The following is a 115343-nucleotide window of genomic DNA, read 5'->3' as shown; positions in this document are numbered from 1 at the left end:
TCACCACGATCGTCAACAAGTACGGCGTGGAGAAGAAGTTCCTCAAGGCGGACCAGAAGCTGTCCGGTGAGGACATTCGCGAGGGCCTCGCCGCGATCATCTCGGTGACGCTGGCGAACCCGCAGTTCGAGGGCCAGACCAAGACGAAGCTCGGCAACACCGACATGAAGAGCTTCGTCCAGAAGGTCTGCAACGAGCAGCTCGCCGACTGGTTCGACCGCAACCCGGCGGACGCCAAGCTGATCATCACGAAGGCGGATCAGGCCGCGCGCGCCCGGATCGCCGCGCAGCAGGCCCGCAAGCTGGCCCGGCGCAAGTCGCTGCTGGAGTCCGGCTCGATGCCGGGCAAGCTGGCCGACTGTCAGTCCACCGACCCGCGCGAGACCGAGCTGTTCATCGTCGAGGGTGACTCGGCCGGCGGTTCGGCCAAGTCCGGCCGGGAGAGCCGCATCCAGGCGATCCTGCCGATCCGCGGCAAGATCCTGAACGTGGAGAAGGCCCGGATCGACCGGGTGCTGAAGAACAACGAGGTCCAGGCGCTGATCACGGCGATGGGCACCGGCATCCACGACGAGTTCGACCTCACGAAGCTGCGCTACCACAAGATCATCCTGATGGCCGACGCCGACGTCGACGGCCAGCACATCCAGACGCTGCTGCTGACGCTGCTGTTCCGCTTCGTGCGTCCGCTGGTCGAGCACGGTCACGTCTACCTGGCGTCGCCGCCGCTCTACAAGATCAAGTGGAACAAGCGCGGCGACGACGCGCAGTACGCGTACTCGGACCGCGAGCGGGACGGGCTGATCGCGCTGCGCCAGCAGAAGAAGCCGAACGCCAAGCCGGACGACATCCAGCGGTTCAAGGGTCTCGGCGAGATGAACTTCCAGGAGCTCTGGGACACCACGATGAATCCGGACACCCGGACGCTGCGTCAGGTCACCCTGGACGACGCCGCGGTGGCGGACGAGTTGTTCAGCGTGCTGATGGGTGAGGACGTCGAGGCTCGGCGGTCGTTCATCCAGCGCAACGCCAAGGATGTTCGGTTCCTGGACATCTAAGTCAGCGCCGTATCCACAGCGTGCAGGTACTTTCCACAGTGTTATCCACAGCATTTTGTCGGTTTTTGCCGTACTTGCCTGGTATCACCTTGAGTAAGGGTTAACAGTGACTGACACTCCCGAGCCCCCGGACGGCGACGAGATCCAGGACGATGCCGGCGGCGGTGTGACCCAGCGCGTCGAGCCGGTCGGCCTCGAAGTCGAGATGCAGCGCTCGTACCTCGACTACGCCATGAGCGTCATCGTCGGCCGCGCGCTGCCCGACGTCCGCGACGGTCTCAAGCCCGTCCACCGCAAGATCCTGTACGCGATGTACGACGCCGGTTTCCGGCCGGACCGTGGGTACGTCAAGTGCGCGCGCGTCGTCGGCGACGTGATGGGCAACTACCACCCGCACGGCGACTCGTCGATCTACGACGCCCTGGTCCGGATGGGCCAGCCGTGGTCGCTGCGTTACCGGCTGATCGACGGCAACGGCAACTTCGGCTCGCCGGGTAACGACCCGGCGGCCGCCATGCGGTACACCGAGGCGAAGCTGTCCCCGCTGGCGATGGAGATGCTGCGGGACATCGACGAGGACACCGTCGACATGCAGGACAACTACGACGGGCGTACCAAGGAGCCGACGATCCTGCCGGCCCGGTTCCCGAACCTGCTGGTCAACGGCTCCGAGGGCATCGCGGTCGGCATGGCCACCAAGATCCCGCCGCACAACCTGCGCGAGGTCGCCGCGGCCGTCCAGTGGTGCCTGGACAACCCGGAGGCCGACGAGGCCACCACGCTCGAGGCGCTGCTGGAGTTCGTGAAGGGCCCCGACTTCCCGACCTACGGCCTGATCGTCGGTCAGCAGGCGATCCAGGACGCGTACCGGACCGGCCGCGGCTCGATCCGGATGCGTGCGGTCGTCGAGGTGGAGGAGGACGCCCGGGGCCGGCCCTGTCTCGTGGTGACCGAGCTGCCGTACCAGGTGAACCCGGACAACCTCGCCGAGCGGATCGCCGAGCTCGTCAAGGAGGGCAAGCTCACCGGCATCGCCGACATCCGGGACGAGTCCTCCGGCCGTACCGGCATGCGCCTGATCCTGGTGCTCAAGCGCGACGCGGTCGCCAAGGTCGTGCTGAACAACCTCTACAAGCACACCCAGCTGCAGGAGACGTTCGGCGCCAACATGCTGGCGCTGGTCGACGGCGTGCCCCGCACGCTGAACCTGGCGCAGTTCATCAGGTACTACGTCGAGCACCAGATCGAGGTCATCCGCCGGCGGACCGCGTACCGCCTGCGCAAGGCCGAGGAGCGCGCGCACATCCTGCGCGGTCTGGCCAAGGCGCTGGACATGCTCGACGAGGTGATCGCGCTGATCCGGCGTTCGCCCACTGTGGAGGACTCGCGCCAGGGCCTGATGCAGCTGCTCGACGTGGACGAGGTGCAGGCCACCGCGATCCTCGACATGCAGCTGCGCCGCCTGGCCGCCCTGGAGCGGCAGCGGATCGTCGACGAGCTCATCAAGATCGAGGTTGAGATCGCCGACCTCAAGGACATCCTCGCGAAGCCGGAGCGGCAGCGGGCGATCGTCTCCGAGGAGCTCGGCGAGATCGTCCAGAAGTACGGGGACGACCGGCGCACCCAGATCATCCCGTTCGACGGCGAGGTCTCCATGGAGGACCTCATCGCGCGCGAAGACGTTGTGGTGACGATCACACGTACCGGTTATGCCAAGCGCACGAAGACCGATATGTACCGATCGCAGAAGCGTGGCGGCAAGGGAGTGAGCGGCGCGACGCTGCGGCAGGACGACATCGTCTCGCACTTTTTCGTGATCTCCACCCATGACTGGATCCTGTTCTTCACGAACAAGGGCCGGGTATATCGGGCAAAGGCGTACGAACTGCCCGAGGCGAACCGGGCGGCGAAGGGGCAGCACGTCGCGAACCTGCTGGCCTTCCAGCCGGATGAGCAGATTGCCCAGATCATCCAGATTCCGAACTACGGGGTGGCACCGTACCTTGTGCTCGCCACTAAGAATGGTCTCGTGAAGAAGACCCGCCTCGAGGAGTTTGACTCCAACCGCAGCGGTGGCATCATCGCCATCAACCTGCGGGAGGATGACGAATTGGTGGGCGCGGCGCTGGCTGCCTCCGAGGACGACCTGTTGCTGGTCTCCAAGAAGGCACAGGCCATCCGCTTCAACGCGACCGATGAGGCCCTGCGGCCGATGGGTCGCGCGACCTCCGGTGTGATCGGCATGCGGTTCGGTGACAACGACGAGCTTCTCGCCATGGAAGTGGTGCGCGAGGGCATGGATGTGTTGGTCGCCACCAATGGTGGGTATGCGAAACGCACGCCGATCGAGGAGTATCCGGTACAGGGCCGTGGCGGCAAGGGTGTCCTGACCGCCAAGATCACGGAGCGTCGTGGTGGACTTGTCGGTGCTCTGGTGATCAGCCCGGAGGATGAACTGTTTGCCATCACCAGCAATGGTGGTGTCATCCGGACTCCCGTGAAGCCTGTACGGCGCACGAGGGATCGGAACACAATGGGGGTCAAGCTGATGGACCTCCCTGAAGGTGTAACCATCGTGGCGCTTGCTCGCAATGCCGACGAGCCTGACGAACAGGACTAGTTGATGCCGGAGACACAGGCGAAGTCGGGGGGCCCGGGGAGCTCAGCGACTCCGGACGATGCGGCGAAAAAGGACGCGGCCGCACCGAACGGGCGTGAGAGCACAGGGCGCGCCGCTGTCCCCGCCGATGCCCAGTCCCCGCCGAAATTCACCCGGGCGCCCGGCATGCCGCCGCCGCCCGGTGAGCCGGCCGGAGACGGGAAAGCGGCGGGCGGCCCATCCGTGGTGAAGGGCTCCGCCGCCGTGCCGGTCGTCACCAAGGGCAAAGGCGCCGCACCGGCCGCCGGTCGGCCCGCGACCGCAGCACCCGGTCAGGGCCAGGGCCAGGGCCAGACCGGCCCGCAGCAGCGCCCGTCCGGGACTGCCGCGCCGGCCGCGGCCGGCGCCGCCAAACAGCGGTCCGGCCCGCCGGCCGCGGGGTCGGCGGCCGTCGGCGCCGCCCGTGTCTCCGAGGCGGTTCGCTCCGCGCGCTCCACGGTCTCCTCGGCCGCCGCGCGCGGGCCCCGCCGGGCCCGCCTGAACCTCAAGCGGATCGACCCGTGGTCCGTGATGAAGTTCGCATTCGCGGTCTCCATCGTGCTCTTCATCGTGGTCGTGGTCGCGACGTCCGTGCTCTACCTCGCCCTCGACACCATGGGCGTGTGGAGTTCGGTCAACAACAGCCTCAGGGACCTGGTGACCGCCAGCGGCGGCACTGAGGGCAGCTCCGGCGGCTCGTTCCGGATCACCGCCTGGGGCGTGATCGGCACGTCGATGCTGATCGGCGCGGTGAACGTCGTGCTGTTCACCGCGCTCGCCACCCTGGGCGCGTTCATCTACAACGTCTGCGCCGACCTCGTCGGCGGCGTCGAGCTGACGCTCGCCGAACGGGACTGACGCTCCTGGGTCGGGTTGCGAGCCACCCCCGCTTTGGAGGCTCGCAACCCGATGCGGTAACGTTCCTCTCGCAGTTGAGGGGGCTATAGCTCAGTCGGTTAGAGCGCAGAGCTGATAACTCTGAGGTCGATGGTTCGATTCCATCTAGCCCCACGAGCGGCGGGGTCCTGTGTTCGCGGAAAAGCGCGGACCGGGACCGCTCGTCATTCTGCCGGGGGGCCGAGCCCCCCGAACCCCCCACGGTGCGATTTGGTTGCGCTGGCCGGTTGGTTGCGCTTTCCTTTGGTACGGGGGAAGTCTGCTCGACGCCTTCTTAGGGGGATGTGCTCGTGCTTAAGAAGCTTCTGATCATCGCTGGTGTGGCCGGGGCGGCTTACCTGGTCGTCAAGAAGGTCAAGGAGTCCAGCGACGAGCGCGCTCTCTGGCACGAGGCCACCACGTCGCCTGATCTTCGCTAGTTCGTAGCGAGGGGCCCTAGCTCAACTGGCAGAGCACCGCCTTTGCAAGGCGGGGGTTAGGGGTTCAAGTCCCCTGGGCTCCACCACAGTCGCCGCTCAGCAGGCGACAGGCAAGACCAAGAGCCGGCGTGAGTGCCGCACCGACGATTCCTCGATGCCGTCCCCGGCGAGGGGTGAGGTCATCCGGTGAAACGAATTGATCTCGTCGTCCCCGCCGCCTCGATTGCCGGTCTGCGGATCCCACCGCTGGCCATCACCACCGGTACGCCCGATCCGCAGTGGGTCGAGGTGCCGCTGAGCCGGTGGCGGTTGGGCAAGCTGCGTCCGGCGGGGACCTTTCCCCTGGATGCGCGCAGCGCGAGAAGCGTCCGACGTGCGGTTCGAGTCGCGCCATGGTCGGTGCTGGCCGCCCTGGTTCTCCTGATCGTCTGGTCGGTCGTCGTCGCCCTGGAGGCGTACGTGTCGTTTCCAGGCCTTCTGACGGTGCTGGCGGCGGCGTCCCTCTCCATCAGCGTCCTGTCCCTGGTCCGGGACCGTGGGGTGCCGAAGCACCTGCCGTACCGCACCCGGTTCGGCGATCTGCGTATCCCCCACGTTCCGGTCGAGGTCGCCCAGCAGTGGGTCGCCCTGAACCCAGGGGTGCTGGCTGCCGACGAGCCGGCGCCGCGCCCGCATTCCCGGCGGTTCTACGTCGGCTGGTCCGTGGGTCTCCTGACCGCGTCGGCCGGCCTCGCCGTAGTACTGGCGAACAACGGCCGCGAGGACTCCGTTCTGTTGTGGATGCTGCTGCCCGTGCTGTTCGTCGTCGGCGTCGTCGCGGCGCTGAAGATTCCGTCACCCGGGACGGGCGTCGGCGTGCGAACCTGGCCACCGGTGAACGTCGACCGCCGGACGCCATAGCGGGCGCGCTCCGGGGTGCGATGTCGGCGGAGAGCGGGTCAGCCCCACGAGCGGAGCTTTGGTTGACTGTCGCCGTGAAACGCCGCTCCGCCCTCCTGTTGCTCACCCTTACCGGACTGGCCGGCTGCGCCGACGCGAAAGCGGTCGTGCCCGACTCCAGCGCCTCCGCGATGCCGTCCGCCGATCTGCGCTGGCCGCTGCGGGACCCGGATCTGGCCGCCGGTTTCTGCTTCACGCTGGTTCAGAACCTGACACCGAAGCAGGTGATCGACCGGCTCGGCGGCAGGGAGCTGGAACGGGTCAAGTGGGAGCAGCTCGTCGGTCCCGGTGACGGCGAGGCCGGTACCACGCAACGCTACTTCGTCGGGTTGGCGCGGATCGGCGACTGGACGCTCATCGCCGAGGACGCCGGCGACCTCGGCGTCACCCGGGACATCGTGCGCCCGCTCTCCGAGGGTCGCAGAGTGCTGGCCTACCGCGGTGACGCGACCGGGCGGGGCCGCCTGCTGGTGCTCGACGACCGGGAGGTGCTCCTCGACTTCGATTCCGGAACCCCGGAACGCTGGGGCGGCAGCCAGCCGGGCGACTTCGTGCCGGCCATGCGGGCGGCAGGCCTTGTCGGGGGTACGGACGTGACGGATCCCACCGGACCCGCGTTGGCGTTTCTGGCCGACCGAACCGGTGTCACGCTGACCCGGGATCAGCTCAACGAGCGTACGTATCTGCTGGTCACTGTGCCTAGGCGGTAGATGACTATTTGCCTGTTCTTCGATGGATGAAGTTATCCACAGGGGAATGAATGAGTTCTGCGGGGCACCGAGTTCCCGGTTAGCCTGCGATTCGTGAGCGAACGAAGACGGGCCGCCGCCGTGATCGTGCGGGAGGGTCGTGTGCTGATGGTGCACGAGCGCAGCCGGCGATCCGGTGGCGGCGAGTGGTGGACCCTGCCGGGAGGCGGTCTGCGACCCGGTGAGACGGCCGAGGAAGCGGTGCGGCGCGAGGTCTTCGAGGAGACCGGCCTGGTGGTCGGCGACGCCCGCTACGTGCTGGAGATGCCCTATCCCTCCGGCATGACGTCGGTCTTCGCGGTGACGGTGGCGGACGGCGAGCCACGTGCCGGCCACGACGACGGGATCGGGCCGGAGCCGCTCGGGGTGGACTGGCTGCCGGTCCCCGAGCTGCCGATCGAGACGCACGGCGTGCCGGTGCCACCGCTCATGGTGGTGCTGCCCACCATCGCCGATCACACGGACGGCGTGACGTCCGCGGGTGACGGCTCGGCGACGGCCACCGAGTCGGCTGCCGGAGCCGGCGCCGGGACGAATGGCGCGGCAAGCGTCCGCAAGCGCTCCACGACGAAGTAGGCGCTCGCTGCGGCGTACCCGGGAGCGAGCACGCAACCGAGGATCTGCACCGGCCGGGAACCGACGGCGATCAGGGCCGCGGCGCAGGCGGCCCAGCAGGCGAGCAGCACCGCGTTGACGGTGTCGTGCCGCGCCCAGCCGCGGGCCCGGCGTCGCGCCTGGCGCTGGATCTCGACGACGAGAGCGTGCGCCATCCCGGCTGCCAGCAGTCCCAGCAGCATGGTGGCGAAGAACGAACGATGGCCGCCCCCGACGGCGACCAGGGCAGTGGCACCGGTGAGCAGGGCGAGGCCACTCACGGTCCCGACGCGTGCACTCCGACGGTCCTCCACAAACCCATTAGCTCGGCATGATCAGCCGAAATCTGAGGAGTCCCGCCCCGGCTGTTGGAGATCCACGGTCCGGGGCGAGGATGTCGGACATGATGGGAAGTTTGCAGACCGAATCCGCACAGTCCCGCCTCGACCTGCTCGGCCCTCCGGTCGCGAAGGCCCTGGAGGTGTGGCCGGTGGAGGCGCCGATCGACGCCGATCAGGTGCTGGTCGCCCCGATCGACCCGACGCTGGCGGACACGGCCGCCTTCTGCGAAGCGTACGGGGTGGGTCTGCCCGAGTCCGCGAACTGCGTGATCGTCGCCGGCCGACGTGGCGACGTCACCCGCTACGCCGCCTGCGTCGTCCTCGCCACCACCCGGGCCGACGTGAACGGTGTCGTGCGCAAGCACCTCGACGTCCGGAAGGCGAGCTTCGCGCCGATGGACGACGCGGTGTCGCTGACCGGAATGGAGTACGGCGGCATCACGCCGATCGGTCTCCCGGCGTCCTGGCCGATCCTCGTCGACTCCCGGGTGATCGCCACCCCGCACGTGATCATCGGGTCCGGCGTGCGGCACAGCAAGATCGCGATTGCCGGCCCGGCCCTCGGCGCTCTGCCCGGCGCCGAGGTGATCGAGGGCCTGGCCCGGGAAATAGGGTGATCGCCGTCGATGTCGTTTCACGTGGAACGACATCGACGAACGTCATACGGCAGCTTCACGCTGAAGCGAGCCGCGCCGCGCAGCAACAGGCCGCCGTGCAGCAACCCGCCACGTCGCGCAGCAACCCGCCACGTCGCGCAGCAACAGGCCGCGCCGTGCAGCAACGCGCCCCGTCACGCAGAAATGGCCCGCGTCACCGCGAGGATGGCGTCGCGTCGGCCGCCTCGCGACGGGCAATCTCCTCGAACGCGGCAAGCAGCGTCGGCGTCTCCTGCGCGCCCTGCACCGCGTACTTTCCGTCAATGACGAACGACGGGACGCTCGTGATGCCGAGTTCCCGTGCCTCCGCCAGATCGGTCCGCACCGCGGCGCTGCCGGCGTCGGTCAGCAGGTAGTCCCGTGCCGCGTCCTCGTCCAGGCCGATCGCGCCGGCCACCGCGGCGAGCGCGTCCGTCGAGCCGATGTCGACACCGTGAGTGAAGTGAGCGGCCTGCAGGGCGTCGAGCATGTCGGCCTGCCGCTCCCGGGTGGCCGCCCACGCGATCAGCCGGTGCGCGGTGAACGTGTTGGCGGCGATCGCCCGACTGAAGTCCAGCGCCAGGCCCTCACCCGCGGCGATCGCTGTGACGTGCGCGAACATTTCTTCCGCGCGCTCCCGGCCGCCGAACTTGCCGGCCATCACCTGCTTGATCGGCAGTGGTTCCGGCACCGGGCTCGGGTCGAGCTGGTACGCCCGGTAGGTCACCGTGACGCTGCCGTCGAACGCGCGTACGGCCTTCTCGAGCCGTCGCTTGCCGATGTAGCACCACGGGCATATGACATCGGACCACACCTGGATGTCCACGTCACCCCTTCGACGAGGAGGCGGCCACCTGACGCTTGAGTCGCGCCAGGATCGCCGTGCCGCCCCGGATCCGCAGCGGGCTGATCGCCTGAGCCAGCCCCATCCGGGCATAAAGATCATCGGGTACGGCCAGAACCTCGTCAGCGCTCGCCCCGGCCAGGCCCTCGGCGAGGATGCCGGCGAAGGCGCGCGTGGTCGGAGCCTCCGGCGGGCAGTCGAAGTGGGTCACCACGGACCCGTCGGCCTGCACGGTCGCCTGGAGGAAGAACTGGGTCTGGCACTCCGGCACCTGTTCCATGCCTTCGTGACCGGCCAGCTCCGCGGGCAGCGGAGGCACCGCGTCCGCGAACTCCAGCAACATCTCCAGGACCACGTCCCGGGGAGCGGAGGCGAACTCGTCGACGATTTCGGCAAGCTTCGGTGGCATGTCAGTCACAGGACCGACCCTACGCTTGCGATCTTCAGGCTGCGGCCGACGTGGGCAGGAGTGCCACGTCACTCAGGCTGAGGATGCCCACCACCTTGCGGTCCGCGTCGCAGACCAGCAGCCGGCGCACGCCACGGTTGCGCATGGCTTGCACCGCCTCCTCCACAGTGGCGCTCTGCTCGATCATGATGAGCTCACGGGTGGCGATGTCGCCGAGCCTGGTGGTGGCCGGCGAGAGTCGTTCGGCTATCGCCCGGACCACGATGTCGCGGTCGGTCACGATCCCGGCCATGGTCGGCCCGTGTGTCACCACGACGTCGCCGATCCCCTGGTCGCGCATGGCCTGCGCGGCCTCGTCGAGTGGGGTGTCCTCGGGCAGGTAGACCACCTGCCGTGTCATCGCGTCCGCGACCAGCCTGACCACGTCTCGCCCCCTTCCGCCTCGTCGTTGCTCAAGCCTCTTCTTTACCCAGCTCGCAGTCACGAAACGGTTACCCGAGCCCTGTGGTGATTACACCCGCGATGTCCACAAGGGGCAATTCCCGTTGCTCCCCGGTGCGCCGGTCGCGAAGTTCGCCGTACCCCTCGGAGAGCCTGCGGCCGACCACGACGGCCTGGGGGATCCCGATCAGCTCGGCATCGGTGAACTTCACGCCCGCCGAGATGTTCGCCCGGTCGTCGACGAGCACCCGGAGGCCGGCCCGGGCCAGCGTCGCGCCGAGGGTGAGCGCGGCCTCGATCTGCCCGTCCTTGCCGGCCGCGACGATGTGCACGTCGGCGGGAGCGATCGCCCGCGGCCAGACCAGCCCTCGCTCGTCGTGGTGCTGCTCGGCGATCGCCGCCACGGCCCGGGACAGCCCGATGCCGTAACTGCCCATGGTCGGGCGGACCGGCTTGCCGTCGGCGCCCAGGACGTCGAGCCGGAAAGCGTCGGTGTACCGGCGGCCGAGCTGGAAGATGTGCCCGATCTCGATGCCGCGCCGGATGGTCAGCGTGCCGTCCGCGCAGCGGGGGCAGGGATCGCCGGCACGCACCTCGGCAGCCTCGATCGTGCCGTCCGGTGTGAAGTCGCGGCCCGCGACCACGCCGGTGGCGTGCCGGCCCGGCTCGTTGGCGCCGGTCAGCCACGCGGTGCCGTCCGCGACCCGGGGATCGGCCAGGTAGCGGACCTTCAGGCCCTGCGGGCCGATGTAGCCCTTGACCAGGTCGGGCCGTGCCGCGAAGTCGTCGAAGAGGGTGGCGGTGGCCGGGGCGAGCGCGGCGTTGAGCCGCTTCATGTCGACCTCCCGGTCGCCGGGCACGCCGATCGCCAGCAGTTCCGGCGCACGGCCGGGGTGGTGGACCGTCACCACCACGTTCTTCAGGGTGTCCGCCGCGGTCCAGTCCGCGCGACCACCGAGCCGGCGGGCGTTGGCGTGGTCCACGAGGGAGGCGATCGTGGGGGTGTCCGGAGTGTCGTGAACCTCCAGCGCCGGAGTCGTTCCCCGGTCGACCGGTGCGACGACGGTCACCACCGCTTCGGTGTTCGCGGCATAGGAACAGGCCGGGCACGCCACGAACGTGTCCTCACCCACCTCCGATGTGGCGAGGAACTCCTCCGAGGCGGAACCGCCCATCGCGCCGGAGACCGCGGAGACGATCGCGTGCTCCAGGCCCAGCCGTTCGAAGACCCGCTGGTACGCCTCCCGCATCCGCTGGTAGGCCTCGGCCAGGCCGGCGTCGGTGAGGTCGAACGAGTAGGCGTCCTTCATCAGGAACTCGCGGCCGCGCAGCAGCCCGCCACGAACCCGCGCCTCGTCCCGGAACTTCGTCTGGATCTGGAACAGAACCAGCGGGAAATCCCGGTACGAACTCGTCATGTCCTGCACGAGCAGCGTGAACATCTCCTCGTGCGTCGGGGCCAGCAGGTGGTCGGCGCCGCGCCGGTCCTGGAGCGTGAAGATGTCGTCCCCGTACTCGGTCCAGCGGCCGCTCACGTCGTAGGGCTCGCGTGGCAGCAGGGCCGGGAACGAGACCTCCTGCCCACCGGCCGCGGTCATCTCCTCGCGGACCACCGCCGTCACCCGGTCCAGGACCAGCTTGCCCAGCGGCAACCAGGTGTAGCCGCCCGGAGCGGCGCGGCGGACATAGCCGGCGCGCAGGAGGAGCCGGTGACTCGGCACCTCCGCGTCCGCCGGCTCCTCACGAAGGGTCTTGAGCAGCAAGGTGGACATCCGAAGCAGCATGCTCGGAGCCTAGGGAATCAGGTGTTCTCCAGCACTCGCTTTAGCTCGTGTCGCCATCGTCACGTAGACGGCGGTTCCCCGTTCGGTGAAAAACTTGCCTAGCAAGCAAAGCTGAACAGCCGTTAGGGGGAAGCCATGGCTTGGCGCAGCTTCGTGGCAATGGGGGACAGCTTCACCGAGGGCATGTCGGACGGGTACCCGGATGGTTCCTACCGTGGGTGGGCCGACCTGGTCGCCACCCGCCTCGCGGTCGACTCCGGACCCGGGTTCCAGTACGCGAACCTCGCGATCCGCGGACGCCTGCTCGACCAGATCCTCGCCGAGCAGCTCGAACCGACCCTGAAGATGCGACCGGACCTGGTCGGTTTCGCGGCCGGCGGCAACGACATCCTGCGGCCCAAAGCGGACGCGGCGGCGCTCGTCGCACGGATCGAGCCGGTGATCGCGCGGATCCGGGCCACCGGCGCCGACGTGATCCTCTTCCGGTTCGCCGACGTGGCGGCGCACATCCCGGGCGGTCAGCGGATGATCGGGGCCCGGGCGGCGGCGCTCAACGACGGGACCCGCGAGATCGCCGAGCGGCACGGCGCGTACCTGATCGATCTGTTCGCCGACGACGCCTACCTGCACCCGGAGATGTGGAGCGACGACCGCCTGCACCTCTCCGCGGCCGGTCATCGCCGGGTGGCCGGGCACGTCCTGAACTCGCTCGGCGTCGGCGTCGACGAGGAATGGATGCTGATCCCGCCGGCGCCGCAGCCGACGCCGTGGCGGCTGGCGCGCAGCGCCGACCTGCGCTGGGCCCGTCAGCACCTCGCCCCGTGGGTGAGCCGGCATCTGCGCGGACGCTCCTCCGGCGATCTCGTCACGGCGAAGCGCCCGGTGCTGACGCCGATCGACTAGTCCGATTAAGGGTGGTGGGCCGGGCGGCCGGACGGAAAAGGGTTAGCGTGACACTCATGTCCGTTCCGAACGATCCGGCGCAGGCGCTTCAGGCCTACGCGCACCCCGACAAATTGGTCACCACCGAGTGGCTCGCCGCCAACCTGGACACGCCCGGCCTGGTCGTCGTCGAGTCGGACGAGGACGTGCTGCTCTACGACACCGGACACATCCCGGGCGCGGTGAAGGTCGACTGGCATCTCGAGCTGAACGATCAGCTGACCCGGGACTACCTGGACCCGGCCGCGTTCGCCGCGATGTGCGAGGCCAAGGGCATCGGCCGTGACGACACGATCGTCTTCTACGGCGACAACTTCAACTGGTGGGCGGCGTACGCGCTCTGGGTCTTCAGCCTCTTCGGTCACCGTGACGTGCGCCTGCTCGACGGCGGGCGGCAGAAGTGGGCGGCCGAGGGGCGTCCGCTGACCCGGGACAAGACGGCCCGGCCCACGGCCGCGTACCCGGTCCCGGTCCGCAACGACGCGGAGATCCGGGCGTTCCGCGACCAGGTGATGGGTCACATCGCGACGGGCCGGCCGCTGGTCGACGTCCGCTCGCCGCAGGAGTACACCGGCGAGCTGACCCACATGGCGGCGTACCCGCAGGAGGGCGCGCTGCGCGGCGGGCACATCCCGGGCGCGGTCAGCAAGCCGTGGAAGTCCGCGGCGAACGACGACGGCTCGTTCAAGCCGCACGACGAGCTCGTCAAGATCTACTCCGACGAACTCGGGCTCGAGTCGGGCGACGACATCATCGCGTACTGCCGGATCGGCGAGCGGTCGTCGCACACCTGGTTCGTGCTGCACCACCTGCTGGGGTACCCGCAGGTCCGCAACTACGACGGTTCCTGGACGGAGTGGGGCAACCTGGTCCGCGCCCCGATCGCCAAGGGCGCCGAGCCGGGCGGCCTGAGCTGAATCCGAGCTGACTTCGATCTCGGCCGGCACCGATTTTGTCGGTGCCGGCCGGTAGCGTGCCGGATCGTGAGCAACACGTTCCAGGTCGATCTTCGAGGGATCGTCGATCTCCTCAGCCACCACCTCTATGCGAGCCCGCGCGTCTACATCCGCGAGCTCCTGCAGAACGCTGTCGACGCGATCACCGCGGTCGGCCCGGATCACGCCGGCCGCGTGGAGATCGTCACCGGCGACGGCTTGCGGATCAGCGACAACGGCATCGGCCTCACCGAGGCACAGGTGCACGAGTTGCTGGCCACCATCGGGCGCAGCTCCAAGCGCGACGAGCTCGGCTTCGCCCGGCACCAGTTCCTCGGCCAGTTCGGCATCGGTCTGCTCTCCTGCTTCATGGTGGCCGACGAGATCCGGGTGCACACCCGCCGGGGTGACGCCCCGCCGGTGCTCTGGACCGGTCATTCCGACGGTCGCTACGAGGTGGGTCCCGGTCCGGAGCGCGAGCCCGGGACCACCGTCACCCTGCTGCCGCGCCGCGGCTCCGAGCATTTCCTCATCGGTACGACGGTGACCACCCTCGCCGGCCTCTACGGCTCGCTGCTCCCGGTCACGGTGACCGTCGACGGCCAGACCGTGACCGGCGACGTCCTGCCGTGGGACCGGCCGCAGGCCGAGCGCCGGCTCTACGCCGAGGCCACGCTCGGGTTCCGCCCCTTCGACGTGATCGACCTGAACGTGCCGGCCGCCGGGCTGAGCGGCGCCGCGTTCGTCCTGCCCACCCCGGTCAACCCGGCGAGCCGCGGCGGCCACCGGGTCTACCTGAAACGCATGCTGCTCTCGGAGAACGTCGAGGGTCTGCTCCCGGAGTGGGCGTTCTTCGCCCGCTGCGTGGTGGACAGCAGCGAGCTGCGGCCGACCGCGAGCCGTGAGGCGCTCTACGACGACGGCCAGCTCGCCGAGACCCGCGACGCCATCGCCGACCAGCTGCGCGGCTGGCTGGCCCGGCTCGCCGCGACCGATCCGCGCCGCCTCGGCGAGTTCCTGCGCATCCACCACCTCGGGGTGAAAGCGCTGGCCCTGCACGACGACGAGATGCTGCGGCTGGTCGAGCAGTGGTACCCGATGCAGACCAACATGGGTGAGATCACCCTGGCCGAGTTCCGGGCACGGCACGGCGTGCTGCGCTACGCCGCGACCGACGACGAGTTCCGGCAGCTCGCCGCGGTCGCCGCCGCTCAGGACCTGGCGCTGATCAACGGCGGCTACGTGTACGACGCCGACCTGATCGAGCGGCTCGCCGCGCTCGACGCGGAGGTCCGTGCCGAGCGGCTGGACCCGTCCGACCTGGCCACCCGGTTCCTGCCGGTCGAGGCGGAAGCCGAGTTGCGCCTGCGCCCGTTCCTCGCGGCCGTGCAGCGCCGGCTCGACCGGCTCGGGTGCGAGGTCGTGGTGCGCGCGTTCGACCCGGTCACACTCCCCTCGCTCTACCTGGTCAGCCGGGCGGCCGCGTTCCAGGAGGACTTCACGGCCAGCCGGTCGCAGGCCGACGACCTGTGGGGCGGTGTGCTGGACGCGCTGTCGCAGACCGTCCCGACCGACCGTCCCCAGCTCGTCCTCAACCACCGCAACCCGCTGGTCCGGCGGATCGCCGCGCTCGGTGACGACGAGCTGGCCGCCCTGGCCGTCGAGTCGCTCTACGGTCAGGCGCTGATGCTCGGGCACCACCCGATCCGGCCGAACGACGCGGCCCTGCTCACCACGTCGCTTCTCGGTCTGCTGGACCGTGCCGTGCCCGGGGAGGCCTGAGAGATGAAGACCGCCGAAGAGCTGTGGGACCTGCTGCACCAGGCGCACGAGCTGCCCTACGGCGCGGCCCAGATCGCGCTGATCGAGCAGGTGCTGCGGCACGTCGACACGGCAGGCGACCCGGCGCTCGCGTTCTACGCGCGCCTGCTCGCCACGACGGCGTACATCTACGGTGGCGAGCCGGTGAAGTCCTTCCCCACCTTCTCCTGGTGCGTGACGGACTTCGACCGCAAGCCCGCGCCGTACCACGAGCGCTGGACGCACAACCTGCTCTGGCTCTTCAAGAACATGGTCAGCATGCTCACGAAATTCCCGGAGGTCCCGCTCGCCCGGACACACGCGGTCCTGGACGACATGGAGCGGCGCTACCGGGAGCACGGCCGTGGCATGCAGGCCGTCTACAAGCACCGCTACCTCGTCGCCGAGCACGTCGGGCAGACCGAGGAGGCGCAGGCCTGGTTCGACAAGTGGCAGGCCGCTCCCCGCGACGAGCTCTCCGACTGCGCCGGCTGTGACCCGACCTCGCTCGCCAACCACCTGATCGGCAAGGGCCGGTTCACCGAGGCCGTCGAGCTGTCCGAGCCGGTGCTCGCCGGCGACCTGTCCTGCAACGAGCAGCCGCAGAGCATTCTGAGCGAGCTGATGGTGGCCTATCTCCGTTCCGGCCACCCGGCCGAGGCGGCGGACGCGCACCGCCGGTCGTACCTGATCGAGCGGAACAACCTGGCCGACCTCGGCGGCATCGGCGACCACATCGCGTTCTGCGCCCGCAGCGGCAACGAGCATCGCGGCCTGGAGATCCTTCAGCGCCACATCGACTGGCTCGACCGTGCGCCCTCGCCCTCGTCGGCGATGTGGTTCGCGGCCTCCTCGTCGCTGCTGCTGCGCCGGATCACCGAGCGGGGGCACGGCGACGCGGTGATCCGGCGCACCGGGAAGCCGGACGTCACGGCGGCCGAGCTGGCCGACCAGCTGTCGGCCCTCGCGGTCGACACGGCGTCCCGTTTCGACGCCCGCAACGGCACCACCCACCAGAGCGAGCTGATCCGGCGAGAGCTGAACGCCGAGCCGTACGAGACGGCGGTCCAGCTCTCCGCGACGGCCCGGCCCACGCCGCTGGGTCCGATCGCCGCGCCGCCCCCGCCGGTCGTGCCGGTCCCGGAGCCGTCCGCCGAGATCCCGGCCGAGGCATCCCTGATCGAGCTGCTCGACCTGGCCGAGCGATACCAGGACGACGACCGCGAGACCGCGCTCGGCGAGGTGGTGGACGCGATCGGCGAGCGGTTCGGTGTGCCGGACGAGCCGCTGCTCGCGGCCCGGCTGTGGGCCCTGCGGGGATACCGCCTGCCGGAGGAGGCCCATGCCGAGACGATCGCGGTCTGGGAGAAAGCGGCCGGCCTCTTCACCGAGGCCGGCGAGACCGGGGAGGCGATCTCGATGCGCGCCCGGATCGCCGCGGAGCGGGCCAATCTCGGTGAGCAGGAGGGCGTCGTCGAGGCGGTCCAGGCCGCCGCCGACCACCAGGAGCAGCACGGTGACGCGGCGAAACGGGCGAGTGCCTGGCTGCGGCTGTCCAGTGTGCTCGTCCAGCTGGAGCGGCTCGATGAGGCCACGGCCGCGGGTGACCGGGCCGACGAGTGCGCCGCCGAGTCGGGCGAGCCGCGCCGGATGGCCTATCACGCACTGATGCGGGCCCGGATCCGCGCGATGACGCACCGGCACGAGGAGGCGGTCGCCGCCGCCCGGGCCGCGTGGGACTTCTACCGGGACCACGGGCCGGCCGGGATGAGCGCCAACGCCGCCATGGTCTTCGGCCAGCTCACCGAGGACCCGGCCGAGGCGCTCGCCGCGTTCGACGAGGTGGTGGCCGCGGGGCTGCCCGGTCTGGCGTTCGCCGTCCGGATGCAGCGGGGTCGTGCGCTGCTGCGGCTCGACCGGGCCAGCGAGGCGATCGGCGACCTGGTCGAAGCGGTGGCGCTCAGCACCGAGCAGGGGATGGGCGAGTCCGGGGCGTTCGCCCGGCACGAGCTCGCCCAGGCGTACCGGATGGCCGGCCGCACGGCCGAGGCGATCGAGGTGGCCGAGGAGGCACTGCTCCGCTACGAGCGGTTCGAGGTGGAGCAATGGGCCGACGACTGCCGGTTCCTGCTGGCCGGCCTCTACGAGGCATTCGGCGACCGGACCCGGGCGCTCGCCGGTTACCGCGACCTGATCGAGCGACTGGCCGACAACCCGGCCGGCCGGGGGCAGATCGGCGAGCGGGCCGGTCAGCTGCTCTACGACATGGATCGGGACAGCGAGGCAGCGCTGACCTTCCAGGCGTCCGCCGAGGCGCTGCGCGAGTCCGGTGACCTTCCCGGTGAGCTGCGGTTGTTGCGCCGGCGGCTGATGGCGCTGAACTACGCCGACGAGGTGCCGGCCGCCGAGGAGCTGATCGGCCTGGTCGCCCAGCGGTACGCGGAGCTCCCCGCCGAGCTGGCCGCCGAGCCCGGGATCATCTGGGACCGGGCGATCTTCGCGTTCGAGACCGGCAACCTGTTGATGCGCCGGGATCGGTTCGCGGAGGCGGTGCCGCATCTGCGCGGTGCGCCGGAACTCCTGCGCGGGATCGGGGCCACCGAGGACGCCGAACGGGTGACCTGCATGCTCGCCGAGGCACTGTTCCGATCGGGGTCACCGGAGGAGGCCGAGGAGATGCTCGACACGTTGCTGGCAGGCCTGGCACCGGATGCGCCCGCGCGGAAACTGGCGGAGGAGCTCCGGACGGAGGCCCACGAGGCGAAAAAGGGGCTGAACGACCGTTAAGTAAGGGCTTGACTCCGGGTTACAGTGGCGAGGTGACGACGGTAGAAGAACGGCACCGGACCACCCCTCCGGCGCCACGGCGGCGGTCTCGCCGCGACGAGATTCTGGAGATCGCGGTCGGCCTGTTCGCCTCCCGCGGCTATCACGGCGTGTCGATGGATGACATCGGCTCCGCCGCCGGCGTCACCGGCCCAGCCCTCTACCACCACTTCGCCGGCAAGGAGGCGATGCTGGTCGCCGCGCTGATCCCGGTCAGCGAGAGCCTGCTGGAGGGCGGCCGGGAGCGGGTCGCCCGGCGCTCGGAGGACGCGGAGGCCGCGCTCGCCGACCTGATCGACTTTCATGTGGACTTCGCGCTCGAGAACCCCGCGGTGATCGCCCTGCACCTGCACGAGCTGGACCGGCTGCCGGACGAGCCGCGCCGGCAGATCCGCCGCCTGCAGCGCCTCTACGTCGAGGAGTGGGTGGCGGTGCTCTCCCGGGTGCGGCCCGAGCTGGCCGCCCCCGAGGCGCGGGTGCTGGCGCACGCGGCCTTCGGCCTGATGAACTCCACGCCGTTCCTCGGTGGTGAGGTCGACCGCCGCCGCCGCGCCGACCTGCTGCGCGAGGCCACCATCCACGCCCTGGCCGGGCACTGACCCCCGGGGCCCTGGCCGATCTTGGCGAATTGCGCAAGGACGGTGCGGCGCCCATTGGCCGGATCGGGGCTAATGCGCGGCCGGGAGACGGCCGAACAGCAACTTGAACACTCGTCACTGCCGGCGTCGCCCCACCACGGGCGGCGCCGGGAAGCGCCCCACAAGGGCCGGACCGCAAAGGAGCGGAATGATCGAGTCGTTGCTCGTCGCGAACCGGGGCGAGATCGCCCGCCGGATCATCCGGACCGCCAACCGGCTGGGGATCCGGACGATCGCGGTCTACTCGGAGGCCGACGCTGACCTGCCGTTCGTGCGGGAGGCGAGCGAGGCGGTCGGCATCGGCCCGGCCAACCCGGCGCAGAGTTACCGCAACCCCGACGCGATCCTGGCAGCCGCGAAATCGACAGCCGCCCAGGCGATCCACCCGGGCTATGGCTTCTTGAGCGAGAACGCGGACTTCGCCCGTACCGTCTCCGCCAGTGGCCTGGTGTGGGTCGGACCCGGCGCCGAGGCGATCAGCGCGATGGGCGACAAGATCAACGCGCGGAACCTGATGGCCGCGGCCGGCGTGCCGGTCGCGCCCGGGTCGCAGGACCCGGCGGAGACCGCCGACGCCGCGCTCGCGGCTGCGGCCACGATCGGCTTCCCGGTGATGGTGAAGGCCGCGGCGGGTGGCGGCGGGATGGGCATGTCGGTCGCGAACGACGAGGCTGAGCTGCGCAAAGAGTTCGAGAAGGTGCGCGCTTTCGCCGAGCGGATGTTCGGCGACGGATCGGTGCTGATCGAGCGCTATTTCCCCCGGGTGCGGCACGTCGAGGTGCAGATTCTCGGTCTGGCCGACGGCCGGGTGGTGGCGCTCTCCGAGCGGGAGTGCTCGGTGCAGCGCCGCAACCAGAAGCTGGTCGAGGAGGCGCCGTCCCCGGCCGTCTCCCCTGAGCTGCGGAAACGGCTGCTGGCAGCGGCGGTGAAGGCCGGCGAGGCAGTCGACTACCGCAACGCGGGCACTGTGGAGTGCCTGCTCGACCCGTCGACCGGGGAGTTCTTCTTCCTGGAGATGAACACCCGGCTGCAGGTCGAGCACCCGATCACCGAGTTGATCCACGGGGTCGACCTGGTCGAGCAGCAGTTACGGATCGCCTCTGGACTTGAGCCCACGCTCCAAGAGGGACAAAAGGGCCATGCGATCGAGCTCCGGATCAACGCGGAGGACCCGAAACGGTTCCTGCCCGGTCCGGGCAAGGTCGCGACCTGGGTGGAGCCGGCGGGTGCCGGCGTGCGGGTCGACTCCGGGTACGACGAGGGCACCACTGTCACCCCGTTCTACGACTCGCTGATGGCGAAACTGATCGTTTTCGGCGCGGACCGGGACGACGCGCTGGCGAAAGCCCGTGCCGCGGTGGCCGGCTTCCAGATCGCCGGTCCGAAGAACAACCTGCCGTTCTTCGCCGAGTTGCTGGAGAACGAGGAGTTCCTCTCCGGTGACTACGACACCGGCATCGTCGCGCGGATGAGGTGAGCCATGACGTCCGTCAGCATTCGTGAAGTCGCTCCCCGGGACGGTCTGCAGAACGAGGACCCGGTCCCGGCCGATGCCAAGGTCGCGCTGATCGACGCGCTGAGCCGAACCGGTGTGCGCCGGATCGAGGCGGTCTCGTTCGTGCACCCCAAGGCCATTCCGCAGATGGCCGACGCGGACGAGGTGTGGTCCCGGATCCAGCGGAACCCGGAGGTCCGTTACTCGGCGCTGATCCCGAACACGCGGGGCGCGCAGCGGGCGATCGCCGCGGGGTTCCGGGAGATCGAGGTGGTGGTGTCGGCGAGCGACACGCACAACCGCCGCAACCTCAATCGCTCCACCGAGGAGTCGCTCCACGACATCGCCGGGCTGATTCCGCTGGTGCACGACGCGGGCGCGACCCTCGAGGTGATCGTCGCGACGAGTTTCGGCTGCCCGTTCGAGGGCGACATCGATCCGGCGCGGGTGGCGGGCATCGTGGCTCGCGTCCGCGCCGACGGCGCGGACCGCATCGCCTTCGGCGACACGACCGGGATGGCGACTCCCCGCCGGGTGCGTGATCTTCTTTCGGAGGTACGGCCGGACCTGCTGCACTTCCACAACACCAGGGGTACGGGTCTCGCGAACATCCTGACGGCCCTGGAACTGGGGGTGACGGAGTTCGACGCGAGCGCGGGCGGCCTGGGTGGCTGCCCCTACGCGCCGGGCGCCTCGGGCAACGTCGCCACCGAGGAGGTGGTGTACATGCTGCACGACATGGGGATCGATACCGGAATCGACCTGGAACAGCTGATCAAGGCGGCTGAGCTGGCCGAGGAGATTGTCGGGCGGCCTCTTCCGTCGGGCGTTCTGCGAGCCGGGCCACGTACCCGGGTGGTGTGATTCTCGGGTCCTTTCCCGCGACCATTTTTCCGATTTGTGTGCGTGACTTCTCGTTCGCTCGCGTCGTTACCAATACCGAGTGGCAATTTCGCCCTGTTCCGTGCGAATAGGGCGAATCGGCCACCGGTTGCTGTCGACGGCGAGGGGTAGATCATGGCGGACTGGAGGGCTGGGCGCGGAATGCGCACGGCATGCCGGTCCCTGCCGATCCCCGGCGGCGGCTCCCCGCTCATGCCGTCCCCGAACCAGGGGACGGAGCGGCGTGCGGAGCGCCGCGTGCGGAACACCGGCTCTCGGTGGGCCGTGCGTGCACTCGTCATCGGCGGACTGGCCGGGGCGGCCTGGCTGCTCACCGGCACCGCCGCACACGCCGCGGACCACGACGGCGAGCCCACCGGCTCACCGAAGAGGTCCGCGCCGCACCGTGTCGCGCCGGTGTCCGGCGAATCCACGGTTCGCGAACTCCTGGAGGCGGCCGTCCAGCCGCTGGAGTCCGAGTACACACCGCAATGCCACCGGCGTGTCGTGACGTCGATTCTCGCGACAGCGGAACGGGTGCTGTCCGGGCCGGTGGAACTGCCAGCCGAGGTCATCTACGACGGATTCGCGATCGACGCGTACCCGTTCGGTGCGGAACCGCACCGGAAGACCGCCCCCTCGCGGACCAGCGCGGGATCGGCGGACGACCGGAATCGGCACCGACCGGCGGTGGACGCCGCGGATCCCGTCGCCCAGCCGGACACCCGGCAGCCCGACGCGGAGCTCCCGCCGTCGGATGTCACGGCGCCGGCCGTGTCACCGGCCGCCGAGCAATCGGCTGCCGGCAGCGCTCATCCGGCGCCCACCTCGGCGAGCACCAGCACCAAGGCCGCGCGCGACACGGCCGGCAGCAAGCCGGCGCGGCACGCGAAGGCCCAGTCCCGGTCCTCCGTCCACCGCCGGGTCCCGGCCGCACGGCCGGCCTCGCCGAAGATGGTTCGCGAGGAGGCGCCCGTTCACGACGGGCCCGAGCCCGCACGGATGAACCTCGGGACTGTCAGCGGCATCCCGGCCAGCGGGTCGGGATCGTCGCCGGAAGTCGGCCCGGTGGCCGTGCTTCCGCCTCGGGTCGCAGACGGCGCGGTGGGCCACCACCGGTTCCCGTTCGCGACCGATGTCGAAGCCCGGCGAAACGACGCCGTGGCACCTGACGTCTTCCCTGACTAGTGCGCTCATCGGCCGGTCGTCTCACGGGCCGCGATTCCAGAACCGCTTGCGCACAGGCGGCGAATCGGCCCCTTTCCCGAGCGACTCACGGCACGGCACCGAAGCATCGATCTTTTCTCGCTGATTATTCGTGAAAGGCATTTCTTTCCAGATGAAGAAGACGTGGGTTCGTAAGACGCTCAGCATCGGCGTGCTCGCCGCCGGTGCACTGCTGTTCGGCCCGGCTGCGGCCGCCCAGGCGATCGGCGGCGGCTCGTTCGGGCACCAGCCTGCCGGCGGCCTCGGGCACCTGGCCCAGCAGACGAGCGGGCACCACGGGCTCAACCCGTTGCACGCTCTCCCGAGCACGCACCAGACGCTCCCGAGCCTGGGCAAGCACTTCGGCCAGAGCTCGCACCAGGGCTTCACCGGCCACAACGCGCACCAGGGCTTCACCGGTCACAACGCGCACCAGAGCTTCACCGGCCACAACGCGCACCGGGGCTTCACCGGCCTCGACGGTCTGGGGCACCACCTGGCACAGAGCAAGACGACGCACCGGACCCTGGTGGTGCACCAGCCGATCACCACGCACCACAGCTTCGTCCCGAAGCACGACTTCGGCAGCCAGCACGGCGTGGGTGACTTCGCGCACCTGATCCACGGCCGGAGCATGCAGAACCACACCGGGGACTCCTTCGTTCCCGGCGGGCACATCCCGCAGGACCTGGGCGGCCACCACGGCGATCTGCCGGCCGGCCCGGACAGCTTCGGGTTCCCGAACGGGAGCCAGGTGACCATTCCGGTCAACTTCTGCGGCGCCTCGCTCGCGTTCTTCGGCACCACCTACAGCAGCCCCAACTGCGCGCCGGTCAAGAACGTCTCCGCGGTCGGCGGGCAGCAGAACAACATCCCGGCTCAGAACGTCCCCGGTGGCAACCAGGACGAGGCCCCGGATGAGTTCCCGGACGAGGTCCCGGCCGACCAGAACGACGACTTCGGCGACGAGCTGCCGGACGACACCGGTGACGTGCGGGGCGACCAGGGCTACGACGACGCGGGCGAGCTGCCGGACAACGCCGGTTACGGCGACGAGGCCCCGGACACGGCCGACGACGCCGGTTACGGCGACGAGGCTCCGGACGCCGTGGACGAGCCGGGCAACGCGATGAACGACGACAACGGGTACGGCGGCGAGCTGCCGGACCAGTACAGCGGCGACAACGGTGGCCGTGGCTCGGAGAGCACGCTGAGCCGTCTCACCGACGTCGGTGGCATCCGCAGCGCCGGCCTCGGCGGCGGCCTCGGGCTGATCAACAGCATGCGCTGACCCGGGTCGCGCCGTCCCGGGCGCGATCCGTATCGCCGGCGCGTCCTCCACAGCGCCGGTGGCACCACAGCGCAGTAAGTGACACAGCGCAGTAAGTGACACAGCGCAGTGCAGTTAGCACCGCAGCACAGCGAACGGGAGCTCCGTACCGGGGCTCCCGTTCGTCGTTGCCGCCGCCTGCCCGATCGGCTAGCCTAACGTTCGTTAAGTTCTCTAACGATCGTTAAGGATCTGGCGGTCGGGATGCGGAGGAACGATGGACGGCGACGCGCTCGCGGCTGCTCGCAAGCGGGTGCTGGCCGGCGGCGCCGAGAAATACCACGCCGCCAACGCCGCCAAGGGCAAGCTCTTCGCCCGTGAGCGGATCAGCCTGCTGGTCGACGAGGGCAGCTTCGTCGAGGACGGTCTTTACGCCAACAGTCTCGCGGACGGCCTGCCCGCCGACGGCGTGATCACCGGATTCGCGCGGGTCGACGGCCGCGACGTCTGCCTCATGGCCAACGATTCCACGGTGAAAGCCGGTTCCTGGGGCGCCCGTACCGTCGAGAAGATCATCCGCATCATCGAGCGGGCGTACCGCGACAGCGTGCCGATGATCTACCTGGTCGACTCGGCCGGCGCCCGGATCACCGACCAGGTCGACCTCTTCCCCGGCCGCCGCGGCGCCGGCAAGATCTTCCACAGCCAGGTCCGGGCCTCCGGCGCGATTCCGCAGGTCTGCGCGCTGTTCGGGCCGTCCGCGGCCGGCGGGGCCTACATTCCGGCCTTCTGCGACGTGGTCGCCATGGTCGAGGGCAACGCGAGCATGTACCTCGGGTCCGACCGGATGGTCGAGATGGTCACCGGGGAGAAGACGACTCTCGAGGCGATGGGCGGCGCCCGGGTGCACTGCGCCGAGTCCGGCGTCGGTCACTTCCTCTGCAAGACCGAGCGTGAGGCGCTCGACGTGGTGCGGACCTACCTGTCGTACCTTCCGTCCAACTGGACGCAGCAGCCTCCGGCGGCCGAGGCCGCCGATTCCTCCGGGGTCGATCTCGCCGGTCTGGTTCCGGCCAGCGAGCGCCAGGCCTTCGACATGCGGAGGTACGTGAAAGGGCTGGTCGACAAGGACTCGTTCTTCGAGATCCAAGCCCTCTGGGCGCGTGAGCTGACCATCGGGTTCGCCCGCCTGAACGGCGAGGTGGTCGGTGTGGTCGGCAACAACTCGATGTTCAAGGGCGGCGTGCTCTTCGTCGACTCGGCGGACAAGGCCACCCGGTTCGTGCAGCTCTGCGACGCGTTCAACGTGCCGCTGCTCTTCCTCACCGACGTGCCCGGCTTCATGGTCGGCACAGCGGTCGAGAAGCAGGGCATCATCCGGCACGGCGCCAAGATGATCACGGCGATCTCCGAGGCCACGGTCCCGAAGATCTGTGTGGTGGTCCGCAAGGCGTACGGCGCCGGCCTCTACGCGATGGCCGGGCCGGGCTTCGACCCGGACGCCACCATCGCGCTGCCCACCGCGAAGATCGCGGTGATGGGCGCCGAGGCCGCCGTGAACGCGGTCTACGCCAACAAGATCGCCGCGATCGAGGACCCGGACGAGCGAGCCGCTTTCGTCGCGGAGCGCCGCGCCGAGTACGAGCGCGACATCGACATCATGCGCCTGGCCAGCGAGCTCGTCGTGGACACCGTCGTCGAGCCGGCCGATCTGCGTGCCGAGCTGGTCCGGCGCTTCGCCGCCGCGCGAGGCAGGGACCGCGCGTTCTCCCGGCGCCGCCACGGCGTCACTCCTGTGTAGATCCTTGGAAAGGGCAGTCATGGTCGACTTCCGTCTCGGCGACGAGTACGAGGAACTGCGCGCCAGCGTGCGCGAGTTCGCCCGGGAGCAGGTGGCCCCGGTGATCGCCGGGCACTACGAGAACGAGAAGTTTCCGTACGAGATCGTCCGGCAGATGGGCAAGATGGGCCTTTTCGGCCTGCCCTTCGACGAGAAGTTCGGCGGGATGGGCGGCGACTACTTCGCGCTCTGCATCGCGCTCGAGGAACTGGCCAGAGTGGACAGTTCGGTCGCTGTCACGCTCGAGGCGGGTGTCTCGCTCGGCGCCATGCCGATCTACCGGTACGGGACGGACGCGCAGAAGGAGCGCTGGCTGCCCCGGCTGACCAGCGGCGAGGCGCTCGCGGCCTTCGGGCTGACCGAGCCCGGTACGGGTTCGGACGCGGCCGGGACCACGACGCGTGCGGTGCTCGACGAGACGGCCGGCGAGTGGGTGATCAACGGGACGAAGGCGTTCATCACGAACTCCGGCACCGACATCACCTGCCTGGTCACCGTGATGGCGGTGACCGGGACGAATCCGGACGGTTCGAAGGAGCTCTCCACGATCATCGTGCCCTCCGGCACTCCGGGCTTCACCGTGGCGCCGCAGTACTCCAAGGTCGGCTGGTGCGCGTCGGACACCCATGAGCTGTCCTTCGACGACGTCCGTGTGCCGGCGGCGAACCTGCTCGGCGAGCGCGGCCGCGGCCTGGCCCAGTTCCTGCGCATCCTCGACGAGGGCCGGATCGCGATCGCCGCTCTCGCGGTGGGGCTGGCGCAGGGGTGCGTGGACGAGTCGGTGTCGTACGCGAAGCAGCGCACCGCGTTCGGCCGGCCGATCGGCGACAACCAGGCCGTGTCGTTCCTGATCGCGGACATGGACCTGCGGGCGCACATGGCCCGGCTCGGCTACTACGACGCGGCCTCCCGGATGCTGGCCGGCGAGGACTTCAAGCGGTACGCGGCGATCGCCAAACTGAACGCCAGCAACGCCGCCATGGAGAACAGCCGGTACGCCACCCAGGTCCACGGCGGGTACGGCTTCATGAACGAGTCCCCGGTCGGCCGCTTCTACCGGGACGCCAAGATCCTCGAAATCGGCGAAGGCACCTCCGAGGTGCAGCGGATGCTGATCGCCCGCGGTCTCGGACTCTGAGTCCCGTGTCGGTTTTGTAGGTCAGGCCGCCGCCTCCTCACTGCCGGCCACTGCGCACGGGTTTACCGCATCGCGGATCGTGCGCAGTGAGCCGAGCGTCTGGTCGAGCTGCTCCGGGGAGAGCAAGCCGACGTACCACTGCTGGACGAGCTCGAGATGCCCCGGCAGCACCTCGTCGAGCCGCTGCCGGCCGGCCTCGGTGATCACCGCGTACGAGCTGCGCCGGTCCGTCGCGCATGCCTCCCGCCGGACCAGGCCGCCGCGTTCCATCCGGTCGACGACACGTGTCACGCCGCTCGTGGAGAGCGTCGTCTGACCTGCGAGATCGGTCATCCGCAGCTGGTTTCCGGGCGAGCGGGCGAGGCGCATCAGCACCTCGAACTCGACCGGGGACACCCGGTGCTCGTCGAACTGACTGGCCAGGCGGTTCATCAGGCCCGTGTACGCCTCGGCGAGCAGGCCGATCGCGGTGAGACGTGGGTCGTTCAGGTCGGTGTTCACACGATCAACAGTAGCAGGCACTTGACAGGGGGAATATTGCAGCGCATATAGTTGCTCCGTCAGACAAGCACTGCCGCACCGGCATCCCGCTCAGGTTTCGAAAGAAGGAACAGTCATGACCGTCAGCACTCGTGAGTTCGAGGGTCTGCAGATCCCGGCCGCCGGCACCTACGAGCTGGACGCCGCTCACAAGCGTGTCGGATTCGTTGTCAAGCACCTCATGGTGAGCAAGGTCCGCGGCCAGTTCGCCGAGGCCAGCGCCACCATCACCATCGGCGAGAACCCGCTCGACTCCTCGGTGACCGCGTCGATCAAGACCGCCAGCGTGGAGACCGGCCAGGTCGACCGGGACAACCACCTGCGTACCGGTGACTTCTTCGAGGCCGAGAAGTACCCGACGATGGAGTTCCGCAGCACCGGGATCAAGTCCCGCGCGGGCGCCGAGTTCGTCCTCGACGGTGAGCTCACCATCAAGGACGTCACCCGCCCCGTCGAGCTGGTCGTCGAGTTCGAGGGCGCCACCACCAGCCCCTACGGGCAGCACCTCTTCGGCTTCAGCGCGCACACCGAGATCGACCGGGAGGACTGGGGCCTGACCTACAACATGGCCCTGGAGACCGGTGGCGTGATGATCGGCAAGAAGATCAAGATCGAGATCGAGGGCGAAGCGATCCTGCAGGCCTGATCCGGCCTCTCGCGCCTCTCGCGCCGCTTCGTCAACGCGCCGTCCGGCATCCGGGCGGCGCGTTGTCGTGTGTGGCGGTCGCCGGTCGAGGGTGGCAGTGTGTACCGAACGCGAGTGTTCGTTCACAGAGCGGTGATCGACGTCCGTTTCGTCCGCCGGCCAACCCCGGGAGGGCACATGGGCAAGGATGTGGTGAACGCCGTCTTCTCCGTGCAGGACCGGGTCGCGTTCCGCCGCAAGCTGCGCGGTTGTCTCGACGCGCTGGGCCGGATGCTTGATACGGCAGCGTTCGGCGACTCGGCTCCGATGACTGGCTTGGAAATCGAGATCAATCTGGTCGATGGGGATGCCGGGCCCAGTATGCGGAACTTCCAGATACTGGCGGATTTAGGCGACCCGCGGTTCCAGCCGGAGCTCGGCAAGTTCAACCTCGAGCTCAACGTGCCACCCCGGCCTATCGCGGGGGACGGCCTCGATGCGTACGAAAGCGAAATTTTGGATGGTTTGCGGGTCGCCGCCGAGTGCGCTCGCAAGAACGAGAGCCGTCTCGCACTGATCGGCATGCTCCCCACCCTCACGCAGTCCCACCTGGTGCCGGAGAACCTCTCCGTCGGCGCGCGCTTCACCGCCCTGAACAGGGAACTTGTCGCGTCCCGTGGCGACGAGTTCCGGATCGACATCGAGGGCGCCGAACGGCTGCGCACCACCAGCGAATCGATCGCTCCCGAATCCGCCTGCACCAGCGTCCAGTTCCACCTCCAGGTCACGCCGGAGACCTTCGCGCGATCGTGGAACGCCAGCCAGGCGATTGCCGCGATCCAGGTCGCATTAGGAGCAAATTCCCCCTATCTGTACGGGCGGAGACTCTGGGCGGAGACCAGGATCGCCTTCTTCGAACAGGCCACCGACTCCCGCCCCGACGAATACAAGGCGCAGGGGGTACGCCCCCGCGTGTGGTTCGGTGAACGCTGGATCGACTCGGCCCTCGACCTGTACGAGGAGAACGTCCAGTTCTTCCCGCCGCTGCTCCCGGAGCTCCACGCCGAGGACCCGGTCCGGGCCCTGGACACCGGCACCGTCCCCGGCCTGTACGAACTGCGTCTGCACAACGGAACCGTGTACCGCTGGAATCGACCGGTCTACGACGTGGCGGACGGGCGGCCGCACCTCCGCGTGGAGAACCGGGTGCTGCCGTCCGGCCCGACCGTCGTCGACCTGCTCGCCAACGCGGCGCTCTACTTCGGGCTGGTCCGGGAGATGGCCGCCGCGGAGTCGCCGGTCTGGGAGCGGCTGGCGTTCGCCGACGCCGCGGCGAACTTCCAGATCGGCGCCCGGCACGGCATCGAGGCGGTGATCCGCTGGCCCGGGCGTGGTGAGGTCCCGGTCGTCGACCTGGTGCTGGGCGAGTTGCTGGAACTCGCGCATGCCGGCCTGGACCGCTTCGGAGTGGAGCCCACGACGAGGGATCGCCTGCTCGGCGTGATCGAGGAGAGGTGCCGCACCCGCCGCAACGGGTCGAGGTGGCAGGTCGAGGCGGTGTGCGCGGCCGAGCAGCGGGGTTTGGGCCGAGAAGCCGCGGTGCGAGAGATGACCCAGCGGTACGTAGAGCTGCAGCGCCACAACGAACCGGTCCACACCTGGCGGTGACGCGGTGACGCCTTCTCGCGGTGGACGACGAACAGGGTGTCCGTGCGGCTGGTGGAGCGCGGTGCGCGTTACTTTCCGGGCGTTTTGTCCTCGGGGGAAGGATTGATTCGGGCGACCTCGGGGTTTGCCGGGGGCGGGGTGATCGTGGAGCGGGGGGCGCTTCCCTCGGGCTTTCCGTTGTCGCCCTTGCGGCCGGTGCTTCGCTTTGCCGGGTTGCGGCTCGGGCGGGCGGCCGCCGCGATCTCCGGGTCGGCGTAGGCAGCCGGGCCACCCTGCGCCGCCGGGCCACCCTGCGCCGCCGGGCCACCCTGCGCCGCCGGGCCGCCCTGCGCCGCCGGGCCGCCCTGCGTGGCCGATTTGTCGCGAGTGGGTGGGTTGTCCTTTGTGGCCGGTCCCTCTGTCGGCGTGGGAGTGGCGCGGCCGGTCGCCTTCGGCGAAGTGGTGGCGCTGGTGGGAGTTCGCGGAGCTGACGGTGTGGCGGCCACCGGACGGGTGGGTGAACCCGCAGGCGCCGACGGCGGCGGACCGATCGGGGTCGGCGTCGGCGGTGGCGCGGTCACGGGCTTGGGCCCCGCCTGCGGTGGCGCGGTCACGGGCTTGGGTCCCGCCTGCGGCGGCTGCCGGGGAGTCGGTGCGGGCCGGCGTGAGCTTCCGGTGTTCGCCTCGGGAGCCGGTTCGTCGCCGGCGGTGCTGGCGGGATGGGCCGCGTAGTGCTCCTCGGCGTCGTCCTCCCCGGTGGGCGGGACGGTGACCGGGTACAGGTCGGGGCGGGCCCGCCGGGACTGGCGGGACTGGCCGATCGCCGCGGTCAGCGCGGAACCCGCCAAGCCGGCCAGGACGGCGTAGGGCGCGATCAGATACGCCGACTGCAACGGTCCGGTGGCCGTGGTCAGCTGGGGTGCCAGGACCAGGAACGAGAAGGCGACCAGCAGCGGGCCGACCGCGCCCGAGATCGCGGTGCCCAACCCGGTCTCGCCGCGGCGGGCGGCGGGCCAGGCGGCGATCAGGCCGATGATGAACGCTGCGGTCAGGGTGAGCAGGGCGCTCGGCCAGTAGATGCCGCCGTACCGGATCGGGCTCACCGATTCGACGAACTGCCAGCTGGTCAAATAGGTGGCGATGTCGCGGCCGGTCAGCAACTCGGTGACCACGCCGGCAACCGCCAGTGTCCACAGCCACAGCGCGGTGCCGATCAGGTTGGCGGCGACCGGGACCGACGAGACGGCCCAGAACGCGACGATCAGGCCGGCGATAAGGCCGGCCAGGGCGTATCCACCCGCCATGAGCTGTGGGGACACTGCATCGGACCGTACCGCTGATCGAGCCGGAAGCGCGACGAGCGCGACCGCGACGAGGGCGCCGGCGGCGGAGGATGCGGCGAGGGCGAAACGCCAGAGGCCGCGCCAGCGGCCGGTCCGATCGGGGCGGAGCCGGCCGGCGATGACCGCGCCGAGGACTGTCGCGCTCGCGGTGATCCAGGTGGCCCAGCCGAGGCTGCCCAGCCAGACACTGTCCGATTCGGTGGCGGTGACCGGCCACACGAGCACGCCCAGGCCGTAGCCGAGGCCCAGTTGCGCGGCACCCGCGCCGGCCGCGATTCCGGCCGCCGTGGCGGCCTGTGATGTCCAGCCCTTCTCGGCCATGCCGCGCACTGTACTGGTACCCACCGATGTCTGTGAAACGCCTGGCAAGGTTGCATTCCGCCGGAAAACTGCGTGTAGACCCAAGATTCGATACCTTGACGCTGCGACGAGCACGGACGTGCGGACCGAAGGGAACCGGCGATGGCCGACGAGCGCCCCCCGGAGCGGGACGAGACCCGCCCGACGGAGTCCGCAAGCCCGCCGGACGAGACGCGGCCGATGGAGGCCGTGAACGCGCCCGACGAGACCAGGCCGATGCAGGCCGTGAACCCGCCCGCCGACGAAGCCACGGACGAGACGAGGATCGAAACGCCGGCCGACGCCACGCGAATTCAGCCGTCCGGTGACCCCCGATCGGATGACCGGGACAACGCGATCTGGACCGGCCGCGCCGAGGTGCGGCCGCCACGACCGGGCACCGAGTTCTACGAGAGCGACTGGGCGGACCCCGCTCCCCGCGAGCCGCGGGGCCGCTGGTGGGCGCCGATCGCGGTAGGCAGCGCCGCGCTGGTGCTGCTCGGGCTTCTCGGCTTCGGCATCGCGATGATCGTGCGGAGCTCGGGCGGGGAGACCGAGACGCCCGCGACGACCCCGGCCACGGTGTCGACGACGGCTGCCCGATCGGCGCCGGCCACGTCCGCCACCACCACGACCGCCGCGACGACATCACCGCCGCTGACCACCACCGAGCCGACCACCGATCCGGCGAATGCCGAGGTCACGGTGCCGGCGCTGCGGGGTATGCCGCTGGCGGACGCGCAGGCCGCACTGCAGCGCACCGGGCTGACGTTCCGGGTCATCCAGCGGGAGAGCGACGCGGAGCCGGGCACGGTGATCAACAGCGATCCGCCGGAGGGCAGCCTCGTGCCCTCCGACACGCGTATCACCCTGGTCGTCGCTGCCGCGCCCGCGACCAGCCCGGCAGCCACCGCGACCACCACGCCGGCCGGGGATGCCGGCGAGGTCGGCGGGGACTGAACCAGCGGGTCAGCGGTTGGTGCGCAGCGTCCGGGCCGGCGTCACGCCCGGGCGGGCGGCGGGCTGACGGGCGTTGCGTGCCCGTGGATCCGGCGCCTTTCCGACCGGCCGCAGACCGGCGACCTGCACGAAGATGGAGCGGCGTTCGACCGCGTCACCGGCCGAGTTGAGCTCGTAGCCATCGAGCCAAACCCAGCCCTCGTACGTCGGCCAGTCGTGCACCCGGATGACCCGGAACAGCATCGGTGATGCGAATTGGACGCTCGCCGCCTTTGTCACGTGGATGACATCACCGGACCGAGGAAGAACCACGTCATCTCCTGCCCTGAGACTCGTGTGTGGTGGACTCTTGTGACAGATGCACCAGTGTGCCCCGTTGATGCACCTTTGCAACCCTTCGACTGTGCCAACCATCGAAGAGTGTTGCGGAACGTCACCATCGCCGATCGCGCCACCCACATCAAGGTAGGGAGTCCACGTAGGACTGCCAGTGGCTCGGCGCCCCGTTTCGGACGTCATTTTGGTGTGTAATGCCAGACTTGGGCGCTTCACTCAAGAACGTTAAGTGATGCAAGCCATACGGAAAGATTGCACCACCGGTTCCGTCGATGCAAGTTGCATGTCAGCCTTCCGTGATCCTCTGTGATCATGGGGCCGGCTCACCGATCCCCGTCCGGGTGGCGAGATCGCGATGACGAGGAAAGCTGCGACAGCCAATGCGAGAACCACTATCCCGGACAATAGCCACCGATGCCGACAATGGCCCCGTGAGTCGCTGTGAGCAGCGTAAACGTCTATCCGGAGGCTCGGCGGTGGGCCTGTCGGGCGCTATTCGTCCCATTTGTCCTGCCCGATGGGATGAAGTGATCGGCAATCGCCCACGGAGTCCGCGTCCGTACCGGAAAGCGGTCGTTACTGATTCAGGACGATCCAATCGATCTCTGGGCAGTGCTCGATGGCGGCAAGGCGAGCAACCGAGGAGCCCGTGGTCCGCCCACCCGAGATGATCGAGATGCCGCGGAGGAGACACTGTGGAATTCGAGACGAAGGGCCTGCGGGTCGACCTGAGCCGCGCCGAGTGGTTCAAGAGCACCCGGAGTGGCTCGGACTGTGACAACTGCGTCGAGGTGGCGTTCGTCGGCGAGGCGATCGCGGTGCGCGACTCCCAGAACCCGGCGGCCGCCGCACTGATCTTCACCACTGCCGAATGGGACGCGTTCGTCGGCGGAGCCAAGGACGGCGAGTTCGATCTCTGACCGTTGACCACGGCCGGCTCAAGCGAGCCGGCCGTAGTCATTTGCCCGATTTTCCCGTCGCCCGGCGGGAGTCGCCTCGTTGATTGCCTTAAGCGCGGGCCGGACCGCGCTCACCGGCGATTTCACCGAACGAGGCAAGGCAGAGAGATGACTATTGGCTCCGAGAACCTCAGCAGCGGTTCGTCGACAGCGCAGGACCGGTTCAGCGGTGGTGTGAGCGCGTACCGGCAGAACCGGCGGGACGCGCTGACCGGCGATGCCGACGGGGAACTGTTGTCCCGTACCAGCTCGGGCTTGCCGACCCGCTCGCCCGGCCGCTCGCACAGCATCGAGCCGACCAGCGCGCTGGATCGCGCGGCCAAGCTTCCCTCCCTGGACCTGCAGGGTCTGACCGAGCCGGTCTTCTCCGCGAGCACCTGGGCGGATTCGTCCAGCCAGTCGATGGCTGATCACCCGCTGCTGCGCGGGCTGCTCCACGAACTGCCGACGCGCGGCTCGCTGCCGCCCTCCGACTGGCTGGACCGCTGGTTCGAAGCGGCCCGGTCCATCTTGGAGCTGCTTTACGTGCAGGAGGCGAAGCGGCAGTAAGGAGCCCGGCTGGCTCGCAGTGCGAGCACTGACGGCCAGCCGGTGGAAACTCAGCGGGCGCCGGCCGGGACGTGATTCCGGACCGCACCGGGGCGGTTCAGCTCACGGCGGCCCAGCGGCGCCATCACCAGCGGCGCGAAGCGGCTGTGCCGGAGCCCGGCCCGGATCCCGATCGCCACGACGGCGACCGCGACAACGGTGATGGCCATGCCGGCGGCGGCCGAGGCGCCCCCCGCAGGCACCTCGACGAGTCGCGCGGCGATCGGAATGCCGACCAGAGCGGCCACGCCGGTGATCTGCAGCGGCGCGGCGACCAGCGGATGTGCGGCGGCGGCCCGGAGGGCCGGAGGCACCGGCGCCAGCGGCGCGGTCGCGAAAGCGCCGGCTCCGCGCCGCACCCAGGCGAGGCGGCGCAGTGTCGCGGTCAGAACGATCAGAGCGGGTACGGCGGGAAGCAGCGCGGCAGTCGGCGCCGAGGAGATGCCCGGTACCAGTCCGGTGATGACGGGAACCGCGACGAACGCCGCGGAGCCGATGCCGACCAGTGCGGTGAGTAGTACGGCGCGGCGGCGCAGTTCGCTGGCCGTGCCGGCGGTGGGCAGCCCGTCGACCAGCAGTCCGGCGGCGAGCCAGACGGCGGCGAGGGTGCCGATCAGGATGATGTCCACAACGGTGTCCACATCGATAGCGTTCACCGATTCACGGCGTGCCGAAACCGGGATATGCCCGGAACGCACACCCGTAGGGGACGCTGGTACTACGCTGCGCACCGGGCCGGACACGCATCGTCCATGGCCCGGTGGGCAATGTGGACCTATCCCATCAATCTTCGAGTGATCCGCATCCCAGTGTCGGGTGCCGGACCCGCGATGATCAGACGGCGAACCCGTGGACCGGCTCGGTGGCCGGCGCAGGCGGCGTGGCCTTCCAGAGGCCGAGCTTCTGCGCGGCGAGCCGGCTCAGGTATTTCGGGTTCAGGATGATGTAGCGCTTCCACAGCCGCTTGGGCTCGAGGCCGAGGCGCCACAGCCACTCGAGGGCGTACTTCTGCATCCATGCGGGCGGGTTCTTCAGCAGGCCGGCGTGGTAGTCGAAGGCGGCGCCGACGGCGAGCAGCGGCATGTCGAGCAGCGGCCGCATCGCGTACGTGAAGACCTCCTGCCGCGGGCAGCCGAGCCCGACCAGGGTGATCCGCGCGCCGGACGCCTTGATCCGCTCGGCGATCTGCACCTCTTCACCCGGCTGCGCCGTCCGGAACTTGGAGGCCTCGACGCCGGCGATCTTCAGAGCCGGGAACATCGCCAGCAGGGCGGGGACGAGCCGGTCGAGCGTGGGCTGCGTCGACCCGTACAGATAAATCGGAAGGCCCTCGGCCGCGGCCCGCTCGACCACCTTGAGGGTGAGGGTGGGTCCGTAGACCCGATCGGTGAGCCCGGCGCCGTGCAGCGTGTTCAGCGCCCACCGAACCGGCTGCCCGTCCGGCGTAACAAGATCAAAGGAGTTGAGCCGCGCATTATGCGCCGGATCCTCGACCCCGGTCATCACCCCGTGCACGGCAAGAGCGGTGACCGCGAACCCCCGGTGCTCCCGGGCCGCCGCCACAATCTGCTCAGTGGCAGTCGCGTAATCGGTCACATCGACAAGCACGCCCAGCACATTGCGCTTGCCCCGAACAGTCCCGGTGACACTCACGACCCCACCCCAGACCTAAAACCCCAACAGTGGCGGCGAGCATAACGCCCACCCCCGACCCACCCTTAAGGGTCAAGAGGCATAACCCCGTACCGGAGGAAAAGATGCCCAGCCACCCACCCACCGCAAGGAAAACGCACCGTGGGGGGTTCGGGGGGGCTCGGCCCCCCCCGATGGAATGACGAGGGGCCGCGGTAGGCGCTTTCCGCCTACACACGGCCCCTGCAACTCGTGGGGATGGGGGGAGTTGAACCCCCACGTCCTTTCGGACACACGGACCTGAACCGTGCGCGTCTGCCATTCCGCCACATCCCCATGTGACTTGCCGCCAAGATCATATACATGACCTCGTTGGCCTGAAGCCGGCGGGTTGGGCCTGCTTCTTGTTACTGGCTGCGACAGACTACGCTGTCGCACGTCACCAAGCGAGTTGATATCGCCCCGCGACGCAGGAAACATTAGCACGACGTCGAGGGGCGTCATACGAGGGTCAGAAGTGCCGGCTGCTCTTGGGCTACGGATGCGCAAGCGGCCGCCGGATACCATCATGTCCTCGGAACCCGAGGAGGAGCCGGTGAGCGTGCTGCAGCGCTTTGAGAAGCGATTGGAAGGCCTTGTCGAGGGGGCCTTCGCGAAGGTGTTCAAGGGTGTCGTGCACCCTGTGGAGATCCTGAATGCCATGCAGCGGGAGGCCGAGGCACACAAGGCCATCCTCGCCGGTGGCCGCACCCTCGTGCCTAATCGCTATGTGATCGATCTGTCGCCCTACGACCACAGCCGGCTGGCGCCGTACGCCGCGGCTCTGGCGCAGGAGCTGGCGCAGTCCCAGGCCGAGTTCATCGGTGAGCAGGCCTGGACGGTGTACGGCGACGTGATCGTGGAGATCGAGCGGGGCGACGGACTGGACACGGGTATGTTCCGTGTCACCGCGGAGGTGTACACCGGCGGTGAGGTCGCGCCGGTGCAGCAGCCCGCGTACGACGCCGGCCCGCAGTACTCGCCCTACGACCAGCAGGGTGGCTACCCGCCGCACGGCGGCCACGGCGGCCCGCGCAGCGTCGGTCTGGTGTCCGGTGACGGCCGCACCTACCCGCTGCAGATGGGCTCGACCGTGATCGGTCGTGGCGACCAGGCGAACCTGCGCCTGCCGGACGTCGGCATCTCGCGGCGGCACGCCCGCCTCGACTACGACGGCAACCAGGTCGTGCTCACCGACCTCGGTTCGACGAACGGCACGATGGTGAACGGCCAGCGTGTCTCGGCCGTCGCGCTGAACCCGGGCGACATGATCCAGCTCGGGACGACCACGCTCACCTTCCGAGTGGACGGCTAGTCACCTTGCCCGAATTCGTACTTACCGTCGCCCGGTTCGGCTTCCTCGTCCTCTTGTGGATCTTCGTGTTCACAGTGGTCGGGGTGATCCGGCGGGACCTCTTCTCCGGTGCCCGGTCCAAGAGCATCGTCGCCAGCCCTCGGGGGGTGGGTGGCGCGGTGCTCCCGGGCCGGCCGGCAAAGGTGAAACGCGGTAAGGCGGCACGGCAACTCGTCGTGACCGCCGGCCAGCTGGCCGGCACGAGGATCACACTCGGTGAAGCGCCGATCACGATCGGACGTGCTGAGGATTCGACGCTCGTCATCACCGACGACTTCGCCTCCGCGCGACACGCCCGGTTGGTCCCCCGCGATGGCCAGTGGTTCGTCGAAGACCTCGGCTCGACCAACGGCACCTACCTAGATCGCGGTAAGGTCTCCGGGCCCACTCCAGTCCCCCTTGGCGTACCGATCCGGATCGGGCGCACTTCTCTCGAGTTACGGCCATGACCCTGACCCTGCGCTATGCCGCTCAGAGCGACCGCGGTCTGATCCGAGACCTCAACCAGGACTCCGTCTACGCCGGGCCGCGGCTTCTTGCTGTCGCCGACGGCATGGGCGGCATGGCCGCCGGTGACGTGGCGTCCAACATCGTCATCGCCGCGATGGCGCCTCTCGACGACGACGTCCCCGGGGACGCCATGGTCGACGCGCTGCGGCACGCCGTCGGCACTGCCAACCAGCAGTTGCGCGACACCGTGGACGCCAACCCTCAGCTCGAGGGCATGGGCACCACGCTGACCGCTGTCCTCTTCTCGGGCAGCAAGTTCGGCATGGTGCACATCGGTGACTCCCGGGCCTACCTCCTGCGGAACAACGAGTTCTCGCAGATCACCAAGGACGACACGTACGTCCAGATGCTCGTCGACGAGGGCCGGGTCAGTCCCGAGGAGGCGAGCAGCCACCCGCAGCGCTCCCTGCTCACCAGGGCGCTGGACGGCCGTGACATCGACCCCGAGTACTCGGTGCGCCAGGTGCTCAAGGGCGACCGGTACCTGATCTGCAGCGACGGCCTCTCCGGCGTGGTCAGTGCCGAGACCATCGGTCAGACCATGCGCGAGCTCGCCGACCCGAAAGCCTGTGTCGAGCGGCTGGTGCAGCTGGCCCTGCGCGGCGGCGGTCCGGACAACATCACCGTGGTGATCGCGGACGCGACCGACGCCGACATCATGGAGCAGGCCCCGATCGTCGGTGGCGCCGCGTCGATCGACCGGGGCAACACCACGGTCGCGGACAGCTCGACCTCGGCGGCCCGTGCCGCGGCGCTCAAACCGCCGCGCCCGGCCCAGCCCGAGCCGACCACGAGCAGTGGGTACGAGCCCGAGCCGGCCGGCCACCCGGTGCGGACCACGCTGATGGTCCTGCTGCTGCTCGGTGTGCTGGGCGGCGGTCTCTGGGCCGGCTGGCAGTACACCCAGGGGCAGTACTACGTCGGCGCGACCGAGGCCGGCCAGCTGGCGATCTTCCAGGGTGTGCCCGGCCAGATCGCGGGCGTTGACCTGTCCACCGTGAGCGAGACCAGCGCGGTTCGCCTCGACGACCTCACCCCGGTCGCCCAGGAGCGGGTCAGGGAGGGCATCCACGCGGGCAACCAGACCGAGGCCCGCAACACGCTCACCTCGCTGACCACCGACGATCCCACCAACTCGAACCTGAAGCCGGTCTGCGCCGTCGCCAGCACGGCGCCGGCCACCACGAGCTCGGTTGCTCCCGCGGTCGGGGGCAGCGCCAAGCCGTCGACCACTGCCACGGCTCCGGCCGCCGCGAGTGCCGGCGCGAGTGCCGCCGCGAGTGTCACTGTCACGGCTCCGGCCGCCGCCGCCACTCAACCGTCCGCAAGCACCCCGGCCGCCGCCGACCAGGTCGGCTGCCGGACCGTCAACTGAGCACGGCCTACACGTCTGGGGATTCATCTTTGACCGCGCCCGCCGTACCGGCTCCGCCGCCCGCCTCCACGGGCGAGATGTCGCGTATCCCGACGGGATGGAAGACACGCCGCAACGCCGAGCTCGGCCTCCTGGTGTTCGCCATGGCGATCGTCGCCGTCTTCGGCGCGACAGTGGAGGCCAACCAGTTCGACGAGATCCGGATGACGTCCTGGATCCCGGCGGCGCTGGTCGGCATCCTGTTCGTCGGGCTGCACGTGGTGGTTCGCTACACCGCGCCGTTCGCCGACCCGGTGCTGCTGCCGGCCGTCGCGTTGATCAACGGCATCGGCGTGGCCTTCCTCCGCCGACTCGACCTGGCTCGCGCGATCGCGCAGAAACAGCCTGAGCCGGGGATCTTCGCCGGCACCGGCGGACGCCAGCTGGCCTGGACCCTCGCGTCGCTGATCCTGGCGGCGGTGCTGCTCCTGGTGATCCGGGATCACAAGATCGTTTCCCGGTACGCGTACACGCTGGGCCTGGTCGGCATCGTGCTCGTGATGCTCCCGGCGGTGCTGCCGCCCAGCATCTCCGAGGTCAACGGCGCGCGGCTGTGGATCCGGTTCGGGTCGTTCTCGATCCAGCCCGGTGAGTTCGCGAAACTCGCCCTCGTCTCGTTCTTCGCGTACTACCTGGTTCGCAAACGAGAAGTGCTCTCGCTGGCCAGCCGGCGCTTCCTCGGCATCGACTTCCCGCGTGGTCGCGACCTCGGCCCGGTCGTCACGGTCTGGCTGCTGAGCCTCCTGGTCCTGGTCTTCGAGAAGGACCTCGGCACGGCGCTGCTGTACTTCGGGCTCTTCGTCGTCACGCTCTACGTCGCCACCGAGCGGGCCAGCTGGCTGATCATCGGTTTGCTGCTGTTCTTCGGCGGCGTCTATGTGGCGTACCTTCTGGGCGCGTCGGTCGGCGGTCCGTTCGCGAACTTCTACGACCGGGCCGAGGTCTGGCTGGACCCGTTCACGCTGGCGAACTACGAGCGGGAGAGCGGCAGCAGTTACCAGCTGGTGCAGGGCCTGCTCGGCCTCGGCACCGGCGGCCTGTTCGGCAGCGGGCCGGGCGCCGGCTCACCCGGCCTGGTGCCCGAGGTGCGCACCGACTTCATCTTCGCCGGCCTCGGTGAGGAGATCGGGCTGTTCGGCCTCGCCGCGCTGCTGGTGCTCTACCTGCTGATCGTCGAGCGTGGCCTGCGGGCCGCCCTGGCGGTGCGCGACTCCTTCGGCAAGCTGGTCGCCGGTGGCCTGGCCTTCACGCTCGGCCTGCAGGTCTTCGTGATCCTCGGTGGCATCACCGGCCTGATCCCGCTGACCGGTCAGACCACGCCGTTCCTCTCCGCCGGTGGCTCGTCGCTGATGGCGAACTGGTTGTTGATCGCGATGCTCTTGCGGATCTCGGACGCGGCCCGCCAGCCGGCCACCGGGGCCGGGCCGGAACGGCCCGGACCGAAGAAAGCACCCACCCAGCTCCACGGCGCCATGACGGAGGTGATCAAGCCGTGAACGCACCCCTGCGCCGCTCCGGCGTGGTCATCCTGGTTCTGTTCGGCCTGCTCTTTGCGAACCTCAACTGGGTTCAGTTCTACAAGGCCGACGAGTACCGCACCCACGAGTTCAACAGGCGGGTCACCGTCGCCGAGTACGAGACGCCGCGTGGCGTGATCGAGGCCGGCGGCCAGGCGCTCGCGCAGAACAAGTCGACCGACGACGAGCTGAAGTACCTGCGCACGTACCCCGAGGGGAAGATCTACGCGCCGGTGATCGGCTACAAGCCCGTGATCATCGGTGCGACCGGCATCGAGGCGAGCGAGAACGACTTCCTCTCCGGCGCCAGCGACAAGCTCTTCGCGGACCGGCTCAGCAGCATGTTCACCGGGGACAACCCCGGTGGCGGCAACGTGGTGCTGTCGCTGAACACGAAGGCGCAAGAGGTCGCCTGGAAGCAGATGACCGACAACCAGCGCGGCGTGACAAAGGGCGCGGCGGTCGCGATCGACCCCAGCACCGGCGCGATCCAGGCGATGGTCTCGATGCCGAGCTACGACCCTAACCCGCTGGTCAGCCATGACACGGAAGCTGCTGCCAAGGCGTACAACGAGCTGGTCAAGGACGAGGACGAGCCGCTGATCAACCGCGCGGTCGGCGCGACCCTGCCGCCCGGCTCGGTGTTCAAGGTGATCGTCTCGGCGGCCGCGCTGCAGAACGGCTACAAGACCTCCACCGAGATCGAGGCGGGCAGCGTCTACCGCGAGGGCGGCGCCACGATCCGCAACTCCGAGGATGAGGTCTGCCCCACCGGGCAGGTCACCCTCAAGGAGGCGCTGACCGAGAGCTGCAACACCGGTTTCGCCCGGCTCGGCGTGGAGCTCGGCGCCGACAAGGTGAAGGACACCGCGAAGGCGTTCGGCTTCGAGGACGACACCATCAAGGTCGGCGACCTGGACAGCAAGACCGGCCTCACTGTCGCGGCCAGCAAGACCGGCGACATCGCGAACCCGGACGGCACCACCGACACCGCGGCGCTGGCTCAGTCCTCGCTCGGCCAGCGCGACGTCCGGATGACCCCGCTGCAGGGCGCGCTGATGGCCGCCACGGTGGCGAACGGCGGCCGGCAGATGCGGCCGTACCTGGTGCAGAAACTGCTCGGCCCGGACCGCCGGACGATCTACACGGCGGAACCGGAGAAGCTGCGCGAGCCGATCTCCTCGGGCGTCGCCGACGATCTGCGCGACATGATGGTCAGCGTCGTCGAGAAGGGGACCGGAACCCGGGCCCAGATCGACGGCTTCACGGTCGGCGGCAAGACCGGTACGGCCCAGAACGCGGAGGGTGCCAACCCGCACGGGTGGTTCATCGGCTTCGCCTTCGACAAGAGTGGTAAGGCGGTCTCGGCGGTCTGCGTCATGCTGGAGAACGTGCCCGGTGGACACGCCAGCGCCGAGGCTGCCCGGATCGCCGGGCTCATCATGAAGGCCACGGCGGGCCGGGGAGGGGACTGAGATGATCCGCCCGGGGGTCACGCTCGGTGGGCGGTACCGCTTGGAGGAGCGGATCGCCGGCGGTGGCATGGGTGACGTCTGGCGTGGCACCGACGAGGTGCTGGGCCGGACCGTCGCGGTCAAGATCCTGCTGCCCGCCCTGCTGGACGAGCCGGGCTTCGCCGAGCGGTTCCGCGGTGAGGCGCGGACCATGGCCACGATCAACCACCCGGGCGTCGTCGACGTCTACGACTACGGCAGCGACCAGCAGCTCGCGTTCCTCGTCATGGAGTACGTCGAGGGCGACGCCCTCTCCCGGACGCTGAGCCGGGTGGGCCGGTTGACGCCGGCCCGGACCATGGCGCTCGTCGCGCAGGCCGCCGACGCGTTGCAGGCAGCGCACGCGAACGGCATCGTCCACCGCGACGTCAAACCCGGCAACCTTCTGGTACGGCCGAACGGCACCCTGGTTCTGACGGACTTCGGCATCGCACGCTCGGCCCTCGTCGGGCAGCTGACGGTGGCGGGCGCGGTGCTCGGCACGGCGTCCTACATCTCGCCGGAGCAGGCCGCCGGCGACGTCGCCACGCCGGCCTCCGACGTCTACGCGCTCGGCGTCGTCGCGTACCAGTGCCTCTCCGGGCACCGGCCGTTCGACGGCGCGACCCCGATCGAGATCGCCATGAAGCACGTCCGGGAGACGCCCCGGCCGCTGCCCGGCGACATCCCGCCCGCCGTGCGCGCCATTGTGGACCGCGCCATGGACAAGGACCCGTCCGGTCGCTGGCCGAGCGCCGCCGCGATGGCGTCGGTGGCCCGGCAGGCCGCCGCGTCGCTGACCAGCACGGTGCAGCCGCCGATCTCCTCCCCGCCGAACTCGGCGCCGCCGTACGCGCAGCCCCGGAACCCGGGGCCGCCGCAGTCCCGTCCCCAGTCCGGTGCGGCCGCACGCGCCTCGGTGCCGCGGCCGGTCTCCGGCGCTCGTGGCGCGGCCTCGGTGCCGACGTCACCGTCACCCCAGATGCACCAGGGGCCGATGCCGCCGCCGTACCGGCCGCAGTCCGGGCCGCCGGCCAACGCTTATCCACCTCCCGCCTCTCCGGCCGCGAAGCCGGAGAACACCTTCGGGCGCCAGGTCCTGGTCGTGCTGGCCGTGGTGCTCGCCCTGCTCGTTCTCCTCTGCGCCGGGGTCATCTCTTTCCTATTACGAGATGGCAACGGCAGCAGCGCCGTAGGCAGCACGCTGGGCTATCACAGCAGCTCTGCGGCTATCCTCCGCTCGGGCGTGGTTGCTGACCCAGTGTCGGTGGCGTCGTACCGTCTTATGAAGGCCGATGCCCAGCTCGGCCGGATCCGACTGAACGAAGGACAACAGACGTTATGACGGCGCAGGCCCGCCTGCTCGGTGGCAGGTATCAGGTCGGCGAGCTGCTTGGCTACGGCGGCATGGCAGAGGTGCACCGCGGACGCGACCTGCGCCTCGGCCGTGACGTGGCGATCAAGATGCTGCGCACCGACCTGGCCCGGGATGCCACGTTCCAGGAGCGGTTCCGGCGTGAGGCACAGAACTCGGCGGCTCTGAACCACCCAGCGATCGTCGCCGTCTACGACACGGGCGAGGAGACCTCCGCCGCCGGCGAGCGACTCCCGTTCATCGTGATGGAGTTCGTGAGCGGCCGGACCCTCAAGGAGGTTCTCGCCCAGGAGCAGCGTCTCCAGCCGCGGCGCGCGCTCGAGATCATCGCGGACATCTGCGCGGCTCTGGAGTTCAGCCACCGGCACGGGATCATCCACCGGGACATCAAGCCCGGCAACGTGATGATCACGCAGAACGGCCAGGTCAAGGTGATGGACTTCGGCATCGCCCGGGCGCTCGCGAGTGGCGCCACGACGATGACGCAGACCAGCGCGGTGATCGGCACGGCGCAGTACCTCTCGCCCGAGCAGGCCCGCGGCGAGTCCGTCGACGCCCGCTCCGATGTGTACGCGGCCGGCTGTGTCCTTTTCGAGCTGATCGTCGGGCACCCGCCGTTCGTCGGTGACAGCCCGGTCAGTGTGGCCTACCAGCACGTCCGGGAAGACCCGCGGCCGCCGAGCTCGATCGTCCGCGACCTGCCGCCGGACATCGACGCGATCACGCTGAAGGCGCTCGCCAAGAACCCGCTCAACCGGTACCAGTCCGCCCAGGAGATGCGCGCCGACGCGCTGCGTGCCGTCTCCGGCCGCCCGGTCATGGCCACCCCGGTGATGAGCCAGGCCGAGACCGTGGCGATGACCGCCGGCCCCCGTCAGTGGCAGCCGCAGGCCGCCACCACGATGCAGCGTCCGGTCCCGGCCGGGGTGGCGCCGCAGGGCAAGCCGGAGAACAAGTCGTCCTGGGTGATGGCCGTGCTGGCCGGGCTCAGTGTGCTGGTCGTGATCGTCCTAGGTGTCGCGCTCGCGATGAGCCGGGACCGCGAGAACACCGGTGACACACCGACGGTCGCCACCGTGACGATGCCTAACCTGGAGGGTCTCAGCGAGGCGGAGGCCCGCAAGGAGCTGGACCAGCAGGGCCTCAACAACCGGGTCGCGCAGGCCCCGACGACGAAGAAGGACTGCACCGGCACGGTGATCAAGCAGTCCCCGGACCCGAACACTCAGATCGAGGCCACCGCCGCGGTCAGCTACCAGCTGTGCAACGCGCCCGACGACGTCAAGGTGCCGACCGGGCTGGTCGGCGGCACGTCGAGCGCGGCCGAGGCCGCCCTGGTCGCCCAGGGCCTCAAGGTGGACATCCGTGAGGTCGCCAGCGAGAAGCCGAAGGGCCAGGTGCTCTCCGTGGAGCGTGCCGGCCGAGAGGTCGAGCCCGGCACCACGATCACCGTGAAGGTCTCCGACAACACCCAGACCCTCGTCCCGGAGGTGACGGGTGTGTCGCAGGAGGTCGCCAAGGACCGGCTCGAGCAGGCCGGCCTGAACGGCACCCAGGGCCCGATCATCCAGGTCGAGGGCGGCACTCCCGGCGACGTCGCGAAGCAGAGCCCGTCAGCCGGCAAGAAGGTCGACAAGGGCAGCAACGTCACCCTGACCATCGTTGCCGAGCCGCAGACGCAGGAGCCGAGCGCCGAGCCCTCCACCGGGGAGACTCCCCCCGGCGAGGGTGACGGCGAGGGCGAGGGCGGCGGCACCGAGCAGTAAGCAGCCACGAGAAGGCCGGTGTCCCGTGCGGGACACCGGCCTTCTCTGTGCGGCGGTCAGGTTTCTGTGTGCGGCGGTCAGGCGGTGGCGAACGCGGAGCGGCGGCGGGTCTCCACCTCGGCAGCCAGCGCCGGGGCCTTCTCCAGGGCGGATTCCAGGCCGCAGGAGGCCAGCCAGTTCGCGAGCATCGTGTGGCCGCCCTCGGTGAGCACCGACTCCGGGTGGAACTGCACGCCCTCGATCGGGAGCTCGCGGTGCCGCATCGCCATGACCACACCCGATTGGGTACGCCCGGTCACCTCGATCTCCGCCGGAAGCGTCTCCGGCAGGACGGCGAGGGAGTGGTACCGGGTCGCGGTGAACGGATCAGGCAGCCCGGCGAGCACGCCCGTCCCGGCGTGGTGCACCTCGGAGGTCTTGCCGTGCAGCAGTTCGGGCGCACGGGTCACCGTGGCGCCGAAAGCCGCACCGATCGCCTGGTGACCAAGGCAAACCCCGAACATCGGGATCTTTCCGGCGTACGCCTTGATCACGTCCATCATGATTCCGGCGCGTTCGGGCGACCCGGGACCGGGCGAGAGCAGCAGGCCGGCGGCGCCGGACTCGCCGACCTCGGCGATCGAGATCTCGTCGTTGCGCCGCACCTCGCACTCCGCCCCGAGCTGACCGAGGTACTGGACCAGGTTGAAGACGAACGAGTCGTAGTTGTCGATGACCAGGATGCGCAACTCATCACCTGCTGGGGCGTTCGCTGGGGTGGGGTTCGTTGGACTCGGTGCTGTAGGGCAGCTCGTCGGGGGCGCCCTCCTCGCCGGGGATGACCGTCTCCGAGTCGACCTGCGTGCCGGACTCGACCTGCACGTCGTCGAAGGGCAGCAGCGGCGTCGCCCACGGGAAGATCACGTACCAGAGCAGCGCACCGGTCGCCGCGACGAGTGCCAGCGAGAGGGCCAGCTTGCTCCAGACGGCACCCGGGAGCTTGCGCCAGATCCAGGCGTACATCTCCTCAGCTTGCCTTCATCTCGGCCGGCATTCCGGCGTCCGGCTGGGCCTGGTCACGGGGAACCTTGCTGGCCAGCTCGGCGTGCACGATGAGCCGCTCGTAGTTGTTGAACTTCGGGTTGCAGGTGGTGAGCGTCAGCAGGGCCTTGGACGGCTTCGCCTTCGGCTTGCCGGGGACCGCGGCGACGACCTCGACCTGGGTGGGCTTCACGATTTGGAGGTCGTAGACCTTGTAGACGTACCAGCTGTCGCGGGTCTCGACACCGATCACGTCACCGGTCTCCAGCTCGTCGAGCCGCCAGAAGATCTTCTTGATCCGGTGGCCGGCGACCGAGAAGTTGCCGATCTCGCCCGGCATCGCGGTCTCCGGGTAGTGGCCCGGCGCGTACTTGATGTCGTCCGGCTGGACGCCGTCGACGACCACCCACTCCTTGTCGAACTTCGGGATGTAGAGGCGTCCGACGAGGCTGTCACCCGGCGCGGCCGGGCCCTGCGGGGCGTCGGCGGTCGGCGCGACAGTCGGATCGGCCCAGGCCTGGTCGAGCTCCTGGGCCAGGTTGTCCTGCTCGGACTGCACCTTGGCCGAGTTGCCGAAGACTTGGTAACCGGCGAAGAGCAGCACGATCAGACCGAAAGTGATCATAACTTCGCCGGAGGTGCGGATGCCGGTCCGGATCCGCGAGCCGACGGTGGGCCGGGTCAGCTCGGAGTAGACGCTCTTGTAGCCCTCGTCGGTCTGCTCGGGCCGGAGCTTGACCACCCGCTCACCGCGCTTCGGCTTGGAGTCCTCGTCGTCGGCCGGCGACTCGGCGTCGTCCGGGCCGGCGGGCCGGACGGCCGGGGTGGCGCTGACCGAGGCCGCGCCGAGCGTCACGTCGGGCCCGGCCGCCTCGCGGGCGGCTTGCGCCGCCGCGCCCGGCGGGAGAACGGTCAGCTTGCCGGGCACCGGGGCGCCCGGAGGCAGCGTGGGCAGCATGCCGGTGGGCGCGTCGATGATCGGGATGACGGTGGTCGGGCTCGGGTCAAGGGTCGGGCCGACAGCGCCGTTCGCAGCCCAGGCGGGCGGTTCGTCCCGGTCCACGGCACCGAACGTCGTGGTCGCGTCAGCAGCCCCGGCAATCCGGCTCGCCGGACCGTGCGGCGTCGCGCCGGGCGGCAGCGCGCCGTGGGTGGCTGGGCTCAGCGGCGCCGCGGCGGGCGGCAGCGAACCGGGTTGCACCGGGCCGCGGGTGGCTGGGCTCAGCGGCGTCGGGCCGTGGGTGGCTGGACTTAGCGGCGCGGGTCCGTGGGTGAGCGGAATCGGCGACGTCGGCGGCTGGGGCGCGGGACCCTGGGCGCTGGGGAACTGCGGTGCCGCGGCGTGAGCCACTGCCGAGATCGGCGCCCCTGCGGCGTGACCCGCTGCGGGCCGGGGTGGTGTCGGAGCGTGGGCCGCAGGGAGGGGCGGAACCGGGGACTGCGGTGCCGGAGTCGCGGTCCAGCCGCTTGCTCCCTCGACCGGGCTGTCCGATTCTGCACGCCTCCGCCGGCCGCCGCGCCGGGTGGAACCGGAGACAGGCGACTGCGGCATCGGGGCCCACGCCGTGGTGGACTCCCCGCGGCCTTCGGGAAGCAGCGGCTGGGCAGGGGCCGCACCCGTGCTGATCCGAGCCGTGTCGCCCGGATCGGTCCGCGGCACCCAAGAGGGCTGCTCCGCGCCGGGAGAGGCGGATCGCGGGATGGTGGACGGCTCGGAGAATGCCGCCGCCGGGTGGATCGGGATGCCTGGCGGCTCGGAGAGCGCCGCCGGCGGGCGGATCGGGTCGGTGGGTGCCGGATCCGGCTCCGGGCGCACCGGGATGGCCGCGCGCCGCCGTGCGGCCGCCGCAGCGGCGCTCACCTCGTCCGGAGTCGGAAGATCAGCCGGAGCGGGGGCGCCCGCACTGCCACCAAGGCCACCGGAGGGCGGCAGGCCGCCGGAGGGCGCCAGGCCACCGGAAGGGGCAAGCCCGCCGGAGGGTGCCAGCCCACTGGACGGGGCCAGACCACCGGAAGGCGCTGGACCGCCGGCCGGGGCCGGGCGCGCTGGTGAAGCCGGGCGGGCTCCGACATTGGCTCCGAGGCCCACCGGAGGCGCCAGCGGGCCGCCGGGCACGCCGTCGTCCGAGGCGTCGGTCAGGCGTGGGATGTAGGCCGTCTGGCCCTCGTTGTCAGGGGCGCGGTGACGGCCCTTGCCGGACGGGGTCTCCGGGTAATCAGGGGGAACCATCACCGGGCAGCCTGCGCCGATCGGAGGTCGGTCGATCCGTCGTACGCCCGCACTGTCACGTTCTTCTCCACCTTTTCCGTGTAACCGAGCCCGAAGTCGGCGACGGCCTCGCGGAACTGCCTGACTCCTTCTGCCGAGTCCAACGCACGATCCATGGCTGTGGGTTCGCCAATCGCCGTGATCTTGAACGGTGGCGAGAAGACCTGGCCGTGAAGGAGCAGCGTATTGCCGACACAGCGTACCGCGCTCGTGGAGATGACGCGGACATCCATGATCGTCATAGCCTCCGCGCCACCTGCCCAGAGAGCGTTCACGACGGCCTGGACGTCACCCTGGTGGACCACCAGATCGTCGTTGTCGGGCGCGTTCTCGGCGAAGTCCGAACCGCGCCGCGGCGAGTCGTCGAGCGTGACGGTCAGGCCCGGTCCGCGTAGCTCCGTGAAGCCGGCCGGCTGGCGGATCGCGTCCGCGTTCTCGCTGGCGATCTTCACGGGCTGGTCGACCTCGGCGAGCCGGGCGGTCTCCTCGTCGACCTCGGCGAGGAGGGCGGCGGCCCGTTGCTCGCTGGCGGCCAGGCGATCCCGTTTCTCGGCGATCAGCTGGGTCAGTTGCGGCCTGCGGTCGTCCCGCAGTGCCGTACCGTCCGCGGTTGTCGCCGAGGTGGTGAAGAGCAGGCCCGCAGCCAGTGCGATGAGCGGGACCCCGGCGGACCAGATCGATTTTTTCGCGCCGCGCCGTGGCCGGAGGCCGCGCACGGCACGCCGCAGCACGAGCCTCCAGGAGGGCCCGCCGGTGCCGTCTTCGACGCCGCCGCCCGTCCGAAACACCACCCCAGACCCCCTCAGAACCGGCCGCCGGGTATTTTCCTCGCCCGGCGGGTGCCTGTCTGTGCGTCGCCTTGACTACGCTAGCTGTCGAACAGTATTCGCCACGGGCAGCATTCGGGACTTCCGGAGCCGCTCAGCGGTGGGTTGTTCACCACTTGTTGCCCTTCAGGAGAGCACCGTGCCGAAGTCTCAGGTTCGCAAGAAGAAGGTCTACACCCCGCCGACGGACATCCGGCCGGCGGCGGCTGCGGCGTCCAAGAAGCCAAGCCCCGCGTGGATTCCGGTCACCGCGGTGGCCCTGATCGTCATCGGCATCGCCTGGCTGGTCGTCTACTACCTCTCGTCGCAGCAGTGGCCGGTCGAGAGCTGGCGTTACTGGAACCTCGCCGTCGGCTTCGGCTGCATGGTGGGTTCGCTGGGACTCCTTTCTCGCTGGCGCTGATCACCGTCCGCTTCCTGCGGATACGTGAAAAACAGCCAAAGTGAGCGCACCCCCGGTCGACGTGGGGTGCGCTTTACCTTGACGGACTGGTGTGCGCCCGTCTATTACTCGTGGGTAACATAGGCGGACGGCTCCGCCGACCAAGGAGGCACAAACGAGATGGGCGTTCCACAGATAGTCGCCACCGTCCTGGCGGGGGCCATCACCGTGGTGGCCGTCTACCTCGCCGTGCGCGCCGTCATGACGATCACGGCCGTGATCCGCCAGGGCCAGCCGGCTCCGGAGCGGTTCGCCGATCCGAAGACGCGCACCAAGACGATGCTGACCGAGACCGTCGGTCACACCAGAATGCTGAAGTGGAGCGCGATCGGCGCCGCCCACTGGTTCGTGATGTTCTCGTTCGTCATCCTGTCGCTGCTGGTCCTCGAGGCGTACTTCGAGGTGGCGGCGCCGGAGATGGGCCTGCCGATCATCGGGCACTGGACGATCTTCGGTCTGGTCACCGAGTGGTTCGGGATCCTCGGCACGATCGGCATCCTCTACCTGATCTTCGTGCGCCAGCGCGAGAAGCCGGGGGCGAAGAAGCGCAGCCGGTTCCTCGGCTCGACCATGTGGCAGGCGTACTTCGTCGAGGCCGTCATCGTCGGGGTGCTGATCTTCGGCTTCCTGATCCGCGGCTTCAAGGTCGCCACCGACCACTTCGAGTACCCGTTGTGGGCCACCCCGGTCAGCCACGCCGTGGGCTCGGTCCTCCCGGCCTGGGAGGACGGCGCCACCTGGATGGCGCTCATCAAGATCTGCATCTCGATGACCTGGCTGATCACCATCTCGCTCAACCCGACGATGGGTGTGGCCTGGCACCGTTTCCTGGCGTTCTTCAACATCTACTTCAAGCGCAGCCCGGAGAAGCCGGCCGGTTCCGGTCTCGGCGCGCTGAAGCCGATGATGAGCGAGGGCAAGCCGCTCGACTTCGAGGAGGCCGACCCGGAGAAGGACCTGTTCGGCGTCAACCAGGTCGAGCAGTTCACCTGGAAGGGTCTGCTCGACTTCTCCACGTGCACCGAGTGCGGCCGCTGCCAGTCGCAGTGCCCGGCGTGGAACACGGCCAAGCCCCTCTCCCCGAAGCTCCTGGTTCTCAGCCTGCGCGATCACGCGTACGCGAAAGCGCCTTATCTTCTGGCCGGCGGCGGCAAGGACCTGATGGGTGAGGAGAAGGCGACCGAGGCGCAGCTCGCGCACATGGACGTCCTGGCTCTGGCCGAGGGCAACCGGCCGCTGATCGGCACCGCCGAGGACCAGGGTGTGATCGACCCGGACGTGCTCTGGTCGTGCACCACCTGCGGCGCCTGCGTCGAGCAGTGCCCGGTCGACATCGAGCACATCGACCACATCGTCGACATGCGCCGGTACCAGGTGCTGATCGAGTCCAGCTTCCCCAGCGAGGCCGGCGTCATGCTGCGCAACCTGGAGAACAAGGGCAATCCGTGGGGCGCCCCGCAGAACACCCGCGAGGACTGGACCAAGGGTCTGGACTTCGAGGTGCCGAGGGTCGGCGAGGTCGAGGACTTCGACTACCTGTTCTGGGTCGGCTGCGCCGGCGCGTTCGAGGACCGGGCCAAGAAGACCACCCGCGCGGTCGCGACGCTGCTCAACGAGGCCGGCGTCAAGTACGCCATCCTCGGCGAGGGGGAGACCTGCTCCGGTGATCCGGCTCGCCGGATCGGCAACGAGTTCATCTTCCAGATGCTCGCCCAGCAGAACGTCGAGACGCTGACCGAGGCGCTCGGCGAGAACACCACCAAGAAGATCGTGGCGACCTGCCCGCACTGCTTCAACACGCTGGGCAACGAGTACGAGCAGCTCGGCCTCAAGGTCGAGGTGGTGCACCACACCCAGCTGCTCGCGCACCTGGTCAAGGAAGGCAAGCTCACGCCGGTCCAGCCGATCGAGGGCGACGTCACCTACCACGACCCGTGCTACCTCGGCCGCCACAACCGGGTCTTCGACGCGCCCCGTGAGGTGCTCGGCGAGACCGGCAACCTGATCGAGATGCCGCGCAACTCCGAGCGGTCCTTCTGCTGCGGCGCCGGTGGCGCCCGGATGTGGATGGAGGAGCGGATCGGCAAGCGGATCAACGTGGAGCGCACCGAGGAGGCTCTCGCGACCGGCGCCAAGACGATCGCGGTGGGCTGCCCGTTCTGCTACACGATGATCGGCGACGGGGTGACCGGCAAGGGCAAGCAGGAAGAGGTCGAGGTCGTCGACGTCGCCACGGTCCTGCTGCGCTCGCTCAAGCAGGACGCCTGACGCGTCGATTTCCGTGAAACGGCCGCCCGCGACAGTGGGCGGCCGTTTTCCGTGGTCCTTGTCACGGCCACGGTTGGTCCCGGATGGCCCGGATCCGGCAGAATGATGGCCGAGGTGAAGCGATCATGGACGGCCTGTTCCTGAGCGCGGTGCTCCCGCTGGTGGCTTTCCTGCTGCTGACGGGTGGCAACGCGTTCTTCGTGGCCGCCGAGTTCGGGCTGGTCACGGTCGACCGGGCGGAGATCGAGCAGCGTGCCGCGGCCGGGGACCGCCGTGCGCGCAGGGTTCGGAACGCCCTGCACGGGCTCTCCTTCCAGCTCTCCGGCGCCCAGCTCGGGATCACGCTGACCGCGCTGCTCACCGGTTACCTGGCCGAGCCGGCGCTCTCCGAGCTCTTCACCCCGATCGTGGAGCCGCTGGCCGGGTCGGCGACCGGCACCGTGACGCACGTCTGCGCGCTCGTCGTGGCCACCCTCTTCTCGATGCTCTTCGGCGAGCTGGTGCCGAAGAACGCGGCGCTGGCCCGCCCGATGCGGCTCGCACTGCTCACCTCCGGGCCGCTGCACGGCTTCTCCGCGCTCTTCAAATGGCTGATCGCCGCGCTCAACGGGACCGCGAACTGGCTGGTCCGCCGCCTCGGCATCGAACCGCAGGAGGAACTGGCGAGCGCCCGCTCCCCGGAGGAGCTTGGCCTGCTCGCCGCGATCAGCGCCCGGGCCGGCGCGCTGCCCGACGAGACCGCGACGCTGCTGCGCCGGACCATCCGGTTCGGCGAGAAACGCGCGGCCAAGGCGATGACTCCGCGCGTCGACGTGGTCGGCCTGAAGACAACGGCCAGCATCGCCGACCTGATCACGGTGGCCCGGCAGACCGGGCACACCCGATTTCCGGTGTACGAGGACACGCTCGACGTGGTCACCGGAGTGGTCGGCGTGAACGAGGCGATCGGCGTCCCGCCCGAGCGCCGCGCCGCGATCAAGGTCTCCGCGCTCGCGAAGGAGCCGGTCTACGTGCCGGAGAGCCTCGGCCTGGACAAGGTCCTGGAGGCCCTGCGCGCCGCCGACGCGGACCTGGCGATCGTGGTGGACGAGTACGGCGGCACCGACGGCGTCGTGACGGTCGAGGATCTGATCGAGGAGCTGGTCGGTGAGATCGCCGACGAGTACGACACCGACCTCGACGAGACCGGCAGCCAGGAGCTGACCGCCCCCGGCGGCGAGAAGTCCTTCCTCGTCGACGGGCTGCTCCGCGAGGACGAGGTGCTGGAGCAGACCCGATTCCGCCTGCCCGAGGGGCCGTACGAGACTCTGGCCGGCTTCCTCCTGGCCCGCCTCGGACACATCCCGGTGGTCGGCGAGTCGCTGGAGGAGGACGGGTGGGAGTTCACCGTGATGGAGGTCGACCGGCACCGTATCGAGCAGGTGCGCGTCGTCGCGCCGCCGGAGCCGTCCGATGACTGAGCTGCTGTTCGTCGCGGTCCTGCTGATCGGCAACGGCCTCTTCGTGGGCGGCGAGTTCGCGCTCATCGCTTCCCGGCGCACCGCCCTGGAACCGCTCGCCGAGACGTCCAAGGCGGCCCGCTGGGCGCTCTCCGCGATGAGCCAGATCCCGCTGATGATCGCCGGCGCGCAGCTCGGCATCACCATCTGCACGCTGGTGCTGGGCGCGCTGGCCGAGCCGACCATCGCGCATCTGCTGGAGGGCCCGTTCGCGTCGGCCGGACTGCCGGACAACGCGGTGCACCCGGTCTCGTTCGTCGTCGCCCTGGTGATCGTCACGTTCCTGCACACGGTGATCGGCGAGATGGTGCCGAAGAACATCACCCTGGCCGGTCCGGAACGCTCGGCGCTCGTCCTGGGCCCGTTCATGCTGGCGTTCTGCACCGCCACGAAGCCACTGCTCAACGCGATGCGCTGGGCGTCCAAGCTGATCCTGAAGCTCTGGAAGATCGAGACGACGGACGCGGTCAAGACGGTCTTCACCGCCGAGGAACTGGCCGGCATGGTCACCCAGGCGCGCAGCGAGGGCCTGCTCGGCTCGGAACAGTACGCCCGGATCCACGCCGCGCTCGGCCTCAACAACCGCACCGCCGCCGACACGCTGCTGCCGTGGTCGCGGGTGACGACGGTGGCGGCCGACGTCTCACCGGCCACCCTGGAAGCGGTGGCGACCCGCAGCGGCCGTTCGCGGTTCCCGGTGGTCCAGCGCGACACCCGGCGGGTGCTCGGATTCGTGCACGTCAAGGACGTTCTGGGGTACACGGCCACGCAGCGCCGGCTGCCCGTCCCGGCGGAGGTGATCCGGCCGCTGGCGGTGGTCGCGCCGGAGCGTAGCCTCGCCGACCTGCTGCTGACCATGCGGCGGGACCGGTTGCACATCGTCCTGGTGAGCGACGGGCGGCGGCCGCTCGGCGTGATCACCCTGGACGACGTGCTGCACGCGGTGGTCGGCGAGCCGGCCGGCGCCGCGAGTGCGGCGGTCGTGACGGGTACGGCCGCGAAGGCCCGCTGATCGGGGGATTTCCGGCTGTTTCCCGGCTGGGTCGTCGGTAGATCGGTTGAACGCTTACGGGTGCAATCGCGCGCGCTCGGAGTTTCAGTAGGCAGCGCGCGGGCTAATCCGGACAATAGCCCCATGCATTACAAAAGACGGCGTGTCGTCCCGGTCGGCGCCCTGTCAGCCGGACTCGCTCTCGCCTGCACGCTCTTGTTGATCACACACCTTCCGGCGCAAGCCGACAAGAACATCGCAGGGAGATCACTCTCAGGAGGTGTTCTCGCCACCATTCAGACTGTTCCCGGCCCGGCCAGACCGGTGGCCGACCCCGGCCGGGTCGGTGTCGCTCCCGGCCCGCTGACCGTGGCGTACGGCTTCGACGACGGAGTCCGCCGTCCGATCGCGGACCGCAACGGACGGCACGTGCTGCGGCCGCTCGGGCAGAACGGGGGCACGCTCCGACTCGTACCCCAAGGTCGTGGTCTTGCCGTTGACTATCCGGAGCGGTGCACGCTCCCGCGCGAGCGCGACTGTCCCCGGGCCATCCTCGAAGGGTTCCGCGACGACACGCTGAACCCCGGCCGGCGCCCGGTGCGGTACGGCGCGTCGGTGCTGATGACCCACGCCGACCTGGCCGACGGCGCCAACGTGCTGCAGAAGGGGTACTCGGTCGGCGGGATCAGCCAGTTCAAACTGCAGGTCGACCACCGGCAGGGCCGCCCCAGCTGCGTGATCGCCGGCCAGTCCGCCCGGATCTACCGCGCCGAGCCGCTGCTGGACGTGGCCGACGGCACCTGGCACGCCCTGGAATGCCGCCGCACCCCCAACCGCCTGCTCATGATCGTGGACGGCATCCTGCGAGCGTGGGTCGCGATCCCCCCGCTGCTCACCATCGCCAACGCCGAGCCGCTCCGGGTCGGCGGCAAGGGCGCGGCCCCCGGCAACGACCAGTTCGCCGGCGCGATCGACAACGTCTTCGTCAGCATCACCGCCTGACCCTGAGTCCGTCCGGGGAGGTCTGGCCGTTGTCGCCAGACCTCCCCGCGGCACGTTGCGTTGCGCTCCCGCCCGTAAGAGACGAAAAGCCCTGACCGGTGGAGAACCAGCCAGGGCTTTCGTGCGTGGGTCAGCGGGTCTTCACCGCGGTGCTCGTCGCTCGGCCGTCGGTGTGGCCGGGGCGGCGGGCGATCACCGTGACGGTGAGCTTCTTGCCGCGCATCGAGGACTTCAGCCTGAGGCTCGAAGCGGTCGCTCCCTTGATCAGCTTTCCGTTCAGCCGCCACTCGTACCGGTAGGAGGTCGCCTTCGGTGACCAGGCGCCGACCGAGACCTTGACCTTCTTGCCAACCTTGGCGGTCCCGGTGATCTTGGGTTTCTTCGTCGCCTTCGGCGCCGCGCCCTTGGCGACCGTCACCGAGGAGACGGACTTGGCCACGCCGGCCGCGTGTCCGGTGCGCTTCGCGGTGACGGTCACGGTGAGGCGCTTCCCCAGCATCGAGGCGGGGATCGGGTACGCCGAGCCGGTCGCGCCCTTGATCGCGACTCCGTTCGCCGCCCACTGGTAAGCGTAGGAGTTCGGCGCCGGCGACCAGGTGCCGGTCGTGGCCCGGACCGTGGAGCCGACCGACAGGGTGCCGCTGATCGCCGGCGCCTTCGAGGCCTTCGGCGCAGCTCCCGCCCGGACCGCGGCCGAGGCCGCTGACTTCGCGACACCGGACAGGTGCCCGGCACGCTTGGCGGTGACGGTCACGGTGAGGCGCTTCCCCAGCATGGAGGCGGGGATGGGGTACGTCGAACCGGTGGCCCCGCTGATCGCCGCTCCGTCGGCCGCCCACTGGTAGGCGTAGGAGGTGGGCGCCGGCGACCAGTTCCCCGTGCTCGCCTTGACCGTCGAGCCGACCGCCACGGTGCCGGTGACGGCCGGCGCCGTGGTTCCGATCAGCACGTTGCCGACGGTGAGCGCCGGACCCTGCCGGTCGGCCGGGGTGGCGGTGAGCGTCCAGGTGAACGCGCCGTCGGCGACCGCCCGGCCGGCCGTGTCCTTGCCGTCCCAGGCTGCCTGGATCAGGCCGTGCGCGCTCGATCCGGTGATCGTGCGAAGGGTCGTCCCGGCAGTGTTCCGGATGGTGACCTGCCAGGAGGCGGCCGGCTTCGACAGCCACCAGGTCCCGGTCCAGTTCGCGGCGGCGGCGCTGACCGCCGAGTCGATGACGCCGAGGTTCGAGGCTGGGATGCCGGTCGGCACGATGTGCACGCGCTGCTGGTCGTCGGCGTAGGCCACGCCGCCGCCGAACCGGTCCACGGTCCAGCTGTCCCGCATGCCGCGGAACTGGGTGTACCCCGTTGCCCACGCGCCGAGCTCGGCGGCCGGTACCAGCACCCGGCGGGACATGCCGGCCCGCAGGTCGACGAGCCGCAGCCCGACGCCCTCGACCTCTTCCACCAGATATCCGTCGCCGAGCAGCACCTCACCGGTCGGAGCGCCGGTGCTGCGCTTGGTGACCCGGTCGTAGACGCCGGCCGTCAGCGGGCCGCCCCGGTCGTCCTCGCAGACCCAGTAGACCCACCGGCCGGTGGCCTGGAGGCGACCGGGCAGGCAGCCGTCCGGCGTCGTGAAGCTCTCCAGGACGGCGCCGTCGGGCAGCCGGGTGGCCTGCACCGTACCGGCCGTGTTGTTGCTGCTCCACAGCGTGGATCCGGACACGGCGGCGCCGGTCTGCGCGCGCTTGCTGAGTACGGTCCGGGTGCGGAAGTCGGTGATGTACTGCGCGCCGTTCTCCACGATCCCGTATCGGCCGGACACGTCGAGCAGCTCCGGCCGGCCGCTGCCGGTGCCGACGGTATGCCGCACATCGGCGCTGCCGTTGGCGAACATCGACGTCTGCTGCTTGAAGTCGCCGTTTGCGGGGCCGTGGAAACCGGCGCCGTCGGCGAACATCCGGAGGCAGCGGTCCTTGCCGGTGTGGCAGGTGGCCTCGTCGTAGGCCGACGTGATCACACTGTCCCGAGTGGACCGGACAACTGACGGCGTGGCCCCGTTGGAGATCCAAGAGCTGCGGAAGACACCTACGACAGCGCTCGGCTCGTAGATCGCGCTGTTCGTGGCCGTGGTGAGGATGCCGCTGCCGAGCGCCAGACCCTGGACCTCGGCCGGGGCCGGTTCCACCGCCGTCAGCCGGGTGCGGACGATCGTGCCGTCCTCGGCCTCGCGGATCCGGTAGATGCCCCAGTCCAGGTCACCCTGCTCGACGTACTTCGCGGCGCCGGCCACCAGCACCGACCCGTCCGGCGCCGGGACGATCTGGTCGGCTGCCGGACTCATGATCTCGGTGAGCCCCGGTTCGGTGAGCGCGAAGAGCGGCCTCCCGCGTCGTTGGTTGTCGCCGCCGTTGACCGGATCGACGGCGAGAACCGTCGAGCCGACGACTCCGAATCGGCTCTCGGAGCCGAACGCCCCGGCTTCGACCTCCCGGGGCGCGGCGCTCAGGTCGGCCCGGTCGTAGACGTCGAGCTTGGAGCGTCCCATGCGTAGCCGCAGCACCGAGTCGCCGGCCAGCTGGAATCCGCTGACCTCCCAGCCCTCGGCGCCGTCGAGCCGGTCCGGTAGCCGGGTGAACACCCCACTGGACAGGTCGACAATGCCCCACCGCTGCCAGCCGCCAGAGTCCTCCGGAGACGTGTACCGCAGGATCAGCGACCGCGCGTCACCGTCCGCAACGTCGACCCGGTCGGCATCCGCCGGAATCCCACTGACCACCGTCTCGACGACCTGCCCGCCGGCGAGCCGCCACAGGTGGTACGACGGCGGCGAGCCCTCCGCCCCGAACCGGCTGACAACTGTCTCGCCGAAAGTGCCCCGGTACACCTGCCCCGCAGGCAGCGTGATCTCGCCGGCTGGAGCAGCCTGACGGAGCAGGCTCACTCGCTGCGGGTCCACCCGCGACTGAACAGCCACCACATCGGAGCCGTTCCCGTACCCGGTAGCCGACCACCGATTGGTGAACCGGCCCTCATCGATGTCATACCGAAGGGGCTCAGTCAGGCGCTCCTCCAGAGCGCTCGTCACACCACTCGAATACGCGGTCCAGAGCAGCCGGTCATCCCCCTCTTGAACCCAGAGGAAGCCGGTCTCGCCGGCATTGAGAATCCGAACCGCGCGCGGCACAGCCCGAGCAGCGGCCGGAATAACCAGCTCCCCCGCCACGGCAACAGCCGTAGCGGCGGCGGCGGATGACCCCACTGGCAGAGACGGAACCGCGCCCAGCCCCGCGACGAGGCCGAGCGCAGCAGCAAAAGTAAGAGAAGAAAACGCAGAACGACGACGGCCGGCTGAGCCCAACCGATCCTCCCGAAGAGTGAAACGGCGCTGCCCAAGCGCGCGCCCGCGCACTCTAACAGCAAACAGAGCCCGATTGATCAACAGCCAAACCCACGGCCTCAGCGATGCCATGCCCCACAGCGCGACCAGGACCCCGGACGACAGGCAACAGCCCAAAACACCGAGAGACAGCCAATTCCGTACAAAAGAACGAAGCACCCCGCACCAAGCGCACCAAGCGCAGCAAGCGCAAGAGAAACGCACCGCGGGGTGAGGTTGAGGCGTGGCCCTCACCAAGCGCAAGAAAAACGCACCGCGGGGTCCGGGGGCTCGGCCCCCGGGCAAAATGGCGAGGAGGCCCAGTCCGCGCTTTCCGCGGACACAGGCCTCCTCCGACGAGCGGGTGACGGGAATCGAACCCGCACTGTCAGCTTGGGAAGCTGATGTTCTGCCATTGAACTACACCCGCAAGCGGCCCCACTGTACCTGATTATCCAAGTCCGTGGCGGAACCGCCCCGCTGTCAGCTCGCGACGGCCAGGGTGCGGCGTAACTTGCGGGGCGCCTGCCAGGTCTGGGCGAAGGCGGGGGCGAACGGCGTGGCGGCGAGGGGGAGCGCACCGGCCGGGCCGTGGTGGCGGAGCATGGCGGTCTCGACGGTGAGCTCGAAGAGGCGCCAGTCGACGTCGGGTGAGGCGTGCAGGGCGCCGGCCAGGTGGGCGATCGTGAGCGGGTCGCTGACCGGGATGGCCCGGCCGGTGAGGGCGGCCTCGTCGTCGTTGTCCTCGGGCGGGTAGGAGTGCAGCGCGTATCGCCCGTCGCGCTCCAGGTCGCGGCGTTTGGGTGAGTCGACTATGAAGCAGTAGAGCCCCTCGTCGGTGAAGACCGGTGAGACCGGGTGGACTCGCGGACCGCCGTCGGGGCGGACGGTCGCGAGGTAACCCATGCCGGGGCCGTACTGCTGCAGGAGCGCACGGATGCCGGCCGCGAGCATCGGCTCGGCGGCGGCGAAATCGGACCAGGAAGCCATGCCGGCATTCTATCGAACATATGTACGAGACATCCACCGAACACGCCGATACGGGCAGGTCGGTATGGTGTTGCGATGCTGCTCTCCGACCGTGACCTGGTCCTCGAGATCAAATCGGGCGACCTCTCGCTGGAGCCGTTCGAGCCCGCGCTCATGCAGCCATCCAGCATCGACGTGCGGCTGGACCGGTTCTTCCGGGTGTTCAACAACCATCTGTACACGCACATCGACCCGGCCGAGCAGCAGGACGAGTTGACCGCCGAGGTCGAGGTCGCCGACGGTCAGCCGTTCGTGTTGCATCCGGGTGAGTTCGTGCTGGCGTCCACCCTTGAGGTGATCAGTCTCGGTCACCAGCTAGCGGCACGGCTGGAGGGCAAGAGCAGCCTGGGCCGGCTCGGTCTGCTGACCCACTCGACGGCCGGGTTCATCGACCCGGGCTTCTCCGGGCACGTCACGCTGGAACTTTCCAATGTGGCGAACCTGCCGATCAAGCTCTGGCCAGGTATGAAGATCGGCCAGCTGTGCATCTTCCGGCTGTCGAGCCCGGCCGATCACCCGTACGGGTCCTCCGTCTACGGCTCCCGCTACCAGGGGCAGCGTGGCCCGACCGCGAGCCGGTCGGCGCTGAACTTCCGCACCTGGCCGACCGGCGGCTGAGGCCGCCTCTCAGACCCGCCGGTGCACGTGCAGCCCGCGGTCCGAGGCGAGGCTCAGGATCTGGTCGACCTGGGCGGTGGTCAGCCCGGTGGTGGGAACCGGCAGGAACCGGGCGTCGGCCATGCCGAACAGCAGCTGGCCGGGTAACTCGTCCACCGATCGGATGGCCGGCCATGCGTACGAGTGACGGCTCTCCTCGTCGGCGCTGGCGACCCCGCCGTCGCTGATCTCGTAGGTGGTCACATGCCCGGCGCGCATCTGCCGGCGGGCGTTGCTGTTGAGCAGGATCAGCGGGACGCCGACCGCGAGCAGGGCGCCGGCCGCCAGCAGCACCGGGTTGAGGTCACCGGTGGTCAGCAGGAGGAACGCCGCGGTGAGGAGCCCGGCCCAGCCGGCGCAGCGGGCCAGCAGCACCGGCCGGCGCAGGCCGCGCCGGACCGCGGCCGCGATCAGGGCCGGGTCGGGAGCTGCGGTCAACTGGATCTGCACAGGTCAAAGGTAGCTTTTGTCCGGGGCAAATCGTCACCATACGGACGGTGCCGGGGTCGCTCCGATCGGCGGATGGACGCCCTCCGCACGGATCTACCATGAGCAGCGTGTATCTGATGATTTCGAAGTACCTGAAGCCGCTCGCCGAGGTGGACGCCGCCCGCGAGGATCACCTGACCTTTCTCGCCGGCCTGGAGGAGCGCGGTCTCTCGGTGACCGCCGGCCGCCAGGAGCCGGCGGTGGGCGGCATCATCCTGCTGGACGTGGACACCGAGGCCGAGGCGCACGAGCTGATCGCCCAGGACCCGTACGTGCAGCGCGGCCTCGCCGAGTACACCGCCACCGGCTGGCACCCGACCCGTGGCGCGCTCGCCGGGTACCAGCGGGTCCGGCCCTAAGGGTCCAGATCCGACCCGGACAGCAAGCTCCGGATGTTCAGGTCGGCGGTGACCGCCGGCGGGCACTCGTCGTAGATCACCGCAGTGCCGACGTACCGGTTGCCGGCCAGGGTGCGCAGGCCGCGCGCCTGCGCACCGGTCGACGCCCAGTCGTCGACGACGAGCACGCGATCGTCCGGCGCGAGCAGGCGTTCCCGTACGCCCAGATGCTGCACGTCGCCACGATGGTCGGCCGGCACCTCGGCCCAGATCATCGGCTCGGCGATCGGCCGGCGCGCCCCGGCCCGGTACGCCTCCACGAACCCGACGCCGAGCGACAGTGCCACCAGTGGACCCAGAAGAAAACCGGTGACCTCCGGTGAGACCACAACCGTCGGACGCTCTGACCGGAAAAGATCAGCAAGCGCGGGACCCAGACCGTCCAGAATCCTCGGCTCGCGCCACCAGCCGGAGCGGTCACTGACGAGGTATTCGCTGTTCGGGCCGGGGTTGGTCCAGCGGAACTCGGAACGCAGAAGATCACGCAGATCGGTGGTCACGCCGACATCCTGTCACCGTGGACCGGTTCAGCCTGGACCGACCGAATGACTCCGGCACTGACGGGTGGACAGAACCACCTCAGCCTAGGGGTCAAGATGATGCCTGACATCACGTCCATCGGGCATGCTGTTCGGCGGAACCATGCCTACTTTGCTGCCGGGCCGACGCCCGATGAGCCCCGGGAACCGCGCCGGCCTCGGCGCGGCCCTCGTGCTGCTCGCTGTGGTGTCCGCCGTGGAGCTCGCCGACGGCCGGACCGCTGAGTTCGTCGGCCTGCTGGTGGCCGTGCCGTTCCTCGCCGGAGTCTTCGCGGTGTGGCAGGTGGTTCTCGGCGCCGGGGTGGCCGCCACGGCGGTCGGCGGGATCTACGTGGGCATGGCCGGCGCGCCCGGCATGGCCGGCCTGGTCAGCTTGATGGGCATCATGCTGGCGACCGGCGTCGCGGCGGCCGGCGCGACGATCCGGCAACGCCAGGCGGACCGGATCACCGGGTTGCTGCGGCTCGCCGCCGTCGCGCAACAAGCGGTGCTGCGCCCGATCGGGCCGCAGGTGGGAGCGCTCTCGGTCGCCGGTCGGTACATCTCGGCGACCGCTGCGGCGGATATCGGCGGGGACCTCTACGAGGCGCTGAACACGCCGTACGGGGTTCGGATCATCATCGGTGACGTGCGCGGCAAGGGGCTGGACGCGGTTCGCCTGGCGAGCATCGTGCTGGGGTCGTACCGGCATGTCGCGTACGAGCGGGCCGATCTCAAGTCGATCGTGGCGGACCTGGACCGTGCGGTGGCCCGCAGCGTGGGCGACGAGGACTTCGTGACCGCCGCCCTCGTGGAGGAACGCGGCGGCACGCTGACCATCGTCAACTGTGGACATCCCGCGCCGCTGCTGCTGCGGCGGGGCCAGGTGATCCCGCTCGAACCGCCCGCGCCGGCTCCGCCGCTCGGCTTCGTGCCCGAGGTGAAGGCGCGAGTGGAGCGGCTGGAGCCCGGTGACCGGCTGCTGCTCTTCACGGACGGGCTCGGTGAGGCCCGGCGCGACGGCGAGTTCTTCCCGACCGCGGACCGGGCGTGGCGGCTGCTCGGGCACGGCACGGTCGGCGACGGCCTGGCATCGCTCGAGACCGCGCTGGTCGACTGGGTCTACGGCCGGCTCGAGGACGACATCGCCCTGGTGCTGCTGGAATATGTGGGCTCGGACGGCGACGCTGCCGTCTCCGTGCCCAGTTGGGAAGTCGGGGCGGCCGGAAGCTGAGCGGTCAGGCCGCGCTCTCCTCCGGCTCGGCTGGAGCAGCCGGCGACGTGGGCGCGGGCGTGGGTGGGACGGTCTCGGGCTGGCGGTGCCGTCCGACGTAATTGCGGGGCTGGTTGGCCTGGCGCGGCTCCGGGATCAGGCTCTTGATCGTGGCGAACATGGCGTCCCCCTGGGTTCGGCGAAACGTTCTTCGCTGTCTATCCGGTGAAACGAGCCTGTTCGAACCGCGATACGTGGTACCCGGGTCGAAGTCCGCAAATGGCCGAACGGCTGTCGGGTAAGCCACCTGATCGGTGGGGTTTGAACCACGAACCGACGGACAAGGCCCCCTACCCGGTGGGTTCGACCGGAAACCCTGCCCGGCTTGTCGGTTGCTACCGATGGGTAATACAGTGGGGTTACTGACGGGTAACTCGCGTCCGGGAGAGCGGGGCCAAGCACGATGACGCACTACAAGAGCAACCTTCGGGACCTCCAGTTCAATCTCTTCGAGGTCTTCGGAGCGGAGAAGTCGCTCGGCCAGGCGCCGTTCGACGAGTTCGATCTGGAGAGCGCACGCGACGTGCTCGCGGAGGTCGACCGGCTGGCCCGCGAAGATCTCGCCGCCAGCTACGCCGACGCGGACCGCAATCCACCGGTCTTCGACCCGGCGACGCACACCGCGCCGCTGCCGGAGTCGTTCAAGAAGTCCTACGAGACCTTCATGGCGTCCGAGTTCTGGCGGCTCGACCTGCCGTCCGCCCTCGGCGGCACTCCTGCGCCGCGCAGCCTCGTGTGGGCCGTCGCCGAGCAGATCCTCGGTGCGAACGCCCCGATCTGGATGTACTCGTCCGGTCCCTCCTTCGCCCACGTGGCCTATGTCGAGGGCACCGAGGAGCAGAAGGAATGGGCCAAGCTCTTCGTCGAGAAGCAGTGGGGCTCGACGATGGTCCTCACCGAGCCGGATGCCGGCTCCGACGTGGGCGCCGGCCGCACCCGCGCCATCCCGCAGCCGGACGGCTCGTGGCACATCGAGGGCGTCAAGCGCTTCATCACCTCGGGCGAGCACGACCTGACGGACAACATCATCCACTACGTGCTGGCTCGCCCGGTGGGCGTCGAAGGCGTCGGCGGGCCCGGCACCAAGGGTCTCTCGCTCTTCATCGTGCCGAAGTACCACTTCGATCCGGCGACCGGCGAACTCGGCGAGCGCAACGGCGTCTACGCCACGAACGTCGAGCACAAGATGGGGATCAAGGTCTCCAACACGTGTGAAATGACCTTCGGCGAGCACGGCACCCCGGCCAAGGGCTGGCTGCTCGGCGAGGTGCATCAGGGCATCCGGCAGATGTTCATGATCATCGAGAACGCCCGGATGATGGTCGGCACGAAGGCGATCGCCACCCTGTCGACGGGTTACCTCAACGCGCTGGAGTACGCGAAGAACCGCGTGCAGGGCGCCGACCTGGTGCAGAACGGCGACAAGGCCGCGCCGCGCGTCACCATCACTCATCACCCGGACGTACGCCGCTCGCTGCTGATGCAGAAGTCGTACGCCGAGGGTCTGCGTGCCCTGGTCATCTACACCGCGACCTGGCAGGACAAGATCGCCATCGCGCAGGCCGCCGGTGACGAGAAGACCGCCAAGATCGCCAGCAAGATCAACGACTTCCTGCTGCCGCTGGTCAAGGGCGTCGGCTCGGAGCGGGCGTACGAGCTGCTCGGCGCCGAGTCGCTGCAGACCTTCGGCGGCTCCGGCTTCCTGCAGGACTACCCGCTCGAGCAGTACGTGCGGGACGCGAAGATCGACACCCTGTACGAGGGCACCACCGCGATCCAGAGCCTCGACCTGATCTTCCGCAAGATCGTCAAGGACAACGGCCGGGCGCTCGGCACGGTCGCCGCGGAGATCCAGGGCTTCGTCGAGAGTGAGGCCGGCAACGGCCAGCTCAAGGAGGAGCGGCTGGCGCTCGGCAAGGCGCTCGGCGAGATGCAGCAGATCCTCGGCACCACGCTGGGCTGGCTGCAGGAGGTCCAGGGCGGCCAGGCCCGGGAGCTCTACAAGATCGGCCTGAGCTCGCGCCGGATCCTGCTCGCCCTCGGCGACGTCGTGCTCGCCTGGCTGCTGCTGCGCCAGGCCGAGGTGGCGCTGAACGCGCTGAACGGCGAGGTGTCGGAGGCGGACAAGGCGTTCTACACCGGCAAGGTGGCGGCGGCCCGCTTCTTCGTCCGCGAGATCCTGCCGCGCATCGGCGCCGACCGCCGGATCATCGAGAACACGAACCTCGACGTCATGGACCTGCCCGAGGACGCGTTCTGATCTGAAGCTTTTCCCACTCTCCTGAAAAACGTAGGCCGGCGGACAACGATGTCCGCCGGCCTACGTTTTTGCCGCTGGCGTCCCGATGACACGGTGCCGTACCATCGCCCCAAGATTCATGATCTTGGCTCCGGGGGCTGTTCGTGCGGGTCGTCTCTTCCTGTCTTGTCGCGGCTCTACTGAGCGTGGGGCTGGCCGCTCCCGCGCTCGCCGCGGACACCGGTCCGGTTCGTATCGACGTCGGCCTGACCGCCGGCACGAACCCGGACACGGTCGTGGCCGTGCTCGGCGATGACACATCGGAGCCCCGGCGGGTCGACGGGCTCGACGCGTTCACTCTCGACCTGCCGGCGGACCGAGTGACGGCCGCTCTCACCACGCTTTCCCGGACGCCGGGTGTGCGATACGCCGAGCGCGGCGGACGCGCTCAGGCGGACGCCGCCACCACGGTCGATTCCATGGAGATCGCGCAGGCGCGAACCTGGACCACCGGGAGCCCGGAAATCACGATCGCGGTCGTCGACACCGGAGTCAGCCCGACCCTGGACCTGGGTGAGGACAGGCTGGTGCCGGGTTACGACTTCGTCGACCGTGACCCCGATGCGTCCGACGGCAGCGGACACGGCACCGTGGTCGCCCAGGTCATCGCTGCGGACGTGGACAACGGCACCGGCGGCAAGGGTGTCTGCGACAAGTGCCGGGTCATGCCGGTGCGAGTGTTGCAGGACCGCGGCGCCCAGGACGCCGAAGGAACCACCGCGGACATCGCGGCCGGAATCGTCTATGCGGCCGATCACGGCGCACAGATCATCAACCTGTCCCTCAGCACATCCTCGGACAGCTCGCTCCTGCGGGACGCCGTCGCGCACGCCGCTGGTAAAGGCGCGCTGCTCGTCGCGTCGGCGGGCAATGTGGAGTCCTCCGCGCACCGGTACCCGGCCGACTACGAGCCGGTGCTGTCCGTCGGCCGCTACGCGATCGTCGGCCAGAACGCGGTGGACCGGTGGGTCGACGTCTCGGCGTTCGCCAACGGGGCCGTGGTCTTCGGCCGGGACGGGGTGCGCGTATTGGCCACCGGCTCATCGGCGGCGACAGGCACGGTCTCCGGTATCGCCGCGCTGATCCTCGCCATGAAGCCGTCCGCGACCGCCGACGAGGTGCGGAATCGGATCAAGCGCACGGCCGAGCTGCGGAGGGGTCAGGAGGCGTACGACCCGCCGGTCGTGAACGCGGCGCGGGCCGTCTACGAATCCGGTGGCACCGACACGGTTGCGCCGGTACTCACGGCGACCGGATTCACCGAGAACCGGCTGGCCGGCCTCGACGGGGCGCAGGCCACCCCGAGCGTCACCGACGATCATGGCGTCGACCGGGTCGAATACGTCGTCGGTGGGAAGGTGCTGGCCACGGTCACGCACCCGAACTTCTGGTACTGGCTGCGCCCGCCGGTGGGATACACCGGTTCGATGGCGGTGACCGTCCGCGCCTACGACTACGCGGGCAACAAGGCCGAGAAGACCACGACCATTCAGGTGGACGCCGTGGCGCCGGCCGGAACCTTCGTCACTCCGTCCATGCACAGTGTCGTGCACGGCAAGGTCCCGGTGGTGATCACGTCGCCGGCGACGGACGTGAACTACATCTGGGGCACCGACGAGGAGCGGATGACCCGGCTCCCCGGCACGAACCGGTGGACGGGCACGGTTGACCTTTCGAAGGCGATGGGCTGGACCCGCATCGAGGTTCTCATCCATGACAAGGCCGGCAACCAGACCGTGATCACCCGAGACGTCACAGCCGACAACGAGGCGCCGGAGGGCGGGGTCGTCACTCCGGCCTCGGGCAAGCGCGTCCGCGGCACGTTCACCAGTACCCTCAGCGGCGTTGTGGATGACAGTGGCGTGGTGAAGGCCCAGCTCTGGGCGAACGGGAAGTACATCGGCGCCGGCACCAGCCTTCGGGTCAACACCGGCACGACGAACGGGAACGTCAACCTGGTCTGGCGGGTCACCGACAAGTTCGACCAGTCGCGGACGTTGCCAACCCGGACGCTGATCGCCGACAACGCCGGCCCCACTGCGACGGTTCTTCCCGCGGCGAACGCCCGTGTCCGTGGCACGTTCACGACGTCGCTGAGCGGTGTTAAGGACGCCTCCGGAGTGGCCAAGGCCGAGCTGTGGGCGAACGGCAAGTACCTGGGCGCCGGTTACTCGAAGAGGGTCGCCACCGGTAAGACGAGCGGCAACGTCAAGCTGACCTGGAAGCTGACCGACAAGCTGGGCAACTCGCGCACGTACACCCGGACCGTGGTCGCCGACAACAAGGCGCCGTCCGTGTCGATCACCAAGGCGCCGAAGAACAAGGCCAAGGTCAAGGGCGCGGTCAGGGTCTACGTGAAGGCCTCCGACCCGAGCGGCGTCGCCCGGGTCGAGCTGATCGTGAACGGCAAGGTCGTCGCCACCGACAAGACTTCCGGGTACGTGCTCAGCGTCAACACCAAGAAACAGAAAAAGTCGATGAAGGTACAGGTCCGGGCATATGACAAGCTCGGAAACGTCACCACCACGACGGCTCGGACCTGGCGCCGATGACATAGATCTATATGATCGACCTCCGTACTTTGTAGACCATGGATGGCCACGGGGGTTCCATCGTTGCGTACCGTTTCGTTATTTCTTACTGCCGTGCTAGCGGCCGGTGTGTCCGCCACGGCGGCGACACCGGCCGTCGCGGCGCCGCCGGACAAGCCCTGGCTGGGGTACACGATCGGCCTCAAGCCGGACGTCAAGCCGCTGGAACTGCTCAAGCGCCTCGGCATCGAGACTGCCGGGGCTCTGACGTGGGTTTCCGGGCTGAACGCCGTCTCAGGCCCCCTTTACTATGAGGGGCACCACTTCACGGTCCTGGAGAAGCTGAAGGCTGATCCGGACGTCCGCTTCGCGGAACTCATGGCCTTCGCCGACTCGAACGAGTCGTGGTCGAACCGGCTGACCGGCCGTGAGCTGGACATCGTCCAGCTGCCGCGGGCAAAGTCCGGTAGCGAGGCCGTCACCGTCGCGGTGCTCGACACCGGTGTCACGCCGAACCGCGACCTGCCGGAGAACCGGCTGGTACCCGGTTTCAACGCCAACGACCTGCCGCTCGTCGGTCTCGAGGACCTGCCTCGTAACCCGGGCACGACCAAAGACGATGGCGGCTTCGGGACGATGGCGGCAGGGATCATCGCCGGCGACTCGGGCGTTTGCCCGACCTGCAAGATCATGCCGGTGAAGGTCTCCCACGCGGACCCGGGCCGGGTCACCGGGTCGGTCTCTGATCTCGCCGCGGGCATCGTCTGGGCGACTGACCACGGCGCCGATGTCATCACGACCCCTGCCGCGGTGGATCGCGAGAGCACGCTCCTCGCCGAGGCGGTTCAGTACGCCGTGAAGCAGGACGTGCTGTTCGTCGCGTCGGCCGGTGAGAACCTCTATGACGGTCGGCCGGTCGAACCGGCGGCCACCGAGCCGGTGCTGGCGGTCAGCGCCGTCGACACGTCGGGCCGGGTCACCGGGTACAACGGCTCGAACTCCCCGGGCAACCACTGGATCGATGTGGCCGCGGCCGAGGGCGCGCCCGCGGTCAACCACCTCGGCGAGTCCTCCCAGCTCGACGGCGTGGAAGGGGCCACCGCGGTGGTGGCCGGCACCGCCGCTCTGGCGCTCTCGTCGAAGCCCGGAGCGACCGCCGCGCAGGTACGGAAGGCGATCGTGGAGACCACCACGGCCGCCGAGTTGCCGGTCCTGAACGCCGGCCGTGCCGTCTACCAGGTGGCCGGCAACGACACCGCCGACCCGGAGATCACCTCGACCGGCCTCACCGCCAACCAGGTGATCTCGAAGCCGATCGACGTCCGGCCGGTGGTGACCGATGACTACGGCATCGCGCTCACCGAGCTGACGGCCGGCGGCAAGACGGTCAAGACTCAGAAACCGTGGGAGACGCTGCGGTTCACGCCGCCGGCCGGCTTCTCCGGCAACCTCGCCGTGTCCCTGCGGGTCACCGACTTCGCGGGCCGGACCGGCGGCGCGACCACGGTCGTCAAGGTCGACACGGTCGGCCCGACCGGCCTCTTCGTCTCGCCGGCCGCAGGCGCGCACGTCCGGGGCGCGGCGAAGGTGGTGTTCCGCGGTTCGGCGGACGTCGCCTCCGCCAAGGTCAACGGCGTGGTGATGAAGAAGGTGGCAGGTGACTGGACGGCCAGCGCGACGCCGAACCGCGGCAACCTCGTGGTCGAGGCGGCGGACGCGGTCGGCAACGTCAGCCGGTTCACCCGGGCCGTGGTGGCCGACAACGACGGGCCGACCGCGACCGTGAACCCGAAGCAGAACACCCGGGTGCGTGGCACGTTCACCACCTCGCTGAGCGGTGTGAAGGACGCTTCCGGGGTGGCCAAGGCCGAGCTGTGGGCGAACGGGAAGTACCTGGGCGCGGGTTACTCGAAGAAGGTCGCAACCGGTAAGGCCAGCGGAAACGTCAAGCTGGTCTGGAAGCTGACCGACAAGCTGGGCAACTCCCGCTCGTACACCCGAGTCGTGATCGCCGACAACAAGGCGCCGTCCGTGTCGATCACGAAGGCGCCCGGGAACAAGGCCAAGGTGAAGGGCACGGTCAAGGTCAACGCCAAGGCCTCCGACGCCTCCGGCATCGCGCGGGTCGAGCTGATCGTGAACGGCAAGGTCGTCGCCACCGACAAGACCTCCGGGTACGTGCTGAGCGTCAACACCACGAAGCAGAAGAAGACGATGAAGGTGCGAGTCCGGGCCTACGACAAGCTCGGAAACGTCACCTACACGGCGACCCGCACCTGGTACCGCAAGTAGGAAGGTTCAGCCCCGGGCGGTGTGCTGGCGGACCAGGCGCATCGCCCCGGGCTCGGCCGAGGACCACGGCTTCTCGCCGCTGTGCACGGCGATCCCGGATGTCTTGATCTCCACGACCGTGCCCTGGAACTGGTCGTCCGGCAGCAGCAGCGCGGACACTTCGGACACCGTGGGGTTGTGGCCCACGATCAGGACCGTGCGGATCGTGTCGGGGACGGCGCGGAGCAGGTCGAACACCTCGGTGCGGCCACCCTCGTAGAGGCCCTGTTCGTACCGGACCTCGGGAGCGCCGTGCGGGTGCTCGCCCTGCACCAGCGCGATCGAGGCGCCCCGCCAGGTCTGCCGGGTGCGTTTCGCCGGCGAGCAGAGGACCAGGTCGGGGTGCAGCCGTGCGTCGGCCAGCCAGGCGCCCGCGGCGTCCGCGTCGGACTCGCCCCGGTCGGTGAGCGCGCGATCGAAGTCGTCGAGGTCGCCGGGCGTCTCGGCCTTGGAGTGGCGCAGCAGGATGAGCGTTCGCGAGGTCATGGGAACCAGCTTGCCTGATTGGAATTTCGGCCGGGCGGGTAAACGGTCGTCCGACGCATTCACCACGGTCGAGCGCTGACGCTCGGTCGGGCGGACACCACCCGAGGAGGGTCCGATGGGCATCGGCGCAAGCATTTTCCTGCTGGCTCTGGGGGCGATCCTGGCGTTCGCCGTGGAGGCGGACATCAGTGGCCTGGACATAGGCGTGATCGGCTGGATTCTGATGGCCGCCGGCCTGGCCGGTCTGATCATCACGCTCTGGTACTGGAACAGCCGCCGCCGTACGGTGGTGACCCGGGCGCAGCAGCCGGTCGCCGGCGCCGGCTACAGCGAGTACCGCGAGGTCCGCCGGAACGACGACGTGCCTCCGCCGCCGCCCCCGGCATACTCCTGATCGAACGGGAAAGCCCGGGTCCGATGCGGACCCGGGCTTTCACGCATATAGCGCGAAATAAATCGCGATGTGGTGGCAGATCGCTGCCACCAGCGTGCAGGCGTGGAAGAACTCGTGATGCCCGAAGACGGTCGGCCAGGGGTTCGGCCGGCGCAGGGCGTAGAAGACCGCCCCGACCGTGTAGATGAGGCCGCCCGCGACCATCAGGACCAGGCACGTCACGCTGACGTGCAGGATGTCCGGGATGATCGCGACCGCCACCCAGCCCAGTGCCACGTAGAGCGGCGCTCCCACCCAGCGGGGCAGGTGCGGCCAGATGACCTTCAGCGCGACACCGCCGAGGGCGCCGAACCAGACCAGGCTGAGCATCAGCGTGGCCTTGCTGTCGCTCAGGAGCAGCACGCAGAACGGCGTGTAGGTGCCGGCGATGAAGATGAAGATCATCGAGTGATCCATCCGCCGCATGATCTGGTAGCCGCGTTCGCTCCAGACCCGGCGGTGGTACAGCGCGCTGACGCCGAAGAGGCCGCAGACGGTGATGCTGTAGATCAGGCAGCTGATGAACGGTGCGATGCCCGGGCGGGTGAGCGCGATCGAGCAGAGCACGATGCCGCAGACCGCGGCGACGAAGAACGCGTACTGATGCAACCGGCCGCGCAGCCGCGGCTTGCCGAGGTCGGCCGGCTTCATCCGGAACGGGGCAGAGGCTGTCACGGGATCCAGGTTACGGCACCGTAGGTTACTAATGGGTAGTGACGCCGGATACGGCAGGCCATCCCCGATGATTTCCTCATGAAGGTACGACGAGTGGGCGCCTCAGCGCTACTGATCGATTGCCCGGACGACACCCGTGTCGAGGACTGGCGTGCCGAGCTCTGGCGCCGCCGTGAGACCGGCGAGCTGGCGGCCGTCGACATCGTCCCGGGCGCCCGGACGGTCCTGCTGGACGGTGTTCCGCCCGGCACCGAGGAGCGTCTGGCCGGATGGAAGCCCGCGCCGGGCGGCACGCGCGCCGCCGGTCCGCTCGTCGAGGTGCCTGCCACGTTCGACGGCGCGGATCTGCCGGACGTCGCCGGGATCTGGCAGGTCTCGGTCGAGGAAGCCGTGAAGCGCCTGGTGGAAACTCCGCTGACCGTCGCGTTCTGCGGTTTCGCTCCGGGTTTCGCCTATCTGCGCGGCTTCCCCGAGGCCTGGTCGGTGCCCCGGCTCCCGGCGCCTCGCCCGCGGGTGCCGGCCGGTTCGATAGCGCTCGCCGCCGGCTACGCCGGCATCTACCCCACGGCCTCTCCGGGTGGGTGGCGCCTGGTGGGTCACACCGAATTGAAGATCTTTGAGGTACGGCGGGAGCAGCCCGCCCTGCTCACCCCCGGAACCCGCGTGAAGCTGGTGCAGCGATGATCACCGTGTTGCGGGCCGGCCCGCTCACCACCGTGCAGGACCTCGGCCGTCCCGGCTACGCCCACCTCGGCGTGCCCCGGTCCGGTGCGCTGGACATCCCCGCGCTGCGCCGGGCCAACCGCCTCGCCGGCAACCCGGACGGCACGGCCGGGCTGGAGACCACGCTGATGGGTTGCAAACTGCGCTTCGAGACGCCGGCCAGGGTCGCGGTGACAGGTGCGGTGGCCACGGTGAAGCTGGACAGGGAGCCGGTCGGCGGCCCGGTCGTCGACGTACCGGCCGGTGGCGTGCTGGAGATCGGGCGGGCCGTGCGCGGAGTGCGCTCCTACCTCGCGGTGGCCGGTGGGATCGCTGGCGAAGCAGTGCTCGGCAGCCGATCCACCGACACCCTGGCCGGGATCGGGCCGGAGCGGCTGACCGACGGCATGACGCTGCCGGTCGGGACGGTTTCCGGTGGGGCGGACGGCATTGCCGGGGACGGGCTGGAGATCGGCGAGGAGATCGTGCTCGGGGTCCGGCTCGGGCCGCGCGACGACTGGTTCGACGGGGCGGGACTGTTCGGTGCCCCGTACCGAATAAGTCCGATGAGCAACCGGGTCGGTGCCCGGCTGGCCGGCACCGCCGTGACCCGCACCCGGGCCGGCGAACTTCCCTCCGAAGGAGTGGTGCTCGGCGCGGTGCAGGTGCCCGCGGACGGGCAGCCGATCGTCTTCCTGGCCGACCACCCCACCACCGGCGGATATCCGGTGATCGGCGTGGTCGGCGACGTCACGCCGCTCGCGCAGGCGCGGCCGGGGACTACGGTACGTTTTCGTGACCTCGATTGATCTCAACGCTGATCTCGGTGAGGGCTTCGGCGCCTGGAAACTCGGCGACGACGACGCCCTGCTGTCCGTGGTGACCTCGGCGAACGTGGCGTGCGGCTTCCACGCCGGCGACCCGTCCACGATGCGCCGGGTGTGCCGGACGGCCGCGGAGCGAGGCGTCGCGGTCGGCGCGCAGGTCGGATATCGGGACCTGGCCGGTTTCGGTCGCCGGCGGATCGAGTACGCGCGGGACGAACTGCGCGACGACATCCTCTACCAGGTGGGCGCGCTGGAAGCGTTCTGCCGGGCGGCCGGTGATCGGGTGCGGTACCTGAAGCCGCACGGCGCCCTCTACAACACCGCCGCGGCCGATCCGGTGCAGGCCGGCGCCGTGGTCGACGCGGTGCTCGCCTGGGACCCGGCGATGCCGGTGCTCTGCCAGCCCGGATCGGTGCTGGCGGTGGCCGCGGCCGAGGCCGGGCTGACCGTGGTGGGCGAGGGCTTCGCCGACCGGGGTTACTCGGCGGACGGCCGGCTGGTGCCGCGGTCGGCGCCCGGCGCCCTGGTGCACGCGACGGGCGACGTGGTGGAGCGGGCCGTGCGGATGGCGGCCCGGGGTGAGGTGGTCGCCGTGGACGGGACTGTCGTGCCGTGCCCGGTCCGGTCGATCTGCGTGCACGGCGACACGCCGGGAGCGGTGGAGCTGGCCCGCGCCGTCCGATCCGGGCTTGCGGGCCGGCTTCACGTCGAGCCGTTCGCCTAGCTCTCGTCCATGCCGCGCAGGATCAGGGGCAGCCGGTTCGGGGCTGCCGGGTCGATCACGATCGGCACGCCCCAGTCCTGGCGGGTCAGGTGGCAGGCGCCGAACTCGGCGTCCACGTCGCACGTTGCCGCCTGTGCCACCACCTGCAGCACACCCTTCGGCACGTCCGGGTTGAGCACCAGCGTGCGGGACAGATCCGTGGTGACCCCGTCGCCGTCGAGCAGCAACTCGGCCGGCGAGGCCGACACGGTGAGCCGCAGCGGGGAGCCGAACTGGCTGTCCAGTTTCTGGCCCGGCGCCGGAGTGAAGATCACGTCGAGGGTGACCTCGCCCGGAGCCAGGTGCGACGGCGGGCGCTCGGTCTTGTGCCGCTCGCCGCTGACCGTTTTGACCACGCCGGGCGCGAGCCGGGTCAGCCGGTGCGCGGCGGACTCCACGACCAGCACCTGGTTGTCGCTCGTCACCAGCACGTCGCTCGGCTCGGCCAGACCGGAGTCCACCGTGGAGACGGCATCGGCCGCCGGGTCGAACCGGCGGACCGCGCCGTTGTACGTGTCGGCGACCAGCACCGAACCGTCCGGCAGGGCCGCCACGCCGAGCGGGTGCTGGAAGAGCGCCTCCTCGGCCTTACCGTCCACGTGACCGAAATCGAACAGTCCCTGGCCGACCGCGGTGTGCAGCACGCCGTCCTCGACGTAGCGCAGCGCCGACGTCTCGCTGTCCGCGATCCAGAGGCGTTTGCCGTCCCGGCTGACCGACAGGCCGGACGGCTGGGCCATCCAGACGTCCGGGAGCGGGCCGTCGCGCAGCGCCTCGACGGTGGTGCCGGCGTAGACGCCGACCGTGCGCTTGATCGGGTCGAACCACCAGAGCTGGTGGATGCCGGCCATCGCGATGATGACCTTGCCGTCGTACCACGCCAGGTCCCACGGGGAGGAGAGGTCGGCGGCGAGCGCGTCGTGCGGGCGGTCGTCCACGGTGGAGCGCCACGGCTTGCCGGAGCCGGCCACCACGTGGATCTCGCCGGTCTCGGTGCTGAGCGCCCGGAGCCGGTGGTTCACCGTGTCGGCGACGATGACGTCGTAGTTCGTGATCTTGGAGATCTCCGGCGGCAGCTGGACCAGGCCCTGCGGCTCGCTGAACGGCTCGTTCCGGTTCTCGCCGCCGAACCGGCGGACCAGCGTCTCACCGTCCCTCGCCAGCTCGACGATCGAGTGCCGGGCCGAGTCGGAGACCAGCAGGTTGCCGTTCGCCAGCTCGATCGCCTTGCCCGGGAAGCGGAGCAGTCCCTCCGGAACGGGCGGCGGAACGAACGGCCCGTCGCCGCGATGCAGGGTGCCGTCCGCCTCGTGTTTGACGATCAGCTCGTCGATCAGCCGGGACAGGCCCTCGGCGTGGCCCTCACCGGCCATCGAGGCGACCAGGTAACCGGTCGGGTCGACCACGGCCAGGGTGGGCCAGGCCTTCGCGGCGTACTGCTGCCAGAGGTGCATGTCGCCGTCGTCGACGACCGGGTGGTGCACGCCGTACCGCTCCACGGCGGCGGCCAGGGCCACCGGGTCTCGCTCGTGCTCGAATTTCGGGGAGTGGACGCCGATCACCACGATGGCGTCGCCGTACTTCTCCTCCAGCGGCCGCAGCTCGTCCAGGACGTGCAGGCAGTTGATGCAGCAGAACGTCCAGAAATCCAGAATGAGGATCTTGCCCCGCAGGTCGGCGAGGGTGAGGTCCTTGCCGCCGGTGTTGAGCCAGCCGCGGCCCTTGAGTTCGGGCGCACGCACGCGAGAGTTCATGACGCCCATCGTGCCTCACGGCCGCGGTCCCGCCCACCGGCGGGACCGCAGCTGTGATCAGGCTTTACTCAGGCCTTCGGCTTCAGGCACAGGACCTGGTCGCCGCCGTCCTTCGGGACCACGATGTACGGCTGGGCCTGGTCGGCGCACTGCTCCTTGGCGCTGGCGATCGACACGACCTCGAACGCGCCGGCGGTCGAGCAGTCCGCCTTCACCGGCTTGTTGGCGGCGCTCCGGGTCACGCAGTCGCCCTGGGCCACGCTGAACTCGTCGTCGCCGGAGATCAGGTACACCAGGCCGAACACCAGGGCCAGCAGCAGACCCGCGCCGAGCACGACCGCGATGGTGACCGGCACGGTGCGCACGTTCACCTTCGGCGAGGCCGGCGCCGCCGGCTCCTCGGCCTTGAACTGCTCGAACCGGTCCTGCTCGTCCGGGCCCGGCCAGCTCGTGGTGTCCTCCGGACCGGGCGGCGTCACCGTGGCCCGGGTCGCCGGGCTGCCCGGGTAGACACCGGGAGCCGGCTCGCCGGGCATCGGCGGCAGCGCGGGCGCCGGGACGTACGGGTTGTTGCCCCGCCCCGAGACGTCCGTGGTGTGCTCGCTGAACTGGTCCGGCGCCGCGCCACGACCGGCGAGGTCGGTGGTGAACTCGTTGTACGGCGGGCCGGCCGGGTCACCGGGGCGAGCCGGGGAACCGGGCGCGCCGAACGCGGGACCACCCGACGACGGGAACTGCGGAGAGCCGGGCATCGAGTACGGGGATCCACCCGAACCCGGGAACGGCGGCGCGCCGGGGGTGTCCTGCGGGGCGATCCGTGCGCTGGCCGAGGCACGGGCCGGGGACTGCGGCGCGACGCCCGGAGCCTCGTTGCCGAAACCGCCGTCACGCTGCGGGAACGGGACGCTGCCGAAGCCACCGCTCGGTTCGGAGCCGTGGTTGTCGTCAGCCCGCTGCCCGTAGGTGTTGTCCTCCGCGCGCTGGCCGTAGGCGTTGTCCTCCGCGCGCTGGCCGTAGGTGTTGCTCTGCGGGGCCTCGCCCGGACGGGGGCCGAACGGGCCGTTTCCCTCGGTGCCGGGCTGCTGCGGGTAGCCGCGCTGCGGAAGCGGAGCCGCCGCGAAGCCGCCGCTCGGCTCGTCGTCGGTGCGCTGTCCGGTGCCGGGGAAGCCGGAACCGTTGTTCGACGGGTAGCTGCCGGGCGGCGTGAACCGGTCCTGCTGGAACCCGCCGGACGGCTCGTCCGCGTCCGGTCGCGGTGCTGCGAACGGAGCGGCGAACGGTGCGTCGTTCCGCTGTGCGGCGAACGGTGCGTCAGCCGGCGGCGAGGAGAACGGAGCCTCCGCCTGCTGAGCTCCGAAAGGCGCGTCCTGCTGAGCTCCGAAAGGCGCGTCCTGGCGCTGCGGCATGCTCGGCTGCTGCGACGGGAACGGCGCTTCCGCGTGCTGCGGGGCGAACGGCGCATCTTCCCGTTGGGCTCCGTAGGGAGCGTCCTCGCGCGGCGAGCCGAACGGTGCGTCCTCGCGCTGGGCTCCGTAGGGAGCGTCCTCGTGCTGGGCTGCGTAGGGGGCGTCCTCGTGCGGCGAGCCGAACGGAGCCTCCTGGCGCTGCGGGGCGAAGGGCGCCGCGCCGGCCGGGGAGAACGGTGCGGCCGGGAACGCGCCGGACGGCTCGTTGTCGGAGCGGTTCTCGTCGCTGGTCTCCGGCTCGGCCGGGGGTGTCGCGGCGGGGCGGCCGTAGACCCGGGCCTGCGGCGCCAGTGCCGGCGGCGGGAGTTCGGTGGCGTCGACGCGGGCGCCGGGTACCGACGCGCTGGCCGTCACCGGGCGGGCCGAGCCGACCGCGGGCCGTTCGCCCGGGTCGCGCGGCTGCGGTACGGCGCTGCCGGAGATCGGCGCGGGAGCCGGAGCGGGAGCCGGCGCCGGAGCCGGAGCGGGAGTCGGCGCGCCACCGGTGCCGAGCGCGGCACCGGGCACACGCTGCGGGAAGCCGGAACCGCCGGCAGGCTCGGCGTCACGCTCGGCGGAAGCCTCCGGACCCGGCTCAGCCGACCCGAATCCGCCCCCGGGCTGCGGAGCGTTGCCGAACCCGGACTGCGGACCGGCACTCGACTGCGGAGTGTTCCCGAATCCGGACTGCGGACCGGCGCCGTATGCGTTTCCGGACTGGGGTGCGTTTCCGAACGCGCCCTCCGCCTGCGGCGCGGACCCATAGGTGCCACCGGACTGCGGCGCGGGAGCGAATCCCGGGTCGGGCTGCTGCGGAGATCCATAGGCGCCGCCGGACTGCGGGGCGGACCCATAGGTCCCACCCTGCTGCGGGGCGGAACCGAACGGCTGCGCACCCCCGTCACCCTGCGGCTCGGAGCCGAACGGCCCGCCGAACGGCCCGCCGAACTGCGGCTGCCCACCGGGCTGCCCGACGGGTTGTCCCCCGGGCTGCCCGACGGGTTGTCCCCCGGGCTGCCCGATGGACTGTCCCCCGGGCTGCCCGATGGACTGTCCCCCGGGCTGCCCGACGGGCACCGCGCCCGGCTCGGGTGCGGTGCGGGCCGGGAGATCCAGGCCGGCAGCGCCATCGTTCTCGGCGGTTGGGCTGGCCGGCGTGCGCAGCGGGAAACCGCTGCCGTCGCCGCGCCGGGTCGGGAAGGCGGCCGGCCGGCTCGGGTCGGAGCTCTCGGGGGCGGCGGTACGAGCGTTGTTCTGCATCCAGCTGTTCTGTGCCGGGCCCGCGGTGAAACCGCTCGGGCCGGAAGAGTCGGGGAGGTCGGTGAGGCTGGCGCCGGGCACGCGCACCGGCTGGTCACCGAAAGCGGAGAAACTGGTGCCGCCGGAATCGTCCGAGGCGGGAACGGAGGCGCCCGGGGTGCGGGTGGGCAGCCCACCGGGCCCGTTCGAACCAGCGGCGGCCTGAGCCGGGGGAGCAGGCGGCGGCGCCCAGCCGGCCTGCCCGGCGGCGCCGGGATCAGCGGGAGCGCCGGAAGAACCGGGACCGGCGGGCCCGCCGGAAAAACCGGGACCGGCGGGAGCGCCGGAAGAACCGGGGCCGGCGGGAGCACCGGGACCATCGGGTACCGCCGACCCATAGGGCGACGCACCGGGAGCGACCGGCCCATAGGGCGACGCGGTCGGTTCGCGCCGGGGCAGTTCGTTCTCCTCGGACGGCACGCGGGCCGCGCCGTACGGAGTGCCGGCGGGCTTGGGCCCGGCGCCGAACGCGGCGACCTGCGGGACCACGAACGGCGAGCCGCCGTTCGGGGTGGCCTGCGGGGGAGGGCCGTACGACGTGGGGACGTTCTCGGCCGGTGCCGGGGCGGATGCCCGACCGGCCGGTCGCTGACCTTCGGCATCGGGCGAGTAGCCACCTGAACCGTCGGGTGAGTAGCCACCTGCACCGCCGGGCGAGTAACCGCCCGCACCGCCGGGCGAGTAACCGCCTGAACCGCCGGGCGGGTAACCGCCCGGACCCTCGGGTGTGTAGCCACCTGAACCCTCGGACGGGTAACCGCCCGAACCATCAGGCGAGTAACCGCCCGAACCAGGTCCGCCCGACGTGGCTTCAGCCGGCTGCCCGGCGTGGTGCCCCTCGGACGTCATACGCGCCTCCTCGTTTCTGCGGCCGTGCCAGCTTTGCACGGACGCGGCCCCGCCGGCGTCCTTCCGCCGAAGGGCCGTGCCAGCTCTCCGGCCAGGCCGTGCTGGGGCCGGGATCAAGCAAGCCGCCGGTGGCCCCGGTCCCTTCGCCGACCGGCCGCGCCGGCTCGAGGACCGTGCCCAACCGTACCGGGCGTCGGCGACCGGAGGAATCCCGGTGTACGCCCCGGAGGGACCGGTGTCCGATCTTCAAGAGTGGTTTTTGACACGAAAAGGCCCGTCCGGATGATCCGGACGGGCCGTTCGCTGCTCGTAACCCCTCGAGAAGCGCCCTTGGGTCAGCTGGGCTGCCTCTGGGAGAAGAAGGCGATCTCATCACGCATCGCCTGCGTGGGCGCCGACTGCATGGCGCGGTCGATGGCGCGGTTCTGGCGGCTGATCATCCGACGCCGGCGGATGCGGTCGATCATGCTCATGGCCCTGCTTCTTTCCCCGGCTCTTGGCCGGCCTTGCTCATGACGAGCGCGCCGGCCCCGCTTGTGGCGGTCACCTCGGCGCACGTCTCGGTGTTGATCCAAGTATGCGCCTCCAATGAGGAGCTTTCCAAACTATTTAGGGGTGAGCTGGGTCATCTGCTTAAGGATCGAAGGTCCGCACCCGTCCGGGCCGAAAGAATCTATCCCCAGGTGAGCATCGCCGTCTTCGGGTCGGAGAGGAAGGCACCGACGTCCCGGAGGAACTTCGAGCCCAGCTCGCCGTCGATGATCCGATGGTCGAAGGAGAGCCCGAGGGTCGTGACCTGGCGGATCTTGATCTTGCCGTTGTGCACCCACGGAGTCGGCCGGATCGCGCCGAGGGCCAGGATCGCCGACTCGCCGGGCGGCAGGATCGGCGTGCCGGTGTCGACGCCGTACACACCGACGTTCGTGATCGAGAACGTGCCGCCGGCCATGTCGGACGGCGGCGTCTTGCCCGAGCGGGCCGTCCGGATCAGATCGTTGAGCGCGGTCGCCAGCTCCGGCAGGGCGAGCCGGCCGGCGTCCTTGATGTTCGGGACGATCAGCCCCCGCTCGGTCGCTGCCGCGATGCCGAGGTTCACGTACTCCTTCACGATGATCTCGCCGGTCTCGCCGGACCAGGTGGAGTTGACCATCGGGTACCGCTTGATCGCGAGCAGCACGGCTTTGGCCACGAGCAGCAGCGGGGAGATCTTCTGCTCGGCGAACTCCGGCCGGCCGCGCAGTTTCTCCAGCGTCTTCACGGTCCGGGTCACGTCGACGGTGAGGAACTCCGTGACGTGCGGCGCGGTGAACGCGGACGCGACCATGTTCGCCGCGGTCAGCTTCCGCACTCCCTTGATCGGGATCCGCTGCTCCCGTGACCCGGCCTCCGCGGCGCCGTTCAGCGCGGGCGCGGCGGTCAGGTCCGGCTCGGCGGCGGCTTGCGCCACTGCCTTCTGTACGTCGTCACGCGTCACCGACCCCGAAGGACCGGTCCCGATGAGCGTCGCGAGGTCCACGCCGAGATCCCGAGCCAGTTTGCGTACCGGCGGTTTCGCCAGCACCGGGCCACCGATGGTCGCCACCACCGGGGCGGGTGCGGGCCGGACGGGTGCCGCAGTGTCCTGCGATGCCATTGCGGGCGGGGCGGCCGGAATCCCGGCGGCCGCCGCAGGCGGGGTGGCCGTCGATGCGTTCGTGGCAGGTGTGGCCGTACCTGATCGGGGTCTTCTCTTCGCGCTTGTGGTTCTCGGGCCGTAACCGACGAGCACGGCCGTGCGGCCGCCCGGAGCCGGACCACCGATGAGGCCGGCCTCGGGGTCCTCGCTCGCGGCCGACGCGACGCTCGCGGGGGCGGGATCGGCGACCGGGCCCGCGCCGGGGTCCGTGTCGATCGAGATGATCGGCTTGCCGACCTCGACCACCGTGCCGGCCTCGTGGAAGATCTTGGTGACCACGCCGGCCCACTTGGCCGGGATCTCGACGGCTGCTTTCGCCGTCTCCACCTCGACGATCGGCTGGTTCAGCTCGATCGTGTCGCCGACCTTGACCAGCCAGGCCAGGATCTCGCCCTCGGTGAGGCCTTCGCCCAGGTCGGGCAGGTTGAACTCCTTGATCCGGGACATCGGCGTCACCAGCCGAACGCGCGGTCGACGGCGTCCAGCACACGGTCGAGATCGGGGAGGTACTCCTCCTCGGCCCGTGCTGCCGGATAGGGAATGTCGTAACCGGTGACCCGCAGGACCGGCGACTCCAGGAAGTAGAAGCACTCCTCGGTGATCCGGGCGGCGAGTTCCGCGCCCAGGCCCAGGTTGCCCGGCGCCTCGTGCACGACGACCGCGCGGCCGGTCCGCTTGACCGACTCGAAGATCGTCGGGTAGTCCACCGGGGAGAGCGAGCGCAGGTCGATCACCTCCAGCTCACGGCCGTCCTCGGCGGCTGCCGCGGCGGCGTCCAGCGCCACCTTGACCATCGGGCCGTAGGCCAGCAGCGTCGCGGCCGAGCCGGGACGGGCCACCCGGGCGGCGTGCAGGGGGTACGCGCCGTCGAGCGAGGCGGCCAGGTCGACCTCGCCCTTCTCCCAGTACCGCCGCTTCGGCTCGAAGAAGACGATCGGGTCGTCCGAGGTGATCGCCTGCTGGATCATCGAGTACGCGTCGGCGGGGTTGGCGCAGGTCACCACCTTGAGGCCGGGGGTGTGCGCGAAGTACGCCTCGGGGGACTCGGAGTGGTGCTCGACCGCGCCGATACCACCGCCGAACGGGATCCGGATGACGATCGGCAGCCGCACGTTGCCCTTGGAGCGGTAGTGCATCTTCGCGACCTGGCTGACGATCTGGTTGTAGGCCGGGAAGACGAAGCCGTCGAACTGGATCTCACAGACCGGCCGGTAGCCGCGGATCGCGAGACCGACAGCGGTCCCGATGATGCCGGCCTCGGCGAGCGGGGTGTCGATCACCCGGTCCTCGCCGAAGTCCTTCTGCAGGCCGTCGGTGATCCGGAAGACGCCGCCGAGCTTGCCGACGTCCTCCCCCATGATCACTACCTTGGGGTCGTTCTCCAGCGCGCGGCGCAGGCCGTGGTTGAGCGCCTTGCCCAGGTTGATCGTCTCGGTCATCAGTGCCCACTCCCCTCGAACGAGGCCTGGTACTCGGCGAACGCGTCGCGTTGCGCCGCCAGTTCCGGCGAACCGTTCGGATAGACGTGGTCGAACATCGCGACCGGTTGCGGATCGGGCATCGCGAGAACCCGCTCGCGCAGGTCCAGCGCAAGTTTGCCCGCGGTCTCGTCCACCTCGCCGAAGAAGTCGTCGCCGGCCAGCCGCTGCTTGGTGAGGAAAGCCTTGAGGCGCTTGATCGGGTCCTTCGCCTTCCAGGACTCGACCTCGCTGGAGATGCGGTAGCGGGTGGGGTCGTCGGAGCTGGTGTGTGCGCCCATGCGATAGGTGTACGCCTCGATCAGCGTCGGGCCCTGACCGGTCCGGGCGTTGTCCAGCGCGGCGCGGGTCACCGCGTAGGTGGCCAGCACGTCGTTGCCGTCGACCCGGATGCCGGGGAAGCCGTAGCCTCCGGCGCGCTGGTACAGCGGGACGCGGGTCTGGCGCTCGAGGGGTTCGGAGATCGCGTACTGGTTGTTCTGGCAGAAGAAGACGATCGGGGCGTTGAAGACGCCGGACCAGACGAACGACTCGTTGACCTCGCCCTGGCTGGTGGCGCCGTCGCCGAAGTAGGCGATCACGGCCTCGCCGTCCGCGCCACCGGTCTTGCCGTCCATCGTGACGCCCATCGCGTAGCCGGTCGCGTGCAGCGTCTGTGCGCCGATCACGATCGTGTACGTGTTGAACCGGAACTCGTTCGGGTCCCAGCCGCCCTGGTCGACGCCGCGGAACAGGCCGAACGGCATGATCGGGTCGATGCCGCGGCAGTAGAGCACGCCGTGCTCGCGATAGGTGGGGAACGCCATGTCCTGCGGGCGCAGCGCCCGGCCGGAGCCGACCTGCGCCGCTTCCTGGCCGAGTAGGCTGGCCCAGATGCCGAGCTCGCCCTGCCGCTGCAGAGCGACGGCCTCGGCGTCGAGCCGGCGGACGGTCACCAGATCGCGGTAGAGCTCCCGGTACTCCTCGTCGGTGAAGTCGACGGTGTAGGTGCTCCCGTCGGCGGTGGTCGCGCTGTCGATGCGCTCGCCGTCGGGGGTCAGCAGTTGGACGAAGCCGCCGGCCGGAACGTCGCTCCCGGCTTTGTCGCGCTCGCCTTTCGCCATCCGTGTCTCCTGTTTCCTCTCTGCGCCCGCGGCGGGTGTCTCCCGGCCACGCGGCTGACCACTGGGGCTGGCCGCGCCTGACCCGGGTGGGGTTGCCGCGCGGCTTGTTCCGGCTGCTCGTTCTGCCGGGACGACCCGCCGAAGCCCCGCTGGTTGACGGAGGGCGACGGCGGCGGTGCCGTCGGTCCCATCCTGACAGAGGGAGTGAGCTCGGTTACAGACTGCGTGGATCACAAATACAGGTTTTCTCCTGACACATCGTTAACGGTATTTGTCCGATTTAGTGGACTTTGTGCTCTCACTCTAGTACGAATGCCCTCGCTGTGCCGCTGCCGAATGCGGAATGCATCGTTGCGTCAGGTGTCCGGAACAGATCCAGATGGATCTTTCTTCGCGCAGTTCGAACTGGGAGCCTTGCGTGCCGCACCTGCCCGACGACGACCACTTCGCGCCACCGCCCAAGGTGCTGCGGAAGAGGATCGACGGGGTGTATCGCGAGGACCACGGATTCGCCGGGCCGACCCGCCGCTACGTGATCATGGTGGCGCTCCTGGTGGGACTCGCCTCGGTGCCGACCCTCGCCGTGCTCACCACCGGTTCGAAGGAGATCTCCGGCCGGGATCGGCCGGGCGCCATGGACGTGCCGTTCCTGCCGCCGCCGGCCACCGGGCCGGTCGGCCCGGCGGCTTCCGCCTCGCCCGGCCCGTCGCGATCGCCGTCCCCGCCGGGCGGTGCCGCGCCTTCCGCTTCGGGATCGGGCTTGGCCGATAAAGATCAGACCCCGCGACGGTACGGGGGTACCGGCGCGCCGCCGTCGACGGCGAAGCGGGCTAGCCCGTCGCGAGGTGCGCCGGCGATTTCGGATTCTGCGAAACGACGTAAAGCTCGGGATATGCCGTATTTGTCCGATAAGCCGAGCTCGACGCGGAAGTCGCCGCAGAGTCGGCCTGGCGGTGGGCGGGTCCGCGATTCTCCGGTGAGCGGGGATTCGCCGCGATCCGGCCGGGCCGGGCCGGGTCGGCCGGGGCCGGACCGGGCGGGGTCGGGTCGGGCGGGGTCGGACCGGGCGGGGTCGGGTCAGGCGGGGTCGAATCGGCCGGGGCCGGACCGAGCTGGGTCGGGTCGGGCGGGGTCGGGTCGGGCGGGGGCGGGCCGGGGAGTGCCCGGTCTGCCGGTGATCCCCGGTCTGCCGGTGGTGCCTGAGGACGACGACGTGAACCGGCCGGACCAGCCCCGTGACTTTCCCACCGTGCCGGGCCTGCCCGAGGTCCCGGACGAGGACGAGGACGAGCCGGGCGGAGACACGCCCGGCGACGAACCGCCCCACGACCGTGACGAACCGCATTGGCGGCGTTGTGAGGCCGCCACGTCCCGGGAGAACCCGTCCCGGCGCCGAACAGTCCACAGCGGCCGGTCGCCCGACCGGTCCGAGTCAGCCGGAGAACGATCATGGCCGATCGCCCGTACAACATCCGACCAGCCCGCATCCTCGAACAGAGCTACCCGGAGCGCGGCCTCAACGTGCACCGGCTGCTCACCCAGCCCCGATCCAGCGAGGACCGGACGGTGAACCGCCCGTACCACGGCGCGCACCGGGCCGAGCACGCCGACACCGACGACTGGAGCGAGGCGGCCTGGCAGCGCAGCACCCGGGTGGGCCGGCACCACGCCGAGCCGGCGAACGACCACTACACGAACCGCCGCTGACCCGATCGCTGCCTCAGTCGTCGCGGTTGGCCTCCAGCCAGGCTTCGATGGCTGACGTGTCGCTGGGGTCGACGCCCTCGGCGATCAGCTGGGCGACCGCCGCCGTGGCCGGGCTGCGGCGCTCACCGGTGCTGTAGAGCCGGACGAACTCCGGGACCAGCTCCTCCACCACGGATCTGGTCTGGTCGATCGCGGCCGCCGGCAGGCCGCGCCGACGGCCCGCATAGGCCGTCCAGGCGCGGACGACCTGCGGCAGCATCGCGGCGTCGTCCATGTCGAGCACGGCACGCCGGTGCACCCAGTCCAGCAGGAACAGCCCGGCCACCGACGGGCTCCAGCGCAGCGGGTCACCGCCGGGCAGCGAGTCGGCGTGGTCCAGGATCAGGCTGAGGCAGAAGGCGAACGAGTTGCGGTCGGCGTCCGGCAGGCCCTCGGCGGCCGCCTCCGGTGAGTCGGCGAAATCCCGGGCCAGATCGGCGCCGGCCGGGGCGCCGGACGGCTCCTCCAGCGGCGGCGTCGTCAGCACCGGCAGCAGGGCGAGCCGGGCGGCGGCGAGCGCGCGGTCGGTGGCGAGCGAACCGTCGGAGGGCAGCTCGCTCAGATCATCGGTGATCTCCAGGTGGCGGCCGACCTCCTCGCGGAGCCGGCCCGGGTCCTCGGTGCGGAACCAGATCAGCTCGTCGGCCTCGCAGAGCTGGCGCACCTGGCTGAGCAGCGTCCCGGCCGCGGTGGAGACGAACAGGTCCTTGGCGATGCCGATGTTGTGGTCGACGACTGCCACGACCGCGTGCTCCGGTCCACCGTCCGAGCTGTCCTCGTAGGCGAACGTCATGAGGTAGGAGGTCTGGTCGCCGTAGACGTCCCCGTACGCGAAGCAGCCGGTGGGATGCACCCGGCCCAGCTGGGCGCCCCAGGACGGCGCCCGGTCGTCGTGGCCGACCTCGGCGGCGCCGTCGGCGTCCGGCACGAGGGCGGCGAAGACCTCGCGGATCGTCACCGCCTCCGCCACCGGACCGGTCTTGCTCAAGAACTGGCCCACGAAGTCGCGCACCGCCTCGGCCCGGTGCTCGGCGGCCACCTGGTAGACGCTGCCGAGCAACGCCGCACCGAGCATCTCCGCATCGAGCGCGCAGCCCAGTTTCGTGACGTCGCGAGCCGCGTGCAGAACGGCTTCGTACGCGGTCTGGGGTGCCGGCATGTCGCGAGCCTACGCCCGGGACACCTGGCTGACCTACTCCGAACGCACTACGCCGAGAGCTTCTCTCGCCTGGGCGTAAGCGTTCAGCACCTCGCGGACCGGCGCGACCACGTACCCCCGGGCCACGTCGGTGACCGCGGACCGCAGACGCTGCTCGGCGCGGCGTCGTGCGCGGCGGGACCCGGCCGCGATCAGAGGCTTCAGCAGCAGCCAGAGGAGCATGCCGGCAAACAGGCCGCCGAGCAGCAACAACGTCGGCAACGGGACCGCGCCGACCGCCGGGTTGTCGAGCGCCGGCAGGCCGAGGACCCGGACCGCGTACCCGACGATCAGCCAGCCGAGACCGACCACCGCTGTCGCGAGCAGCACCCACTGCAGCGCCCCGATCACACGCCACCAGATCGGCGTCTTGGCCACGCCGAGGTCGGTGGTGGCGACCGCCCGGTCCAGCGCGTCGGGAAGGTCGTCGGCCCGGGACCGCGCCGCGGTGGTCAGCGCCGGCGCCCAGACCTCGGGCAGCGGCGCGGCGGCGCGGCTGGCGACCGCGCGGACCGAGATGCCGACCGCGGAACGTTGCGCGGCGCCGGCGGCCGGGACCGAGGTGCGGGGCACGATGTCGGTGGAGACCGCGTCGGTGGCGGGTTTCTCGCTCAGGTGCAGCCGGCGCAGCGGGTCCGGGCGCAGCCGGTTCAGGCCGCGGACCAGCGGCCAGCCGGTCGACGCTGTCGCCCGCTGCCGGTACGCCTGAGCCGTCGCGTCGGCCACCGCCGGCACCCCGGCCGACGCCGCCAGGGAATCGGCCAGCTGGCGGACCGTGCTCCGGTCCACCTCGTCCTCGGCGGCCGGTGGGCCGATCGTGGCGGCCAGCTCCTCGCCGACCGTGTCCAGGTCGGCGGCGAGGCGGCGCAGCGCGGCCTGCCGCGCGGCCACCGTCGTCTCCAGCGCCTCGCGCAGGTCGGTGAGCATGCCGGGCTGTTTCGCCGAGGAGGCGAGCACCGGCGTGCCGCCGAGCCCGTCCTCCTCAAGGAGCCGGCCCAGGTCGGTGAGCACCACCTCGGTGTCGCCGGGACTCAGCCGGTCGGCCTGGTTGAGCACCACGATCGTCACGCCGGCGTGCGAGCTGAACTGCGAGAGGTACGCCCGGTGCAGCACCCGGTCGCCGTACTTCTGCGGGTCGACCACCCAGACGATCTGGTCGACCAGCCCGAGCAGGCGGTCCACCTCCAGCTGGTGCGCGCGTTCCACCGAGTCGAAGTCCGGCAGGTCGAGCAGGACCAGGCCGTGCAGGGCCACCTCGTCGTCGCCGTCCAGCGCGCTCTCCCGGACGAACCGCTGCCGCGGCAGCACCCCGATCCAGTCGAGCAGCCGGTTCGCCGGCTCCAGCGGCCCCCAGACGCAGGCGTGCGCGGTGCCGGTGGTCGGCCGGCGCACGCCGACCTGCGAGAGCTTGAACCGGGCCAGGGCGTTGAACAGGCTGGACTTGCCGCTGCCGGTGCTGCCGGCGAGCGCCACCACGGTGTGGTCCAGGGAGAGCGAGAGCCGGTTGCCGGCCCGCTCCACGAGCGTGTGCGCGGTGACCAGCTTGCCGTCCGGCAGGTACGGCCCGGTGACCCGCAGGAATCGGGACAGCGCGTCGAGCCGTCGCGCCAGATCCTGGGCGTCCACTCTTTTCTCAACGACGTTCATTGCCCCGACCCGGTCAACGCTAGTTCCTTCCTCGCCGCCTCCACCTCGGTGGCGACCCGGCGCAGGAGCGCGCCCGGTTCGGCCTCGAGGCGTACCGCCGCGGTCCGCTCGGTGAACCGGGCGGCCTCGGCGGCCAGCAGATCATCCACCCGGGCCAGCAGCTCGGTGCGGGCGCGGGTGGCAAGCGTGCGGATGGCCTGGTCGCCGAAGACGGCCTCGAGCACCTTCTGCGCGGCGACCGCGCTGCTCGCGCCGGCCGCGACCTCCAGGCCGGTGGGTATGAAAGCGGTGGTGGTGAACACCGCGATCATCACGGCCAGGCCGACGCCGTTCACCGCGTACGCCGCGCCGCGGGCCACGGTCCGCTTGTCGGCGGCCTCCCGGCGGACCACGTCGAGCACCCACTGCTGCCAGTCCCGGACCAGCCGGTCGGCGAGCTGGGGCAGGTCGTCGGAGGCTCGCTGCAGACCCGGCTCCAGCAGGGCGGCGCCGGCCGGGTGGGACTGCCAGGCCGCGTACGCCTGCTCGGCCGCGTCCGCCGCCACCCCGCGCAGCAGGGTGACCAGCTGGGACTCCATCGCGACCTGGAGGTTGTGCCCGGGCGCCGGCCGGCCGCTGATCGCCGCGACGAGCCGGTCCCGCAGGTGACCGATCCGCGACTCCAGGCTGCGCAGGAACTCGCCGGTGCCGATGAACTCCTGCCAGCGGGCCAGCACCTCGCCGCGGAGCAACCGGCCGTCCTGCAGGCCCTCCTCGGTGGTGCGCCGGGCGTTGCGGTACGCCGCCTCGACCCGCTCGTCCAGCGTCTGCGCGGTGCGCATCTGCTCGTCGGCGGCCTCGGCCAGCCCGTGCAGCGCCGGGGCCAGGGCGCCGAGCGCGCCGTCGAGTGTCTGCCGGACCACCGCGGCGCGGGCGTTCGCGTCCGAGGAGAGCTGGGAGAACCACTGCCGCATCGAGCCGACCGCGGCTTCCGGCAGCAGGCCGTTGCCGCCCAGGGCGGTCTCCGGGATGACGAAGAGTGGCGCGGAGCCGAGGTCGCGGGCGGTGAGCATCTCGCCGAGATGTGCGGCGACCTCCGCGGCCGCGTCGACCGGCACCCGGTCCAGCACCAGGGCGATCACGGTGCCGCGCAGCCGGGCGGTGGTCAGCAGCTCCCACGGGACGGCGTCCGCGTACCGCGCCGCGGTGGTGACGAAGAGCCACAGGTCGGCGGCGGCCAGCAGCTGCGCCGCGAGTTTGCGGTTCTGGTCGACGACCGAGTCGATGTCGGGCGCGTCGAGCAGCGCCACGCCGGGACCGATCGACGGCGCGGCGACGACCTGTAACGCGTTCGGGTCGGTGCTCTGCTCGCCGGTGCGGACCAGGCCGGGCAGCAGCCCGCCGCGGCCGAACCAGTTCAGATCCGACGGGTTCGCCACCAGCACCGGTGAGCGGGTGGTGGGACGCAACACGCCGGCGGTGCTCACCGGCGCCTGAACCAGGCTGTTCACCAGCGTGGACTTGCCCGCGCCGGTGGATCCGCCGACGACCACGAGCAGCGGGGCGTCGAGTCGCGCCAGGCGCGGCAGCAGATAGTCGTCGAGCTGGGCGAGCAGCGCCGCGCCGACCTTCCGAGCCTCTTCGGCGGAGGGCATGACCAGGGGGTACGAGACCGCGCCCAGCGCCGAGCGCAATCCACTCAGTGCTGTGGCAAGGCGTCCTAAAGCGGGAGGAATGGTATTTTCCTCGTTTGCTGGTCGGCCTTGGCCGCTCCCCGTACGCTCTGATGGGCCACCGCTGACCTGGCTCTTTCCATCCGATGCGGTCTCGTCCGATGCGGCGGAAAGGGCCGACGGACCGACCGCGTCTCCGTGCGTCGTCACAGGTAAAGCGTGCACGATCTATGCACCCAGTACAACGGGTCCCGGTATGCCGTGACCGGACAGGTATGTAGGTGATTTCCGAATCACCCACCTCACGGGCCGACTTGCGCCGCTCTGGCTCAACTTCGATTTGACGTTGCCTGTCACCGTGGCATCATTGAGTCGGTTCCACTCAACCCTGGTACGAACCAAGTCGGTTAGCGAAGCGAGGAACACCATGGCACGTGCGGTCGGCATCGACCTCGGCACCACGAACTCCTGCGTCAGCGTTCTGGAAGGAGGCGAGCCCACCGTCATCGCCAACGCGGAGGGCTCCCGGACGACTCCGTCGATCGTCGCCTTCGCCCGCAACGGCGAGGTGCTCGTCGGCGAGGTCGCCAAGCGTCAGGCGGTGACGAACCCCGACCGGACCATCCGCTCGGTCAAGCGCGAGGTCGGCACGAACTGGTCGATCGACATCGACGGCAAGAAGTACACCCCGCAGGAGATCTCCGCGCGGGTGCTGATGAAGCTGAAGCGCGACTCCGAGGCGTACCTGGGCGAGACGATCACGGACGCCGTGATCACCGTCCCGGCGTACTTCAACGACGCCCAGCGCCAGGCCACCAAGGAGGCCGGTGAGATCGCCGGTCTGAACGTGCTGCGGATCGTGAACGAGCCGACCGCGGCCGCTCTCGCCTACGGCCTGGACAAGGGCTCCAAGGAGCAGACCGTCCTGGTCTTCGACCTCGGCGGCGGCACCTTCGACGTCTCGCTGCTCGAGCTCGGTGACGGCGTCATCGAGGTCAAGTCCACCTCGGGTGACAACCACCTCGGTGGCGACGACTGGGACCAGCGGATCATCGACCACCTGGTCAAGACCTTCCGCGGCGAGCACGGCATCGACCTCTCCCAGGACAAGATGGCCCTGCAGCGTCTGCGTGAGGCCGCGGAGAAGGCGAAGATCGAGCTCTCCGCCGCGACCACCACCAGCATCAACCTGCCCTACATCACGGCCGGCGCGAACGGCCCGCTGCACCTCGACACCACGCTGAGCCGGGCCGAGTTCCAGCGCATGACGCAGGACCTGCTCGACCGCTGCAAGGGCCCGTTCGAGTCCGCGATCAAGGACGCCGACGTCAAGCTCTCCGACATCGACCACGTGATCCTGGTCGGCGGCTCGACGCGTATGCCGGCGGTCACCGAGCTGGTGCAGAGCCTGATCGGCCGCGAGCCGAACAAGGGCGTCAACCCGGACGAGGTCGTCGCGGTCGGCGCCGCCCTCCAGGCCGGTGTGCTCAAGGGCGAGGTCAAGGACGTCCTGCTGCTCGATGTCACCCCGCTCTCGCTGGGCATCGAGACCAAGGGCGGCATCATGCACAAGCTGGTCGAGCGCAACACCACCATCCCGGCGCACCGCTCCGAGGTCTACACCACGGCTGACGACAACCAGCCCTCGGTGCTGATCCAGGTCTACCAGGGCGAGCGCGAGATGGCGGCGTACAACAAGAAGCTCGGCACCTTCGAGCTCAGCGGCATCGCGCCGGCCCCGCGTGGCGTCCCGCAGATCGAGGTCTCCTTCGACATCGACGCGAACGGCATCGTGCACGTGTCCGCCAAGGACCTGGGCACGGGCAAGGAGCAGAAGATGACGATCACCGGCGGCTCCGCGCTGCCGAAGGAAGACATCGAGCGCATGATGCGCGACGCTCAGGACCACGCGGACGACGACAAGAAGCGCCGCGAGGACGCGGAGGCCCGCAACCTGGCCGAGCAGCTGCAGTGGCAGACCGAGAAGTTCCTGGCGGAGAGCGGCGACAAGCTCCCCGAGGAGAACAAGAACAAGATCGGCGAGGCTCTCGGCGAGCTGCGCGGCGCCCTCGGCGGCACCGATATCGAGAAGATCAAGTCGGCGCACGAGCGGCTGTCGCAGGTCTCCCAGGAGGCCGGTTCGCTGCTCTACTCGCAGGGTGAGGCCCCGCAGGGCGCTCCGGACGCCGGCGGCGCTCCGGGCGGCGCGACCGGTGCGGGCCCGTCGGCCGGCGGCAACGACGACGTCGTGGACGCCGAGATCGTGGAGGACGACAAGAAGTGACTGCCAAGGACGACGAGAACGACGGTCAGGTGACCGAGCGGGAAGTCATCCAGGGCGAGATCGACGAGTCGGCCGAGGAGACTCCCGCCGAGGAGCCGGTGAACCCGCCGGTCGGCGCGCATCGCGCCCCCGAGGAGGAGGACGAGAGCCCGGTGTCCGAGGACGCCACCGCCACTGCCGCCGGCGCCGAGCTGGGCGCGCTGCGCAGTGAGCTCGACGAGCGCACCCACGACCTCCAGCGGGTGACCGCGGAGTACGCGAACTACCGCAAGCGGGTCGACCGTGACCGGGGCGCCGCGGCCGAGCAGACCACCGGCACGGTGCTCACCGCTCTGCTGCCGGTGCTGGACGACATCGACCGGGCGCGCGAGCACGGCGACCTGGTCGGTCCGTTCGCCTCGGTGGCGGAGCAGCTCACCGCGGTGACCGGCAAGCTGGGCCTGGTCGCCTTCGGGGAGAAGGGCGACGCGTTCGACCCGAACCTCCACGAGGCGGTCGCGCACCAGACGTCGGCCGACGTCACGGAGCCGACCTGCGTCGAGGTGATGCGCCGCGGTTACAGCCTGGGCGAGCGGTTGCTCCGCCCGGCCATGGTCGCTGTCGCAGATCCTGAGTGAGCAGGGCCTGAGTGAGCTGGACCGCAATGAAGTCGGTGTCGTGTCCCGCCCGCCGGTTCGCCGGCGGGCGGGTCCTCACAGCGAAGTCGAGGAGGTGGACTGAATGAGCTCGAAGGACTGGCTCGAGAAGGACTTCTACGCCGTGCTCGGTGTGAACAAGTCCGCCTCACCTGACGAGATCAAGAAGGCGTACCGAAAGCTCGCCCGTGACCTTCACCCCGACCGCAACCCTGGCAACAAGGAAGCGGAGGAGAAGTTCAAGGCGGCCTCCGAGGCCTACGACGTGCTCGCCGACGACAAGAAGCGCAAAGAGTACGACGAGATGCGCTCGCTGTTCGGCTCGGGCGCGTTCCGCCGGGGCGCGCGTCCCGGCGGCGGCACCCAGTTCGACCCGTCCGACCTGTTCGGCGGGTTCAGCGGGGCCGCGGGTGGCGGGGCCGGTGCGGACCGCCGGTTCGGCGGCACCGGCTTCTCGGACATCTTCAGCTCGATCTTCTCGGGCGGCGGCGCCGGTGGTCCCGGCCCGGCCGCGGCGCGGCGCGGCCCGCAGCGCGGGCGTGACGTCGAGACCGAGGTGACGCTCGACTTCGTTCAGGCGGTCCGCGGCACCACCCTGCCGCTGACGCTGCGCACCCCGGGCGCCTGTGACACCTGTCGCGGGTCCGGGGCGAAACCTGGCACGACACCGCGGTCCTGCCCGAAATGCCAGGGCACCGGCATGATCTCCAGCAACCAGGGCTCGTTCAGCTTCTCCGAGCCGTGCCGGGACTGCCAGGGCTCGGGCAGCATCGTGGACGAGAAGTGCCCGGAGTGCCGGGGATCCGGCGGGGTCACCAAGACCCGGACGATCAACGTGCGGTTCCCGGCCGGCGTGGCCGACGGCCAGCGCATCCGGCTCAGCGGCCGCGGCGAGCCGGGTGACCGCGGTGGCTCGGCGGGCGACCTCTACGTGCAGGTGAAGGTGCGGCCGGACGAGCTGTTCGGGCGCAGTGGCGACGACCTGACACTGGCCGTGCCGATCAGCATGGCGGAAGCCGTGCTCGGCACCGACCTGAAGGTGCCCACCCTGGACGGGCCGGTCACCCTGCGGGTGCCGGCGGGCACGCCGAGCGGCCGCAAGCTGCGGGCGCGGGGCAAGGGCGTGGTCCGCAAGGAGGGCCAGGCCGGCGACCTGATCGTCACTGTCGACGTGCAGATCCCGGCGGTCGTCAGCGACGAGGCCCGGGACGCGCTGGAGAAATTCGCGAAGCTCACCCCGCCCCCGGGGCGCGAGCGACTCGACGCCCGGATGCGCCGGGCGGGGTAACAGGCCCTCCGGACCCTCACGGGAGGTGGCACATGTATGAAGAGATCCACGTCTCGACGGAAGCCTCCGACGCGAAGGTTTTGATCATCTCGGTTGCCGCACGGCTGGCCGGGATGCACCCGCAGACGCTCCGGCAGTACGACCGGCTCGGGCTGGTGCAGCCGGGCCGGACCGGCGGCGGCGGCCGTCGGTACAGCGAACGGGACGTCGCGCTGCTCCGCGAGGTGCAGCGGCTCAGCCAGGAGGACGGTGTCAACCTGGCCGGCATCAAGCGGATCATCGGGTTGGAGCAGCTCGTCGGCGACCTCCAGCAGCAGCTGGCGGAGCTGGCGGAACAGCTCGACGCGGCGTACGACCGGATCGCCCAGCTGGAGGCGATGCGCAGTCCGTACGCCGGCCGGGACCTGGTGCGCCAGGAAACCCACTCGACCGCGCTGGTGGTGTGGCGGCCGCGCCGCTCCCCGGACAAGTGAACGGCGGCCCCTCGATCAGAGGGGCCGCCGTTGACTACCTGTAGTCACTCATCAATTACCGTCGGTTGAAGAGCCCCAGCCGACGCGGGTGGCGGACCAGGCCACCCTCCATCCAGTCGTGGTGATCGAAGAGCTCCGGCCGGGTCATCAGCACCCGGCAGTTGTGCGCCCAGATCTGCATCGGCTCGTCGCCGACCTCCTCGGCGCGCTCCACGAACTTCTTCAGCCGGCGCTTGCGCTGCCCGCTCGCGTTCTGCCGCACCCCGTCCGCGGCATAGATGTACATGCAGTGCTGTGCGAATCGCCGCGCCGGGCACTGCCGGTCCATGGCCAGCTCGAACAGGGTCGGGCCGAGCACGTCGCCGGAAATCAGCAGATCCCAGTCGCGCGGCATGGTGTTCAGCGGGACCGACTCAGGGTGGTACGCCCACGCCTGAAGCTCGTCCGGCCGGGGATCGACCGGATTCCCGAATCCGAGGAATGTTGCTTCACGCACGCTCACGCCGCCGCCTCACTCATGCGTCCGCCCGTGCGACCGGCCTCACTCCACCGGTCACGGGTGTCGGACGTCCCAATACTCAGAGTCGTCGCTCGGAGACGGTAGCGCGCTGAGTGTTTCAGCGGAAGTGTCAAGGCTTCACATTCAGATACTCGACAGTAACCTTGGGCGTTCGCTGTGGAGACGCCTGTCACTCCGGTGCCGGCAGCGGTTTCGTACGTGCCGCCTGGGCCGCCATCCGCTTCCGGACCAGGTCTTTGAACCACTGGTAGTCGGGCAGCCGCGCCAGCATCGGACCGGTGACCACGGTGATCAACACGTACGCGGTGGCGAGCGGCGCGAGCCGGGCGTCCACCCCGTAGGCGACCGCGAGGCCCGCGATGACCACGGAGAACTCGCCACGCGGCATCAGTGCGAGACCGGCGCGGAGCTGGCCGGGCAGCGCGATGCCGGCGCGCCGGGCGGCCAGATAACCCGTGATGATCTTGGTGAACATGGTGAGCACGGCCAGCGCGAACGCGGGGAGGAGCACCGCCGGCATGTCGGCCGGATCGGTGGAGAGTCCGAAGAAGACGAAGAAGACCGCCGCGAACAGGTCACGCAACGGGGAGAGCATCTGGGTGGCGTGGTGCGCGACCGGGCCGGAGAGCGCGATGCCGACCAGGAACGCGCCGACCGCCTCGGAGACCTTCAGCTCGCCGGCCACCCCGGCGATGAACAGCGTCAGGCCGAGGACGCTGAGCAGCAGCGCCTCCGGGTCCTTGACCGAGATGAATCGGCTGATCTCGCCGCCGTACCGGATCGCCACGACCAGCACCGCCACCACCGTGACCACCGCGACGCCCAGCGTGGTCAGGCCCGGGATCAGCCCGGCGCCGGCCAGCACCGCTGTCGCGATCGGCAGGTAGAAGGCCATCGCCAGGTCCTCGATCACCAGGACCGAGAGGATCACCGGTGTCTCCCGGTTGCCGACCCGGCCCAGGTCGCCGAGCACCTTCGCGATCACGCCGGACGAGGAGACCCAGGTGATGCCGGCCAGCACCAGCGCGGCTTCCCAGCCCCACCCGAGCAGCAGGGCGAACGCCGCGCCGGGCAACGCGTTCAGCAGCATGTCGATCAGGCCGGCCGGCGCCGCCGCGCGCAGGTTGTCCACCAACTCGTCGGCCGAGTACTCCAGGCCGAGCATGACGAGCAGCAGCACGACGCCGATCTGGGCGCCGATGCCGATGAACTCCTCGCTGGCCGAGAGCGGCACCAGCCCGCCGTGCCCGAACGCCAGGCCGGCCAGCAGATAGAGCGGAATCGGGGACAGGCCGAACCGCCGGCCGATCCGGCCCAGCATGCCGAGGCCGAAAAGTATCGCGCCGATCTCGATGAGCAGAATCGTGGTGTGGTGCTGCACGGGCTCAGCCGTCGTCGCCGGCCAGGATGGCTGTCACGCCGTCCAGGCCCTGCCGGGTGCCGACCGCCACGACCACGTCATTCGTTTCGAACCGGAACGAAGGCTCGGGGGAGGCGATCACCTCCCGGTCGCGCAGCACCGCCACGATCGACGCACCGGTCTGGCTGCGGGCGCGGGTGTCGCCCAGGCGCCGGCCGACGAACGGGGAGCCGGCGGGCAGCGCCACCTGCTCGGTGAGCAGGCCGGCCGCCTGCTGCCGCAGCCCGGCGAGCTGCCCCAGCATCAGGGACGCGCCGAGGACGTCGGCCAGGGCCTCCGCCTCGTCGTCGGTGAGCGGGATCGAGGCCAGGCTCGCGTCGGGGTCGTCCACGTCGTACAGCACCAGGTCGCGTCTGCCGTTGCGGTGGGAGACCACCCCGACGGTACGGCCTGAGGAGGTCACCAGGTCATGGCGAACGCCGATTCCCGGCAGCGGAGTCTGTTCCACCCGTACGCGCACGATCTCTACGGTAGCCCTCACCGGGTCGGTCCCCGCCCGGAAACAGACATCGTGATCATTGTGCCTGTTCGGCGACCTTTTCCGGGACGTCCGCGCCGGGAACGGGCGGCTCCGGGGCGGTTCGCGGCCGGGCCACGACGAGCAGGATCAGGCCGAGCACGACAAGGATCAGATTCATCAGGTACGCCAGCCGGAACCCGTACTGCTGCGCCAGCCCGAAGAGTGGGGCGGCCAGGATGTTCCCGATCGGGAAGGTGTTGGTGAACATGGTCGTCGCCCGGCCCGGGAAGCGCGGCATCAGGTCCTGCACGTAGGAGATGCCCAGGCCGGAGGTCGCGGCGATGAACAGGGCGTTCGGGATCTGCGCGACAGCGAGCATCCAGACCGAGCCGGCCGTGACGGTGAGCACGTGGTAAATGACCGCGCAGGCCGTGCCGCCGATGATGATCAGCCGCAGCGGCACCCGGGTGGAGAGCCAGCCGAAGCCGAGCATCAGCGGGATCTCCAGCGCCGCGCAGAGTCCCAGGAGCAGGCCCGCGTCGCCGACCGAGCCGCCCAGCTCAGCGCTGAGGTACAGCGGCAGGGCCTGCACGCCCAGGACCATGGCGGTCTGCAGCAGGACGAAGCCGGCCAGGATCACGAAGAGGACGCGCGGCACCTTCCCGGAGACCTGCCGGCCGTCGTGTGACGCGGCCGGCGCCTCCACCTCGGGCAGCCAGCGGATCGCGACAAGGGCGGCGATCAGGTACGTGACCGAGGCCGCGCCGAAGACGTACTGGAAGCCGCCGGTGGCGAGCAGGGCCGCCGCGAGCGACGGGCCACCGACCCAGGCGACCGAGAAGACCGTGCGCAGGGTGCTGATTCCCATGGCTGCCCGGGCCGGATCGTCGCGTTGGAGCACCTGACGTGCGTACGCGAAGGATTGTGGGAAGAGGGACCCGGCAATCGCCGTCGCCGTCGCGGTGAGCGCGAGCAGCACCCAGTAATCACGGACGACGGCGGTCAGGCCGGTCCCGGCGCAGCCGGCGATCGCCGCGATGATCAACAGAGTGCGCCGCATCGGACGCCGGTCGGAGATCCGGCCGATCGCCCAGGACATGGTGACGCCGGAGAGGGACGACACCATGAGGAAGAAGGTGACCTGGACGGGGGTGGCGTCGACAGCGGTGCTGAGGAAGAGCCCGACGAAGGGCCCGACCACGGCGGTGGCGATGCCGGTGGTGAGGAAGACGAGACCGAGCGGAAGAAGCCGTCGCGTTACGGAGGGCAGCGACACAGTCCGTACGTTACGGGTTGTTTCCTGTTGTTGTGCCGGTCCGGTGGTGGCCGTCACGCATTTCCGGCGCGCGCTAAAGTTGAGTTGCTTACGCTCAAGTCTGCTTGATCGGGATCCGTTCAGGGGAGCACATGAACACCGAACGCTTGACCACCAAGAGCCGCGAAGTGATCACCGCCGCGGTCGCCGACGCCGGCAGCCGCGGGCATGCCACGGTCGAGCCGTGGCACATGCTGCTGTCGCTTCTCGACACCGGCGGGTCGACCGCGACCGCGCTGCTGCGAGCGGTCGGGGCCAACCCCGCTGACGTGCGCCGGGCCGCCGCCCGCGCGCTGGAGCAACTTCCCTCCGCCCGCGGCGCCAGCACCGCCGAGCCCAGCCTCTCCCGCGAGTTCGTGAACGCGATCGGGTCGGCCGACCTGATCGCCAAGCCGCTCGGCGACGAGTACGTGTCGACCGAGCACCTGCTGGCCGGCCTCGCCCGGGTCGGCGGCGCGGTCGGCCAGGCCCTGCAGAGCGCCGGCGCTACCGAGGACGCGCTCGTCGCGGCGTTCCCCCAGGTGCGCGGCGGCGAGCGGCGCGTCACCACGGCCGACCCCGAGCAGACCTACAAGTCCCTGGAGAAATACAGCGTGGACCTCACCGCGCTGGCTCGGGACGGCAAGATCGACCCGGTCATCGGCCGGGACGCGGAGATCCGCCGGGTGGTGCAGGTGCTCTCCCGGCGTACCAAGAACAACCCGGTGCTGATCGGTGAGCCCGGCGTCGGCAAGACCGCGATCGTCGAGGGCCTGGCCCAGCGGATCGTGGCCGGCGACGTGCCGGAGACGCTGCGCGACAAGAAGCTGGTCTCGCTCGACCTCGGCGCGATGGTCGCCGGCGCGCAGTACCGCGGGCAGTTCGAGGAGCGCCTGAAGAGCGTCCTGGAGGAGATCCGCAGCTCGAACGGGCAGGTCGTCACGTTCCTCGACGAGCTGCACACGGTCGTCGGCGCCGGCAAGGGCGAGGGCTCGATGGACGCCGGCAACATGCTCAAGCCGATGCTGGCCCGCGGTGAGCTGCGGATGGTCGGCGCCACCACGCTCGACGAGTACCGCGAGCACATCGAGAAGGACCCGGCCCTGGAGCGCCGCTTCCAGCCGGTCGTCGTCGGTGAGCCGACGGTCGAGGACACGATCGGCATCCTGCGCGGTCTCAAGGGCCGTTACGAGGCGCACCACCGGGTGCAGATCACCGACGCCGCGCTCGTCGCGGCGGCCAGCCTCTCCGACCGCTACATCAGCGACCGGTTCCTGCCGGACAAGGCGATCGACCTGATCGACGAGGCCGCCTCCCGGCTCCGCATGGAGATCGACTCCCGGCCGGTCGAGCTGGACCAGCTGCAACGGCAGGTGGACCGGATGCGGGTGGAGAAACTGGCGCTGAGCAAGGAGACCGACCCCGCGTCGGTGGCCCGGCTGGAGCGGCTGGAGCGCGACCTCGCCGACCGCGAGGAGGATCTCACCGCGCTCACCGCCCGGTGGGAGCGCGAGCGCGGCGGCCTGAACCGGGTCGGTGAGCTGAAGAAGCAGCTCGACGAGGCACGGGCCGCCCAGGAGCGTGCCCAGCGCGACGGCGACCTGCTGGAGGCCTCCCGGCTGCTCTACGAGGTGGTGCCCACCCTGGAGAAGGAGATCCAGGCGGCGTCCGACGCCGAGGACGAGCGGGCCGAGCCGCCGATGGTCAAGGAGGAGGTCGGCGCGGACGACATCGCCGAGGTCGTCTCGGCGTGGACCGGCATCCCGGCCGGCCGGATGATGGAGGGCGAGACCGCCAAGCTCCTGCGTATGGAGGAGTCGCTGCAGGACAAGGTGATCGGCCAGCGCGAGGCGGTGGCGGCGGTCGCGAGCGCGGTCCGCCGCGCCCGGGCCGGCATCGCCGACCCGGACCGGCCCACCGGCAGCTTCCTCTTCCTCGGCCCCACCGGCGTCGGCAAGACCGAGCTGGCGAAAGCGCTGGCCGGCTTCCTCTTCGACGACGAGCGGGCCATGGTCCGCATCGACATGAGCGAGTATGGCGAGAAGCACTCGGTGGCCCGGCTGGTCGGCGCGCCGCCGGGATATGTCGGGTACGAGGAGGGCGGTCAGCTGACCGAGGCGGTGCGGCGCCGGCCGTACAGTGTGGTGCTGCTCGACGAGGTGGAGAAGGCCCACCCGGACGTCTTCGACCTGCTGCTGCAGGTGCTCGACGACGGGCGGCTCACCGACGGCCAGGGCCGGACGGTCGACTTCCGCAACGCGATACTGGTGCTCACCTCGAACCTCGGCTCGGCGACCTCCGACTTCACGATGGGCGACGAGGAACGCCGGGACGAGGTCCTCGCGGCCGTCCGGGCGCACTTCAAGCCGGAGTTCCTGAACCGTCTCGACGACATCGTGGTCTTCCACGCGCTCACCAAGGCGGACCTGACCGCGATCGTCGACATCCAGCTCGGCCGGCTGCGCGACCGCCTCGCCGAGCGCCGGCTCCACCTCGAGGTGATGCCCGAGGCGGTGGAGTGGCTCGGTGAGCACGGGTACGACCCGATCTACGGCGCCCGCCCGCTGCGCCGCCTGGTCCAGTCGACAATCGGCGACCTGCTCGCCAGGGCGCTGCTGAGCGGCGACATCCGGGACGGCGACGTGGTGCTGGTCTCGCTCAGCGAGGCCAAGGACGGCCTTGCCGTCCGGCGCGGCGTCTGATCCTCTCCTGGAAAAGGAACGGCCCCGGGTTTCCCCGGGGCCGTCGCCTTTCTAGTTCTCCGCCTCCCGCTGCCGGTAGGCGTGTGTCATCAGTACGTCCGTGATGGCGTGCTCGCCGTCAGCGGACCAGATCCGGATCCCGTCGCGGTGCAACTGGTAGCGAACGTCTTTGAACCACGTCCGGGTGTCGTCATGGTGAACGACGGTCAGGGTGTCGGCCTGGGGCATGGGACTCACCGGTCCTTGTCAGCTCTGGGGCAGCCGCGGTGTGGTCACGCGGCCCGCCTAATGGGTTGGGTGCCCGAAACCGGTCTGCCTCGGCCCCGGAGATGCGTGCGCGGGGCGGGCGACTCGTGTCACGGGCAGGGCTGTCCGCCGGAGGTCTTTGCTGCCGGCTGGACGCCACGAAATCGAAGTGTAGGCGGGCGCGTCGAGGTGTGCCGCCCCCTGAAAGAGCGACGTTTTAGGGGCCATGTTGGTGTTGTGAGGACGCGTCGTCGCCCGATGCTGCCACATCGTCGCGGACCGTGAGGTGCGGTCGCGTGATATGGCCTCCGACCGATACCGTAAATGGATCTAGAGGAGGGCAGTGTGACCGTACCCATATATCCCACCCCAAATCCGGCACCGGCTGCGCGTCCACCGCGCCCGGGGGTCGTCACCACATCGTCATACCTGCTCTACGGCGTGGCGCTCCTGCAGCTGCTGAACGCGCTCGCGGCGCTGCTGACCATCGGCGCTGTTCAGGACGCCTATCGGGACGCGTACGCGGGAACCGAGCTCGCTAGCGAGGGCGAGACCATCGCGGCCGTCGTCATCGTGATCCTCGCGCTGATGTACGCGCTGCTCGCCGCCGGGCTCGCCACCCTGTCCTACTTCAACAGCCGGGGCGCGAACGGCTCCCGGATCACGACCTGGGTGTTCGCCGGCATCGGCCTGTGCTGCAACGCGCTCGGCCTGACGAACGCGGCGGGCGGGGCGGTCAACACCAACGAGGGCGCGGGCCTGCCCAGCGACACTCAGGTCGACGCCGCGGTCACGGACGCGATGCCCGGCTGGTACGAGCCCGTCCTCTGGACCCTGACGCTGCTCACCGTGCTGGCGCTGATCGCGGTGATCATCCTGCTGGCGCTGCCGGCGGCGAACGCGTTCTTCCGCAAGCCGGGAACCGGGTATCCCGGGTACCCGGGGTATGCGGGATATCCGCAGCCCGGCGGGTTCCCGCCCGGTGGGGGTTACCCGCCGGCCGGTGGTCCGCCGCAGGGCGGTGGCTATCCGCCGCCCGGTGGGTATCCGGCCCCCGGTGGTTACCCGCCGGCCGGGCCGGGGCAGCCGACCTATGGGCAGCCGTATCCGGGGACGCCGGGTAGCGGTGCGCCGGGTGGCCCGGAAGGTGGGTATCCGGGGTCGTCGGCACCCAGTTCGCCGGGTCCGTCCGGTCCGCCTTCCTCCTCTTACGGGCCGCCGCCCGGTCAGCCGTCCTACGGGCCGCCGCCTGGGCAGCCGTCTTATGGGCCGCCGCCTGGGCAGCCGTCTTATGGGCCGCCGCCCGGTCAGCCGTCCTACGGGCCGCCGCCCGGTCAGCCGTCCTACGGGCCGCCGCCTGGACAGCCGTCCTACGGGCCGCCGTCCGGGCCGCCTTCTTACGGGCCGCCGTCCGGGCCGCCGGCGTTCCCGGGTCAGCAGGGACCCGGCCAGCCGCCGTATCCGGGACAGCCGGGCGAGGCGAGCCATTTCGGAACGCCGGAACAGTACGGTCAGCCCGGTCAGCCGGCGCCCGGGCTTCCGCCGTACCCGGGGCAGGAGGGAACCGGCGCACCCGGCACCCCGCCGCCGAGCGCGCCTCCCGCGCCGTTCACCCCCGCGGCCCCGCCCGCGAGCCTGCCGCCGAGCGACCCCTGGGCCGCGCCACCCCCGTTCCCGGGCGGCGACCGGCCGGGAAGCGATCCCACCGGTCACCCGGGCGCCGACCCTGGCGGCCAGCAGGACGCTGACCGCACCGGCCAGCAGGAGGCTGACCGCACCGGCCAGCCGGGCGACGGGTCGCCCGGCGAGCCCGACCGTGACCGGCCGGAGGGTGAGCAGCCGCCGCGGCCACCCGCCTGAGCCGCCCACCCGACCCACCTGAGAGATCTGACCCGGACCGGCCCGCCGACAACGGCGGGCCGGTCCTTCTCCGGCGGCCTCCACCGCACGCGAGCTGCCGGTCCCAGACTCACGCGAGCTGCCGGTCCCAGACTCACGCGGGCTGCCGGCTCCAGGCGCACGCGGGCTGCCGGCCTCCGCGGCCCCGCGGTCTGTTCCTTGCGGGCTGAGCGGTCCGGCCACGTTCGGCGGCCGCAGCGGGTAGGTTTTGGCCAGCCGATCCACTGCGGGAGATCATCGATGTCGTACGCCGCCCAGCCGCCCGTTGCCGCGCCTCCGCAGAGCGTGCCCGGCGCGCCACCGGCGCCCGGCCGCCCGGCGGCTGTCACTGTCGCTGTCGCTCTGCTCTGGACCATGGCGGTTGCCGGGTTCGTCTATGCGGCCGGCATGGTGGCGGTGACGCCCGGAACGGTCGGCCGGTTCCGTGACGCCACCTCCGGATCCGAGGTCGCGGAGAACTTCATCGCCGTGGTCTGGCTGGACTCGGCGGTCGGCGCCGTGGTGGCACTGCTGATCGTGGCGCTCTTCGTGGTGCTCGGTCTCGGCCTGCGGCGGGGCAGCCGGGTGGCCTGGGGTGTGACGCTCGCCGTCTGCGCGCTGGGCGTGCTCGGCGGCTGCGGGTCGGTGGCGGCGATCGGCACCCAGCAGTCCGGTGACGCGGTGTCGGGCTCGCTCGGCGAGGCTCTGAACGAGGCTTATCCCGCGGGCTGGATCGGCCTGAACGCCGCTGTGGCGGTCGCTCAGGTGATCGCGTACCTGATGGTGGGTTTTCTTCTGCTCCTCGCCCCGCGTGCTTTTTTCAGCGGCGCCGGGGCTTCGGTCACCCACGGCGGGATGCCGCCGGCCGGTTTCGGGTACGGGATCCCGCCCGTATACCCGCCGAGTGAGTCGGCCGTCACAACTTCTCCGTGGGCCGCGCCACAATCGGCGGATCAATACTCCCCATCGGATCAATCTCCGTCCGAAGCGGATCAGAACGTGGTTCACCCTCCGGTGCAGAAGCCGGCACCCCGTCCCGAAGACGAGTTCTGGTCACGACCTTCCGACTGAACTCGCCGGTAACAAACGCAAACCAGCCCGGTATCGACGACTGTGGGTCACTCGAACGGGTACAGACCGTTTCTACGAGCGTCACCCGATCGGCTGTCCGGATAGATGTCGGTCGTCCGGACGGTGGGTGTTTTCGCCTGGACGGGCAAACGTGATTCTGGGCTCTCACAGGAGTCTCACAGCGCATCCACCAGGTGATCCTGAGGTGCGCAGAGGTACCGTGGCGACGTTACCTGCTTTGAGCTGCATCTATGGTCGGGGGAAAGGCTGACGTCCCATGGGCGATTGGTAAACCTTCTTTACAGAGGCCGGCAATCCCCTGGGTCAATAGTTCCGTTCCGCCCCGGCGGGGCGAAAGATTCCGGTTTTAGTCCAGCCAGTACGCTCGATGTCATGGAAGCACGGCACGACCTGGGTAAATTCATCACTGAATTAGCCGTCGCGCAGCGTGGCGCCGTGCTTTCATCGGGTCGTGAGCTGTTGGGTTCGGAGAGTGGCGTCCAAAAGATCGCGCAGTGCCGCGTGATGGTCTCGATGCGTTCTGTTGCGGGTCATCGTCCGAGATCGGTGAGCCGAAACAATCGACGAATTGACAATGTGGGCCGCCTCACTCCGGAGACGGGGATCGAGAGCTCGACACGGATGGGTAGCGACCAGATGGCGGCTGAGGCGTTGCAGGAGGCAGAGACCGAAGTCGGTGTCGCAGGTTTTGGGCGAGCGGATGCGGGAGCGGTGCGGTTTGCCGGCCCTCTCAGCCGGTCGGCCGTCCCGGCGATCGATCTCGGCCTTACGGCCTGAAAGTTAGCCGGTTCGTCCCTGCACACATGCAGGAGAATCGATGCAGTTGGTGGAAGGATGGAGATCGTGGGAACTGCGTTGGCGGAAATGACTATGCCTCAGATCTCGCCGCTTGCTGGCGAGCCGATTGAACGCGCTGACGCCGAGCGCCTGGCGGGAGTGCTGAAGGCGCTCGCCGACCCGGCCCGGCTGCGGCTGCTGAGCCTCATTCAGTCCGCGACTGATGGCGAAGCGTGCGTCTGCGACCTGACGGCCCCTCTGGGCCTTTCGCAGCCGACCGTGAGCCACCACCTCCGGATTCTGACGGAGGCTGGTCTTCTGGAGCGCGAGAAGCGTGGTGTCTGGGCGTACTACCGCCTGGTGCCGACGGCGATCGCGACGATTGCGGACCTGCTCACCCCGCCGCGCAAGCGGGCCACCAAGAAGGCCCGCTGATCCGTTGGGAAACGCCTGGCGTCACTGAAACATGGGGGCGTGACGCCAGGCCGAGGATCAGGAGGAACGGGTGAACTACGTTCCCGGCGACCTGCGTGACCAGCTGGCACACGTGGGTTACGACGTGGTGCAGGCGGGCCTCGTGTGCGGGTCGGGCGGCAACCTGTCCGCCCGGATCCCTGACGAGGACGCCATCTGGGTCACCGCGAGTGGATCCTGGCTCGACCGGCTGAGCCGCAACACTTTCGCGCCGGTCCGCATCTCCGACGGCGAGCCGGCCATGGTCGGCACGACGCCGCCGCCGCGGACCGAGCCGACCAGCGAGCTGGCGCTGCACCTGGCGCTCTACCGTGCCCGCCCGGACATCAACGCGGTGGTCCATCTGCACCCGCAGACGGCCCTGCTGCTGGACGCCCTCGGCGAGCACATCCGGATCGTCACCACCGACCACGCGTTCTACCTGCGCCGGGTGTCGACGGTTCCGTTCCGGCTGCCGGGCAGCACCGAGCTGGCGTCGCTGACCGCGGCGATGGCCGCTGACGGCACCGACTGCCTGGTGCTCAGCCAGCACGGCTGCGTCGTGATGGGCGACTCCGTCGAACTGGCACACAAACGGGCTCGCAACCTGGAGGAAGCGGCCTCTCTGACCTACCGGGCTCTGACGGCGGGCCGGCTGGAGAACCTCCGGGACTGCCCGGAAGAGTTCCTGGACCGGCTGCACGGCTCCACTGCCGTCACGGTCTGAGAAACGCGGAACGGCCCGGCACCCCTGGGAGGGGGCCGGGCCGTTTTTCGTAGCCGGGGTCAGCGTGGCCAGTTCTGGTTCTGCTGCCCATAGGGGTCGTCACCCGACGCGGGCGTGCCGTACACCGCTCCCGAGGACGGCGGCGGGTACTGCTGACCGCCGTACTGCCCGGTGGGCTCGTCATAGCGGTCCTGCTCGCCGTGCTGCGGCTGCCCGTAGGACTGGGGCTGCCCGTATGCCTGGGGCTGGTATGCCTGCGGCTGGCCGTGTCCCTGGCCGTATCCCTGCTGCGGCGGCTGGCCGTAGGTCTGGCCGCCGTAAGGCTGCTGGTGGTGCGGGTGGATCTCCTCGTGGGCGGCGTCCGCGGCCCCGGCCACGGTGGCCGCGGCGACCACGCCGAACGCCTCGGCCGGACCGGGGCCGTCGGCGGGGGCGTTCTTCTTGTGCTTCCGCTCGCGGAGGATCTCGATCAGGATCGGCAGCACCGAGATCAGAACGATCAGCGCGACCACCGGCAGGATGTAGTGGTCGATCTGGTCGCCGATGGCGTCGTAGATCTGCTGGGCCAGCAGGTAACCGATCAGGATGATGCCGTCGGTCCAGAGGATCGCGCCGACCACGTTCCAGATGAAGAACTGCCGGGCGGGCATGCCGAGGGTGCCGGCGACCGGGTTCAGGAAGGTCCGGACGATCGGGATGAACCGGGCGAGCACCACGGCCTTGGCCGGGCCGAACTTCTCGAAGTAGTACTCCGCCTTCTCGACGTACTCCTTCTTGAAGAGCTTCGAGTCGGGCTTGTCGAACATCCGACGGCCGTACCTCGCACCGAGCCAGTGTCCGAGCTGGGCACCGGCGATGGCACAGAGCGGCGCGCCGATCAGCAGGGCGGTGATCGACAGCTTGCTGCCCGGACCGAAGATCGAGTCGGCCACCGAGGAGGCCGCGACGCCCGCCAGGAACAGCAGGGAGTCACCCGGGAAGAAGAAGCCGACCAGCAGGCCGGTCTCCGCGAAGAGAATGGCCAGAACGCCGGGAACCCCGAAGGCCGATAGCAGGTCCTTCGGGTCCATCGGGTTCAGAGCGAGCTGCTCGGTGAGCGCATGGATGTCCACGAGGAGCCAGGGTACCGGCCTGTACAAGCCGGTACCTGAATGAATCCTGTGGACACCGTTCGCTCGTCAGAAAGTCACCCGGTGGTCACAACCGGGGGTCGACCGGCTCGGACTCGGCCGCCAGGATGGCGAACACGAGCTCGTGCACCCGCCATGCCGGCGCGCCCTCGGCCAGCCGATCCAACGCGGCCAGACCGAGGCCGTGCTCTCGCAGCGCGAGCGCCCGCTTGCGGCCCAGGTTCCGTCCGCGCAGCCGGTCCAGCTGTTCCGGGCGGGTGTACTCGGGACCGTAAATGATCCGCAGGTACTCCCGGCCGCGGCATTTCACGCCCGGCTGCACGAGCCGGCCGGACGCGTCCGTCGCCGCCAGCCCCGCCCACGGTTTGACCACCATGCCCTCGCCACCGCCGGCGGTCAGCGCGAGCCACCAGTCGGTCGCGGCGGCCTCCGCCGCCGGGTCGTCCAGGTCGACGTTCATCCGCCGGGTGGGCGTGAACAGCTCCGGGTCTGCCGCGACCAGGAGGTCCGCCAGCGCCAGGTGCCAGTCATGGTCCTTTCCCGAGTACGTGTGACCGGCACCCGCCAGCACCGCGAACGGAGCGAGAGTGACACCGGTCAGGCCGTCCGTGGGTTTCACGTACGCCCGGTACGCGGCCGAGTAACCGTCGATCTCCGCCGCGCGCAGTTCGAGCCGGTCCCGCAGCGCCGCCACGTCCAGCCCGCGACCCGCCGTCCGGTCGAGCACGGCCAGCGCCGCCGGCAGCGCCGACCGTCCGGCCGCGCCCACACCGGCGTAGTGGTCGCGGATCAGCGATCCGGCCTTCGCCGACCACGGCAGCAGCTCGGCGTCGAGCAGCAGCCAGTCGGTCTCCAGCTCGGCGAAGAGCGGCGCCGCCGCGGCACGGACTCGGGCGAGCAGCGGCTCGTCCAGTTCCGGACCGAAGAACGGCCGCCCGGTACGCGTCCAGATCGCATCCCCGGCGCCGGATGCCGAGACCCGCACCACGGCTCGCGAACCCATGTGCTTCTCCTCGCAGACCACCCGGCTCACCCCGGCGGCCCGCAGATCGGCGAAGGCCGACGACGGGTGCTCGAGGTATCCGTCCACGGTCGAGCTGGAGCAGGGCGCCATCGTCGGCGGCAGCCACACCAGGGTCTCCGGGTCGACGGCGAACCGGCCCATCACCTCCAGGGCGGCTGCCGCGTTCTCGGCGGGGACGGTGGTTCGCCCGTACCCGTAATCGATGTGACGACGGCCCGTCACGTCCGCGATGTCCAGACCCGAGTCGGGTTTGGTCGCGACCGCGACCAGCGGTCGCACCGGCGCGTAGTACTCCTTCGCGGCCGGCACCGCGACCAGCTCGCGCGACGGCCAGCGCAGTGCGGTGAGCGAGCCACCGAAGACGCAACCGGTGTCCAGGCAGATCGTGTTGTTGATCCACTCCGGCACGGGCGTCGGCACGTGGCCGTAGACGACGGCGGCCGAGCCCCGGTAGTCCTTCGCCCAGGGATAACGGACCGGCAGGCCGTACTCGTCGGTCTCGCCGGTGGTCTCGCCGTAGAGCGCGAAGCTACGCACCCGGCCGGACGCCCGCCCGTGGTACGCCTCCTTCAGGCCGGCGTGCGCGACCACGAGCTTGCCGTCGTCGAGCACGTAGTGGCTGACCAGGCCCTCGATGAAGGCCTTCGCCTCGGCCACGAACTCGTCCGGCTCGGCGGCGAGCTGCTCCAGCGTCTCCGGCAGACCGTGGGTGAGCTGCACGTTGCGGCCGTTGAGCTTGCGGGCCAGTTTCTGCTCGTGGTTTCCCGGCACGCAGATCGCGTGACCGGCCGCGACCATGCCCATCACCAGGCGCAGCACGCCCGGCGAGTCCGGTCCGCGGTCGACCAGGTCACCGACGAAGACGGCCTTGCGTCCCGGCTCCGGGTGCACGGCGTCGACCGGACGCCCCCGCTCGTCGCGGACCAGGTCCCAGCCCAGCTTGCCGAGCAGCAGCTCCAGTTCGGCGCGGCAGCCGTGCACGTCGCCGACGATGTCGAACGGCCCGTGCTCGTCGCGGCGGTCGTTGAAGAGCTTCTCGTACCGGATCTCGGCGCCGGCGATCTCCTCGGCGCCGCGCAGCACGTGGATCTTGCGGAACCCCTCGCGGCTCAGCTGGTTGAGTGAGCGTCGCAGGTCACGGTGCATCCGGGTGAGCACCTGACGGCCGAACGTGCGGTCCGCTCGGGCCTGCGTGCGCTCCCAGGCCAGCGACTCCGGCACGTCCAGCACGATCGCCACCGGCAGCACGTCGTGCTCCCGGGCGACCTTGACCAGACCGGCCCGGGCGTGCGGCTGCAGGTTGGTCGCGTCGACGACGGTGAGCCGACCGGCCGCGAGGCGCTTGCCGGCCACGTAGTGCAGCACCTCGAAGGCGTCCGCCGACGCGGACTGGTCGTTCTCGTCGTCGGCGACCAGGCCGCGGAAGAAGTCCGACGAGAGCACCTGGGTGGATTTCCAGTGCTTGCGGGCGAACGTCGACTTGCCGGAGCCGGAGATGCCGACCAACGCCACGAGGGCGAGGTCGGGAACGTCGATGATCATGCGGACACCTCGGTGCTGGTGAAAAGGGCGAGCTGAGTCGGTGCGCCGGTGACCTCGTGCTCGTCACCGACGCCGCGGATGGTCACCGTGTAGCCGTGCTCGGCGGCGACCCGGCCGGCCCAGCCGGCGAACTCGGCACGGGTCCACTCGAAGCGGTGGTCCGAGTGGCGCATCCCGGTCAGCCCTTCGTAGTGCACGTTGTACTCGGCGTTCGGCGTGGTCACGATCACCGCGCCGGGCCGCGCGTGCCCGAAGACGGCGGTCTCCAGCGCCGGCAGCCGGGTGAGGTCGACATGCTCGATCACCTCCATCAGCACCGCCGCGTCGAAGCCGCGCAGCCGGTCGTCGCGGTAGGTGAGCGCGGTCTGAATCAGCTTGATCCGGCCCCGCTGCCGTTCCGGGAGCCGGTCCAGCCGCAGCCGCCGGGCCGCCTGCTCCAGCGCCCGGCTGGACACGTCCGCACCGACGATCTCGGAGATCGATCGCTGCTTCATCAGCGCGGTGAGCAGGGCGCCGCCGCCGCATCCCAGGTCGAGCACGCGGGTGGCGGCCACCTCGGCCAGCGCGGCGAGGACGGCGTCACGCCGCTGCTCGGCGAGCGGCGCCCGGCGCGGCACCGGCAGCTCGGCGTCCTCCTCGGTGGCCGGCTCCTCGCCCGCGTCGAGCAGCTGCAGCGCCGTGGTCGCGAGCGACTTGCGGTGCGCCAGGTAGCGGCGGGCGATCAGCACCTTCTCCGGGTGGCCGGCGAGCCAGCCCTCCCCCGAGCGCAGCAGCTTCTCGATCTCGTCCGGGGCGACCCAGTAGTGCTTGCCGTCGTCCAGCACCGGCAGCAGCACGTACAGGTGGTTCAGCGCGTCGGCGAGCCGCAGCTCACCGGAGAGGCGCAGGTCGACGTACCGGCTGTCGCCACTGGGCCGGCCCGCCGGGGAGGACCGAGGCAAACCCGCGACGACCTCCGGCTCCAGCGGGATCGGGGTGGCCGTCACCGTCCAGCCGAGCGGCGTGAAGAGGCGGGTCACCAGGTCGGTGGTGCCGCGCAGCACCGGCACGTGGACCTCGAGCGGGATCGGTGTGGCGGCCAGCTCCGGCCGGTCCTTCGACGCGCCGCGAAGGGCGCTGCGGAACACCTTGGCGAGCGCGCTCGCCAGCAGGCTGGACGCCGCGTACGGGCGATCGTTGACGTACTGACTCAGCTCGAAGGCGTCCCGCTGTGCCCGCAGGCGCCGGGGGTCGACGTCCAGCAACAGCGCAGCCGTGCACCGCTCCTCGGTCGCCTCGGGGTACATGACGTACGCCGTACCGGTGGGCACGTCGAAGGAGTGAACCTTCTCGGGGTGCTTGACCAGCAGGTAGCCGAGATCGGTCGCGGGCCGGTGAGTGGTCGTCAGGGTGAGCAGCACCCGCTGATCGTGTCAGCGGGTGCGCTTCGGGTCGATCGAATTGCCGTGGTGGTCAGGGGTGATCATCGCCGCTCTGTCAGCGGTAGTCGTCGTCGAACGCCACGGTCCGGCCCTGCTCCTGAGCGTCCCACTCGTTGGCGTCGGCGACCACGGGAACGTCGTCCCCCTCGTCGTCCTGCCAGCTCGGAACGGCGGCCACCGCCTGCTCCGCCGCGTCCACCTCAGGTGTCTCCAGGTCGAGGTGCTCGATCGGGTGCGTCATGGCCGGCTCCCTTCGCTCGTCGCCGCCTCGTGGCGATGCGGCTTCCCCGCCGCCTCCTATGGTGCGGCTTCCCCGGTGAGGATGCCGCGCAAACCGGCACGTGTCGCCGGATCTCGCGGTTCAGCCGACCGGGCCGGAGCGACGGCGGGACAGGAAGCGGACGCCCGTGCCCACGGCCAGCAGGAGGAGGCCGCCGGTCAGCAGGCCACCCGGCCCGGTGATCGGCAGGTCGTCGCCGCCCGCCACGTCGATCACGATGGACGCCGTGTCGTTGTCGTTCGCCCCGCTGTCGGACAGCTCCTGGACCTGGACCGAACCCTTCTGTCCGGGCTTCTCCTCCACCTCGACGTCGAAGTCGTAGACCTCGCGCTGGCCCGGTTCGAGCGCCGCCACCGTCGCGCACGGGAATCGGTTCGGGTCCTTCGCGCTGCAGACGGCGCCGGTGCCGTCCATGTACGTGTGCGGCGGCAACCGGACGTCGAAGATCACGTGGTTGTTCTCGAACAGGTCCGGATAGAGGCGGCCGGGCCCGTTGTTGACGACGCCGATCCGGACGTTCACGTCGCTGCCGGCCGTCGCCGTCACCTTGTCGCCGACCGCGGCGAAGTCCGCGACCGCCCCACCGGCGACCGCGACGGTGACCGCGCCGTTGTTGTTCGTGTAGTCCAGCTCGACCTGCGGCGTGCCGGCCGCCGAGGTGACCTCGGTGAGGGCGAGCTCGCCGCCGTCACCGGGCTGCCGGTCGCCGAAGATGTCGTCGAGCAGATCCTCCGGCCAGGACGCGACAAGGTCCTCCCACTCGGTCACCGACGTCCAGGAGAACTCGCTCTCCAGTCTGCTCCCGTCGATCGCGTCGTCGGGTATGCCGATCCCGAACGGTTCCGCGAGCTCGTACGTCGTACCCGGCTGCAGTGTGGTGTCGAAGGTGCAGAGGACCGCGTAGCCGTACTCGCAGTTGCTGTATCTGGTGCCGGTCAGCACGTCCGGTCGCACGCCGAGGAAGAGCGCCACCCCCTCGGCCGCGGTGCTCCCGGCGTTGTGGAGACGCCCGGTCAGCTCGGCGGTCTCGCCGGGAGCCGACTCGACCGCGTCGCTTTCCAGCGCCTCCAGGCTGATGCCCTCGCCGATGCGTACCGGGGATTCGCTCGTGCTCTCCGTGCCGTCACCGACCGACGCGGTGACCTTGACGACGCCGGCGTCGCCGGCCTCCGCGTCCGCCTTCGGCTTGATCCCGAAGTAACCGAGGCCGAACAGCGGCGCGGTGCCCTCCAGGTAGGCTCGGACGCTGCACACGAACGTGGTCCCGCCGGCCGTGCAGCCGCCCTCGGACGGCGCCGCGCTGGCCGTGCCGCTCACGTTGTCACCGGTGGGCGACAGGCTCCCGAGCGCGATGCTCTGGAACGCCTCGGTCAGCTCGACCTCCGCGAACGACGTGATGCCGGAGTAATCGACGGTGTAGTTGATGACGTCGATGCCGGATGTGTCGCCCGCGTCGACCGCCGCCCAGAGCAGCGCCTCCTGACCCTCTCCCCCGGGCGCGAGGGTGAGCTGCTGGAAACGGGTGGCGATGGTGGCCTCGGTCGCTGCGGCGATGGCCGGAAACGGACAGCAACCGACGGCGAGCAGGACCGCTGACGCAGTGGCCGCGATCCGCCCGGCAAATGCGGACATGACATGAAGGTTATTCGTCGCTTATCCGGGATATGCCGGAATGGCGGTCCGAGTTTCGGGGCGATTTCCGCTACGCACCGCAACTGCGGAATACTGCCTGCTGGAGGACAGCGCGGTCCTGCCCTCTGCTTCCCGTTCCAAGAGCAAGGAGCGCCCGATGCCTATCGCTTCCCCCGAGGTCTACGCCGAAATGATCGATCGTGCCAAGGCTGGCGCGTTCGCTTACCCGGCGATCAACGTGACGTCCTCGCAGACCCTCAACGCGGCCCTGCAGGGCTTCGCCGAGGCCGGCAGCGACGGCATCGTCCAGATCTCCACCGGTGGTGCGGAGTACGCCTCCGGCCCGACGATCAAGAACATGATCACGGGCGCGGTCGCGTTGGCCGAGTACGCCACCGAGGTCGCCAAGAACTACCCGATCAACATCGCGCTGCACACGGACCACTGCCCCAAGGACAAGCTCGACAAGTACGTCCGTCCGCTGATCGCGATCTCCCAGGAGCGCGTCAACAAGGGCCTGGCCCCGCTGTTCCAGTCGCACATGTGGGACGGCTCGGCCGTGCCGCTGGACGAGAACCTGCGGATCGCCGAGGAACTGCTCGCCGCGTCCGCCGCCGCGAAGATCATCCTTGAGATCGAGGTCGGCGTCGTCGGTGGCGAGGAGGACGGCGTCTCCGCCGCGATCGACGACAAGCTGTACTCCACCGTCGAGGACGGCCTGGCCACCGCCGCCGCGCTGGGCCTGGGCGAGAAGGGCCGCTACCTGACGGCTCTGACCTTCGGCAACGTGCACGGCGTCTACAAGCCGGGCAACGTCAAGCTCCGCCCGGAGATCCTCAAGGAGATCCAGGACGCGATCGGCGCGAAGTACGGCAAGGAGAAGCCGCTCGACCTGGTCTTCCACGGTGGCTCGGGCTCGCTGCTCTCCGAGATCCACGGCGCGCTGGACTACGGCGTGGTGAAGATGAACATCGACACCGACACGCAGTACGCGTTCACCCGCCCGGTCGTCGACCACATCATGCACAACTACGACGGTGTGCTGAAGGTGGACGGCGAGGTCGGCAACAAGAAGGCGTACGACCCGCGTGCCTGGGGCAAGCTGGCCGAGAACGGTCTGGCCAAGCGCGTCGTCGAGGCCTGCGAGCACCTCCGCTCGAGCGGAACCACCCTCTCGAAGTAATTCGATCCGGCAGCGGCCGGTCCCCGAACGCGGGGACCGGCCGCTGTTGTCTTGCGTGGTTACACAGCGACATGGGTACGATCAGACGTTCAAGATCGGCGGGACGGTGATCGTGCTCGGCATCGAAGGCTGGAAACCCGAATGGCATCACGATGCCGAAGCCCTCGCCGCCACTCATCGACACATGTTTGTGCGGCTCATCGGGCGCAAACTGCGATCAAGCTGGCTCATGTGGGACGTGGCGCAGCGCGGCTGGTTCGCGGACGGCCCGGTGATCCTGGACTTCGGCCTGAGTCAGGTAGAGATCACTCACCGTAAATTCGACGAGTGCGCGATCACCTGGGACCAGATCGACATGGCTCAGTCCATCGACTGGTACGAACACTTCGACTGGCGCTCCGACCCGCACGCCGCGCTGCGCAAGGCCCGCGGCCGCCCGCTCCGAGCCGTCAACATCATCGAGCGGACGACGTCGGCGGACTGGCGGCCACGGGTCCTGCATGCCGTCGAGTTCCTGTTCGACGGGGCGCGGCTCGCGGTCTACAACGCGATGGACGAGAACGGGCTCACCGATGTGCCGGAGGCGGATCTGCCGGCGGTGCACTGGCGCCGGGTCCACGTGGCGTGAGGTTGTGCTCCGTCCGTGAAGTGCTGGTAGTTCTCGCGGTCAGGCGCAGTGGCCTGGCCCTAGCCTCAATGCCGGGTAGTTAAGGATCCGGGCTGGTCGTCAAGGCTGGTCCGGCGAGGACCGTGAGGCTGATGGTGGCCTTGTAGGTTCGGCGGTCGATG

General features: G+C 70.0%; 98 protein-coding genes and 4 tRNA genes (1 of these 102 running past the window's edge). 61 read left to right on the top strand and 41 right to left on the bottom strand.

The features are described 5' to 3' along the window. From gyrB to AB0F72_RS02795, 10 genes are all read left to right on the top strand, one after another. On the top strand, positions 1–1058 hold the 3' portion of the coding sequence (gene gyrB / locus AB0F72_RS02840) for a DNA topoisomerase (ATP-hydrolyzing) subunit B (protein WP_360424098.1). The gene continues 895 nt to the left of window position 1, outside the view; 1058 of the gene's 1953 nt are visible here — the last part of the coding sequence; its start codon lies beyond the left edge, outside the window; its stop codon occupies positions 1056–1058. 142 nt (positions 1059–1200) lie between these two features. Then, the gene (gene gyrA / locus AB0F72_RS02835) at positions 1201–3678 is read left to right on the top strand and encodes a DNA gyrase subunit A (RefSeq protein ID WP_360425033.1); all 2478 of its coding nucleotides are present in this window, start codon (positions 1201–1203) and stop codon (positions 3676–3678) included. A 3-nt stretch (positions 3679–3681) separates the two neighbouring features. Continuing rightward, on the top strand, positions 3682–4554 hold the full coding sequence (locus AB0F72_RS02830) for a DUF3566 domain-containing protein (protein ID WP_360424095.1): 873 nt from the start codon (positions 3682–3684) through the stop codon (positions 4552–4554). 79 nt (positions 4555–4633) lie between these two features. Continuing rightward, positions 4634–4707 (top strand) — tRNA-Ile (locus AB0F72_RS02825). A gap of 176 nt (positions 4708–4883) precedes the next feature. Continuing rightward, a complete protein-coding gene (locus AB0F72_RS02820; protein WP_360424092.1) occupies positions 4884–5012 on the top strand; it encodes a DLW-39 family protein in 129 nt (42 codons plus the stop codon). A 10-nt stretch (positions 5013–5022) separates the two neighbouring features. Then, positions 5023–5098 (top strand) — tRNA-Ala (locus AB0F72_RS02815). A gap of 100 nt (positions 5099–5198) precedes the next feature. Next, on the top strand, positions 5199–5912 hold the full coding sequence (locus AB0F72_RS02810; protein ID WP_360424088.1) for a hypothetical protein: 714 nt from the start codon (positions 5199–5201) through the stop codon (positions 5910–5912). A gap of 74 nt (positions 5913–5986) precedes the next feature. Then, entirely contained in the window at positions 5987–6661 is a 675-nt protein-coding gene (locus AB0F72_RS02805; RefSeq protein WP_360424085.1) for a DUF6461 domain-containing protein, read from the top strand. A gap of 93 nt (positions 6662–6754) precedes the next feature. Next, complete coding sequence (locus AB0F72_RS02800; RefSeq protein ID WP_360424082.1) at positions 6755–7276, top strand: NUDIX hydrolase; 522 nt, start codon at positions 6755–6757, stop codon at positions 7274–7276. Between the two features lie 424 nt (positions 7277–7700). After that, positions 7701–8252, top strand: a complete 552-nt coding sequence (locus tag AB0F72_RS02795) for a YbaK/EbsC family protein (protein WP_360425030.1) — start codon at positions 7701–7703, stop codon at positions 8250–8252. Positions 8253–8445: 193 nt separating this feature from the next. On the opposite strand, the gene AB0F72_RS02790 is transcribed toward AB0F72_RS02795, so the two are convergent. From AB0F72_RS02790 to AB0F72_RS02775, 4 genes are all read right to left on the bottom strand, one after another. Then, entirely contained in the window at positions 8446–9096 is a 651-nt protein-coding gene (locus tag AB0F72_RS02790) for a DsbA family oxidoreductase (RefSeq protein WP_360424079.1), read from the bottom strand. A 1-nt stretch (position 9097) separates the two neighbouring features. Next, positions 9098–9532 (bottom strand): SufE family protein, encoded by a 435-nt coding sequence (locus AB0F72_RS02785; protein ID WP_360424076.1) that lies wholly within the window; start codon positions 9530–9532, stop codon positions 9098–9100. Positions 9533–9557: 25 nt separating this feature from the next. After that, a complete protein-coding gene (locus tag AB0F72_RS02780) occupies positions 9558–9947 on the bottom strand; it encodes a CBS domain-containing protein (protein ID WP_360424073.1) in 390 nt (129 codons plus the stop codon). 67 nt (positions 9948–10014) lie between these two features. Then, positions 10015–11748 carry a proline--tRNA ligase gene (locus AB0F72_RS02775; protein ID WP_360424069.1) on the bottom strand — a complete coding sequence of 578 codons (1734 nt, stop codon included), beginning with the start codon at positions 11746–11748 and terminating at the stop codon, positions 10015–10017. A 135-nt stretch (positions 11749–11883) separates the two neighbouring features. Here AB0F72_RS02775 and AB0F72_RS02770 point away from each other — a divergent pair, with 135 nt between their 5' ends. The 11 genes from AB0F72_RS02770 to AB0F72_RS02720 all read left to right on the top strand — a co-directional run bounded on the left by AB0F72_RS02770 (position 11884) and on the right by AB0F72_RS02720 (position 26720). After that, positions 11884–12651 (top strand): SGNH/GDSL hydrolase family protein, encoded by a 768-nt coding sequence (locus tag AB0F72_RS02770; RefSeq protein WP_360424066.1) that lies wholly within the window; start codon positions 11884–11886, stop codon positions 12649–12651. Between the two features lie 56 nt (positions 12652–12707). After that, positions 12708–13607, top strand: coding sequence for a sulfurtransferase (locus AB0F72_RS02765; protein WP_360424063.1), 900 nt, complete (start codon positions 12708–12710; stop codon positions 13605–13607). 66 nt (positions 13608–13673) lie between these two features. After that, entirely contained in the window at positions 13674–15407 is a 1734-nt protein-coding gene (locus AB0F72_RS02760; RefSeq protein WP_360424060.1) for an HSP90 family protein, read from the top strand. A gap of 3 nt (positions 15408–15410) precedes the next feature. Continuing rightward, complete coding sequence (locus AB0F72_RS02755; RefSeq protein ID WP_360424057.1) at positions 15411–18212, top strand: tetratricopeptide repeat protein; 2802 nt, start codon at positions 15411–15413, stop codon at positions 18210–18212. Positions 18213–18244: 32 nt separating this feature from the next. Continuing rightward, positions 18245–18850: a helix-turn-helix domain-containing protein gene (locus AB0F72_RS02750; RefSeq protein ID WP_360424055.1), complete on the top strand. Its 606-nt coding sequence runs from the start codon at positions 18245–18247 to the stop codon at positions 18848–18850. Between the two features lie 187 nt (positions 18851–19037). Beyond that, on the top strand, positions 19038–20366 hold the full coding sequence (locus AB0F72_RS02745) for a biotin carboxylase N-terminal domain-containing protein (RefSeq protein WP_360424052.1): 1329 nt from the start codon (positions 19038–19040) through the stop codon (positions 20364–20366). 3 nt (positions 20367–20369) lie between these two features. Next, the gene (locus tag AB0F72_RS02740; protein ID WP_360424049.1) at positions 20370–21248 is read left to right on the top strand and encodes a hydroxymethylglutaryl-CoA lyase; all 879 of its coding nucleotides are present in this window, start codon (positions 20370–20372) and stop codon (positions 21246–21248) included. Between the two features lie 303 nt (positions 21249–21551). Beyond that, positions 21552–22454: a hypothetical protein gene (locus AB0F72_RS02735; RefSeq protein WP_360424046.1), complete on the top strand. Its 903-nt coding sequence runs from the start codon at positions 21552–21554 to the stop codon at positions 22452–22454. A gap of 151 nt (positions 22455–22605) precedes the next feature. Then, positions 22606–23763 (top strand): hypothetical protein, encoded by a 1158-nt coding sequence (locus AB0F72_RS02730; protein ID WP_360424043.1) that lies wholly within the window; start codon positions 22606–22608, stop codon positions 23761–23763. Between the two features lie 256 nt (positions 23764–24019). Next, positions 24020–25543: an acyl-CoA carboxylase subunit beta gene (locus AB0F72_RS02725; protein WP_360424040.1), complete on the top strand. Its 1524-nt coding sequence runs from the start codon at positions 24020–24022 to the stop codon at positions 25541–25543. Between the two features lie 19 nt (positions 25544–25562). Beyond that, positions 25563–26720 (top strand): acyl-CoA dehydrogenase family protein, encoded by a 1158-nt coding sequence (locus AB0F72_RS02720; RefSeq protein WP_360424037.1) that lies wholly within the window; start codon positions 25563–25565, stop codon positions 26718–26720. Positions 26721–26741: 21 nt separating this feature from the next. On the opposite strand, the gene AB0F72_RS02715 is transcribed toward AB0F72_RS02720, so the two are convergent. Further along, entirely contained in the window at positions 26742–27221 is a 480-nt protein-coding gene (locus AB0F72_RS02715; RefSeq protein ID WP_360424034.1) for a MarR family transcriptional regulator, read from the bottom strand. Positions 27222–27336: 115 nt separating this feature from the next. Here AB0F72_RS02715 and AB0F72_RS02710 point away from each other — a divergent pair, with 115 nt between their 5' ends. Both AB0F72_RS02710 and AB0F72_RS02705 read left to right on the top strand, forming a co-directional pair. After that, on the top strand, positions 27337–27906 hold the full coding sequence (locus AB0F72_RS02710) for a YceI family protein (RefSeq protein WP_360424030.1): 570 nt from the start codon (positions 27337–27339) through the stop codon (positions 27904–27906). Between the two features lie 177 nt (positions 27907–28083). Continuing rightward, positions 28084–29553, top strand: coding sequence for a glutamate--cysteine ligase (locus AB0F72_RS02705; RefSeq protein WP_360424027.1), 1470 nt, complete (start codon positions 28084–28086; stop codon positions 29551–29553). Between the two features lie 68 nt (positions 29554–29621). Here the strand turns inward: AB0F72_RS02705 and AB0F72_RS02700 are convergent, their stop codons facing one another. Next, positions 29622–31196 carry a Hansenula MRAKII killer toxin-resistant protein 1 gene (locus AB0F72_RS02700; RefSeq protein WP_360424024.1) on the bottom strand — a complete coding sequence of 525 codons (1575 nt, stop codon included), beginning with the start codon at positions 31194–31196 and terminating at the stop codon, positions 29622–29624. 141 nt (positions 31197–31337) lie between these two features. On the opposite strand from AB0F72_RS02700, the gene AB0F72_RS02695 reads away from it, so the two are divergent. Further along, positions 31338–32174: a PASTA domain-containing protein gene (locus AB0F72_RS02695; protein WP_360424020.1), complete on the top strand. Its 837-nt coding sequence runs from the start codon at positions 31338–31340 to the stop codon at positions 32172–32174. Between the two features lie 9 nt (positions 32175–32183). On the opposite strand, the gene AB0F72_RS02690 is transcribed toward AB0F72_RS02695, so the two are convergent. After that, entirely contained in the window at positions 32184–32486 is a 303-nt protein-coding gene (locus tag AB0F72_RS02690) for a hypothetical protein (RefSeq protein ID WP_014440156.1), read from the bottom strand. Positions 32487–33205: 719 nt separating this feature from the next. On the opposite strand from AB0F72_RS02690, the gene AB0F72_RS02685 reads away from it, so the two are divergent. Next, positions 33206–33430, top strand: a complete 225-nt coding sequence (locus tag AB0F72_RS02685) for a DUF397 domain-containing protein (RefSeq protein ID WP_360424016.1) — start codon at positions 33206–33208, stop codon at positions 33428–33430. Positions 33431–33577: 147 nt separating this feature from the next. Beyond that, positions 33578–34018 carry a hypothetical protein gene (locus AB0F72_RS02680; protein WP_360424013.1) on the top strand — a complete coding sequence of 147 codons (441 nt, stop codon included), beginning with the start codon at positions 33578–33580 and terminating at the stop codon, positions 34016–34018. Positions 34019–34068: 50 nt separating this feature from the next. Here AB0F72_RS02680 and AB0F72_RS02675 read toward each other — a convergent pair whose 3' ends face one another. The 3 genes from AB0F72_RS02675 to AB0F72_RS02665 form a co-directional block, all read right to left on the bottom strand. Next, a complete protein-coding gene (locus tag AB0F72_RS02675; protein ID WP_360424010.1) occupies positions 34069–34713 on the bottom strand; it encodes a hypothetical protein in 645 nt (214 codons plus the stop codon). Between the two features lie 178 nt (positions 34714–34891). Beyond that, the gene (locus AB0F72_RS02670) at positions 34892–35710 is read right to left on the bottom strand and encodes a WecB/TagA/CpsF family glycosyltransferase (RefSeq protein WP_360424006.1); all 819 of its coding nucleotides are present in this window, start codon (positions 35708–35710) and stop codon (positions 34892–34894) included. Positions 35711–35942: 232 nt separating this feature from the next. Beyond that, positions 35943–36025 (bottom strand) — tRNA-Leu (locus AB0F72_RS02665). A 232-nt stretch (positions 36026–36257) separates the two neighbouring features. Between AB0F72_RS02665 and AB0F72_RS02660 the strand changes: the two genes are divergently transcribed. From AB0F72_RS02660 to pknB, 7 genes are all read left to right on the top strand, one after another. Then, complete coding sequence (locus AB0F72_RS02660; RefSeq protein WP_014440161.1) at positions 36258–37043, top strand: DUF3662 and FHA domain-containing protein; 786 nt, start codon at positions 36258–36260, stop codon at positions 37041–37043. A 5-nt stretch (positions 37044–37048) separates the two neighbouring features. Then, entirely contained in the window at positions 37049–37531 is a 483-nt protein-coding gene (locus AB0F72_RS02655) for an FHA domain-containing protein (RefSeq protein ID WP_014440162.1), read from the top strand. Beyond that, on the top strand, positions 37528–38967 hold the full coding sequence (locus AB0F72_RS02650) for a PP2C family serine/threonine-protein phosphatase (protein ID WP_360424002.1): 1440 nt from the start codon (positions 37528–37530) through the stop codon (positions 38965–38967). Before AB0F72_RS02655 ends, AB0F72_RS02650 begins: the two co-directional genes overlap by 4 nt. 77 nt (positions 38968–39044) lie before the next feature. Then, positions 39045–40502, top strand: a complete 1458-nt coding sequence (locus tag AB0F72_RS02645) for an FtsW/RodA/SpoVE family cell cycle protein (protein WP_360423999.1) — start codon at positions 39045–39047, stop codon at positions 40500–40502. Further along, positions 40499–41998, top strand: a complete 1500-nt coding sequence (locus tag AB0F72_RS02640) for a penicillin-binding protein 2 (RefSeq protein WP_360423996.1) — start codon at positions 40499–40501, stop codon at positions 41996–41998. The genes AB0F72_RS02645 and AB0F72_RS02640 overlap by 4 nt, the downstream gene beginning before the upstream one ends. Position 41999: 1 nt before the next feature. Further along, the gene (locus AB0F72_RS02635) at positions 42000–43361 is read left to right on the top strand and encodes a protein kinase (protein ID WP_360423993.1); all 1362 of its coding nucleotides are present in this window, start codon (positions 42000–42002) and stop codon (positions 43359–43361) included. Beyond that, positions 43358–45157, top strand: a complete 1800-nt coding sequence (pknB, locus tag AB0F72_RS02630) for a Stk1 family PASTA domain-containing Ser/Thr kinase (RefSeq protein WP_360423990.1) — start codon at positions 43358–43360, stop codon at positions 45155–45157. The genes AB0F72_RS02635 and pknB overlap by 4 nt, the downstream gene beginning before the upstream one ends. Positions 45158–45234: 77 nt before the next feature. Here the strand turns inward: pknB and AB0F72_RS02625 are convergent, their stop codons facing one another. The 4 genes from AB0F72_RS02625 to AB0F72_RS02610 all read right to left on the bottom strand — a co-directional run bounded on the left by AB0F72_RS02625 (position 45235) and on the right by AB0F72_RS02610 (position 49237). Next, entirely contained in the window at positions 45235–45885 is a 651-nt protein-coding gene (locus tag AB0F72_RS02625) for an aminodeoxychorismate/anthranilate synthase component II (RefSeq protein ID WP_360423987.1), read from the bottom strand. A 4-nt stretch (positions 45886–45889) separates the two neighbouring features. Beyond that, on the bottom strand, positions 45890–46159 hold the full coding sequence (locus AB0F72_RS02620; RefSeq protein WP_360423984.1) for a hypothetical protein: 270 nt from the start codon (positions 46157–46159) through the stop codon (positions 45890–45892). A 4-nt stretch (positions 46160–46163) separates the two neighbouring features. Then, a complete protein-coding gene (locus AB0F72_RS02615) occupies positions 46164–47378 on the bottom strand; it encodes a class E sortase (RefSeq protein ID WP_360423982.1) in 1215 nt (404 codons plus the stop codon). A gap of 1028 nt (positions 47379–48406) precedes the next feature. Beyond that, positions 48407–49237: a DUF881 domain-containing protein gene (locus tag AB0F72_RS02610; protein ID WP_360423979.1), complete on the bottom strand. Its 831-nt coding sequence runs from the start codon at positions 49235–49237 to the stop codon at positions 48407–48409. 175 nt (positions 49238–49412) lie between these two features. Here AB0F72_RS02610 and AB0F72_RS02605 point away from each other — a divergent pair, with 175 nt between their 5' ends. The 5 genes from AB0F72_RS02605 (at position 49413) to AB0F72_RS02585 (ending at position 55475) form a co-directional block, all read left to right on the top strand. After that, positions 49413–49676, top strand: a complete 264-nt coding sequence (locus AB0F72_RS02605) for a cell division protein CrgA (protein WP_360423976.1) — start codon at positions 49413–49415, stop codon at positions 49674–49676. A gap of 159 nt (positions 49677–49835) precedes the next feature. Further along, entirely contained in the window at positions 49836–51983 is a 2148-nt protein-coding gene (locus tag AB0F72_RS02600; RefSeq protein ID WP_360423973.1) for a (Fe-S)-binding protein, read from the top strand. A 125-nt stretch (positions 51984–52108) separates the two neighbouring features. Next, positions 52109–53443, top strand: a complete 1335-nt coding sequence (locus AB0F72_RS02595) for a hemolysin family protein (protein WP_360423970.1) — start codon at positions 52109–52111, stop codon at positions 53441–53443. Beyond that, entirely contained in the window at positions 53436–54494 is a 1059-nt protein-coding gene (locus AB0F72_RS02590) for a hemolysin family protein (protein ID WP_360423967.1), read from the top strand. The genes AB0F72_RS02595 and AB0F72_RS02590 overlap by 8 nt, the downstream gene beginning before the upstream one ends. A gap of 303 nt (positions 54495–54797) precedes the next feature. After that, on the top strand, positions 54798–55475 hold the full coding sequence (locus AB0F72_RS02585) for a LamG domain-containing protein (RefSeq protein ID WP_360423964.1): 678 nt from the start codon (positions 54798–54800) through the stop codon (positions 55473–55475). Positions 55476–55605: 130 nt separating this feature from the next. Here the strand turns inward: AB0F72_RS02585 and AB0F72_RS02580 are convergent, their stop codons facing one another. The 3 genes from AB0F72_RS02580 to AB0F72_RS02570 form a co-directional block, all read right to left on the bottom strand. Next, a complete protein-coding gene (locus AB0F72_RS02580) occupies positions 55606–58401 on the bottom strand; it encodes a FlgD immunoglobulin-like domain containing protein (protein WP_360423961.1) in 2796 nt (931 codons plus the stop codon). A 794-nt stretch (positions 58402–59195) separates the two neighbouring features. Then, positions 59196–59266 (bottom strand) — tRNA-Gly (locus AB0F72_RS02575). 53 nt (positions 59267–59319) lie between these two features. Further along, the gene (locus AB0F72_RS02570) at positions 59320–59826 is read right to left on the bottom strand and encodes a pyridoxamine 5'-phosphate oxidase family protein (protein ID WP_360423958.1); all 507 of its coding nucleotides are present in this window, start codon (positions 59824–59826) and stop codon (positions 59320–59322) included. Between the two features lie 75 nt (positions 59827–59901). On the opposite strand from AB0F72_RS02570, the gene dcd reads away from it, so the two are divergent. Beyond that, positions 59902–60483 (top strand): dCTP deaminase, encoded by a 582-nt coding sequence (dcd, locus tag AB0F72_RS02565; RefSeq protein WP_360423955.1) that lies wholly within the window; start codon positions 59902–59904, stop codon positions 60481–60483. Between the two features lie 9 nt (positions 60484–60492). Here dcd and AB0F72_RS02560 read toward each other — a convergent pair whose 3' ends face one another. Continuing rightward, positions 60493–60972 (bottom strand): YcxB family protein, encoded by a 480-nt coding sequence (locus AB0F72_RS02560; RefSeq protein WP_360423952.1) that lies wholly within the window; start codon positions 60970–60972, stop codon positions 60493–60495. Positions 60973–61070: 98 nt separating this feature from the next. Here AB0F72_RS02560 and AB0F72_RS02555 point away from each other — a divergent pair, with 98 nt between their 5' ends. Next, positions 61071–61370 carry a YciI family protein gene (locus AB0F72_RS02555; RefSeq protein ID WP_360423949.1) on the top strand — a complete coding sequence of 100 codons (300 nt, stop codon included), beginning with the start codon at positions 61071–61073 and terminating at the stop codon, positions 61368–61370. Here the strand turns inward: AB0F72_RS02555 and AB0F72_RS02550 are convergent. Continuing rightward, complete coding sequence (locus AB0F72_RS02550) at positions 61367–61909, bottom strand: phosphoribosyltransferase (RefSeq protein ID WP_360423946.1); 543 nt, start codon at positions 61907–61909, stop codon at positions 61367–61369. The two genes, AB0F72_RS02555 and AB0F72_RS02550, sit on opposite strands and share 4 nt — an antisense overlap. Before the next feature lie 124 nt (positions 61910–62033). On the opposite strand from AB0F72_RS02550, the gene AB0F72_RS02545 reads away from it, so the two are divergent. After that, positions 62034–63161 carry a PP2C family protein-serine/threonine phosphatase gene (locus AB0F72_RS02545; protein ID WP_360423943.1) on the top strand — a complete coding sequence of 376 codons (1128 nt, stop codon included), beginning with the start codon at positions 62034–62036 and terminating at the stop codon, positions 63159–63161. A gap of 4 nt (positions 63162–63165) precedes the next feature. Here AB0F72_RS02545 and AB0F72_RS02540 read toward each other — a convergent pair whose 3' ends face one another. Continuing rightward, complete coding sequence (locus AB0F72_RS02540; RefSeq protein ID WP_157434697.1) at positions 63166–63321, bottom strand: hypothetical protein; 156 nt, start codon at positions 63319–63321, stop codon at positions 63166–63168. A 282-nt stretch (positions 63322–63603) separates the two neighbouring features. Here AB0F72_RS02540 and AB0F72_RS02535 point away from each other — a divergent pair, with 282 nt between their 5' ends. From AB0F72_RS02535 to AB0F72_RS02525, 3 genes are all read left to right on the top strand, one after another. Next, positions 63604–65460, top strand: a complete 1857-nt coding sequence (locus AB0F72_RS02535) for an acyl-CoA dehydrogenase (protein ID WP_360423939.1) — start codon at positions 63604–63606, stop codon at positions 65458–65460. 143 nt (positions 65461–65603) lie between these two features. Further along, positions 65604–68051, top strand: coding sequence for a S8 family serine peptidase (locus tag AB0F72_RS02530; protein WP_360423936.1), 2448 nt, complete (start codon positions 65604–65606; stop codon positions 68049–68051). Between the two features lie 93 nt (positions 68052–68144). Continuing rightward, complete coding sequence (locus AB0F72_RS02525) at positions 68145–70322, top strand: S8 family serine peptidase (protein WP_360423933.1); 2178 nt, start codon at positions 68145–68147, stop codon at positions 70320–70322. A 6-nt stretch (positions 70323–70328) separates the two neighbouring features. On the opposite strand, the gene AB0F72_RS02520 is transcribed toward AB0F72_RS02525, so the two are convergent. After that, positions 70329–70847, bottom strand: coding sequence for a histidine phosphatase family protein (locus AB0F72_RS02520; protein WP_360423930.1), 519 nt, complete (start codon positions 70845–70847; stop codon positions 70329–70331). Between the two features lie 115 nt (positions 70848–70962). On the opposite strand from AB0F72_RS02520, the gene AB0F72_RS02515 reads away from it, so the two are divergent. Then, a complete protein-coding gene (locus AB0F72_RS02515; protein WP_360423927.1) occupies positions 70963–71241 on the top strand; it encodes a DUF6458 family protein in 279 nt (92 codons plus the stop codon). A 39-nt stretch (positions 71242–71280) separates the two neighbouring features. Here the strand turns inward: AB0F72_RS02515 and AB0F72_RS02510 are convergent, their stop codons facing one another. Next, complete coding sequence (locus AB0F72_RS02510) at positions 71281–71955, bottom strand: hemolysin III family protein (protein WP_360423924.1); 675 nt, start codon at positions 71953–71955, stop codon at positions 71281–71283. Between the two features lie 78 nt (positions 71956–72033). Between AB0F72_RS02510 and AB0F72_RS02505 the strand changes: the two genes are divergently transcribed. From AB0F72_RS02505 to AB0F72_RS02495, 3 genes are read left to right on the top strand one after another with little or no spacing between them, the layout of a single operon-like run. Beyond that, the gene (locus AB0F72_RS02505) at positions 72034–72639 is read left to right on the top strand and encodes a carboxyltransferase domain-containing protein (protein ID WP_360423921.1); all 606 of its coding nucleotides are present in this window, start codon (positions 72034–72036) and stop codon (positions 72637–72639) included. Continuing rightward, positions 72636–73466 (top strand): biotin-dependent carboxyltransferase family protein, encoded by an 831-nt coding sequence (locus tag AB0F72_RS02500; RefSeq protein ID WP_360423918.1) that lies wholly within the window; start codon positions 72636–72638, stop codon positions 73464–73466. The genes AB0F72_RS02505 and AB0F72_RS02500 overlap by 4 nt, the downstream gene beginning before the upstream one ends. Continuing rightward, the gene (locus tag AB0F72_RS02495; protein WP_360425028.1) at positions 73462–74208 is read left to right on the top strand and encodes a 5-oxoprolinase subunit PxpA; all 747 of its coding nucleotides are present in this window, start codon (positions 73462–73464) and stop codon (positions 74206–74208) included. Before AB0F72_RS02500 ends, AB0F72_RS02495 begins: the two co-directional genes overlap by 5 nt. Here the strand turns inward: AB0F72_RS02495 and AB0F72_RS02490 are convergent. The 6 genes from AB0F72_RS02490 to pdhA form a co-directional block, all read right to left on the bottom strand. After that, a complete protein-coding gene (locus AB0F72_RS02490; RefSeq protein WP_360423915.1) occupies positions 74205–76001 on the bottom strand; it encodes an NHL domain-containing thioredoxin family protein in 1797 nt (598 codons plus the stop codon). The genes AB0F72_RS02495 and AB0F72_RS02490 overlap by 4 nt on opposite strands. A gap of 68 nt (positions 76002–76069) precedes the next feature. Beyond that, the gene (locus tag AB0F72_RS02485; protein ID WP_360423912.1) at positions 76070–79594 is read right to left on the bottom strand and encodes a hypothetical protein; all 3525 of its coding nucleotides are present in this window, start codon (positions 79592–79594) and stop codon (positions 76070–76072) included. 335 nt (positions 79595–79929) lie between these two features. After that, positions 79930–80067, bottom strand: coding sequence for a hypothetical protein (locus AB0F72_RS02480; protein ID WP_172666554.1), 138 nt, complete (start codon positions 80065–80067; stop codon positions 79930–79932). A 200-nt stretch (positions 80068–80267) separates the two neighbouring features. Beyond that, positions 80268–81716, bottom strand: coding sequence for a dihydrolipoamide acetyltransferase family protein (locus tag AB0F72_RS02475; protein WP_360423908.1), 1449 nt, complete (start codon positions 81714–81716; stop codon positions 80268–80270). Positions 81717–81721: 5 nt separating this feature from the next. Then, on the bottom strand, positions 81722–82711 hold the full coding sequence (locus AB0F72_RS02470) for an alpha-ketoacid dehydrogenase subunit beta (RefSeq protein WP_360425025.1): 990 nt from the start codon (positions 82709–82711) through the stop codon (positions 81722–81724). Beyond that, the gene (gene pdhA, locus AB0F72_RS02465; protein WP_360423905.1) at positions 82708–83850 is read right to left on the bottom strand and encodes a pyruvate dehydrogenase (acetyl-transferring) E1 component subunit alpha; all 1143 of its coding nucleotides are present in this window, start codon (positions 83848–83850) and stop codon (positions 82708–82710) included. The genes AB0F72_RS02470 and pdhA overlap by 4 nt, the downstream gene beginning before the upstream one ends. A 1449-nt stretch (positions 83851–85299) precedes the next feature. Here pdhA and AB0F72_RS02460 point away from each other — a divergent pair. Continuing rightward, the gene (locus AB0F72_RS02460; RefSeq protein ID WP_360423902.1) at positions 85300–85557 is read left to right on the top strand and encodes a hypothetical protein; all 258 of its coding nucleotides are present in this window, start codon (positions 85300–85302) and stop codon (positions 85555–85557) included. Between the two features lie 13 nt (positions 85558–85570). On the opposite strand, the gene AB0F72_RS02455 is transcribed toward AB0F72_RS02460, so the two are convergent. From AB0F72_RS02455 to AB0F72_RS02445, 3 genes are read right to left on the bottom strand one after another with little or no spacing between them, the layout of a single operon-like run. Further along, the gene (locus AB0F72_RS02455; RefSeq protein ID WP_360423899.1) at positions 85571–86755 is read right to left on the bottom strand and encodes a hypothetical protein; all 1185 of its coding nucleotides are present in this window, start codon (positions 86753–86755) and stop codon (positions 85571–85573) included. A 33-nt stretch (positions 86756–86788) separates the two neighbouring features. Beyond that, positions 86789–88441 carry a GTPase gene (locus AB0F72_RS02450; RefSeq protein WP_360423896.1) on the bottom strand — a complete coding sequence of 551 codons (1653 nt, stop codon included), beginning with the start codon at positions 88439–88441 and terminating at the stop codon, positions 86789–86791. Further along, the gene (locus tag AB0F72_RS02445) at positions 88438–90075 is read right to left on the bottom strand and encodes a GTPase domain-containing protein (RefSeq protein WP_360423893.1); all 1638 of its coding nucleotides are present in this window, start codon (positions 90073–90075) and stop codon (positions 88438–88440) included. The genes AB0F72_RS02450 and AB0F72_RS02445 overlap by 4 nt, the downstream gene beginning before the upstream one ends. Positions 90076–90520: 445 nt before the next feature. On the opposite strand from AB0F72_RS02445, the gene dnaK reads away from it, so the two are divergent. From dnaK to AB0F72_RS02425, 4 genes are all read left to right on the top strand, one after another. Beyond that, the gene (gene dnaK, locus AB0F72_RS02440; RefSeq protein WP_360423890.1) at positions 90521–92377 is read left to right on the top strand and encodes a molecular chaperone DnaK; all 1857 of its coding nucleotides are present in this window, start codon (positions 90521–90523) and stop codon (positions 92375–92377) included. Then, positions 92374–92994: a nucleotide exchange factor GrpE gene (gene grpE, locus AB0F72_RS02435; protein ID WP_360423887.1), complete on the top strand. Its 621-nt coding sequence runs from the start codon at positions 92374–92376 to the stop codon at positions 92992–92994. The genes dnaK and grpE overlap by 4 nt, the downstream gene beginning before the upstream one ends. A gap of 103 nt (positions 92995–93097) precedes the next feature. Further along, positions 93098–94300, top strand: coding sequence for a molecular chaperone DnaJ (dnaJ, locus tag AB0F72_RS02430; protein WP_360423884.1), 1203 nt, complete (start codon positions 93098–93100; stop codon positions 94298–94300). A 32-nt stretch (positions 94301–94332) separates the two neighbouring features. Further along, positions 94333–94773, top strand: a complete 441-nt coding sequence (locus tag AB0F72_RS02425) for a MerR family transcriptional regulator (RefSeq protein ID WP_360423881.1) — start codon at positions 94333–94335, stop codon at positions 94771–94773. Positions 94774–94828: 55 nt separating this feature from the next. Here the strand turns inward: AB0F72_RS02425 and AB0F72_RS02420 are convergent, their stop codons facing one another. The 4 genes from AB0F72_RS02420 to AB0F72_RS02405 all read right to left on the bottom strand — a co-directional run bounded on the left by AB0F72_RS02420 (position 94829) and on the right by AB0F72_RS02405 (position 98449). Continuing rightward, positions 94829–95275, bottom strand: coding sequence for a hypothetical protein (locus AB0F72_RS02420; RefSeq protein WP_041829481.1), 447 nt, complete (start codon positions 95273–95275; stop codon positions 94829–94831). A gap of 187 nt (positions 95276–95462) precedes the next feature. Further along, on the bottom strand, positions 95463–96674 hold the full coding sequence (locus tag AB0F72_RS02415) for a cation:proton antiporter (RefSeq protein ID WP_360423877.1): 1212 nt from the start codon (positions 96672–96674) through the stop codon (positions 95463–95465). Positions 96675–96678: 4 nt separating this feature from the next. Next, on the bottom strand, positions 96679–97173 hold the full coding sequence (locus AB0F72_RS02410) for a cation:proton antiporter regulatory subunit (RefSeq protein ID WP_360423874.1): 495 nt from the start codon (positions 97171–97173) through the stop codon (positions 96679–96681). 55 nt (positions 97174–97228) lie between these two features. After that, positions 97229–98449, bottom strand: a complete 1221-nt coding sequence (locus tag AB0F72_RS02405) for a sugar efflux transporter (protein WP_360423871.1) — start codon at positions 98447–98449, stop codon at positions 97229–97231. A gap of 131 nt (positions 98450–98580) precedes the next feature. On the opposite strand from AB0F72_RS02405, the gene clpB reads away from it, so the two are divergent. Next, positions 98581–101169: an ATP-dependent chaperone ClpB gene (clpB, locus tag AB0F72_RS02400; protein WP_360423868.1), complete on the top strand. Its 2589-nt coding sequence runs from the start codon at positions 98581–98583 to the stop codon at positions 101167–101169. A gap of 51 nt (positions 101170–101220) precedes the next feature. On the opposite strand, the gene AB0F72_RS02395 is transcribed toward clpB, so the two are convergent. Beyond that, positions 101221–101397 (bottom strand): hypothetical protein, encoded by a 177-nt coding sequence (locus AB0F72_RS02395; protein ID WP_360423865.1) that lies wholly within the window; start codon positions 101395–101397, stop codon positions 101221–101223. Between the two features lie 459 nt (positions 101398–101856). Between AB0F72_RS02395 and AB0F72_RS02390 the strand changes: the two genes are divergently transcribed. The 5 genes from AB0F72_RS02390 to AB0F72_RS02370 all read left to right on the top strand — a co-directional run bounded on the left by AB0F72_RS02390 (position 101857) and on the right by AB0F72_RS02370 (position 106342). Continuing rightward, positions 101857–103275: a hypothetical protein gene (locus AB0F72_RS02390; protein ID WP_360423862.1), complete on the top strand. Its 1419-nt coding sequence runs from the start codon at positions 101857–101859 to the stop codon at positions 103273–103275. A gap of 279 nt (positions 103276–103554) precedes the next feature. Continuing rightward, positions 103555–104364, top strand: coding sequence for a hypothetical protein (locus tag AB0F72_RS02385; protein WP_360423859.1), 810 nt, complete (start codon positions 103555–103557; stop codon positions 104362–104364). A gap of 393 nt (positions 104365–104757) precedes the next feature. After that, the gene (locus tag AB0F72_RS02380; RefSeq protein WP_360423856.1) at positions 104758–105162 is read left to right on the top strand and encodes a hypothetical protein; all 405 of its coding nucleotides are present in this window, start codon (positions 104758–104760) and stop codon (positions 105160–105162) included. Positions 105163–105219: 57 nt separating this feature from the next. Then, a complete protein-coding gene (locus AB0F72_RS02375) occupies positions 105220–105597 on the top strand; it encodes a metalloregulator ArsR/SmtB family transcription factor (RefSeq protein ID WP_014440216.1) in 378 nt (125 codons plus the stop codon). A gap of 70 nt (positions 105598–105667) precedes the next feature. After that, a complete protein-coding gene (locus tag AB0F72_RS02370) occupies positions 105668–106342 on the top strand; it encodes a class II aldolase/adducin family protein (RefSeq protein WP_360423854.1) in 675 nt (224 codons plus the stop codon). 59 nt (positions 106343–106401) lie between these two features. On the opposite strand, the gene AB0F72_RS02365 is transcribed toward AB0F72_RS02370, so the two are convergent. The 5 genes from AB0F72_RS02365 to AB0F72_RS02345 form a co-directional block, all read right to left on the bottom strand. Next, the gene (locus tag AB0F72_RS02365; RefSeq protein ID WP_360423851.1) at positions 106402–107454 is read right to left on the bottom strand and encodes a DedA family protein; all 1053 of its coding nucleotides are present in this window, start codon (positions 107452–107454) and stop codon (positions 106402–106404) included. An 85-nt stretch (positions 107455–107539) separates the two neighbouring features. Continuing rightward, positions 107540–110038: a polynucleotide kinase-phosphatase gene (locus tag AB0F72_RS02360; protein WP_360423849.1), complete on the bottom strand. Its 2499-nt coding sequence runs from the start codon at positions 110036–110038 to the stop codon at positions 107540–107542. Further along, entirely contained in the window at positions 110035–111438 is a 1404-nt protein-coding gene (locus tag AB0F72_RS02355; protein WP_360423846.1) for a 3' terminal RNA ribose 2'-O-methyltransferase Hen1, read from the bottom strand. Before AB0F72_RS02355 ends, AB0F72_RS02360 begins: the two co-directional genes overlap by 4 nt. A 76-nt stretch (positions 111439–111514) precedes the next feature. Then, complete coding sequence (locus tag AB0F72_RS02350; protein ID WP_360423843.1) at positions 111515–111700, bottom strand: hypothetical protein; 186 nt, start codon at positions 111698–111700, stop codon at positions 111515–111517. Between the two features lie 120 nt (positions 111701–111820). Further along, the gene (locus tag AB0F72_RS02345; protein ID WP_360423840.1) at positions 111821–113371 is read right to left on the bottom strand and encodes a hypothetical protein; all 1551 of its coding nucleotides are present in this window, start codon (positions 113369–113371) and stop codon (positions 111821–111823) included. 157 nt (positions 113372–113528) lie between these two features. Between AB0F72_RS02345 and fbaA the strand changes: the two genes are divergently transcribed. Beyond that, complete coding sequence (fbaA, locus tag AB0F72_RS02340; protein ID WP_360423837.1) at positions 113529–114554, top strand: class II fructose-bisphosphate aldolase; 1026 nt, start codon at positions 113529–113531, stop codon at positions 114552–114554. Between the two features lie 55 nt (positions 114555–114609). Continuing rightward, the gene (locus AB0F72_RS02335) at positions 114610–115182 is read left to right on the top strand and encodes a hypothetical protein (RefSeq protein ID WP_360423834.1); all 573 of its coding nucleotides are present in this window, start codon (positions 114610–114612) and stop codon (positions 115180–115182) included. The last annotated feature ends 161 nt before the right edge of the window (positions 115183–115343 follow it).

This window comes from Actinoplanes sp. NPDC023936, assembly GCF_040639325.1.
Classification (GTDB): Bacteria; Actinomycetota; Actinomycetes; order Mycobacteriales; family Micromonosporaceae; genus Actinoplanes.
This window is presented reverse-complemented; position numbering and strand designations above follow the sequence as displayed.

Excerpts from the sequence above, each read along its gene's own strand:
- AB0F72_RS02830 (WP_360424095.1), top strand. The coding sequence starts at position 3,682 with ATGCCGGAGACACAGGCGAAGTCGGGGGGCCCGGGGAGCTCAGCGACT.
- AB0F72_RS02795 (WP_360425030.1), top strand. The coding sequence starts at position 7,701 with ATGGGAAGTTTGCAGACCGAATCCGCACAGTCCCGCCTCGACCTGCTC.
- AB0F72_RS02775 (WP_360424069.1), bottom strand. The coding sequence starts at position 11,748 with ATGCTGCTTCGGATGTCCACCTTGCTGCTCAAGACCCTTCGTGAGGAG.
- AB0F72_RS02770 (WP_360424066.1), top strand. The coding sequence starts at position 11,884 with ATGGCTTGGCGCAGCTTCGTGGCAATGGGGGACAGCTTCACCGAGGGC.
- AB0F72_RS02765 (WP_360424063.1), top strand. The coding sequence starts at position 12,708 with ATGTCCGTTCCGAACGATCCGGCGCAGGCGCTTCAGGCCTACGCGCAC.
- AB0F72_RS02755 (WP_360424057.1), top strand. The coding sequence starts at position 15,411 with ATGAAGACCGCCGAAGAGCTGTGGGACCTGCTGCACCAGGCGCACGAG.
- AB0F72_RS02745 (WP_360424052.1), top strand. The coding sequence starts at position 19,038 with ATGATCGAGTCGTTGCTCGTCGCGAACCGGGGCGAGATCGCCCGCCGG.
- AB0F72_RS02740 (WP_360424049.1), top strand. The coding sequence starts at position 20,370 with ATGACGTCCGTCAGCATTCGTGAAGTCGCTCCCCGGGACGGTCTGCAG.
- AB0F72_RS02730 (WP_360424043.1), top strand. The coding sequence starts at position 22,606 with ATGAAGAAGACGTGGGTTCGTAAGACGCTCAGCATCGGCGTGCTCGCC.
- AB0F72_RS02725 (WP_360424040.1), top strand. The coding sequence starts at position 24,020 with ATGGACGGCGACGCGCTCGCGGCTGCTCGCAAGCGGGTGCTGGCCGGC.
- AB0F72_RS02720 (WP_360424037.1), top strand. The coding sequence starts at position 25,563 with ATGGTCGACTTCCGTCTCGGCGACGAGTACGAGGAACTGCGCGCCAGC.
- AB0F72_RS02710 (WP_360424030.1), top strand. The coding sequence starts at position 27,337 with ATGACCGTCAGCACTCGTGAGTTCGAGGGTCTGCAGATCCCGGCCGCC.
- AB0F72_RS02705 (WP_360424027.1), top strand. The coding sequence starts at position 28,084 with ATGGGCAAGGATGTGGTGAACGCCGTCTTCTCCGTGCAGGACCGGGTC.
- AB0F72_RS02700 (WP_360424024.1), bottom strand. The coding sequence starts at position 31,196 with ATGGCCGAGAAGGGCTGGACATCACAGGCCGCCACGGCGGCCGGAATC.
- AB0F72_RS02695 (WP_360424020.1), top strand. The coding sequence starts at position 31,338 with ATGGCCGACGAGCGCCCCCCGGAGCGGGACGAGACCCGCCCGACGGAG.
- AB0F72_RS02680 (WP_360424013.1), top strand. The coding sequence starts at position 33,578 with ATGACTATTGGCTCCGAGAACCTCAGCAGCGGTTCGTCGACAGCGCAG.
- AB0F72_RS02660 (WP_014440161.1), top strand. The coding sequence starts at position 36,258 with ATGTCCTCGGAACCCGAGGAGGAGCCGGTGAGCGTGCTGCAGCGCTTT.
- AB0F72_RS02650 (WP_360424002.1), top strand. The coding sequence starts at position 37,528 with ATGACCCTGACCCTGCGCTATGCCGCTCAGAGCGACCGCGGTCTGATC.
- AB0F72_RS02645 (WP_360423999.1), top strand. The coding sequence starts at position 39,045 with ATGTCGCGTATCCCGACGGGATGGAAGACACGCCGCAACGCCGAGCTC.
- AB0F72_RS02635 (WP_360423993.1), top strand. The coding sequence starts at position 42,000 with ATGATCCGCCCGGGGGTCACGCTCGGTGGGCGGTACCGCTTGGAGGAG.
- pknB (WP_360423990.1), top strand. The coding sequence starts at position 43,358 with ATGACGGCGCAGGCCCGCCTGCTCGGTGGCAGGTATCAGGTCGGCGAG.
- AB0F72_RS02620 (WP_360423984.1), bottom strand. The coding sequence starts at position 46,159 with ATGTACGCCTGGATCTGGCGCAAGCTCCCGGGTGCCGTCTGGAGCAAG.
- AB0F72_RS02600 (WP_360423973.1), top strand. The coding sequence starts at position 49,836 with ATGGGCGTTCCACAGATAGTCGCCACCGTCCTGGCGGGGGCCATCACC.
- AB0F72_RS02595 (WP_360423970.1), top strand. The coding sequence starts at position 52,109 with ATGGACGGCCTGTTCCTGAGCGCGGTGCTCCCGCTGGTGGCTTTCCTG.
- AB0F72_RS02590 (WP_360423967.1), top strand. The coding sequence starts at position 53,436 with ATGACTGAGCTGCTGTTCGTCGCGGTCCTGCTGATCGGCAACGGCCTC.
- AB0F72_RS02570 (WP_360423958.1), bottom strand. The coding sequence starts at position 59,826 with ATGGCTTCCTGGTCCGATTTCGCCGCCGCCGAGCCGATGCTCGCGGCC.
- dcd (WP_360423955.1), top strand. The coding sequence starts at position 59,902 with ATGCTGCTCTCCGACCGTGACCTGGTCCTCGAGATCAAATCGGGCGAC.
- AB0F72_RS02555 (WP_360423949.1), top strand. The coding sequence starts at position 61,071 with ATGAGCAGCGTGTATCTGATGATTTCGAAGTACCTGAAGCCGCTCGCC.
- AB0F72_RS02545 (WP_360423943.1), top strand. The coding sequence starts at position 62,034 with ATGCTGTTCGGCGGAACCATGCCTACTTTGCTGCCGGGCCGACGCCCG.
- AB0F72_RS02540 (WP_157434697.1), bottom strand. The coding sequence starts at position 63,321 with ATGTTCGCCACGATCAAGAGCCTGATCCCGGAGCCGCGCCAGGCCAAC.
- AB0F72_RS02535 (WP_360423939.1), top strand. The coding sequence starts at position 63,604 with ATGACGCACTACAAGAGCAACCTTCGGGACCTCCAGTTCAATCTCTTC.
- AB0F72_RS02520 (WP_360423930.1), bottom strand. The coding sequence starts at position 70,847 with ATGACCTCGCGAACGCTCATCCTGCTGCGCCACTCCAAGGCCGAGACG.
- AB0F72_RS02515 (WP_360423927.1), top strand. The coding sequence starts at position 70,963 with ATGGGCATCGGCGCAAGCATTTTCCTGCTGGCTCTGGGGGCGATCCTG.
- AB0F72_RS02505 (WP_360423921.1), top strand. The coding sequence starts at position 72,034 with ATGAAGGTACGACGAGTGGGCGCCTCAGCGCTACTGATCGATTGCCCG.
- AB0F72_RS02500 (WP_360423918.1), top strand. The coding sequence starts at position 72,636 with ATGATCACCGTGTTGCGGGCCGGCCCGCTCACCACCGTGCAGGACCTC.
- AB0F72_RS02490 (WP_360423915.1), bottom strand. The coding sequence starts at position 76,001 with ATGAACTCTCGCGTGCGTGCGCCCGAACTCAAGGGCCGCGGCTGGCTC.
- AB0F72_RS02485 (WP_360423912.1), bottom strand. The coding sequence starts at position 79,594 with ATGACGTCCGAGGGGCACCACGCCGGGCAGCCGGCTGAAGCCACGTCG.
- AB0F72_RS02480 (WP_172666554.1), bottom strand. The coding sequence starts at position 80,067 with ATGAGCATGATCGACCGCATCCGCCGGCGTCGGATGATCAGCCGCCAG.
- AB0F72_RS02475 (WP_360423908.1), bottom strand. The coding sequence starts at position 81,716 with ATGTCCCGGATCAAGGAGTTCAACCTGCCCGACCTGGGCGAAGGCCTC.
- pdhA (WP_360423905.1), bottom strand. The coding sequence starts at position 83,850 with ATGGCGAAAGGCGAGCGCGACAAAGCCGGGAGCGACGTTCCGGCCGGC.
- AB0F72_RS02460 (WP_360423902.1), top strand. The coding sequence starts at position 85,300 with ATGGCCGATCGCCCGTACAACATCCGACCAGCCCGCATCCTCGAACAG.
- AB0F72_RS02455 (WP_360423899.1), bottom strand. The coding sequence starts at position 86,755 with ATGCCGGCACCCCAGACCGCGTACGAAGCCGTTCTGCACGCGGCTCGC.
- AB0F72_RS02450 (WP_360423896.1), bottom strand. The coding sequence starts at position 88,441 with ATGAACGTCGTTGAGAAAAGAGTGGACGCCCAGGATCTGGCGCGACGG.
- AB0F72_RS02445 (WP_360423893.1), bottom strand. The coding sequence starts at position 90,075 with ATGCCCTCCGCCGAAGAGGCTCGGAAGGTCGGCGCGGCGCTGCTCGCC.
- dnaK (WP_360423890.1), top strand. The coding sequence starts at position 90,521 with ATGGCACGTGCGGTCGGCATCGACCTCGGCACCACGAACTCCTGCGTC.
- dnaJ (WP_360423884.1), top strand. The coding sequence starts at position 93,098 with ATGAGCTCGAAGGACTGGCTCGAGAAGGACTTCTACGCCGTGCTCGGT.
- AB0F72_RS02425 (WP_360423881.1), top strand. The coding sequence starts at position 94,333 with ATGTATGAAGAGATCCACGTCTCGACGGAAGCCTCCGACGCGAAGGTT.
- clpB (WP_360423868.1), top strand. The coding sequence starts at position 98,581 with ATGAACACCGAACGCTTGACCACCAAGAGCCGCGAAGTGATCACCGCC.
- AB0F72_RS02395 (WP_360423865.1), bottom strand. The coding sequence starts at position 101,397 with ATGCCCCAGGCCGACACCCTGACCGTCGTTCACCATGACGACACCCGG.
- AB0F72_RS02385 (WP_360423859.1), top strand. The coding sequence starts at position 103,555 with ATGTCGTACGCCGCCCAGCCGCCCGTTGCCGCGCCTCCGCAGAGCGTG.
- AB0F72_RS02380 (WP_360423856.1), top strand. The coding sequence starts at position 104,758 with ATGGAAGCACGGCACGACCTGGGTAAATTCATCACTGAATTAGCCGTC.
- AB0F72_RS02375 (WP_014440216.1), top strand. The coding sequence starts at position 105,220 with ATGGAGATCGTGGGAACTGCGTTGGCGGAAATGACTATGCCTCAGATC.
- AB0F72_RS02360 (WP_360423849.1), bottom strand. The coding sequence starts at position 110,038 with ATGATCATCGACGTTCCCGACCTCGCCCTCGTGGCGTTGGTCGGCATC.
- AB0F72_RS02350 (WP_360423843.1), bottom strand. The coding sequence starts at position 111,700 with ATGACGCACCCGATCGAGCACCTCGACCTGGAGACACCTGAGGTGGAC.
- AB0F72_RS02345 (WP_360423840.1), bottom strand. The coding sequence starts at position 113,371 with ATGTCCGCATTTGCCGGGCGGATCGCGGCCACTGCGTCAGCGGTCCTG.
- fbaA (WP_360423837.1), top strand. The coding sequence starts at position 113,529 with ATGCCTATCGCTTCCCCCGAGGTCTACGCCGAAATGATCGATCGTGCC.